A 115,343-nucleotide genomic window follows, 5' to 3' on the forward strand; every position below is an offset into this window, starting at 1 on the left:
AGACGCTCCAGATCGCGGCGGCAATGGCCAATCAGGGCACTCTGCTCGCCTGCGATATCGACCGCGCGCGTCTGCAACGGCTGCCGCCACGCGCCGAACGGGCCGGAGCGACGATCATCGAAAGCCGGTTGCTCAATCCGGGCCACGAGGTCGAGATGCTGGCCGACTGGGCGGGCAAGGCGGACGGCGTCCTGATCGATGCGCCCTGCTCGGGCACCGGGACCTGGCGACGCAATCCCGAGGCGCGCTGGCGCCTCACCCCGGAGCGGCTGACGCGGCTTCAGGCGATGCAAAATCACGTTTTGGAGATGGGGGCAGGGCTGGTGAAGCCGGGCGGTCGCCTGGTCTATATTGTGTGTTCACTGCTTGATGCCGAAGGGACCGATCAGGTCGGGGCGTTCCTGACCCGGCATTCCGGCTGGACGACGGAACCGGTACGACCCGCAATCGGCACGGCGCACGGCCTGGGCCACCGGCTGGACCCGGCGACCCATGGCACCGACGGCTTTTTTGTCGCCTGCCTTCGGGCGCCATGCTAGCGTCCGCCTCAGTGCCACGTCCGGAGTTCCTCATGCGTTTGTCGTCCCTGGCTGCTGCTGCCGCGTTGGCGGTGGTTTCGCTTTCCACGTCACTCAGCGGCCAGCGTCCGGACAACCAGATCGACGCCCGCTCGCTCCAGCTCTTGGAGCAGGGCCGCAACCTGAAGGCGGCGGGCAATCTGGAGGGCGCGACCGACATTCTGGAAACGGCGGTGACGGTCGACCCGCGCAATCGTGCGGCGTTCGTCCTGCTGGCCGAGGTGGCCGATGCGCGCGGCCTGCCGGGCAAGGCGATCCGGCTCTATCGCGAAGCCCTGCTGCTCGATCCCAATGACACACGCGCCTTGCGTGGTCAGGGTGAAGCACTGGTCCAGCGCGGTGCGGTCGCACGGGCGAAGGACAATCTCGCCAAGATCAAGACGCTGTGCAAGGCCGACTGCGCCGACGCGACGGCGCTTTCGGCGCAGATCGCCAAGGGCCCGCCCGCCAACGTGACGACCGCGCAGGTCGACAGCAAGACCCCGCCGACGCCGTAAAGGCCTGACGGAGGGGAATTCCACACGCGACGGTCTGTTGCGGTCAGTCCCCTCCACCATGCTGGGCATGATCATCCTACCCGCGAACGGGAGGGGTGATCAGCCCAAGGCGCGGGCCAGTGCGACGAATTCGTCCACCGACAACGTCTCGGCGCGACGCGCGGGATCGATGCCGATTGACTCCAGCGCCTCGACCGCGCCCGCAACCGGCTTCAGGCTTTGGCGCAGCATCTTGCGGCGCTGGCCGAAGGCAGCGGCCGTCAGGCGTTCCAGCGTGCGGAAGCTGACGCCCTCGGGCGCAGGCTTCGGTGTGATATGGACGACCGCCGACATGACCTTGGGCGGGGGCGTAAAGGCCGAGCGGTGCACCGGCATCGCGATCCGCGAGTCGCTGCGCCATTGGGTCAGGACGGCCAGCCGACCATAAGCCGACTGGTCGGCCGCCGCGACGATGCGCTCCGCGACCTCCTTCTGGAACATCAGCGTGCAGGATTGCCACCAGGGCAGCCACGCCCCCGAGAGCCAGCCCACCAGCAATGGCGTGCCCACATTATAGGGCAGATTGGAGACGATATGCGGCTTGCTCTCGAACAGCTCGGGCGCATTGATGCGCAGGGCATCGCCCTCGATGACCTTCAGGCGATCGGGAAATGCCTCGGCCAGTTCGGCAAGTGCGGGAATGCAGCGTCGATCACGCTCGATCGCGGTGACCTTCGCGCCCGCCATCAGGAGCGCGCGGGTCAGGCCGCCGGGACCCGGACCGATCTCCAGCACGTCCTGGTCGGTCAGGTCACCGGGAATGGCGGCGATCCGTGCCAGAAGCTGTCCATCGAACAGGAAATTCTGGCCGAGCGACTTGGCGGCGGACAGACCGTGGCGGGCGATAACCTCGCGCAGCGGGGGCAGGGGTGTGACGGGGTTCATGCTCAGGCAGCAGCTGCGGCACGTCGACGCGCCGCTTCTCCGGCCATCGCGATGGCCGCGATCATCGCGCCGGGATGCGCGCGATCCTGACCGGCGATACCGAAGGCGGTGCCGTGATCGGGCGACGTCCGGACGATCGGCAGGCCCAGCGTGATGTTGACCCCCTCGTCGAAATGCAGCGTCTTGATCGGCACCAGCGCCTGGTCGTGATAGCAGCAGAGCGCGGCGTCATAGGCGGCACGTGCGCGCGGATGGAACAGCGTGTCGGCCGCGAACGGGCCGGTCGCATCGATACCTTCGGCGCGAAGCTGCGCGATGGCGGGTTCGATCAGTTCGATTTCTTCCCGCCCGATCGCGCCACTTTCGCCCGCATGGGGGTTCAGCCCCGCGAAAGCGAGGCGCGGTGCCGTGATGCCGAAATTCTTGCACAGTCCACGCGCCGTTGCCCGCCCCTTGGCGACGATCAACTCGATCGACAGCAGGTCGGACACCGCCGCCAGCGGGACATGGGTGGTGATCGGCACGACACGCAGAGTCGGTCCCGCCAGCATCATGACGGCATTGGCCCCCGCCACGCCGCAGCGTTCGGCGACGAATTCGGTCTGGCCCGGATGAATGAAGCCGATGTCGTAGAGCTGCGCCTTGCTGACCGGGCCCGTGACCAATGCACCGGCCGCGTCCGAGCGAACGAGGCCGACCGCGAGTTCGAGCGCGTGGAGCGCGCAGCGTGCCCCCTCGACATCGGGCCGGCCGGGGCGGATTTCGCCACCGTCATCGACCGACAGGATCGGCAGCGCCTCGTCGAAGGCTGCGACGGCGCTGGCCATGTCCGACACCCGGATGACCGGGCCCGTCCACACGCGCTCGATCGCCCGGGCGTCCCCGACCGCCACGAAAGGGGGCAGCCCCGCTTCGTGGCGCGCGGCCCAGGCCTTGGCGATGATCTCGGGCCCGATCCCGGCCGGATCGCCCATCGAGATCGCCAGCGGCCGGATCATCGCTTCGCTCCCATCAACGATATTCGATCACCGCATCGCGGCGAAGGTCACGCATTTTCTGGTTCGCGCGCAGGTTGACGCGCTGCTGCTCGACCTGGTTCTGAATCTGGTCGTTGGTCGGCAGATTGCCCGAGCGCGGCTCCTCGCGGTCGCACAGGACCAGTGAGCGCACGCCCTGTTCGGGAGAGCCGAAAGGCGGCGTCGCCTGGCCGATCTGGAGCTTCAGCAGGATTTCTTGGAGCGGTGCCGGCAGCTGGCGGATCGTCACCTGATCATTGTCGACCACTTCGGCCTTCAATGCGGTTGCCACGCGCTGCACGTCGCCGCAGCCCCGGATCGCCTGGGTCTGCTTGGCAAATTCGGCGGCACGCGCGCTGGCCTGGGCCTGGGTGGTGCCGGCCGGGAACTTGACGGTCAGCTGCTTGAGCGACAGGCGGGAATCGCGCGGATCGGCGGTCAGGACCTGGCGCTTGTCGGTCAGATACAGGATCGAGAAGCCGCCCGGAATCTGGATCGGCCCGGCCACCTGGCCGACCTGCATCTGCTGAACCGCCGCCTGCAATTCGGGCGGCAACTGGGCCGAGCGGACCCAGCCCAGGTCGCCGTTTACCGCGCGGGTCGAGGCTTCGGAGAAGCTGCGCGCGAAATATTCGAACGGCTGCTGGCCCTTCTGGATTTCGGCGATGATCTGACGCGCATTGGCAAAGACCTGCTGCTGCGTCGCCTCGTTGGCCGACAGGAAGATTTCCTTGAGGTTGTATTCCTCGGTGCCCTTGGCCGCCTCCAGGCGGGCACGGATGGCCGACACCTCTTCGTCGCCGACATTGACGTAAGGCTCGACCCGCTTGCGCAGATAGCGGCTCCAGGCCAGTTCGCCCTCGATCTGGCGGCGCATCGACTTGTCCGACGACCCGACCTGACGCAGGAAGGTGTTCATCTCGGCAGGCGACTTGCCGAACTGCTTGGAGAAGCGGGCATAGGCCTGGTTGATCTCGTCGGGGGTGACGGCGATCTCGGCGGTCTTGGCCTCCTGGATCTGCAACGTCTCGTCGATCAGCTGGCGCAGGATCTGCATGCGCAGCCGGTCGCGATCCTCGGGCGACAGGTTCGTCGCGTTGTTCAGCGCCATGGCCAATGCCATGCGCTGGTCGATATCGGTCTGGGTCAGCACCGTCTCGTTGACGATGGCGGTCGGCTTGCGGACATTGGGGTCCAGCTTGCCGAACAGCTGCATGTTGCTCGGGATGTTGAGGCCACCCGTGTCGGGGACGCTTTGATCCGGGACGGTCTGCGCCAGCGCGCCCGTCGCCACTGCGACCAGCATCAACGTTGCGCCAGCGCGGAAGCGGCGGCCCTTGGTACGAATGTCGTGCTTCACCGTGTCTGTGATCCTTATCGCGCCTGAACGGGACGCGTAATCTTCGCAATATGGGTCGACCATGCTGAATACCGGCTTAGCGACCGAGATTGGTGAACGCCAGCGTCAACAGGAAGCTGTTGCCCGCGCGAGCGTCGCCCGTCTGCACATAGTCGCGCCGCCAGGTGAAGCCCAGTCGCAGGCAGTCGTCCTCATATTGCACGCCAAGCCGATGGCGAATCGGATCGAAACCGTTGGACAGCGACAGTGCGTCCTCCGACCGGTCGGTCAGATCGATGACCGTCGATCCGAAGGCCGACCAGAAGCGGGCGAACTGTACCCGGCCCGCCAGACGGACCTCCTCGCGATCCTGCAGATCCTCGATCGAGGTGAAGATGTTCCGCTTCAGGCGGAGGTAACCGATCTGCGCATAGGTGGTGCGCGACCCGACCGTCGCGTCGATCTCGTTCCGGCGGACCGCGAAGCTGTCCTTGTCCAAGCGGAAACGGTGGGTCAGCGACACGAAGTCGCGGAACCGCACCTCCGTCCGGCCGACGATATCGGACCAGCGATCGGACAGGCCGGTGCCGGGATAGAGGATGGTCGTGCGGTCGTTCAGGCGAAAGCTCTGCCCGACCAGGGTGTCGAAGGTGAAGCCCGGCAGGGTCAGCGCCCATTGCGCGCCGTACGTGATGCGCGTCGAATCCTCAAACCGGTCGTAACCGGGGAAGCGGTTCAGTGCGAAGAGGTTGGAGTCTTCCAGATCGACCGAGCGGGCGTCCTCGTTGGGGATGTCGATATTCTTGATTTTGGGACTGGCGACGATCTGGACGCGCGGGGTGAAGCGCTGGCTGCCGCCCCATAGCTCGCCGACGAACGGCCATTTGACGTCGACCGCCAGTGCCCCGATCCCCCGCCCCTGGAACCCGGCAAGCCCCTGATAGACGAGCGGCGTGCTGACGATACTATTGGAATTATAGGCATCGGCACGGCCATAGGCGGTGAAGGTCACCTCCTGGCCCCAGTTCGTCAGGCGGCGCAGGTCCCAGCGCATGCTGGCAAAGGCGCGTTGCGTATCCTGTCCCGCCGTGCGGCTGATCGCGAGCGTATTGAGCTGCAACTCGAACTTGCCGCCCAGCCAGGGGTCGTTGAACCGACGGCGATAGTCGAGCTCAGGCAGCGCGATCGGCTGCTGGCCCTGGGGGTCGTTCACGCGTAGCGTCTCGACATACCAGCCGGTCAGCGCAAAATAGCTGTCCGCGTCGATATGCTCCAGGCTGGCCGTGGTGCGCAGCCGGTCGTCGCGCGAAATGTCGTAGCGGCGCAGGAAGGTGCGGTCGGTGGTGATCCGCATCGAGCCCGACAGGCTCCATTCCGGCGAGAACTGATAGCGGCCCACGGCATCCAGATAGCCGCGAAAGGCCTGGCTGGTATCGGTCGGGTTCAGCGTGTTCAGGTCGTCGCTGCGGCGGCTGACCGTGCCATAGCCGGTGACGCGAAACGCCCCCTTGGTGGTCAGCGCCTCATATTGCGCTTCCATCATCGGCAGGACTGCCGTGAAGATGTGCGGCGTGACGGTCAGGCCCTTGTTCGGGGCAAGCCGCCAGTAATAGGGCGCGGCGATCTCGACCCCGTTCACCCGGTCCAGGCGGATATCGGGGGTCAGGAAACCGCTGTCGCCGCCCGGGCCCACCGGCGCGGACAGGCGCGGCAGCGGAATGGTCGGCAGGCCGAACAGGTTCAGCTTGGCGCCGTTGAAGTACACGCGCTCGCGGTCCGGGCGATAGGTGACGCGGACGGCTGTGATCTTCCAGGACGGCTCCTTGGGGCAGCCCTCCGACGTCTCGACCGCGCAAGGGGTGTAGGCGGCGCGCTCCAGATTGACCGTGCCGTCCGGCTGGCGCGTACCGCGCACGGCGGCCAGGCGGCCGCCCTGTTCCAAGACGACGAGCATGTTGTCGACCACGCCGTCCTTCAGCGAATCGGTCAGCTCGATCTGATCGCCGTAGGCGATGTCGCCCTGGGGATTGGTGACGGCGATATTGCCGGTCGCCAGCACTTTGCCAGTCTTGCGGCTCCAGGTGACCTTGTCGGCGCGCAACCGTTCGCCCTGTCGCAGCATCCGCACCTCGCCGGTCGCGGTCACGACATCGGCGTTGATATCATATTCCAGCTGATCGGCGCTGAAGCGCACCTGATCGGGATTTTCCGGCGCGGGTCCCTCGCTGGGGGGCGGCGCGACGGGGCGATCCTGGAGATCCTGTGCGGTGGCAGGCATCGCCATCAGGAGGGCGAAGGGCAGGGCGCTGCCGGTCAGAAGCGTCATTCTTCGCACGATGATATCCGGTCCGTCCTTGCCGACACGATGAAAGCCTCCCCCCGCCAGGGCGACGCCGTGAAGCGCCCGCCTATCGCATCACCGGCGGCTTGCTGCAATCGCGCGCTTGCCACGACGGTCCAAGAGCCTAGATGATAGCAACTGTTACCAGTTCAGCAGAGGGTTTCCATGCAGATCGCCTTTACCTCCACCGTCGATGCCGGTGACGTGCTCGTCCTTCCCTTCACGAAGGATGCGGTCGATACCGGCCGGATCGAAGGAGAGGGTGCGGCCGCGCTCGCCAAGGCGGCGGTCGACGCCGCACGCTTCAAAGGAGAGGCGGGCTCGGTCGTCGAGCTGTTCGCCACGGTCGGTGGCGCGGCGCAGCGCGTGCTGTTGCTCGGCGTCGGCGAAGGCAAGGAAGCCGACTGGCGCAAGGCGGGGGGCGCACTGACCGCCAAGCTGCTGACCACGGCTTCGTCGGCATCAGTCGACCTGAGCGGCCTTTCGACCCAGCCCGCCGCCGAGGCGGTCGCCAGCTTTGCCGGTGCGGCGGTCCAGCGCGGCTGGCGGTATGACGTGTACCGCACCAAGCTGCCCGAGACGTCCAAGCCGACCCTGACCCGGATCGCCATCGTCAACGCCGGTGCGGACGCGGAAGCGGCCTTTGCGCGTGTCCATGCGGTCAATGGCGGGCTCGAGCTTACTCGCACGCTCGTCTCGGAGCCGCCGAACAAGCTGTACCCGGAAACCTTCGTCGAGCGCGTCCTCAACGACGTCGAGGGCCTCGGCCTGGAAGTGACCGTGCTGGACGAAGCGCAGATGCGCGACCTGGGCATGGGTGCGCTGCTGGGCGTCAGCCAGGGCTCGGTGCGCGAGGGTCGCCTTCTCGTCCTGAAGTGGAACGGTGGCGCGGCGGATGCCGAGACGGTGGCGCTGGTCGGCAAGGGCGTGACCTTCGACACCGGCGGCATCTCGATCAAGCCCGCTGCCGGCATGGAAGACATGAAGTGGGACATGGGCGGTGCCGGTGCGGTCGCAGGCGCGATGAAGGCGATCGCGGCACGCAAGGCCAAGGCCAATGTCGTCGGCGTCATGGGTCTGGTCGAGAACATGCCCGACGGCAATGCGCAGCGTCCCGGTGACGTCGTCACGTCGATGTCGGGCCAGACGATCGAGGTCATCAACACCGACGCGGAGGGCCGCCTGGTCCTGTGCGACGCGCTGACCTGGGTCCAGAAGACGCACTCGCCCTCGACCATCGTCGATCTCGCCACCCTGACCGGCGCGATGATCATCAGCATGGGGCATGAGCATGGTGGCCTGTTCGCCAATGATGATTCGCTTGCCGATGCGTTGCTGGCGGCGAGCAAGGCGACCGACGAGAAGCTCTGGCGGTTCCCGCTGTCGGATGCCTATGACAAGCTGATCGACAGCCAGATCGCCGACATGAAGAATGTCGGCCCGCGGGGTGCCGGTTCGATCACCGCGGCGCAGTTCCTGAAGCGCTACATCAACGAGGGCGTTGCCTGGGCGCATCTCGACATTGCGGGCATGGTCTGGTCGGACAAGCCGGGCGTCAACCATGACAAGGGCGCGACCGGATATGGCGTGCGTCTGCTCGACCAGTTCGTCGCGGACCGGTTCGAGGCGTAACGATAGGGAAGGGCGGCGCGATGCAGGTCGATTTCTATCATCTGACGCTCGCGCCGCTCGACCGGCTGCTGCCCGTCATCGCCGATCGGGTGGTGACGGGGGGCGGGCGCCTGCTGATCGTCAGCGGGGATGCCGAACAGCGCGCGGCGCTCGATCGTCAGTTGTGGACGATCCCGGCGGATGGCTTCCTGCCCCATGCCCAGGCGGGGGAAGGCGACGACACGGTCCAGCCGGTGCTGATCGCGGGCGAGGTCCAGCCGACCAATGGTGCGCGTCATGTTGCGCTTGCCGACGGCCTATGGCGCGACGAAGCGCTAAGCTTCGACCGGGCGTTTCATTTCTTCGACGGCGACCGCATCGGGGAAGCCCGGACGGCTTGGCGTGCCTTGGCGGACCGTGAGGGTATCGAGCGCCGTTACTGGAAGCAGAACGATCAGGGCCGCTGGGAACAGGCAGCCTAATCGCCCCCGCGCCGGGGATGATCGTGCGATCACCATAAGACGTTGCATTGCCCTGCCGCCCCGACTAGGGCGACGCCACTTCCAGCCAACACCTTTATTCAGGAGCTGCGTGACCATCATGGCCGCGAACCGTACCTTTTCGATCATCAAGCCCGACGCGACCCGCCGCAACCTGACCGGTGCCGTCACCAAGATGCTGGAGGAAGCCGGCCTGCGCGTCGTCGCCTCGAAGCGTATCCAGATGACCCGCGAACAGGCCGAGGGCTTCTACGCGGTCCACAAGGAGCGTCCCTTCTTCAACGATCTGGTCGAGTTCATGATCTCGGGTCCGGTCGTCGTGCAGGTGCTCGAGGGCGAGAACGCCATGCAGCGCAACCGTGACATCATGGGCGCGACCAACCCGGCGAACGCCGAACCGGGCACGATCCGCAAGGAACTGGCCGAGTCGATCGAAGCCAACAGCGTCCACGGTTCGGACTCGGACGAGAACGCCGAGATCGAGATCGCGTACTTCTTCAAGCCGGAAGAAATCGTCGGCTGATGGAATGGCGGCTGCGACAGGCGGGACCGGGTGATGCGCCCGCGCTGTCGCTCGTCGCAGCCGCCACCTTCCTCGAGACGTTTGCCGGGATCATCTCGGGTCCCGACATGGTGCATCATTGCACCACGAATAGCTCGCCCGCCAAGTTCGATGGCTGGATCGCGGATATGTCCTGCGTCGCCACCCTGGCCGAGCATCCCGATGGCGCTGCACCCATCGGCTATACCCTGCTGGTCCCACCGGACCTCCCCGTACAGGCCGATGCGCACGATATCGAATTGCGCCGGATCTATGCCCTGTCGCTGACGCGTGGCACGGGCCTTGGTCGCCAGCTGATGGCACGGGCCATCGACGACGCACGCGCGATGGGCAAACGCCGGATGCTGCTCGGCGTGCTGGGCATCAACATCCACGCCCGCGCCTTTTACGAACGCCAGGGCTTCACGCTGGCGGGAACGCGACGGTTCCGGGTCGGCGGTGCAATCTACAACGACGTGATCTACGCCCGAACGCTTTAGGCGCTCCCGGCGGAGGTTGGGGGCAGGGTTGTGATGGTCCGGTGCGCCGGACTAGCCCCGCTTGCGCGTCCAGGCGGCGTCGAGCTTGGCTTTGGTTCCGACGCGGTCCGTCAGTCGCAGCCCTTCCAGCCGCAATGTCCGGCCACGCAGCAGACGGCCGTGGGTGCTCCAGATCACGTCGTACAACCCGGTTACCGTCCGCGCCGTATCGCCGTCCCAATAGCGGGTGGTGATCAACACCGGCAGGCGCCCTTCCTTGGTATCCGCCTGGCCGTCGGTCAGCGCCAGCATCGGACCGGAAATGGGCTCCGCCTCGATCACCGGATCGCCGACCGGCGTCTGGCGAGCGATCCCAGACTTGGTGGGAAAGTCGATCGTGACATCCTGCAGGTCATGGTTCGGGTCGCGCAGCGCCAGCCGACGACCGTCGCTCTCGACCGTGGCGGTCAGGTCCAGACGGGCCCGCTCGTTGCGTTGCGCACTGGCGGCGGATGCCCGGTCGGCGGCATCACTGCGCCGCTGCGACCAGTTCAGATACAGGGTCAGGGCGGCGACGAGCAGCCCGGCCACCGCCACGAATTCGGCCAGCGTTAGCAGGCGCCGCCGCGATTTGGCCCGATCGGCCGCATCGTCGCCAGCCGGTCCGCTCATCGGCCGCCCGCCTCCAGCAACTCGGTCGGCGCGGTCAATTCCCAACTGCGCGCGATACGATCCTCGACAAGGGTCCAGTCGCTCTCGGCCGTCAGCGTGAAATCACGCCAGTGCGGCTCGGTGCCCTCATCCGCGATACACAGATGCACGCTCGATGCGCCTTCGGTCACGCGGACAAAGGGTTCGCCTTCGACCAGGAAGCGGGTTTCGCCGTCATGCTGATCCTCGGCTACGCCCGGCAGCAGCATGGCGATGTCGCGTATGCGGGTCAGGAAATCGGTCATCGGCGCACGAACTCCGTGAGTATTTGCGGGTAAAGTCGGTGCTCTTCAACGAGCACGCGGGCCGCAAGTGCCGCCGCATCGTCGCCGGACAGGATCGGAACTTCGGCCTGGCCCAGGACCTCGCCGTCATCCAGTTCCTCGGTAACGACATGGACCGAACAGCCAGCCGTCGCATCGCCCGCCGCAATGGCCCGCTCATGGGTGTCGAGGCCCTTGTAGAGCGGCAGCAGCGAGGGGTGGATGTTCAGGATACGCCCCTGCCACCGCGCGACGAAATCACCCGACAAGAGACGCATATAGCCCGCCAGCGCCACGACCTCGACGCCCGCGTCACGCAGCGCCTGGTCGATCGCGGCCTCATAGGCGGGTTTGCCAATGCCCTTGGGCGACAGGGCGAAGGTTGCGATGCCCTGCTCCCGCGCCCAGGCCAGCCCGGCCGCTTCCGGCTTGTCGGAGGCGACCAGCGCGACGCGATAGGCCGCGTCCGCCTGTTTCGAGGCGGCGACCAGCGACTGCATGTTCGACCCCCGGCCGGAGATGAGGATCCCGACCTTGACCGGCTGGTCAGCCGACATGTGTCGCGGTCCAGTCCGCCTTCGCGCTCCAGGTGCCCGCCGAGCCCCTGACGGTGCAGCCGCGCTCGCCTGCCTGGACCGTGCCCACGGTCACGACCGTCTCGCCTGCCGCGCGCAATGTATCGGCCAGCGCTTCGGCCTGGTCGGCCGCGACGATCACCGCCATGCCGATACCGCAGTTGAAGGTGCGTGCCATTTCCTCGGGCTCGATGCCACCCTGCGCCTGGAGGAAGGCCATCAGGCGCGGCTGCTCCCAGCCATCCGCATCGACCACCGCATGAGCGCCCTTGGGCAGCACACGCGGGATGTTTTCCAAAAGGCCGCCGCCGGTGATATGGGCCAGGCCCTTGATCGCCCCCGCCTTGATCGAGGGGAGCAGCGAGCGGACGTAGATCCGAGTCGGGGCCATCAACGCCTCGACCAGCAACTGATCCTGATCGAACAATGCCGGACGATCCAGCTTCCAGCCCTTGTCCGCCGCCAGGCGGCGAACGAGCGAGAAGCCGTTGGAATGGACGCCCGAGGAAGCGAGGCCGAGGATCACGTCGCCCTCGCCGATCGCGGCGCCGGTCAGCACCTGATCGCGCTCGACCGCGCCGACGCAGAAGCCCGCCAGGTCGTAATCGCCCGGCGCGTACATGCCCGGCATCTCTGCGGTTTCGCCGCCGATCAAGGCACAACCCGCGATACGGCAACCTTCGGCGATCGAGGCGATCACGCGCTCGGGGACATCGCCCTCCAGCTTTGCGGTCGCATAATAATCCAGGAAGAACAGCGGCTCGGCGCCCTGCACGATCAGGTCGTTGGCGCACATGGCCACCAGGTCGATGCCGACACCGTCATGGCGGTCATGCTCGATCGCGAGCTTCAGCTTGGTGCCGACGCCGTCATTGGCGGCGACGAGCAGCGGGTCGGTGAAACCGGCGGCCTTCAGGTCGAAGAAGCCACCAAAGCCGCCCAGGTCGGCATCGGCTCCGGGTCGCCGCGTCGCCTTTGCGAGCGGGCCGATCGCGCGGACCAGCGCGTTGCCCGCGGCGATCGAAACGCCAGCATCGGCATAGGTGTAGGATGCGCCCGTTTCGGCGGACGACGGGGTGGAAGACGGCGTGCTGTTGTCGGTCATGTTTGCCGGTTAGCGACATCGCGCTTGGATTTCCACGTCTGGTTCGCCAAAAGGCCGCGATGCGTTTGCGTTCCCCCTCCATGATGTTCGGCCTGGCCACCCTAATCGGCCTGGGAGCCGGAGGCGGCACGGTGCTCGCCCAGATCGAGGGACAGCCGCGAGGGCTCGCACCGATCGACAATGGCGGCTCCTACGAAGTGACGGGCGTCGCGGTCGATGTTTCCGGCAAGACGGCGGAGGCCGCCCGGCTGGGCGGGTGGCGAATCGCGCAGCGCAAGGCGTGGGCGATGCTGGCCCAGCGGTTGGGTCGCAGCGGCACCGGCGCATCCGATGGCCTGCTCGACTCGCTCGTCAGTGGTATCGTGATCGAAAACGAACAGATCGGCCCGACCCGCTATGTCGCCAAGCTCGGCGTCCTGTTCGACCGGGTGCGCGCGGCATCGGTGCTGGGGGTGTCGGCCTATGCCGATCGATCGCCGCCGATGCTCGTCATGCCGCTCCAGATATCGGGCGGCGCATCGCAGATGTTCGAGGCACGGACCCCCTGGCAGCAGGCCTGGGCCCGGTTCCGGGCAGGCAACAGCAGCATCGACTATATCCGCCCCTCGGGCACCGGCACCGATCCGCTGCTGTTGAACGCAGGCCAGATCAACCGCCGCTCACGCGGCTGGTGGCGGACCATACTGGACCAATATGGCGCATCCGATGTCCTGATCCCCGTCGCCCGCCTCTATCGCCAGTGGCCCGGCGGCCCGGTGATCGGCGTGTTCGAGGCGCGGCATGGGCCCGACAACGATCTGCTCGGCACGATCACCTTGCGGGTCGGCAGCACCGATGGGCTGAACCAGCTGCTCGATACCGGCGTTGCCCGTCTGGACGGCCTGTACCAGCGTGCGCTGGCGAGCGGTTCGCTCCATCCCGACGCCTCGCTCAACCCGCCGCCAAAGCCTGCGGCAGTGATCGACGATACCAGTCCGGGCGAGGAACCGATCGCCGGTTTGGATGCGGCCATTGCCAATTCGGGGGCGGGGATCGCCGTCAGCCTGCAATATGACGCGCCGAGCGCCAGCGCGGTCGCCAATGCCGAGAGCCTGATCCGTTCGATCCCCGGCGTGGTCCGCGCGGGTACGACCAGCCTGGCGCTGGGTGGTGTGTCGATCATGGCGGTGACCTTCGACGGTGACCCCGACCAACTTCGCCGCGCGCTCGAGCAGCGCGGTTTCCAGGTGTCCGGTTCGGGCACGACCTTGCGCATCCGGCGCGCACCCCAGGTGCAGACGCCCGCGCTTCCAGCGGATAGTGTGATTACCGGATGAACCAGATGGCGCTGCCGCTGCAATGGCCGGCCGACCCCCGTTCCGATGCATTCCTGATGACCGAGTCGAACCGGTTGGCGGCACGGATGCTCGAACAATGGGAAGCATGGCCGACCATGGCCGCGATCCTGACCGGGCCGCGCAAATCGGGCCGCTCGCTGTTGGCGCGCATCTTCGCCGCCCGCACCGGCGGCACGATCATCGACGATGCCGAGCGGGTGGCCGAGGTACAGATCTTCCATGCGTGGAACCGCGCCCAGGCCGATCGCCTGCCATTGTTGATCGTCGCCGACGCCGCTCCGCCGCGCTGGCAGGTCAAGCTGCCCGACCTCCGCTCGCGACTCGCGAACAGCAGCCTGGCCGAGATCGGTGCGCCTGACGATGAGCTGGTCGCCGGACTGTTCGAACATCTGTTCGAGCGGCGCGGCGTCGATGCGCGACCCGACCTTATCGAATGGCTGACGCTTCGTACCGAGCGTAGTCACCTTTCTGTCATCCGCGCAGTGGATATGCTCGACCAGGGGGCGATGGAACGGCGCGCGCGCTTGTCCATTCCCCTTGCACGATCCATTCTGACCGCGGCAGGCCTGATCGCCGAACCGTAAGCCCAAGCGAGACCTGATGACCCGTCCTGCCCACATCGCGCAAATGTCCGAACCGGACGACGATCATTTCTCGACCGAGCCGAACGGGCGCTATTTCAATCGCGAGTTGTCCTGGCTGGCCTTCAACCGCCGAGTTCTGGAGGAGGCGTGCAACGCGGCCCATCCGCTCCTCGAGCGGTTGCGTTTCCTGTCCATCTCGGGCTCGAACCTGGACGAATTCTTCATGGTCCGCGTCGCAGGCCTGAAGGGGCAGCAGGCGCAGGACGTAGAGCAGCGTTCGGTCGACGGGCTGACGCCGGGCCAGCAGCTGAGCGGGATCGTCGCCGAGGCGGACCGACTGATGGCCAGCCAGCAGGAAGTCTGGGGCGACCTGCGCAACCTGCTGGACGAGGCGGGGATCTTCGTTCTTCGTCGCGATGCCATCGATCCGGACGCGAGCACCTGGCTGGAAACCCATGTCCGAGACCAGATTTTTCCGATCCTGACACCACAGGCGCTCGATCCCGCCCATCCGTTCCCGTTCATTCCGAACAAGGGTCTGTCGATGATCTTCGACCTGACCCGCGTGTCGGACAAGGCCCCGATTCGTGAACTGGTGATGCTCCCTGCCACCATGCCGCGCTTCGTCCGCCTTCCCGGCGAAGGCGCGCGCTATGTCGCGATCGAGACGATCCTGCGCCGTTTCTCAGGGTTGCTCTTTCCGGGTTACGTCGTGAATGGCGCGGCGACCTTCCGCGTCCTGCGTGACAGCGATATCGAGATCGAGGAAGAGGCCGAGGATCTGGTCCGCTATTTCGCCAACGCCATCAAGCGGCGGCGGCGTGGTCGGGTGATCCGCCTCGAACTGGAAACGGGCATGCCCGACGAACTCGCCGACGTTCTGCGCGGCGAGTTGGGCGGCTCGGACGCGATCATCACCGAGAGCGGCAACCTGCTCGGCATCGGCGATCTCGTCGCGATGGTCGACGAGGATCGGCCGGACCTGAAATTCCCGCCTTATTCCCCGCGCTTTCCCGAGCGTATCCGCGAATTTGCGGGCGATTGCTTTGCCGCGATCAAGGCGAAGGACATCGTTGTCCATCACCCCTATGAAACGTTCGAGGTTGTCATCGCCTTCCTCAAACAGGCGGCGGTGGACCCGGATGTGGTCGCGATCAAGCAGACGCTCTACCGCGCGGGCAAGCAGTCCGCCGTCATCGCCGCGCTGATCGCGGCGGCCGAGGCGGGCAAGTCGGTGACCGCGATCGTCGAGCTGAAAGCGCGCTTCGACGAGGAACAGAACCTCTACTGGGCCTCCGCGCTGGAGCGGGCGGGCGTGCAGGTCGTCTATGGCTTCATCGACTGGAAGACACATGCCAAGGTGTCGATGGTCGTCCGGCGCGAGGGAAGCGATTTCCGCACCTACTGCCATTTCGGCACGGGCAATTATCATCCCGTCACGGCGCGCATCTATACCGATCTCAGCTTTTTCACCGCGGATCCGCTGATCGGCCGGGATGCGGCGCAGATGTTCAACTACATCACCGGTTATGTCGAACCCGCAGCGATGAACCGGGTCAGCCTGTCGCCGCGCGACCTGCGCCACAATCTGATGGCGCTGATCGATGCCGAGATCGCCCATGCCCGCGCCGGGCGAAAGGGCAGCCTGTGGGCCAAGGTCAACTCTCTGGTCGACCCGCAAGTCATCGAAAAGCTGTACGAGGCCAGCGGCGCGGGCGTGGAGATCGACCTGATCGTGCGCGGCATCTGCTGCCTGCGTCCGGGCGTACCGGGCATGTCGGACAATATTCGCGTGAAGTCTGTCGTCGGCCGCTTCCTGGAGCATAGCCGCATCTGGGCTTTCGGCGATGGCAAGGCGCTGCCGCACGATTCGGCGAAGATCTTCATTTCCTCGGCTGACTGGATGCCGCGCAATTTCGACCGCCGCGTCGAATATATGCTGCCCATCCAGAACCCGACGGTACACGATCAGATTCTCGACCAGGTGATGGTCGCCAATCTGCTCGACAACGAACAAAGCTGGGAGCTCGAGCCGGATGGCAGCTATGTCCGCGACACGCCGGGCGATCGCCCCTTCAACCTGCATCGGTATTTCATGACGAACCCTTCGCTTTCGGGGCGCGGTGCCGCGCTCGACACCAGCAAGGCGGTGCCGACCCTGTCGCTCCGGCGGCAACGTTGACGGGGGCGTATTGAGCGATGACGGGATCCCGCGCGCCGCGTAACGCGATCATCGACATCGGCTCCAACTCGGTCCGCCTCGTCGTCTATCAGGGGCCTGCCAGACTGCCTGCGACCCTTTTCAACGAGAAGGTGATGGCGGGCCTGGGACGCGGGCTGGCCGCCACCGGCGCGATCGAGCCCTCCTCGCTGAGCAAGGCGCAAGTGGCGCTGGCCCGTTTCGCCAGCCTGGCGCGGGAAATGGGCGTCCACTCGTTGCGCACGGTGGCGACGGCGGCGGTCCGCGATGCGGCCAATGGCGGCGAACTGATCGCGTGTGCCGAGTCGCTCGGCCTTGAGGTCGAGGTTCTGTCCGGCGAGCAGGAGGCCAAGGCGGCGGGCGAGGGCGTGCTATCGGCCATCCCAGACGCAGACGGCATTGTCGGCGATCTCGGCGGCGGCAGTCTGGAACTGGTGCGGGTGCGCGACGGCGGCGTCGAGGATCGGGTGTCCTTCCCGCTCGGCGTGCTGCGTATTCCTGCCCTGCGCGAAAAGGGCGGCAAGAGTTTCGAACGACAGATCGCCCGCCTGATCGAGGATGCGGGCTGGCAGGGGCGGGGGCGGGGACTGCCCTTCTACTTGGTGGGTGGATCGTGGCGGGCGCTCGCGCGGCTGGATATGGCACTGGCAGACTATCCATTGCCGATCATTCACCATTACGAACTGACGTCTGCGGATATCCTGCGCCTGTCGCGAACCATTCCGCATCTCAGCCGCGCACGCCTTCGCGAGGTGAAGGAATTGTCGTCCAGCCGTGCCGCGACGCTCGGCGATGCGACCGCGCTGCTGGCCATGCTGCTGAAATATCTGGGGAGCAGCACGACGGTCGTCTCGGCCTATGGGCTGCGCGAGGGATTGCTCTATGGCGCGCTCGATGCCCGTACGCGCGCGCTCGATCCGCTGATCGTCGCTGCGCGTGAGGAGGGACGGTTGCTTGGCCGTTTCCCGGAGCACGGCGACCTGCTCGAACAGTGGATCGCGCCGCTATTTACGGGCGAGTCGACCGCCGAGGCGCGACTGCGTCATGCCGCTTGCCTCCTTGCCGATGTGGGCTGGCGAGCGAACCCCGAGTTTCGCGCGGAGCGCGGAGTGGAGATCGCGTTGCACGGCAACTGGGTCGGGATCGACGCACAGGGCCGGGCGATGCTGGCGCAGGCATTGCACACGAGCCTGGGCGGTGGGTTGGATGTGCCGTCGCCGCTTACCGAACTGGCGGCCCCGGCACAGCTCAAGCTCGCGACGAGCTGGGGTCTTGCGATCCGGCTGGGTCAGCGGCTCAGCGCCGGACTGGCGGGTCCGCTCGAACGGACTTCGGTCGTCCTGGGGGATGCCACCTTGGGGCTGGCCTTGGCCGACACCGATCGTGGCTTTTATGGCGAGGCGGTCGAGCGCCGCCATGCCACGCTCGCGACGGCGCTCGGCAAGACCCCGGAGCGGATTAGCCGCAGCGAAGGCGCGTGACGCGGCCCTGATCATCGGTTTCGATGTTCAGGCGGTCGGGGCGATAATCCATCGTCACGACCGTACCGGGGGCGATGACGCGAAGCGACGCCGCGCCCGAGGCCTTGAGTATCTGAGCACGTAGCAATTCGCTCCAGACCTTGCCGACGAGGTGGGCGACCCGGGCGTCGCCGCACGCGCCCGATCCGGCGTTCTGCTCGGGCTTGGCCATGGGGGCGCAGGCGGCGAGGCCCAGCAGGGCGGCCATCGCGGACAGGCGGATCATGCGACCTCCTCTGTATTGCGCACCATCTTCAGCTTGCCGCCCTTCACCACGAAGCCGGTCCGCCCGTCGACCAGGTCCAGCGCATCGCGACCGAATTGTTCGAAGCGCCAGCCGTCCAGGATCGACAGGCCGGACCGGACGCCCGCCGCCAGCATTTCCAGATCGTCGGCGCGCGCCAGCAGACGCGGCGCCACGTCGATATCGCGTGCCCGGATCTTCAGCAGCAGCTTGAGCAGATCGGCCACCAGCGCGCCTTCGCGACCCAAGCCGGGCTTGCGATCGTCGCGCGCGGGCAATTCGTCGGCATCGAGCGGTTCGGCCGCCTCCAGCGCATCCATCAGGCGCGCACCGATATCATTGCCGCCCCAGGTGGCGGACAACCCGCGCACCTTGGCGAGATCGGCCTGCTTGCGCGGCGGGTGCCCGGCCAGATCGGCCAGCGTCTCGTCCTTGACGATGCGACCGCGCGGCAGATCCTTGGCCTGCGCCTCCAACTCGCGCCACCGCGCCAGCGCCTTCAGGCGGCCGAGCAGGTCGGGCTTGCGCCCCGATACACGCACCCGCTTCCATGCCAGATCGGGATCATTGGCATAATGCGCCGGATCGGCCAGCCGCTCCATCTCCTGGTCCAGCCACGCGCCGCGCCCGGTCTTGCGCAGGCGCTCCAGCATCTTGGGAAAGATCGCGGCGAGGTGGGTCACGTCGCCGATGGCGTAATCGACCTGGCGCTGGTCGAGCGGACGGCGCGACCAGTCGGTGAAGCGCGCGCCCTTGTCGACCTGAATACCCAGCCAGCTATCGACCAGGTTGGAATAGCCGATCTGCTCGCCCTGGCCGAGTGCCATGGCCGCGATCTGGGTATCGAACAGCGGATGCGGGGTCTTGCCGGTCAGGTTGTAGATGATCTCGATATCCTGCCCACCGGCATGGAAGACCTTTAGCACGTCGTCATTGTTGACCAGCAGGTCGAGCAGCGGAGTCATGTCGAGCCCGGGTGCCTTGGGATCGACCGCGGCGGCTTCCTGCGTATCGGCGATCTGGATCAGGCAGAGTTCGGGCCAATAGGTGCTCTCTCGCATAAACTCGGTATCGACCATGACATAGTCGGCTTGCGAGAGGCGGGCGCAAAGATTGGCGAGCGTGGCGCTGTCGGTAATCAACGGATGAACGTGCATCGGATGCACATAGCCCGACCTGTGCGGGTTGACAAAGAGGAACGCATACAAAGGCGGCTTGGGGTCGGTTCGGGGCCCTTTCGGGCACATTGCCATTGACAAATTGGGGGTGGGCGGGGAAGCGGCGAGACTTTCCCCAGACGTACAGAGAATGTCCGCCATGCACGCCTATCGTACCCACACCTGCGCCGCGCTGACTGCTGAGGCGGTCGGCGAGACGGTCCGCCTGTCCGGCTGGGTCCACCGCAAGCGCGATCATGGCGGCGTGCTGTTCGTCGATCTGCGCGATCATTACGGCATCACCCAGATCGTCGCCGACAGCGACACGCCCGCGCTGGCCATTCTGGAAAGCGTGCGCGTCGAGTCGGTCGTGACGATCGACGGCGTGGTAAAGGCGCGCTCGGCGGGCACGATCAACCCGAACCTCGCGACCGGCGAGATCGAGGTGTTCGCACGCGGCGCGACCATATTGTCGGCTGCCGAGGAACTGCCGATGCCGGTGGCGGGCGAGCAGGAGTATCCCGAAGATATCCGCCTGCGCTACCGCTTCCTCGACCTGCGTCGCGAGACGCTGCACACGAACATCGTGCGCCGCACCCAGGTGATCTCCGACATGCGTCGCCGGATGGAAACCGCAGGCTTTACCGAATATTCGACGCCGATCCTCACCGCCTCGTCGCCGGAGGGCGCACGCGACTTCCTGGTGCCGAGCCGCATCCATCCGGGAAAGTTCTACGCGCTGCCCCAGGCGCCGCAGCAGTATAAGCAGCTGCTGATGGTCGCTGGCTTCGACCGCTATTTCCAGATCGCGCCCTGCTTCCGCGACGAAGACCCGCGTGCGGACCGTCTGCCGGGCGAATTCTACCAGCTCGACCTGGAAATGAGCTTCGTCACCCAGGAAGAGGTGTGGGAGACGATGGAGCCGGTGATCGGCGGCATCTTCGAGAAGTTCGCCGACGGTCGCACCGTCACGCCGGTCGGCCAGTTCCCGCGCATTCCCTATTCGGAGTCGATGCTGAAATATGGCAACGACAAGCCCGATCTGCGCAATCCACTGATCATCACCGACGTCTCGGAGCATTTCACGACCTCGGGCTTCGGGCTGTTCGAGAAGATCGTCGGTTCGGGCGGCGTCGTGCGCGCGATCCCGGCGCCCAAGACCGCGGAGAAGAGCCGCAAGTTCTTCGACGAGATGAACGAGTGGGCCCGCGCCGAGGGCCATGCGGGCCTGGGCTATGTCACCCGCAAGGGCGGCGAGTTCGGCGGCCCCATCGCCAAGAACCATGGCACCGAGGGTATGGAAGCCCTTTACGCCGCGCTCGGCCTTGGCCCCGATGACGGCCTGTTCTTTGCGGCAGGCAAGGTCGAGGCAGCCGCCAAACTGGCCGGTCTGGCGCGCACCCGCGTCGCCGAGCAGCTGGGACTGATCGAGGAGGGTGCGTTCCGCCTGTGCTGGATCGTCGACTTCCCCTTCTACGAGTGGGACGAGGACGAGAAGAAGGTCGAGTTCGCGCACAACCCCTTCTCGATGCCGCAGGGTGGCATGGAGGCGCTGAACTCCGCCGATCCGCTGTCGTTGAAGGCATACCAGTACGACCTGGTCTGCAACGGCTTCGAGATCGCATCGGGCTCGATCCGTAACCAGTCGCCGGACCTTATGATCGCCGCGTTCGAGAAGGTCGGCCTGTCGAAGGCGGATGTCGAGGAACGGTTCGGCGGCCTCTACCGCGCGTTCCAGTACGGCGCGCCGCCGCATGGTGGCATGGCGGCCGGTGTCGATCGTATCGTCATGCTGATTTGCGGCGCGCAGAACCTGCGCGAAATCTCGCTGTTTCCGATGAACCAGCGCGCCGAAGATCTGCTGATGGGCGCGCCCAGCCTGCCCAGCAACAAGCAGATGCGCGAATTGTCGCTGCGCTCGACCGCCGAGCCCAAGAAGGATGTGGAGCAGGTCGCCGCCGTTTCGGCTGGCTAAGCCCAACTTTACAACGCAATAAAAAAGGGCGGGCGCCGGTTTCGGCGTCCGCCCTTTTCGTGTCGGGTCCGAGCCGGGGGCCCGGACCGACTTCCTTAAGCCGTCGCCAGGGCCGGAGCGGCGGGCTTGAACTCGCCATTCTCGTCCATCAGGTGCAGCACGCCGTCGGCGATCGCGAAATAGGCGCCACGCAGGGTCAGCGTGCCCGCTTCCTCACGCTTGGTGACGAAGGGGAAGGTGCGCAGGTTCGCGATCGACGTGCGGACCGATTCCAGTTCCATCTCACGCATCGCATCGGCACCCTCGCCGTGCTTGGCGATGACCTTTTCGCGGGCACCATCGAGCAGGCTGACCCAGTCGGACACGAAGCCACCTTCGCCCTGGGCGGCATGGGCAAATCCTTGCGTCAACGCCGCCTTGCAGCCGCCGCAGGCACCGTGGCCCATGATGACCACGTCGGTCACTTCCAGCTGCGTCACCGCGAATTCCAGCGCCGCCGAAACGCCATGATGGCCACCGCCCGTTTCGAACGGGGGAACGAGGTTGGCGACGTTACGCACGACGAAGATTTCGCCGGGCAGCGTGTCGAAGATCTGCGCCGGATCGACGCGGCTGTCCGAACAGGCGATCACCATCACCTTGGGGCTCTGGCCTTCCTTCAACTCGGCCCAGCGATCGCGCTGGCGACGCCAATCCGACGTCCGAAAGCGCTGATAGCCATCCACGAGGTCGTTAAAGTCGGTCATTGCTCTCTCTTATCCCATGAAGGAACCATTCGTGTAGCAGCGAACCCGAGCAGGGCCGTTTCGGTTCCATATCAAAGTATGTCTAACACCAGCGTGTCCAACATGTGAAGGCTGCCGCGAGGCATTGTGTCCGGCCCGCTCCATCGCTATTTCGCGAGGCATGAACGAGTTGACCCCGCTGGTCGCGCCGGTGCGCGCACGCAAGCCCGACTGGATCCGCGTCAAGGCCCCGACGAGCGCCGGTTTTGCCGCGACACGCGAACTGATGCGCGCCAAGAGCCTGACGACCGTTTGTGAAGAGGCTGCCTGCCCGAACATCGGCGAATGCTGGTCGAAGAAGCATGCGACCGTCATGATCCTGGGCGACACCTGCACCCGCGCCTGCGCCTTCTGCAACGTCAAGACCGGCATGCCGCGCAAGGTCGACGCGATGGAGCCGCAGAACGTCGCCGACGCCGCGGCGCAGATGGGGCTGAACCATATCGTCGTCACCTCGGTCGATCGCGACGATCTGCCCGATGGCGGCGCCTCGCAGTTCGTGAAGGTGATCCAGGCCCTTCGCCGGACCACGCCGAACACCACGATCGAAATCCTGACCCCGGACTTCCGCAACAAGGCGCAGGCCGCGATCGAGTCGATCGTCGAGGCGCGTCCTGACGTGTACAATCACAATCTCGAAACGGTGCCCCGGCTTTATCCGACGATCCGGCCGGGTGCGCGTTATTATGCATCGCTGCGCCTGCTCGAGAGCGTGAAGCGCCACGATCCCTCAATCTTCACCAAGTCTGGCGTGATGCTCGGCTTGGGCGAGGAGCGCCTCGAAATCCATCAAGTGATGGACGACATGCGCTCGGCCGACATCGATTTCCTGACGATGGGCCAGTATCTTCAGCCGACGCCGCGCCATGCCAAGGTCGCCGAGTTCGTGACGCCCAAGGCGTTCGACGCCTATGCCGCGATCGCACGCGCCAAGGGTTTCCTGCTGGTCGCCAGTTCGCCGCTGACCCGGTCGAGCTATCACGCCGGCGATGATTTCGAGCGGCTGCGCGCGGCGCGCGAGGCGAAGCTGGCGCCCGCGCGCTGATGCCCAAGCATAGCGAGACGCGGCATCTGCCCTATACGCCGGAGCAGATGTTCGATCTGGTCGCCGACGTGGCGCGCTATCCCGAATTCCTGCCCTGGGTTTCGGCGATGCGCGTCCGCTCCGACACGTCGACCGAGACGGTCGCCGACATGATCGTCGGGTTCAAGGGCCTGCGTGAGACATTCACCAGTCGCGTCACCAAGTCGCGGCCGGAGTCGATCGACGTCGATTATCTCGACGGGCCGCTAAAGTATCTGCGCAACAACTGGCGCTTCCGCCCCGAGGAACAGGGGTGTGCGGTCGACTTCACCGTCGACTTCGCCTTCAAGAACCGGGTATTCGAGATGCTGGCGGGCCAGGTGTTCGGCACCGCGCTCCGCCGGATGATCGGCGCGTTCGAAGACCGCGCCGCCAAGCTTTACGGCAGCAACAATTCCAGCGCCAACAGCGCCGCCTGAAGCCGGATCGCCCCGCGACCGATATCGCCGAATTCATGACGCTCGGCCTTCACCTCTTCGGGGTCGCCGCCGCGTAGCGCCTGGGCGAAGACGACGGTGCCGACCGGCTTCTTCGCCGTTCCGCCGCCCGGGCCCGCGACGCCGGTGATGGCGACCGCGACATCGGCGTCGCTCGCCGCCAAGGCGCCCCGCGCCATGCCCCAGGCCGTGGCGGTCGACACCGCACCGAACGTCTCGATCACTTCCGGATTGACGTTCAGCAGCGCGATCTTCGCCTGGTTGGAATAGGTGACGAACCCCGCCTCGACCACGTCCGAGGATCCGGGAATCTCGGTCAGCGCAGCCGACACCAGCCCGCCGGTGCAGCTCTCGGCCACGGCGACCCGGCGACCCGCCGCCCGGTTGGCGACGACGACACGCTCGGCCAGCTCGACCAGCTCGCGGGGAAGAAGCACGTCCATCAGCGGTTCCCGTTCGTGCAAAGCGGCAGATCGGGCACGGCGACCTGCCGCCCGCGTGCCTTTTCCGTCTTCAGATACTGCAACGCGGTCACCACGACCGAAGCCATGTTGCGCGGGGGCAGGGGGGCAAGCTGGGTCACCAACCGGTCGATCGTCCCACAATCCTCCAGGCCGATCCGCCCCACGATGAAGGGCACGAGCAGCGAGGTGAGCAGCGGGCGGGCATAGTCCGACTGGAGCAGCGTATCGATCGCCGGATCGGACAGTTTCACGATGGCCGCCCGCGCGGCAGGCCAGGCCTGGTCCGCCGCGCCCTCATATTTGGAGATCAGGGTGCCGTTGCCGCGGATCAGGCTGTTGGCGGGCAGGCGTGCGCCGCAGACCCGGCCCGTCTCGCGAAGGATGTCGGGCATCGCGACCAGGGTCATCGCCTCCGCCTCCGGGGCGGTGATGCATGCGCGGGCCTGGGCGCTGGCAATCTCCGGCGCGGTCAGTGCGACCAATGCCGCGAACAGCGCAAACCGCTTCACGCTGCGGCCCCACCGGGCAGCCGGACCGTCGCCACCGCCTGGGTCGCGATACCCTCGCCACGCCCGGTAAAGCCCAGGCGTTCGGTGGTCGTCGCCTTCAGGCTGACGCGGCTCTGCTCGATATTCAGCAGGCCTGCGATGCGCTCCACCATGGCGGCGCGATGCGGACCGATCTTCGGGGCCTCGCAGATGATGGTCAGATCGACGAAATCGATCCGGCCGCCTTTGTCCGCGATCAGCTTGGCGGCGTGCTGGAGGAACTGCCCCGACTCGGCACCTTTCCACTGCGGATCGCTGGGGGGGAAATGCGTGCCGATATCGCCCGCGGCGATCGTGCCGAGCAATGCATCGGTCAGCGCATGGAGTGCGACATCGGCGTCGCTGTGGCCGGACAAGCCCTGATGATGCGGGATGAGCACGCCGCCCAGCCACAGTTCCTCGCCATCTTCCAGGCGATGCACGTCATAGCCCATCGCGGTCCGGGTTTCCCAGGTCAGTCGCATATCGGCTCCGGTCATGTCGTCGGGATAGGTGATTTTCTCGAGCATGGGATCGCCCTGCACCAAAGCGACGCGTCCGCCAAGCCGTCGAACCATCTGCGCGTCGTCGGTCGCTTCCGCCCCCGCGGGCCAGGCGGCATGGGCGGCGATGACCGCCTGGAGGTGAAAGCCCTGCGGCGTCTGAACCCGCACGACGTCGTCGCGCGGCACGGTGGCGCCGAGCACTCCGCTGTCTGACCGGGCCAGCGTATCGGCAACCGGCAGGACCGGCATCGCTCCATCGGCCGAGGCCAGGCCGCCTAGCACGCGGTCGATCACCTCGGCGGACAGAAAGGGGCGGGCGGCATCATGGATCAGCACCTTGCCGACCCCGGCCACCGCCAGATGACGCAGCCCCCGTGCCACCGATTCGCGGCGGCTGGCCCCGCCTGCTTCGATCCAGGCGTCGGGAAGAAGGGCACGGGCATGGTCCTGCTGGTCCTCCGCGACGACCGTCAGGACCCGTGTGATCATCGGGTGATCCGATAGGGCGGCGTGGCTCCATGCAATCATCGGGCGGCCGCCCAGATCGCGGAACTGCTTGGGGATACCGCCGCCCATCCGACTGCCGCCGCCCGCCGCGACGATCAACGCGCCGATCTTTTCGTCCTGGCTCATCGCCTCCGCCTAGCGGCTTTTGGGCAAGGTCGCCAATCTTGCCTTCGCGAGCCCGTTGCGGTAGGGCGAGTGCTTAATTTTCAGGCAGTATGATGCGTAACCTCGCCCCCATTAAAGTCGGTCCGGTGACGATCGACAGCCCCGTCGTGCTGGCACCGATGACCGGTGTCACCGACATGCCGTTCCGCACGCTCGTCCGCCGCTATGGCTCGGGCCTGAACGTCACCGAGATGATCGCCAGTCAGGCCGCGATCCGCGAGACGCGCCAGTCGATCCAGAAGGCCGCCTGGCATCCGCTCGAAGAGCCCGTGTCGATGCAGTTGGTCGGCTGCACACCCTACGAGATGGGAGAAGCGGCCAAGCTAAACGCCGATCGCGGTGCGGCGATCATCGACATCAATATGGGCTGTCCGGTGCGCAAGGTCGTCAATGGCGATGCAGGCTCGGCGCTGATGCGTGACCTGAAGCTGGCGTCGGAAATCATCCGCGCGACCGTCGAGGCTGTCGACGTGCCCGTTACGCTGAAGATGCGGATGGGCTGGTGCCATGACAGCCTGAACGCCCCCGAGCTGGCCCGCATCGCCGAGGATATCGGGGTCAGGATGATCACCGTCCACGGACGCACCCGCAACCAGATGTACAAGGGCAGCGCCGACTGGGCCTTCATCCGCAACGTCAAGGATGCGGTTTCTATTCCCGTCATCGCCAATGGCGATATCTGTTCGATCGACGACGCCGATGCGGCGCTCGACCAGTCGGGTGCGGATGGCATCATGATCGGCCGCGGCGCCTATGGCCGCCCCTGGCTGCTGGGGCAGGTCATGCACTGGTTCGCGACCGATGAACGGCGTGAGGACCCACCGCTTGACGAGCAATATCGCGCCGTCACCGGGCATTATGATGCGATGCTCGAGCATTATGGCACCGAGACCGGGGTCAATATGGCTCGCAAGCATATCGGCTGGTATACGCGCGGCCTGCATGGCTCGGCGGAGTTCCGCAACAAGGTGAACCAGGAGGCACGCGCGGACCGGGTCAAGGCGATGCTGTACGACTTCTACATGCCGCAGATCGAGCTTGCCGAGGCGGCCTGAGACGGGCGGTCATGGTCGCCCCGGTTTTGCCGCGATGTTCGCGGCTCTGCCCGTGGCGATCGTGGTGGTCGATCCCGACGACCGCATCGCCCATGCCAATGCCCTGGCCGAGCAACTGCTCAATCTGTCCGAGCGCCTGATGGTCGGCCAGCCAGTCGACGCGATCCTGCCCCCGCCCGATGCGCCGCGCAGCCGCAACGGGCATGGCTTTGCCGTCTACGACACGGTGATCGCCACACCCCATGGGCCCAAAATCCGCGTCGATTTCGTCGAGGCGCAGATACCCGATCATGCCGGCTGGCGCGCCATCACGCTGCACAGCGCGGGGTCGTCACGTCGGCTGGGCCATGCCTCCGATCGAAGCGCCGGGGCCCGCGCCGCGATCGGTGCGGCCGCGATGCTGGCGCATGAGATCAAGAACCCATTGTCGGGCATCCGGGGGGCGGCGCAACTGCTCAACGGCGGGGAGTTGACGACCCTGATCACGACCGAGGTCGATCGCATCGCCGCGTTGATCGACCGGATGCAGGATTTCAGCGATACCAGGCCCTTGCCGCTGGCATCGGAGAATATCTATCCGCTGCTCACGCATGCACGCGGCGTCGCACTGGCAGGGTTCGCGCGCGGCGTTCCGGTCGAGGAGCGGTTCGACCCCTCGCTCCCGCCTGCGCGGATCAACCGCGACGCGATGCTGCAGATCATTATCAACCTGTTGAAGAATGCACGCGAAGCCGTTCGCGAAGTTCGTAATCCCCGTATCATCCTGACGACAGCCTATCGCCATGGCATGTCGGTCAGCACCGGTGAGGGGCGTCCGCGCCTTCCCCTGCCGATCGAGATTTGCGTCATCGACAATGGCCCGGGTGCACCCGCCGATATTGCCGATCACCTGTTCGATCCGTTCGTCTCCGGCCGCAGGGAGGGGCAGGGCCTTGGCCTTGCGCTCGTCGACAAGCTGGTTCGCGACATGAACGGCATCATCCAATATGCCAGAGAGGGTTCACCCGAGATGACCGTCCTGCGATTGCTGTTGCCGAGGGCCCAAGCATGAGCCACGTTCTGGTGGTCGATGACGATGCCGCAATCCGCACGGTCGTCGGGCAGGCGCTGCGCCGTGCCGGACATGACGTGACGTCGGTCGAAACGCTCGCCAAGCTCGACCGCGTTCTGGCCGATGGCGCGCCGGACGTCCTGGTCACCGACGTCATCCTGCCCGACGGCGACGGGATCGATCATATCCGCAGCGTTGCGCAGCGTTTTCCGGCGCTCCCCATCATCATCCTGTCGGCGCAGAATACACTAACGACGGCGGTTCGCGCGGCCGAGGTCGGCGCTTACGAGTATCTGCCCAAGCCGTTCGACCTCGATGCCCTGACCCATGCGGTGGCGGGCGCGCTGGCGCGGGGCGGCGTTATTGTCGAGGACGGGCTGGGGGAGGATGATCGCGCGCTGCCGCTGATCGGGCGGTCACCCGCGATGCAGGGCGTGTACCGCGTGATCGCGCGCGTCGTGTCGACCGACCTGACCGTTCTGGTGTCCGGCGAGTCGGGCACCGGCAAGGAACTGGTCGCGCGGGCGATCCACGATCTGGGCGCACGCCGGGCTGCGCCCTTCGTCGCGATCAACATGGCTGCGATCCCGCGCGAACTTATCGAGGCCGAGCTGTTCGGCCATGAACGTGGCGCCTTTACCGGAGCCGCACAGCGTAACGCCGGGCGTTTCGAACAGGCGGCCGGTGGCACGCTGTTCCTCGACGAGATCGGCGACATGCCGATGGAGGCACAGACCCGCCTGCTGCGGGTCCTGCAATCCGGTGAATTCACGACCGTCGGGGGCGCGCGAACGATCCACACCGATGTCCGCATCGTCGCGGCGACCAACCGTGATCTCAGCCAGCAGGTTGCCTCGGGCCAGTTCCGCGAAGACCTGTTCTACCGTCTCAACGTGGTTCCGATCGCACTGCCCGCCCTGCGCGAGCGACGGCAGGACATTCCCCTGTTGGCCCGCCATTTCCTGGAGAATGCGGCGCTGCAAGGCTTGCCCAAGCGGCGGATCGACAGCCATGCGCTCGACGTCCTGGTCACGCATGACTGGCCCGGCAATGTCCGCGAGCTGGAAAACATGATGCGGCGGCTGGCGGTACTGGCTCGTGACGAGGTCATCGACGGCGAAGCGGTCCGCACCATGCTGGGCGAGAGCCGTTCGCAGGCCACGTCTGCCGAGGGTGCCGGGGACGGCAATATGGCAGCAGCCGTCCGCGCCTTTCTCACCCGACTGGCGACGAGCCATCCCGCCGCGCTGGATGACGGTACGCTATACGACCGGATCATCGGCGAGGTGGAACGCCCGTTGATCGAGGCGATGCTGGCACGCCACGGTGGAAATCAGCTCCGTACCGCGCGCGCCATGGGAATCAATCGCAACACGTTACGCAAACGTCTCGACAGCCTCGACATTCCAACCAACGGAGACGATTAACCGGTCACCATGCTGACATAATTTTTAGGAATTGTGGCTTGCGGGTCACGCTTCACGTTGTACTATTGCAACTATGTCGGCGTCCCTCAAGCCTGCTGATACTGCCGAAACATCGCGATCCCGCTTCGCGGTGACGCCCGCGATGGAGATGGTGGTGATCGTCGGGGCGGTCGCCATTGCGGTCGGCACCTATGTCTTCATTGTGAGTCGCCACGATACGCAGGGGCTCATCGCGCCGCCCGTCATGGCCGCGTTGCTGGCATTGAACCTCGTTCCGGGCGTTCTGCTGCTGATGTTGCTGGGGCGCCGGGTCGCGATGCGGCGCGCGGCGTTGTCGCCGGTTGGTGGGGGCGGACGGCTGCATGTCCGGCTTGTGGCGCTGTTCTCGCTGACCGCCAGCGTGCCGATCCTGCTGACCGTCGTCACCGCTTCGATCCTGTTTCAATCCTCTGCGGAGTTCTGGATCTCGGATCGGGCGCGAAAGGCCTTTGGCGACGCGATGGATATCGCTCGCGAATCGCAGCAGCAGATCATCAAGCGTTGGGTCGATACCGGCCGCGCGATGTCGCAGGACCTGGGCCGCAACCTTCCGCTGCTGCGTGAGAATCCGCGCGACTTCCACGATTATCTTCTGCAGCAGACGGTCGTCCGGGACACGGTGGAATCGGTCGTCTTCTCGTTCGACGCCAAGCAAGGCTTCAAATTCTACGATTTCTTCAATCAGCCCTCGGACACGACGTTCCGCGAGTTGGTGACGCCCGAGATGATCCAGCAGGCCAGCCGCCTGAGCCGCCCCGAAGTGGGGATCAACGAACAGCGGGTCTGGGTCGTCACGCCGCTACCTCAGGGCAATGGCCTGATGCTCTATATCGGCACGCCGGTGAATGCCGAGTTCCTAAGCAAACAGCATTTCGCGGCCGAGGACGTATTCGACGATTATCGCGCGCTCCAGGGCCGCGCGCGGTCGCTCCAACTGAAGTTCAACCTCGTCCTGTTCGCGATTGCGCTGCTGATCATCGGCATCGCGGTCTGGATCGCGCTTGCCGTGGCGGATCGCCTGGTTCGGCCGGTCGGCGAGCTGGTCGATGCGGCGCGTCGGATTGCGGGCGGCGACCTTACCGCGCGCGTTCCCGATCCGCGGACCCGCGACGAGGTTGGCACGCTGGCCAATGCGTTCAACCAGATGACTGGCCAGCTGGAGCAACAGAATACCGAGCTCGTCACCGCCAATGCGCAGCTCAACAACCGCCGGGCCCTGATCGAGGCGGTGATGGCCGGCGTCTCGGCTGGTGTCGTCGCGGTAGGGCGCGATCGCCAGGTCCGCATCGCCAACAATTCGGCGGATATCCTGCTGGGCGCCGATCAGGAAGGACTGGTCGGGCGCAAGCTGGCCGAGGTGGCGCCCGAGCTTGACGAACTGCTCGACCAAGGACGCCGCGAGGCGACGGTCCAGGTGGCGCTGCACGGCGACATGCGGACGCTGGCGGTGCGGATCGCGCCGACGGGCGACGGGCCGATCCTGACCTTCGACGACATCACGCAGCAGCTTCTCGACCAGCGCCGTGCCGCCTGGTCCGACGTGGCGCGCCGGATCGCGCACGAGATCAAGAACCCCCTGACCCCCATCCAGCTGGCGGCCGAACGTCTTCAGCGGCGCTATGGCAAGGTGATCGGCCCCGAGGACGAAACCTTCGGCCGCCTGACCGAGACGATCGTCCGCCAGGTCGGCGACCTGCGGCGCATGGTCGATGAATTCTCGTCCTTCGCGCGCATGCCCAAGCCGGTGTTCCGCGAGGAGGCGATCGCGGATATTTGCGCCCAGGCGATGTTCCTGCATGAGGTCGCTCACCCGGACGTGAAGTTCCAGCTGGAACAGGACGATCCCGCCCCCATGCTGGTCTGTGACCGGCGGCAGATGAGCCAGGCGCTGACCAACATCGTCAAGAATGCCGTGGAGGCCATCGAGGCACGCCCCGAAGGCATGAAGGGCGGCAAGGTGGTGATGACCGTCGGCCATCAGGCCAGCATGGTGACCATCACCGTCGTCGACAACGGCGTCGGCCTGCCGCCCGAGCGTGACCGGATCATCGAGCCCTATATGACCACACGCGCGCGGGGCACGGGGCTGGGCCTCGCGATCGTGAACAAGATCATCGAGGAACATGCCGGCACGATCGGCTTTTCCGACAATCCCTCAGGCGGCACCATCGTATCGATGATGTTCGATGCCGGTGCCCTGGCTGCACTGGATCATGGGGGCGCCGAACCCGAGCTGGCTGGGGAGGGCCAGCTCACCGCTTTGACTCGTACCCGGACGTAAAAGATCATGGCTTTGGACATCCTCGTCGTCGACGACGAACTCGATATCCGCGAACTGGTCGCGGGCGTGCTGGAGGACGAGGGCTATGACGCCCGCGTCGCCGCAGACAGCGATGCCGCACTGGAAGCGGTGGCGGTGCGTCGCCCCTCGCTGGTGCTGCTCGACGTCTGGTTGCAGGGGTCGAAGCTGGACGGGCTGGAATTGCTCGACGAGATTAAGCGGCGCGATCCGTCCATCCCCGTGCTGGTCATTTCCGGGCACGGCAATCTCGACACTGCGGTCGCTGCGATCCGCAAGGGTGCGGCGGACTTCATCGAAAAGCCGTTCGAGGCCGAGCGCCTGTTGCTGATGGTCGGCCGCGCGACCGAGACCGAGCGGCTGCGGCGCGAGAACGCCTCGTTGCGGGCCTCGGCGGGTCGCGAAACCGATCTGACGGGATCGTCGAGCGCGATCAACGGTATCCGTGCCACCCTGAAGCGCGTTGCCGCAACGGGCAGCCGTGTCCTCATCATGGGTGCCGCCGGCGTGGGCAAGGAGGTCGCGGCGCGCCTGCTCCATGGCTGGAGCAACCGCGCCGATGCCCCCTTCGTGGTGGTCAGCGCCGCACGGATGACGCCCGAGCGGGTCGAAGAGGAATTGTTCGGCGTAGAGGAGGGGGGTGACCTCGTTCGCACGGGCCTGCTCGAACAAGCGCATGGCGGCACGCTGTTCCTCGACGAGATCGCCGACATGCCGATTGCAACCCAGGCACGTATCCTGCGTGTGCTGACCGATCAGAGCTTCACTCGGATCGGCGGCACGCGTGTCGTGAAGGTGGATGTGCGCGTCGTCTCCGCCACCGCGCGCGACCTGACGCAGGAGATCGCCGAGGGACGCTTCCGCGAGGACCTCTATTACCGGCTCAACGTCGTGCCGGTGACCATCCCCTCGCTGGCCGAGCGACGCGAGGATATTCCGCCGCTGGTCGAGCATTTCATGGCGCACTATGCCACCGAACGCCGCGTTCGCACGCCGGAGATCGCACCCGATGCGATGGTCGCGATGCAATCCTATGACTGGCCTGGCAATGTTCGCCAGCTGCGCAACGTCGTGGAGCGGACAATCATCCTGGCGCCTGGCGACCGGGTTGGTCGCATCGACCTCGATCTGTTGCCGGCCGAAGTGCTGGGGGAGGGTGCCGATATGGGCGGCTCGGGCGCGACCGCGATCATGGGGGCCCCCTTGCGCGAGGCGCGGGAAAGCTGGGAGCGGGAATATCTGCGCGTCCAGATCCGGCGCTTTTCCGGCAACATTTCGCGTACAGCCAGCTTCATCGGCATGGAACGCTCGGCCCTGCACCGCAAATTGAAGTTGTTGGGGATCAGCGAGACGCGTGAGGATTGAACGCCGCCTCTGGACGAATGCCCCTCGAAACCATAGATATTGGCCGCGTCCGGTGCACGGGCGCGGTTCCGACGCCGGGAAACGGCGCAATTCGCGGGGAAGCACCCGCCAATAACAAGGGCTCTCTCATGGCCGATAAATCGGGTTCACTGCAGGACCTGTTTCTGAACGCACTGCGCCGATCCAAGGCGCCTGTGACCATGTTCCTCGTCAAAGGTGTGAAGCTCCAGGGCATCGTGACCTGGTTCGATAATTTTTCGGTGCTGCTGCGCCGAGACGGACAGTCGCAGCTGATCTACAAGCACGCCATTTCCACTATCATGCCCTCGGGCCCGCTGGATGTCGCTGCGATCGTCGACGGCGTCAACGAACAGCAGCGCAAGAACCCGCTATTGCAGGAAATCTTCCTGAACGCGGTGCGCAAGTCCGAAGACCCGGTCACCATGTTCCTGATCAACGGCGTCATGCTGCAGGGCCAGATCGCCGGGTTCGACCTGTTCTGCATGCTGCTGCAACGCGAAGGCATGGCGCAGCTCGTCTACAAGCATGCCGTTTCGACCATTCAGCCGGCCCGCCCGCTGAACCTGGCCGAAGAGCAGGCGGGATCGGCCGAGGATTGAGCACGGGTTTCGACCGCGATCGCGGTGAATTCACCCGTGGTGCCCGTACGGTCATCGTCCTGCCCGACCAGGGCGATGCCGCACGGGACACCGACTCCCGTCTGGAGGAAACCGCCGGGCTTGCCATGGCCATCGGCCTTGACGTGGTCGAGCGTATCGCGGTGCGCGTACGCGCGCCCAAGCCTGCGACCCTGATCGGCAGTGGTCAGGTCGAACAGATCGCGCAACAGGTCCGCATGGAGGAAGCGCAGCTCGTTGTGTTCGATGCCGCGCTGACGCCGGTGCAGCAGCGCAATCTGGAAACCGCGCTCGAAGCCAAGGTCATCGATCGTACCGGCCTGATCCTCGAAATCTTCGGGGAACGCGCCGCAACCGCCGAAGGGCGATTGCAGGTGGAACTGGCCCATCTCGACTATCAGGCTGGCCGTCTGGTTCGCAGCTGGACCCACCTCGAGCGTCAGCGCGGTGGCTTCGGCTTTCTGGGCGGTCCGGGTGAAACCCAGATCGAGGCGGATCGTCGCCTGATCCGTGACCGCATGGCACGCCTGCGTCGCGAGTTGGACCAGGTCAGCCGCACGCGTGGGCTACACCGCGAAAGACGGCAGCGCGCGCCGTGGCCGGTGATCGCGCTCGTCGGCTACACCAACGCCGGGAAATCGACGCTTTTCAACCGTTTGACCGGTGCCCATGTGATGGCGAAGGATCTTCTCTTCGCCACGCTAGACCCCACGCTGCGGCAAATCCAACTGCCGGGCATCGACAAGGCGATCCTGTCGGACACGGTGGGCTTCGTATCGGACCTGCCAACCCAATTGGTCGCGGCCTTCAAGGCCACGCTTGAAGAAGTGGTGTCGGCCGATCTGTTGATCCATGTCCGTGACATTGCGCATCCCGATACCGAGGCGCAGCGTGCGGACGTCGAGGCGGTGTTGACCGAGATCGGCGTCGACCCAGAAACACCGCGGTTCGAGGCCTGGAACAAGATCGACCTGATCGAGGGCGATGCGCGCGAAGACGTCTTGGTCGAGGCCGGTCGTCGACCCAACATCGTTGCCGTCTCCGCCATCAGCGGCGAGGGCATCGACGATCTGATCGAGCAGGTGGCGGCGGCCCTGACATCGGGCCATCGTCGCTACCGCGTGGCACTGGACACGAGCGACGGGGCGGGGGCCGCGTGGCTCCATGCGCATGGCGAAGTGCTTGACCAAGTCATCGAAGGGGACAAGGCGGTCTATGACGTCCGCCTGTCCGAACCGGACTTCGAGCGTTTCAACCGCCGCGACGTTTGACTACCTGCCAGAGAGCTTCCTTCGCTTCCAGATCAAGGGCGGGGAAGCTCTCTCCAGCTTCATCTTCCATGGCCCGGAAACGGCGCTCGAATTTTTGGTTTCCCTTGCGCAGGGCAACCTCCGCGTCGATGCCATGGTGGCGCGCCCAGTTGACCATGGCGAACAGCAAGTCGCCAAATTCCTCCTCGACCGTTTCCGGAGTAGCCTCGGCAATCTCCTGAAGTTCCTCGTCGATCTTGGCGCGCGGACCTGCGGCATCGGGCCAGTCGAAGCCGACCCGTGCGGCGCGGTTCTGAAGCTTTTCGGCGCGCATCAAGGCGGGCAGGCCCTGCGCCACGCCGTCGAGTGTACCGCCCGCCGCTTTTGCGCGCCGTTCCTCCGCCTTGATCTGCTCCCAGAGATGATGGCCGCCCTCGGTCGCGTCTCCGAAGATATGCGGGTGGCGTCGTTCCATCTTGTCGCTGATCGACACGACGACATCCTGGAAGGTGAAGTGGCCTAGATCTTCCGCAATCTGCGCGTGGAAGACGACCTGGAGCAGCAGATCGCCCAGTTCGTCCTTCAGATCCGCCATGTCGCCACGCGCGATCGCATCAGCCACTTCATGCGCTTCTTCAATCGTATAGGGTGCGATCGTTTCGAAGCTTTGCGCCACATCCCATTTGCAACCGGTTTGGGGATCGCGCAGGCGCTTCATGATGGTCAGCAGACGCTCCAAAACATCATACTCCATAAAATCGATAATATATATTATGTAAAACGAAGGCAATTTCAGGGATTGAGGACAAGCATATTTCCCTCGACCCGCCACCCGTTCAAACGGCTCAGCACGTTCATTCCGATGATATCCTGATCGCCGAATGCTGGCGACACATCCGCGCCGACATCCGTGAGCAGGATCGGCCCCATCACAAACCGGTGTATGGTGGCATGATCCGCCGTGACCCGCCCGTTGGCGGTTTCAATGACGCTACCAAATGGGCTTTCGTCGAGATTCAACCCGGCGGCCCGGGCGGTTGCCACGGAGAGCGCCGTCGTCGTGGCGCCGGTGTCGATCAACATTGGCCTCTCAATTCCGTTGATGCGCGCCTTCACCCAATAATGCCCATCGGCGCCCATCGGAATTCGTAGCGTACCTTGCGACCCAGTTTGGTTGGACCACAGACCCTGAACTCGGTCACGCTGAGCAATGACGACAAACGCGACCCCGAAAATCGCGATCCAGATCAGCGCCATGCGCAACGTCTGGCCGATGGGCACGCGCCGCACCAACAAGGCGCTCAACGCAAAAATCAGGATCAGGCCAAAATAAACGACATCCATGGCCCGATCGGAGGTCATGGAACCAGTTCCATGCCGTCATAGCCCGGCTCGACTCCATCGGGCAGTTCGCGAACCAGTGTGTCGTAATCCATCGACTGATCCATATGGATCAGAACCGCGCGTCTTGGCTTGAGTTCGTTGATCCAGTGCAGCACCGATGGCAAATCTGCATGTGCCGGATGCGGATGACGTCGCAAAGCATCAACGATCCAGATATCCAGATCGCGATACAGATCAGCCATATCCTGCGTCAATTCATGGAAATCCGTCGCATAGCCGATGCTTTTGCCTTCGGCTTCGAACCGCAGCCCTGCCGAAAGTATCCGGCCATGCGGCTGGTCGACCGTTCGAACCCGAATATCGGCGATCGTCTGATCATCGGTCAGCGGCCCCAACGTCGCGGTCGGTGGATAGCCCGTCTTGCCACAAAACACATATCCGAAGCGGCTTTCCAGCGACGCGGCCGTCACTGGTCGAGCATAACCCGATACCGGCTTGCCAAGGGCATGGAATATTTGGCGAACATCATCGATCCCATGACAATGATCGGCGTGGTCATGCGTCCAGATCACCGCGTCGACCGTGGCGACCTGGGCGGCGAGCAACTGTTCGCGCATGTCGGGACCAGTGTCGATCAGGATGCGTGTGGCGTCATGTTCGACCAGTGCCGAGCAGCGCATCCGCCGGTTGCGGGGTTCACTGGGGTCGCATGCACCCCAGTCATTACCGATCCGCGGTACGCCCGACGACGTTCCACAACCGAGAATACGAATTTTCACGCGCGCGTCTTGGCGAACAGACGGTGGAAATTCTCGGCCGTTGCACTCGTCAGCGTTTCCACCGTTTCGCCGCGCAACTCGGCAAGAAATTTGGCGGTGTCAGCAACGAACGCTGGTTCACCTGTCCGGCCACGGTGCGGCACGGGGGCAAGGAACGGTGCGTCCGTCTCGATCAACAGGCGGTCGAGCGGCAGGCGCGCGGCGGTTTCCTGCAAATCCTTGGCGTTCTTGAAGGTTACAATACCCGAAATGGATATATAAAATCCTAATGACAATGCCTTATCGGCAAAATCTCCACTGGCCGTGAAGCAGTGGATGACGCCGGGATAAGGCCCCTTCCCCATTTCTTCGGTTAGAATGGCCGCCGTATCCGCCTCGGCATCGCGTGTATGCACGACCAGCGGCAGGCCCGTTTCCCGGCACGCCGCGATGTGCGCTCGAAAGCTTGCCTGCTGCCGATCCCTGTCGCTGTGATCGTAATAATAGTCGAGCCCGCTCTCGCCGATCCCGACGACGCGGGGGTGTGCTGCGCGCTCGACGAGCTTTGCGGTGTCGACATGCGAATGCGCGTCCGCCTCGTGCGGGTGGATGCCGACCGTGGCCCAAACATCGGCCTCACGCTCGGCAGTGGCGATCACCGCATCCCATTCGCTCTCGCGCGTAGAGATGTTGAGCATCGCCGTCACGCCCCGGTCACGGGCACGGGCCAGGATGCCAGCCTGGTCCTCGACCAACCCCTTATAGTTCAGGTGACAATGGCTGTCGGCAAGCATCAGCCTTCGGCCTCGGCGGGCATTTCAAGCCGGGGAAAGGCCGGCGTCGGGGTGGCCAGCGGGGTTCCGGCAGCCACACGGCGGGCATACCAGCCATCGTCATCGATCGCGGCATGATCCCGCTCGTCGGCGCCCAGCGTGCCGAGCACGAGCCCTGCCCCGCGTGGCGTGACCGGCAGGATCGCGATCGCCAGCATGCGGATGGCGCGGACCAGCGTGCCGAGGACGGCGTGCATCCGCTCCGGGTCGGTCTTGCGCAGCGACCATGGTGCCTGCACGTCGATATACTGGTTGCAGACATAGACGCCGCGCATCCACGCCTCGATACCCTGGCTCAGCATCAGGTCGTCGAAAGCCGATTTCAGCCCGGCACAGGCCACGACGACCTCCTCCAGCAACCCGGCGTCGGCCGGATCGCTCCGCCCCGCCTCGGGCAGTTCGCCGCCCAGGTTTTTCGCGATGAACGACAGGGTACGCTGCGCCAGATTGCCGAAGCTGTTAGCCAGCTCGGCATTGACACGGGTAACGATCGCTTCCGCCGAATAGGAGCCGTCCTGGCCGAAGCTGACCTCGCGCAGGAAGAAATAGCGCAGGGCGTCCACCCCGAACGCATCGGCGAGCCCCATCGGATCGACGACGTTGCCCACCGACTTCGACATCTTCTCGCCCCGGTGGAGCAGGAAACCATGGCCGAAGACCGAATGCGGCAGCGGCAGGTCGGCCGACATCAGGAAGGCGGGCCAATAGACGGTGTGGAAGCGGACGATGTCCTTGCCGATCAGGTGCAGATCGGCAGGCCAGAAGCGCGCCAATTCGCTGTCCGTATTGGGATAACCCGTCCCGGTCAGATAGTTGGTCAGCGCGTCGACCCAGACATACATGACATGACCGGGACTGTCGGGAACGGGCACGCCCCAGTCGAAGCTAGTGCGCGACACCGACAGGTCGGACAGCCCGCCCTCGACGAATCGCATCACCTCGTTCCGGCGGCTTTCCGGGCGGATGAAGTCCGGGTTGTCGCGGTACAGGTCGAGCAGTGGCTGCTGGTACTTCGACAGGCGGAAGAACCAGGTTTCCTCGGCCGTCCACTCGACGGGCGTTCCTTGCGGCGACAGCTTGGTGCCGTCCTCGCCGGTGGTCAGTTCGCTCTCGTCGTAAAAGGCTTCGTCGCGGACCGAGTACCAGCCTTCATAGCGGTCCAGATACAGATCCCCCTTGGCCTGCATCGCCTTCCAGATCGCCTGGCTCGCGGCATAATGATCGGTGTCGACAGTGCGAATGAAACGGTCGTACGAGATATCAAGTCGGTCAGCCATCACATGGAAATGGCTGGACATTTCATCCGCGAACTCACGGGTCGAAATGCCCCGCGCGCGCGCCGCCTGGGCCATTTTCAGCCCATGCTCGTCGGTGCCGGTCTGGAACAGGACATCGCGGCCTGCCTGACGCTGGAACCGGGCGATGACGTCAGCCGCCACCATCTCATAGGCATGGCCGATATGCGGGCGGCCATTGGGATAGTGGATGGCGGTGGTGATATAGAATGGATCGGCCATGGCCGGTCCCTAGAACATCCCCTCGCGCAGGTGAAGCCCGGCCGACACGTCTCCGGTCTCAGCCGCGAAGCGACCAAGCCAGCCAGAGCCAGCCAATGATCAGCAGCGATCCGCCGATCGGTGTGATGGCACCGAACCAGCGTGGCGCGCCGAAGGCCATCGCATAGAGCGTGCCCGCAAAGATCGCCGCTCCGATTACGAAGGTCCAGGCCACCCCCCTCGCCTCCATGCGAAGCGCGACCAGGGCGGCAACGGCATGGATCAGCTGATACTGGCCACCGGTTCGCAGCCATTCGACCGCCACCCCCTCGGCACGGTGGGCACCAAAGGCACCTGCCGCGATCGCGATCGCGCCGGAAAGTGCCGCAAGTATCGCCACCAGTCCCATGGTTCAGCCTTTTCGCTCGTCTTGCGTGATGATCCGATCCACTGCGGCGTGCAGGCTGCCGGCCGCCGCCTGCGCGGCCAGACGTTCCTTGTCGCGGGCGCGGTACATGGACTCGATCCGATCGATCTCGGCATTCTCGACCTTCAGGCTGCCCAGCGCCAGCCGTGCCATCTTGACCGCCGACTCCAGCACTTCGCGCACCACATAGGACGCTGGTCCACCCTTCAGCCGCAGGACGGCGCGACGGTCATAGGCGCGCACAAAGAGCGATGCGTTGGGAAAGGCGGCATGGACGCCCTCCAGCAGTTCCAGCGTGATCTGGTCCTCGTCCAGGCAGAACATGATCAACTCTGCCTCCGCCGCGCCTGCCTGGCGCAACAGGTCCAGGCGGGTCCCGTCACCATAATAGACCTTGGCACCGAAGGAGGCAGCGATGTCGATCATCTCGATATCGCGGTCGATCAGGGTGACCGGCACGTCGCTGGCGATCAGCATCTGGGCCACCGTCTGGCCGAACCGACCATAGCCGACGATCAGGGCGTTGGCGCCATCGGTCACGGGGCCTTCGCGCTGGTCGCCACGGGTGATGACGGGCTCCTCCCGGATACGGCGGGTAGCGGCCATCAGGAACGGCGTGGTCGCCATCGACACGGTGATGATGGCCCCGAACAGGCTGGCTGCCTCCGGAGCGATCAGATATCCCGCTTGGGCTTGGGCGAACAGCACGAAGCCGAACTCGCCGCCCTGGCTCATCAGCAAGCCCAGCGCGAAAGCGGCGCGCCAGGTCATCCGGAACGCCAGGCCGATCAGGGTGATGACCAGGGTCTTGGTCGCGATCAACGCCAGCGCCATCACCGCCACGAACAAGGGCCGCTCGGCGATGGCGGGCAGGTTCAGCATCATGCCGACCGCCAGGAAGAACAGCCCGAGCAGGATCGAGCGGAACGGCTCGACATCGGCCTCCAGTTCATGGCGATACGGGCTGTCGGCCAGCATCACGCCCGCGATGAAAGCTCCCAGCGCCGTCGACAGGCCGAGCAGCTCCATGACGGCCGCACTGGCGATGACGGTGAACAGCCCGGCAAAGACGAACATCTCGCGCTCGCCCATATTGCCGATCAGGCGGAACAGTGGCCGCAGCAGGAAGCGACCGGCCAGGATCAGGCCGACGATCGCCGCGATCGTCTCCAGCGCCAGGATCCAGCCCGGCGGGCCGGTATGGTCGGCCGGATTGCGCGACATGGCGGCGACGATCGTGATGAGGGGGACGATCGACAGATCCTGGAACAGCAGGATTGAAAAGGCCCGCTCGCCAAACGGTGTGCGCATCCGCCCCGAGGATTGCAGCATCGGCAGAACCTGCGCTGTAGACGATAGCGCGAGCGGCAGGCCGAGCGCGAGTGCGGCCTCGGGCGAGAAGCTTGCCAGCCACACGATCCCGGTGATCGCCAGCCCGCAGGCCGCGACCTGGATCAGCCCCAGTCCGAAAATCTCATGCTTCATCCGCCACAGTCGCGCCGGGTTCAGTTCCAGTCCGACGATGAACAGCAGCAGCGTGATGCCGATCTCGGCGATGCCCAGCTTCGACTCGGCGTCGCCGACCAGCCCCAGGATATGCGGCCCCACCACCGCGCCCGCGACCAGAAAGCCCAGCGTGGCGCCTAGCCCCAGCCGCCGAAAGACGAGTACGAACGCCAGGCCGAAGCCGAGCAGGATCGCCCCGTCGCGAAGCAGCGAGACTTCGCCGTGCATCAGCGGGGCCCCTTTGCCGCAGCCTGTTCCGCCGCCTCCGCGGCCGCTTCGAACGCCAGCCGGATCGAGGGGTGGCGCGCGGTATAGGCGAGCGCGGGCGAGAAGACATGCAGGCCGGGCCAGTCGGGGGCATCCCCCTGCCCCGCCGCCAGCCAATCGGTCAGGGCTTTTCGCGCCGCCGTCAGTTCGCCGACGCTGCGCCCGACGACATGCTGGGACAGCAATGCGGCCGATGCCTGGCCCAGTGCACAGGCTCGCACCAGGATCCCCAATTCCGATACGCGTCCCGCCTCGTCCAGATTGACGTCCACCGTCACCCGACTGCCGCAGATCGGGGATCGCTTTTCGACGCTGGCCATCGGGTCGGCCAGTCGCTGGTCATGCGAAATCGCGGTAGTCAGCCGCAGGATCTCGGCATTGTAGAGGGGGGCGGTCATGACGGCGTCTCGCTGGTTCTTGGGGTGTCGCCGGTTTTCGGCGGAGGTGCGCCGAACACCGGGAGGCCGCGCCGGCGGCGATCGACGAAATCGGCGATGCCTGCGCTCGTGGCGTTGAGCAGCTTGTAGGTCCGGCTCTTGACCATCCATTCGGGGCGCCGCGCCGGGCCGCCGCTGACCGTGTCGACCATCAAGGCCACGACCAGGAAGACCAGGCTGGCCAGGATCAGCCCCTTCAGCGCGCCGAAGCCGAAACCCAAGGCGCGATCGACCGGCCCCAGGATCGAGGTCCGCGTCCGGCTACCGATCGCTCGCGCCACCAGCCGTCCGCCGATATAGGTCACGCCGACGATCAGGGCAAAGGCGAGCACCGCCGAGCCGGACACGGTGCCGACGACACCGAGCAGCGCCTGGGCAAGCGGAATATGGAACAGCTTGAGGGCAGCGACGATCGCCACCCAAGCGAACAGCGCCAGCACTTCGGTCACGAAGCCACGCAGGAATCCCTGGATCGCGGCACCGAAGACGGCAATCAGGACAAGAATATCAAGCGCTGTCAATGCGTCCGGTCCAATGTCTCACCCATGCCCACACATGGCGGCCTGTCGAGCCCGGCCCGCCATGGGGCGAGAACGGGTCGGGCGACCCAGCGCTCTTCGCTACCCGCGACCCAGCATATGGTCAACGAAGTCGGCAAGCGTCCTAAAGCCCGTCATGCGCAGGGGGCTTTCCTCGGACGTCATGGCGCGCGGCACCATCGCCTTTTCAAAGCCCAGCTTGCCCGCCTCTTTCAGCCGCAGCGCTCCGTGCGCGACGGTGCGAATTTCGCCCGACAATGCGATTTCGCCGAAGACGATCGCGTCGGCCGGCACCGGTCGTTCGGACAACGCGGAAACCAGCGCCGCCGCGACCGCCAGATCAGCGGCTGGGTCCTGCACCCGGTATCCCCCGGCGATGTTGAGATAGACCTCGGCCGACGAAAAGCTCAGCCCGCAGCGCGCCTCCAGCACCGCCAGGATCATCGCCAGTCGCCCGGTGTCCCAGCCGACGACCGCGCGCCGCGGAGTGGCGCCCGATGCCAGGCGAACCGTCAGGGCCTGGATTTCGACCAGCACTGGGCGCGTGCCCTCCAGCGCGGGGAACACCGTCGCGCCCGTCACCCCTTCATCCCGGTTCGTCAGGAACAGCGACGACGGGTTGCCGACTTCGGTCAGCCCCTCGGTCTGCATCGAGAAGACACCGATCTCGTCGGTCCCGCCGAAGCGGTTCTTGATCGCGCGCAGGATGCGGTACTGGTGACTGCGCTCGCCTTCGAACGCTAATACGGTGTCTACCATGTGCTCCAGCACGCGGGGCCCCGCGATCGAGCCATCCTTGGTGACATGGCCGACGAGCACGACGGCGGTGCCACGTTCCTTGGCAAAGCGGATCAGTTCCTGGCCCGAGGCGCGCACCTGGCTGACCGTGCCGGGAGCCCCTTCGATCAGGTCCGAATGCATGGTCTGGATCGAGTCGATGATCAGGAGCGCGGGCGGCGTGCCGATCGACAGGGTGGTCAGTATGTCGCGAACCGACGTCGCCGCCGCCAATCGGACCGGTGCTTGGCCCAGCCCCAGCCGTCGTGCGCGCAGGCGGACCTGATCCGCCGCCTCTTCGCCCGAGACATAGGCGACCGGCTTGCCCGTCATGGCGAGCTTGGCCGCCGCCTGGAGCAGCAGCGTCGACTTGCCGATCCCGGGATCACCGCCGATCAGCGTCGCCGACCCCTCGACGAAACCGCCGCCGAGTGCCCGGTCGAGTTCGGCGATACCGGTCGACATGCGATCGGGCAGCGGAATGTCCGCGTCCAGTCCGACAAGCTGGATCGCTCGCCCGCCGCCTTGGAGATTATGCTTGGCGGCGAAGGGGGTCTGCTGGACCGGTGCTTCCTCCAGCATGGTGTTCCATTCCGAACAGTCGGGGCATTGCCCCTGCCAGCGGGACTGCACCGATCCGCAGGATTGGCAGACATAACGCTTCTGGATCTTGGCCATGCCGACGCTCTACCGCGCGCGGAACGAAAATGGAACGGATTTGATGCGTGGGGCGGGAGTGGCCTTTACGGCGGCATCGGGCTATGGCGCGGCCTTCATGACGCCAGACCAGTTTCGTGTTGCCCTGTTCAGCGGCAATTACAATTACACGCGCGACGGCGCGAACCAGACACTCAACCGGCTCGTCGGCCATCTGCTCGATCGGGGTGTCGCGGTGCGTGTCTATTCGCCAACATCCGCGACCCCGGCATTTGCGCCGGTCGGCGACCTGGTCGACGTGCCTGCCATTCCGCTGCCCTTCCGTGCCGATTATAAGCTTGCCCGCGGTCTGCCTGCCAAGGTGCGCGCCGACCTGGAAGCTTTCGCACCCAATATCGTGCATGTCTCGGCACCGGAATTTCTGGGCCATTCGGCGGTGCGTTGGGCAAGGGATAAGGGCGTCGCCTCGCTGGCGTCGGTCCATACCCGGTTCGAGACCTATCCGGCCTATTACGGCCTGGGCTTTCTAGAGCCCGCGATCATCCGTCTGTTGACGCGGTTCTACAACAAGTTCGACCGGATCGTCGCACCCAGCCCCAGCATGATCACGTTGCTGCGCCAATGGGGCGTGACGCCGCCGATGAGCATCTGGTCGCGTGGCATCGACCATGGCCGGTTCCAGCCATCGCGCCGCAGCCTGGAATGGCGGCGCTCGCTCGGCATCGCCGATGGCGAGGTCGCGATCGGTTTTTTGGGCCGGCTGGTCAAGGAAAAGGGCCTGGACGTCTTTGCCGAGGTTCTGGCCGAGTTGCGGCGACGCGGCGTGCCGCACAAGGTGCTCGTCGTCGGCAAGGGGCCGGCAGAAGGCTGGTTCGCCAAGGCGACGCCGGATGCGGTGTTTGCCGGATACCAGACCGGCGACGATCTGGGCCGCGCGGTCGCGTCGATGGACATCTTCTTCAATCCCAGCGTCACCGAGACGTTCGGCAATGTCACAACCGAGGCGATGGCGGCGGGTGTTCCCGTGGTCGCGGCGAACGCGACCGGTGCCATGGACCTGGTGGCCGATGGCGAGACCGGCTATCTGGTCGGGCCGCGCGACATCAACGGTTACGCCAACGCCCTGGAGCGGATTGCGACGGACCCCGAACTCCGCCACCGGTTCAGCGTCACAGGCTGCGACCGCGTCGCCGACTATCGATGGGACAAGGTCAACGACGCGGTGCTCGACGCCTATCGCGCGATGTTCGCTTAACCGTCACGCCAATCGAAGGTCAGCGGTGCCTCGCGAAAGGCGAAGCGGTCGAGATGGCTGGCGACGACCTGCCGCATCTGGGCCATATCGCCGTCTTCGGGAACCGTCAGGACGATGTCGAGCGTGTCTCTATCGGCGCGCATGGCGAGCGTCGACCCGTTGGGAAAGCGGATCGTCCCCTCCTCGGCGGTGAAGGACACCTCCATCTTGTGGCTCCAATGCTTGGCAAGCTGCTGGAGATAGCGGCTGGCCGACAGCGTCGGCACGCGGGCGACGGACATGCTCATTTCAGGCGCTCCACTTTCTGGGTGAGTTCGTCGATCATCGCGGCCACGTCGTGCAAAGTGTCCTGCGAGATATCGCCGCGGCCGAAACGCTCGCCCAGCGCCACGCGCAGGTTGCCCATGGCGCGACGGATCGGTGCCGCATCGACCCGTTCGCTATGCTCGCCCAGCGCCCGCAGTCGCGCAAAAAGTGCTTCGACCCTTTCGGCATGTTCAGCGAGATGCTCTTGACCAGTCCCGGTCACGGCGAACCGCTTCTTCGATCCCTCGGCCTGCTGCCCCTCGATCAGCCCCATCTCGTCCAATAGCGCCAGCGTCGGATAGATGACGCCGGGACTTGGAGCATAGGCGCCGCCTGTCAGGGCCTCGATCTCGCGAATCAGGTCATAGCCGTGACGCGGTTCGTCGGCGATCAGCTTCAATAGGACGAGCCGAAGCTCGCTGCCGTCGAACATCCGCTCCCTGCGGCCGCGGCCCGGGCGCTCGCCTGCGCCGTGCCAGCCGCCGCCGAACGGCCCCCGCCGTCCGCCGTGCGGGCGGTCGAACATGTGTTCGGCGTCTGTCACGCCCCGATATCCGGGGGCTTCATGGTGGTGTCTCATAATATCCTCGTGTCTTAAGATGCTCCCAAGATATATCTCGGGATTACATCGTCAAGATGGTTCAAGATATATCTCTGAATGACCGGATGACGTGAGGGGCCGCACGCCCTACATGTCGGGCATGGCCGATTTGTTCGCGGGAATGGACCCCGCCCCCGCCACCCCGCAACTTTCCCCGGACGCGCCGCTGGCCGATCGGCTAAGACCGTTGCAACTGGTCGATGTCGTGGGCCAGGATCATCTGACCGGGCCGGGCGGCGCGATCGGTCGCATGGTCGCCGCCGGTCGTCTGTCCTCGATGATCCTGTGGGGGCCGCCGGGCACGGGCAAGACGACCATCGCGCGCCTGCTCGCGGCCGAAGTCGACCTGCGCTATGCCGCCATTTCCGCGGTCTTCTCCGGGGTGGCGGACCTGAAAAAGGTTTTTGCCGAAGCGCGTGACCATGCGCGACTGGGTCAGCGGACATTGCTGTTCGTGGACGAGATCCACCGTTTCAACCGGGCGCAGCAGGACGGCTTCCTGCCCTATGTCGAGGATGGGACGGTGACGCTGGTCGGCGCCACGACCGAGAACCCGTCGTTCGAACTCAACGCCGCCTTGCTGAGCCGTGCGCAGGTCCTGATCCTGCACCGTCTGGGTCGGGCCGCACTCGAACAATTGCTCGACCGTGCCGAGGTCGAGATGGGCCGTCCGCTGCCGCTGGAAGTCGCGGCGCGCGATGCCCTGATCGCCAGCGCGGACGGGGATGGCCGCTTCCTGCTCAACCAGGCGGAGACATTGTTCGCGGTCGACCTGCCCCAGCCACTGGACCCGGCCGGGCTATCGGCTTTTCTCCAACGCCGGGTCGCGGTCTATGACAAGGATCGCGAGGGTCATTACAACCTGATCTCGGCGCTGCACAAATCGATCCGCGGCTCGGACCCGCAGGCCGCGCTCTATTATCTCGCGCGGATGCTGACCGCTGGCGAGGAACCGCTCTACCTGCTCCGCCGCCTGACCCGCGCCGCCGTCGAGGATATCGGCCTGGCCGACCCGCAGGCGCTGGCCCAGTGCCTCGCGGCGAAGGATGCCTATGACTTTCTCGGCTCGCCCGAGGGAGAGCTGGCGATCGCGCAGGCCTGCCTCTATCTCGCGACCGCGCCCAAATCGAATGCGGTGTACAAGGCACAGAAGCAGGCGTGGCGCACTGCGAAGGAAACCGGGTCGCTGATGCCGCCCGCCAACATCCTGAACGCGCCGACCAAGCTGATGAAGCAGATCGGTTACGGCGCGAATTACGAATATGATCATGATGCCGAGGGTGGCTTTTCGGGAGCGAATTACTGGCCCGACGAATTGCCGCCGCAGGAATTCTACGCGCCGTCGGGGCGCGGGCTGGAGAAGCGCATCGCCGAACGCATGGCATGGTGGGACGAGCGGCGGCGTGCCTTGCGGGATGGCGATGGCTGACCGCTTCACCGGTTTCGTCGCGATCGACTGGTCGGGCGCGCATGGCACGGCGCATCCGGGTATCCGCATGGCATATTGCGCGAACGGTCGGTCCGCGCCGGTCCTCGTGCCGCCGCCGGGCCGGGCATGGTCGCGGCAGGGCGTGGCGGACTGGCTGCTGGCACGAGCGGACGACCCACTGCTGGTGGGGTTCGATTTCAGTTTCTCGGCCCCCTTTGTCGAGCGCGGCGCACACTTGCCCGGCGACACGCCGACACCCGACGCAAGGTCGCTATGGGCGCATGTCGACGACAGCTGCGACGACCCCGATCTGGGGGCACGCAGTTTTCTGGACGCGCGGCGCGGGCGGCATTTCTATTTCGGCGCGGCCGACGGGCGAAAGGCGGACTTCCTGCATTGGCGGCGCTGCGAAATCGCCGCCGACGGTGGCCGCAAGCCATCGACCGTCTATGATGCGATCGGCGCATCCCAAGTCGCCAAGGCCAGTTTTGCCGGCATGCGGATGCTGCGGCGGCTGGACGGCCGGATCGCGATCTGGCCGTTCGACACAGTTCTAGCGGGCGGGATGCTTGTCGTCGAAATCTATACGACGATCGCCGCACGCGATGCCGGGCGACCGCGTGGCCGCAGCAAGATGCGTAGCGCCGAGGCACTGGATGACGCCTTGGCCCATCTGGGCAGCGATCGGCATCGGCCGCTGTCGCGCTATGACGATCACAGCACCGATGCGATCCTGACCTCCGCCTGGCTGCGCACGGTCGCGGATCGGGCGGATTTGTGGCGTCCGGCGGGCTTAACCGCGCAGGTTGCTCAAACGGAGGGCTGGACCTTCGGCGTCTCTTGACGCTAGGGGGATCGGCATTGCCGGATTAGCACAGCGGTAGTGCAGCGGTTTTGTAAACCGAAGGTCGGGGGTTCGATCCCCTCATCCGGCACCATTTCCCATCTTTTGCCCGCGCCGCGCTTGGCACCAAACGCCAGTTTCGGCGTTACAGATGCGGAATGATAAAGGTCGCCAGCTACAATATCCGAAAAGGGATCGGCGCTGACCGGCGGCGCAACCCTGACCGTATCCTGGATGTGCTGCGAGAGGTCGATGCCGATGTCATCGCCCTTCAGGAAGCCGACCGCCGCTTCGGCGAGCGCGAGGGCGTGATCCCGCTTCACCTGCTGGACGACCATAGCGACTGGAAGCCGATCGTCTATGGCATGAAGGCCCGTTCGATGGGCTGGCACGGCAACACGATCCTGGTGCGCAAGGCCGTACAGGTCCTGGATTTCGAGGCGATCCACCTGCCCTCGCTCGAGCCGCGCGGCGCGGTCATGGCGGATCTGCGGACGGAAAGCGGCTGCATCCGGGTCGTCGGCATGCATCTGGACCTGTCGGGCCTTTGGCGGCGGCGACAAGCGGCGGCGATCCTTGCCCATTTGTCCAGTTGCGTCGATGCGCGGCCCACCGTCATGATGGGCGACCTGAACGAATGGACCCGCGCGGCCGGGTGTCTGCGCGACTTCACGCGCGATTTCGCGATCGCCGATACCGGACCCAGCTTCCATGCCAGGCGTCCCATCGGGCGGCTCGACCGGATCATGGTTTCCCCCGACCTTCGCATCGACGCCTGCGGGGTGCACGCCACGCCGATGTCGCGCAAGGCCTCCGACCATTTGCCCATCTGGGCGATGGTGGCGCCCCGCTAATGCGTGAAAAGGAACTGCGGTTGGCGCTGGTCTGCTATGGCGGGATCAGCCTGGCGGTTTACATGCACGGCATCACCAAGGAGATCTGGCGGGTCGTGCGGGCCAGCCGAGCCTCGCATGAGGGCGATGCGCCCGCCTCTGCGGTCGACGCCGTCTATCACGAACTGCTGGACGAGATGGCCGAACGTGGCGGCGTGCGCGTGCGGGTGCTCGCCGATATCATCGCAGGCGCCAGCGCGGGCGGGATCAACGGCATCTTCCTGGGCCAGGCGCTGTCGACCGGCCAGTCGCTCGACCCGCTGACTGACCTGTGGCTGGAAGCGGCCGACATCGAGTCGCTGATCGCCCCGGCAGCCGCCCCGACCTCGCGCTTTTCCAAGATGTGGGCCCTCCCGATCGCGTGGATGGCGGCGGGGCGGAGCGGCGACAAGATCGAGGCGCTGGACGAGGAAACGCGTGACGAGGTCCGTTTCAAGCTTGGCCATCTCGTTCGCTCCCGCTGGTTCGAGGCGCCGTTCGATGCCGATGCCTTCACCGGACGGCTCCTCGAGGCATTCGACCGGATGGCGGCCGCACCGGCGGGCAAGCGTCTGCTTCCGCCCGGCCAGCCGCTCGACCTGTTCGTCACCGTTACCGATTTCACCGGCCAGCCCCAACGCCTCAAACTGCATTCGCCCGGCGAGGTGGTGGAGACCGAACATCGCATGGTGGTCGACTTCACCGACAGCGGCGGCGGTCGGCTGGCGGCGATCCCCGAACTGGTGTTCGCGGCGCGCGCCACGTCGAGCTTTCCCGGCGCGTTCCCGCCCTTCACGGTCGCCGAACTCGACCGCGTTCTGGCGGACAGGGACAAGAGCTGGAACAGCCGCGACGAATTCCTTCGCCGCGTCCTGCCCCGACATCATGCCGCAGGCGCCGCAGACAAGGCCGTGCTGATCGACGGCTCGGTGCTGGTCAACGCCCCTTTCCGTCCGGCCATCGAAGCCCTGGGCCGCCGCCCGGCACGACGCCAGGTCGATCGCCGCTTCGTCTATATCGATCCCTATCCGGGTATGCATTTCCGCCTGCCCGGCGGCGGCGGCCATCCCGGTTTCTTTCAGACCATCATTGGCGCAGTCAGCGAACTGCCACGCCAGCAACCGATCCGCGACAATCTGGAAGCGATCGCCGCACGCTCGGGGCGGATCGACCGGATGCAGGCGATCGTCGCCGCGATCCGCGAGGATGTCGAACAGGAGATCGAACAGCTCTTTGGCGGGACCTTCTTCCTCGATCGCCCCACGGCAGCGCGCCTGGCATCGTGGCGGGTCCGTGCGCAGGCCGCCTCGGCCGCGAAGGCGGGGTTCAGCTATGCCGCCTACGGCCATCTGAAATTCGCCAACGTCATCGACGCCATGGCCGGCATCTTTGCCGAGGCGGTCGGCGATGACGGCCAGCAGCGACGCGGACGCCTGCGCGCCATGATCGAGCGGACCGTCGGTGCCCGCTACACCGGCGCGGAGGCGATCCACTTCAACGGTGGGTCGAGCGGCGGTGCACGCAATTTCCTGCGCGCCTTCGATCTCGGCTATCGCATACGTCGCCTGCGCCTGCTTGCCCGCCGACTGACCGAGCTGGAGGGCGACCATAGCGAGACCGAGCTCGCCCCGGTACGCGACGCCATCTACGATTCACTGGCCGCATTTCTCGAGCGCCAGCACGGCAGCGCCCATAGCGAGATGACCGACGACATCCGTGACCATCGCGACGATGGCGGACCATTGCTCGACCGGTTGGAAGCAAGACTCGATCTGATCCGGCTCGACGGAGAGACCGATGCCCGGCTGGCGACCGCCTTTGCCGGACTGCCGCGCAGCGCCCGGCGAACCCTGCTGCTGACCTATCTGGGTTTTCCGTATTTCGACGTGGCGACGCTGCCGCTGCTGCAGGGCGAGGGACTGGACGAGTTCGATCCGATCAAGGTCGATCGCATCTCCCCCGACGATGCCACCGCGATCCGGGCGGGGGGGGCGGAGGCGACCCTCAAGGGCATCCAGTTCCTGACCTTCGGCGCGTTCTTCAGCCGCAGCTACCGCGAGAACGACTATCTGTGGGGACGCCTCCACGGGGCCGAGCGGATGATCGACATCGTCGTGTCCACCCTGCCCTCGACGATCCGGCTCAAGCCCGGTGCTGTGGCGGCGTTCAAGCGCCGTGCATTCCTGGCGATCCTGGACGAGGAACAGGATCGCCTGACCGCCGTGGCGCCGCTGATCGCCTCGCTTCGCCGCGAGATCGGCTGAAGGCTGGTCATGCCGGACCAAGGCCGCTAGACCGCCAGCCCTGAGCGACGTCCGGCCACCTCGTCAGGGAGGTGGCGGACCGGGTTACGCGGAGAAGCGCATGCAGTTCCTGAAAATGCTGTTCTGGTGCCTGCTGGCCTTTCTGGCCGCAGCCTTCACGCTGGGGAATTGGACGACCGTGCCGATCCGGCTGGTCGGTGGCCTGGTCGCGGACGTCAACCTGCCACTGCTGCTGTTCCTGACCTTCCTGCTGGGCCTGGTCCCGACGCTGATCTGGCAGCATGCGGCCCGCTGGCGGCTTCGCCAGCGGCTGAGCGCGGCGGAGCGTTCGCTTGCCGCCGTCTCGGCCGAAACGGGTGCCTATGCCCCCGTCGTCCCGCCCGTCACCGCCACCACCCAGCCCCTGGTTTGATATCGCCATGAGCAACCGCATCTACGTCGCCATCGACACCCCCGACCTCGCCCGCGCCCACGCGCTGGCAAACAAGGTCCGCCACCATGTCGGCGGGCTGAAGCTCGGCCTGGAGTTCTTCTGCGCCCACGGCGCGGGCGGCGTGCGGGAGATGGCGCATATCGGCCTGCCGATCTTTCTCGACCTGAAGCTGCACGACATTCCCAACACGGTGGCCAAGGCGGTCCAGTCGCTTGGTCCGCTGGCGCCTGCGATCCTGACCGTCCATGCCAGCGGCGGCCGTGCGATGCTGGAGGACGCCAAGGCGGCGGCACCGGTCGGCACCAAGGTCGTGGCGGTCACCATGCTCACCAGCCTGGACAGCAACGACCTCTCCGACACCGGCGTCATCGGCTCCCCCGCCGACCATGTCCGCCGTCTGGCCGATCTGGCGGCCGAGTCCGGCGTCGACGGCATCGTCTGCTCGGGCGAAGAGGTTGCGGCAGTCAGGAAGGCATGGCCCAAGGGATTCTTCGTGGTGCCGGGCGTCCGACCCTCGAACGGCGTGATCGGCGACCAGAAGCGCGTCGTGACGCCGCGTGCGGCGGTCGATGCGGGCGCCTCGATCTTGGTCATCGGTCGCCCGATCACCCAGGCCGAAGACCCCGACGCCGCCGCAAGGGCGATCGCCGCCACGCTCTGACCCGTTTTTCGACCCCTCCCATTCGGGAAACGATCATGCCGACCACTGCCAAGATCTGCGGACTGACGACGCCCGCCACGCTGGATGCTGCGCTGGGCGGTGGGGCGAGCCATGTCGGTTTCGTCTTCTTTCCCGCCTCGCCCCGCCACCTGACCTTCGACGTCGCGGCCGGGCTGGCCGGTCGTGTCCCCGAGCGGGTCCAGCGGGTCGGCGTCTTCGTCGATCCCGATGACCAGTTGCTCGAGGCCGCCGTGCGCGCCGGAATGCTGGACGCGATCCAGCTCCACCGCACCGCCCCCGCCCGCGTTGCCGCGATCCGCGCGAAGTTCGACCGCGAGGTCTGGGTCGCCGTCGCGATCAAGGCGCGCGGCGATGTCGACAAGGCGCGCGACTATGCGGGGGCCGCGACGCTGATCCTCTATGACGCCAAGACCCCGGACGAGGCGTCGCTGCCCGGCGGCATGGGCCTGCGCTTCGACTGGAGCTTGCTGGACGGTGTTCGCCATCCGCTGCGCTGGGCCCTGTCCGGTGGACTGGATGCCGGGAATGTCAGCGAGGCGATCCGCCGCACCGGAGCACCTTTGGTCGATGTGTCGTCGGGCGTCGAGAGCGCACCGGGTGTCAAGGATATGGACAAGATCGCAGGCTTCCTTAAAGCCGTTGCGACAAATCGGTGACAGGAACGTTCGCAGGGCTCGCCCCGGCAACGCTCAAGGAATAGATGATGAACGCCCCCAACTCCTTCCGCGCGCAACCCGATGAGCGTGGCCATTTCGGCGACTATGGCGGCCGCTATGTCGCCGAGACGCTGATGCCGCTCATCCTCGACCTGGAACGCGAATATCGCGCGGCCCAGAAGGACCCGGCCTTCAAGGCCGAGTTCGACGGGCTGATGACCCATTATGTCGGTCGTCCCAGCCCTATGTATTACGCCGAGCGCCTGACCGAGACGCTGCGCAACAGCGCGCCCGAGGGCAAGGGGCCGAAAATCTATTTCAAGCGCGAAGAACTGAACCACACCGGCGCGCACAAGATCAACAACTGCATCGGCCAGATCCTGCTGGCCAAGCGGATGGGCAAGACCCGGATCATCGCGGAGACGGGCGCGGGCCAGCATGGCGTGGCGACCGCGACGGTCGCGGCGCGCTTCGGCCTGCCCTGCACCATCTTCATGGGCGCGCGCGATATCGAGCGGCAGGCGCCCAATGTCTTCCGCATGAAGCTGCTCGGTGCCGAAGTCCGGCCCGTCACCTCGGGCGCGCAGACGCTGAAGGATGCGATGAACGAGGCGCTGCGCGACTGGGTCGCCAACGTCCACGACACCTTCTACATCATCGGCACTGCGGCGGGCCCGCATCCATACCCGGAGATGGTCCGCGATTTCCAGTCGGTGATCGGCACGGAGTCGAAGGCGCAGATCATGGAGGCCGAGGGCCGCCTGCCCGACCTGCTGATCGCCTCGGTCGGCGGCGGGTCCAACGCCATCGGCCTGTTCCACCCGTTCCTCGACGATGCCGAGGTCGCGATGCTGGGCATCGAGGCGGCAGGCCATGGTCTCAGCACCACGCAGCATGCCGCCAGCCTGACCGGCGGCAAGCCCGGTATCCTGCACGGCAACAAGACCTATCTGCTCCAGGACGAGGATGGTCAGATCGCCGAGGCGCATTCCATCTCGGCCGGGCTCGACTATCCGGGCATCGGCCCTGAGCATAGCTGGCTGAACGATACCGGCCGTGTCGTCTATGAAGGCATCACCGACACCGAGGCGCTCGACGCGTTCCAGCTATGCTGCCGGGTGGAGGGGATCATCCCCGCGCTGGAATGCGCCCATGCGCTTGCCGGCTTGATGAAGCGTGCGCCGACGATGGACCGTGACCAGATCATCCTGATCAACATTTCGGGTCGTGGCGACAAGGACATCTTCACCGTCGCCGACGCCATGGGAGTGAAGATGTGAGCCGGATCGCCGACACCTTTGCCGCCTGTGCCGATGCCGGTCGCGCCGCGCTCGTCACCTTCGTAACGGCAGGGGACCCGACCCCGAACGCCACCGCCGCGATCCTCGACGCGCTGGTCGAGGGCGGCGCGGACGTGATCGAACTGGGTATGCCCTTCACCGATCCGATGGCCGATGGCCCCGCGATCCAGAAGGCCAATATCCGTAGCCTAGGCGCCGGAACCCGCACCGCCGACGTGCTCGCCATCGCCACGGCGTTTCGCGCGCGTCATGCCGATGTGCCGCTGGTCCTGATGGGCTATGCCAATCCGATGACGGTGCGCGGGCCGGAATGGTTCGCATCGGCAGCGGCCGAAGCCGGTGTCGACGGCGTGATCTGCGTCGACGTTCCCGCCGAGGAAGACGATGCCCTGGGTGTGGCGCTTCGTGAAAAGGGCGTGGCGTCGATCCGCCTCGCCACGCCGACCAGCGACGCGGCGCGCCTTCCGACGATTTTGACGGGTGCCGACGGTTTCCTGTATTACGTGTCGGTCGCTGGCATCACAGGGCAGCAGCAGGCGGTGCAATCCTCGATCGAGGAGGCCGTCGCCCGGCTGAAGGCCTCGACTGAACTGCCGGTTGCCGTGGGCTTCGGCGTGCGCACGCCCGAGCAGGCGGCGGCCATCGGTCGCGTGGCGGACGGCGTCGTCGTCGGTTCGGCCATTGTCGACCTGGTCGGTGAACATGGCACGCAGGCGGCGGAGCCGGTTCGCGCCTATATTGAAACTCTGTCGTCGGCGCTGGTCGACGCGCGCAAGGAACTCGCATGAGCTGGCTCAACAGCGTTCGCAACGTCATCCCCTTCGTCGTCAAGAAGGAGACGCCCGACAATCTCTGGCACAAATGCAAGGGTTGCGGGCAGATGGTGTTCACCAAGGAGCTGGAAGACAATCTGAACGTCTGTCCGAAATGCGATCATCATGATCGCATCGGGCCGAAGGTTCGGTTCCGCCACCTGCTGGATGAGGGCAGCTGCAACGAACTGCCCGCGCCCAAGGTGCCTGAGGATCCGCTCAAGTTCCGCGATTCGAAGCGCTATGCCGACCGGCTGAAGGCGGCTCGCACCAATGCGGCGGAAACCGACGCGCTGGTCAATGCGCGCGGCACGATCCTGGGCCACAAGGTCGTGGTCGGCGTGCAGGACTTCGCCTTCATGGGCGGCTCGATGGGGCTGGCCGTGGGTGAAGCGTTCGTGCGCGGCGTCGAGGCGGCGATCGCCGACCACTGCCCCTATGTCATCTTCACCGCGTCGGGCGGCGCGCGTATGCAGGAGGGTATTCTCAGCCTGATGCAGATGCCGCGCACGACCGTCGCGATCCAGCTGCTCCATGATGCGGGCCTGCCCTATATCGTCGTGTTGACCGATCCGACCTCGGGCGGCGTCATGGCGGCCTATGCCATGCTGGGTGATGTCCAAATCGCCGAGCCCAAGGCGACCCTGGCCTTTACCGGCCGCCGCGTGATCGAGAGCACGATCCGCGAAAAGCTGCCTGACGATTTCCAGACGTCGGAATATTATCTCGACCACGGCATGCTCGACATGGTCGTCCATCGCCGCGACCTGCGCGAGCGCCTGGCGACCGTCATCGGCTATCTGACGGGATCGCGCCGGGCAGCTTGAACCGTCGCCTTTCCCGGACGATCGCAGTAAGGGGGCGGGCCGAGAGGTCCGCCTCTTTTCACATCCGCTTCCACGAGACCGGCCGATGCCAGACCATGCCCGTTCCGATCATCCGGCCGTCCAAGACCAACTCGACCGGCTCTGGGCCCTTTCGCCCGGTGCGGACGTCCTTGGCCTGGGGCGGATCACGGCGCTTCTCGCCCGGCTCGGTAACCCGCAAAACCACTTGCCGCCCGTTTTCCATGTCGCAGGCACCAACGGCAAGGGGTCGACCTGCGCCTTCCTGCGTGCGGCGTTCGAGGCGTCGGGGCAACATGTCCATGTCTATTCCAGCCCACATCTCGTTCGCTTCAACGAGCGGATCCGGATCGCCGGACGGCTGATCGACGACGATGCGCTGGCCGCAATCCTGGACGAAGTGCTGGCGCAGGCCGACGGGATCGGGGCGAGTTTCTTCGAGGTCACGACGGCCGCCGCGTTTCTATGCTTTGCTCGTACGCCTGCCGCCGCGACGATCATCGAGGTCGGGCTGGGCGGACGGCTCGACGCGACCAATGTCCTGCCGCCCCCCGCCATTTGCGGTATCGCAGCGCTGGGCATTGATCATGAGGCATTTCTTGGGCGCAGCCTGACCGGGATCGCCCGCGAAAAGGCAGGCATCGCCAAACCCGGCACGCCACTCGTCACGATGGATTATGCCAGGCCGCTCCGCGACGCCATCGCGTCGGTCGCGGCCGAGGCTGGCGCCCCCGTTCTGGCACGTGGCAGGGAATGGTCGAGCCAGGCGACGCGGACGGGACTTTCCTACCAAGACCGTCACGGTACGCTTGCCCTGCCCCGCCCGACGCTGCCCGGCGCGCATCAGTCCCGCAATCTGGCCCTGGCCGTGGCCATGATCCGTCATCTATCGGCGGTGGCCGTGCCCGACCACGCGCTTCTGGCGGCAGCGACCCAGGCCCGGTGGCCCGCGCGCATGCAGCAACTCAAGCATGGCCCCCTTACCGCGCATCTGCCGGCGGGTAGCCGATGCTGGCTGGACGGAGCGCACAATCCATCGGCCGCTACGCCGGTTGCGCGCGCAATGGCCTCGTGGCGCTCCCGGGGACCTACTGCTCTCGTCTTGGGCATGTTGGCCAATAAGGAGGTCGCCCCGGTGCTCGAGCGGCTCGGTGCCATGGTCGATATGGTCGTCACGGTGCCGGTGCCGAACCATGCATGTCACGCGCCCGAGCATCTGGCCGAGCAGGCGCAGGCCCTGGGTATCGAAGCACGCCACGCGGCCGATCCTGCCGAGGCGCTGACGCTGATCGGCGCTCGCTTTGGTCAGCCCGTGCAGGTGCTGATCGCGGGATCGCTCTATCTGGCCGGGCAGGTACTGGAGGCAAACGACGAGGCGCCGGACTGACGCAACGAACGGCCTGTCGTCACCGCATTATTTGCGATTGACTATCAATAGCGAACAATTAGCATGGGGCTCGTAATCATGGAGTCCCCGTCGATGGCCGAAACCCAGACCCTTGCCGCTGCGCTTCCGCACCTGCTTCCGGCCTGTTCTCATGCCCGTATCGCTTTGTTCGCTGTTCGTCGCATGGGCGCGCACGGGCTGGCCGATGCGCGCGCCGCACATACGCTGTTCACCGTCTTCGGGCAGGATTTCCGGCGGCCGCTGGTTCTACTGCGCACCCTGATGGCCGATCTTGCCGTACACGCCTCGGGTCAGATCGCGATTGCGCCGTGCTGCTGCGGCCGCATGACCGCTGCCGAAGCCGCGCTCATGACCATCCTGGCACAAATGGAGACAGCGCCGGACAAGGCGCGGTTCCTGATGGCCGATCTGCTCGGCGTACGGCGGATCGACGGCGTGCTGGCCAGTGCAGCCGCCGTCAGCGCAGCCTTTGCCGACGAAGGCCGCCCGATCCGTTACTGACTAGTATCGGCCGTGCGGGCGTCGCCTTCCCCCTCGACGCCCGCACTGCCGATCGACCGATCGACCAGGCCAGAGCGCGCCATCCACCAGAAAAGCGCCACGCCGGGCAACGCGACAACGGTGGTCAGAAGGTAGAAGTCGACATAGCCGAACCGCTCGACCAGGGCCCCGGCGGTCGTGCCGCTCAGAATCCGGCCGACGATGCTGGCCGCCGCCGAAATCAGCGCATATTGCGCGGCGGTGAAGCGCAGGTCGGTCAGCGCCGAGAAATAGGCGACCACGGTGACGCCGCCGATGCCGCTCGAGAAATTCTCGAACCCGATCGCGCCCGCCATGCCCCAGTTGGAATGGCCCAGCGCCGCCAGTCCGGCAAAGGACAGGTTGGACACCGCCATCAGCACTAGGCTGATGATGACCGACCGCTTCATGCCGAGCCGTGCGTAGATCACGCCGCCGACGAACACGCCGATCAGCAAGGCCCAGAAACCAACGCCGACATCGTAGAGCGCGATCTCGTCCTTGCTGAACCCCAGATCGTTGAACAGCAGGCGGAACGTCAGATTGGCCAGGGTGTCGCCGATCTTGTGAACCAGGATGAAAAGCAGGATGATACCCGCCCCCTGCCGCCGGAAGAATTCGGCGAACGGCCCGACGACCGCACGGACCAGTCCCTCGGTCGAGCGTTTTGCGGTGATTTCGCTATGCCGCGCGGGTTCGCCCATGATGATGGCGGTCAGGACCGCGGGAAGCGCGAAGGCGCAGCTGACCATATAGGCGACGCTCCACCCCGCACGGGTCGCCACGACCAGCGAGAGCGACGCCACCAGCGCCGATCCGATGCGCCATCCATATTGGCTCATCCCGGCGCCCACACCCAGCTGGCGCGGCTCGAGCAGCTCGATGCGATAGGCGTCGATCACGATGTCGAAGGTCGCGCCCGCCACACCTAGTGCAATCGCCGCCATCGCGGTCTGTGCCAGCGATACAGTAGGATCGGACAGGCCCAGCCCGACTGCCGCGACGCAGACCAGCGCCGCAACGACGAAGAGCCATGACACGCGCTGGCCCAGTCGGTGGAGGATCGGGATCTTCACCCCCTCCACGATCCACGCCCAGAGCCATTTGAAATTATAGGCCAGGATGACGAGCGCGAAGGCGGTGACGCTCTTCTTCTCGATCCCCGCCTCCGCGAGGCGGCTAGCCAACGTGGCGTTGATCATGGTCAAGGGGAACGCCGACGAGACACCCAGCGCGAGGGCGGCCAGCGGGGCCCGTTCGACATAGGGCCGCACGCCATCCACCCAACGCCCACTCGCCATATGCAATCCGCCCACCCGTCACCAAAGCGCGGACCCTATCGGGCTTGCGCGCCAGGGGCAACGGCCGCGACCGTCAGGTTTCGGCGCCTGGTCGAGGTGGAGAGGCCAGACGCGCGAACAGGCGGAACCCGGGAGGCAATCTGGTCGGCGTCTTGCCGCCGCGCCGTTCCTCGATCACCTCGATCGCGCCCAGCAGTTCGCGCGACCCGTAAGGCTTCATCAACAGGCCTTCGGCCAAGTCCTCGGCACCGTCGGGCGGCGTGCCCGTGATGAACAGCACAGGGATATCGCGGCCATTTGCCGCGCGAGCGACATCGACCCCGCTGCCATCCGCCAGTCGCACATCCGCCAGCACGAGGTCGATCAGCGCACCGCTTTCGATCAGGGCCACCGCCTTGCTCGCCCGGTCGACGGTCGCCACGATTTCGTAGTCGGCATCGCTCAACGCATGCTCGTTATCGAACGCAACCAGCGGCTCGTCCTCCACCACGAGCAGCTTGACGAGTTGCCGCTTTTTTCGTCCGAAGAGCCTCATCCCTGTTACGACCCGTCTTTCTGTTCCCCGCACTGCTGCCGTAACGCGCCGGTCTGCGAAACGACGCAATTAATTTCCTTTGGCGCACACCCTCTGTATCAGCGTCGATCATGACATCAGATCAACGTATCGCAAAGCTGCTGGCCCGAGCCGGAGTCGCATCGCGCCGCGAGATCGAGCGGATGATCGCCGAGGGGCGGATTGCCCTGAACGGCGTGACGATCGACACGCCGGCGACCCTCCTTTCGACCCTGGACGGCATCACCGTCGATGGCGATCCCGTCGCCGCGCCGGAGCCGACCCGGCTGTTCCTCTATCACAAGCCGACCGGCCTGCTCGTGACCGAGCACGATCCGGCGGGGCGGCCGACCATCTATGATCGCCTGCCCGAGGGGCTTCCCCGGCTGGTGCCCGTGGGACGGCTCGATCTGAACACCGAGGGTCTGCTGCTGCTGACCACCGATGGCGGGTTCAAGCGTCAGCTGGAGCTGCCTGCGACCGGGGTCGAGCGGACCTATCGCGCGCGCGCCTATGGCGACATCACCCAGGCCCAGCTGGAGGAGCTGATCCACGGGATCGAGATCGACGGCATCCGCTATGGCCAGATCGACGCCAATCTGGAGCGTCGCACCGGCGCGAATGTCTGGATCGAGATGACCTTGCGCGAAGGCAAGAACCGCGAGGTTCGCCGCGTGCTGGAATATCTGGGTCTGCAAGTCAGCCGCCTGATCCGGCTCCGCTATGGCCCGTTCCTGCTCGACGACCTGCCGGTGGGAGAGATTGGCGAGGTCAAGGGTTACGACATCGTCGAATTTCGCAAGACGCTGGAAGGTGGCATCCCCGCCGATGCGATCCGCCCGGCCAAGGTCAAGCCCGGTTTCCGGACGCCGCCGACGCGGACCGACTCGCCCAGCGCGACGACCCGGTTGGGTCCGCGGACCGGCGCTGACACGCGCGACGCCCCGAAGCGGCAGGATCGCACTGGATCGGGCGAGCGGTTCGGTCGTGGCGACGCCCCGCGCACCGGACGTCCACAGGCCGACGGCAGGCCCTATGCCAAGGGTCCGGTATCGGATCGCGCGGGTCCGTCGCGCGACCGTTCGGGGCGACGCGACGAACGAACCGACCGTCCCTTTGGCAAGGGCGCGCCGAGCGATCGTTCGGCCCCGTCCCGCGATCGGCCATTCCGTAGCAACGAGCATGGCGACCGTCCCCGGTCGGACAACAAGCCTTATGGCAAAAGCCCGGTCGGCGACCGCTTCGGTGGCTACGGAGAACGCCCGGCGCGCGGCGACAGCCGGTCCTTCGCCAAGGGTGGAGCAAGCGAGCGTTCGGGTCCGCCACGTGAGCGGTCGTTCCGCAGCGACCGTAACCGGACCGAGAACAAACCCTTCGCAAAAAGCCCGTCGGGCGACCGCTTCGGCGGTTCCAGCGATCGCCCGTCACGCAGCGACAACCGACCCTATGCCAAGGGCGCAGCCGGTGACCGCTCGAATGCGCCGCGTGAGCGGTCGTTCCGCGCCGACGAACGCGGTGATCGTGGTCGGACAGACACTAAGCCCTATGCCAAGGGCTCAGCCGGCGACCGCTCCGGCCCATCGCGCGACCGCCCGTTCCGCAGCGACGAGCGCGGCGGCCGTCCTTCTCGCCCGCCAAACGGCCGACAGGGTGCGCCCGGCCGTTCCGGCGGTCCGGCCCGGCCGGGGCCGCGCGGGCCGAGACCCGGTGGCGGTGGTTCGCGTCCTGGCCGCTCGGGGGGTAATCGCTGATGCGCGTGATTGCCGGACAATGGCGCGGCCGCCCGCTGGTCGCGCCCAAGGGGGACGTGACCCGTCCCACCGCCGATCGGACGCGTGAGGCGCTGTTCTCGATGCTGACCGCAAGGCTGGGTGATTTCGAAGGGCTGGCGGTCGGCGACTTCTTCGCCGGTTCGGGAGCGCTCGGCATCGAGGCGCTGTCGCGGGGAGCGGCGTCCTGCCTGTTCGTCGAGCAGGATCGCGCCGCGCTGGACGCGCTGCGCGCCAATCTGGCCAAGCTGGAGGCGCAGGGCGACGTGCGGGCATCGTCGGTCATGGCGCTGGGCCCTGCGCGCGCGCCGCTCGACCTGATCCTGATGGACCCGCCTTATGGGACGGGTGCGGGCAGCGTCGCCCTCGACAAGCTGACGCGGCTTGGCTGGGTGGGTGCAGGCACCTGGATCAGCATCGAGACCGCCAAGCAGGAGGAACTGGAGATTGCGGGCTTCACCGTCGACGTTTCCCGCGTCCACGGCAAGGCGCGGCTGACCCTGTTGCGTCAGGCCTGATCGACCGCACGGCCCCGCATCAGGGCCGAACCGGCGAGGCTGAGCAGACCCGCGGCGACCAGATAGCCGCCGACGAAGTTCAGCCCGCCGCGTTCGGTCAGGGCCTGCGCCGCGATCGGGGCCAGCGCGCCGCCGATGATGCCGCCCAGGTTAAAGGTCATCGACACGCCGGTATAGCGCACGCCTGCCGGAAACAGCGCGGGCAACCACCCGCCAAGCGGGCCATAGGCAAAGCCCATCACGAACAGTGCCAGCGCCAGCCAGACGAACACGATGGCGAGCGAGCCCGATCCCAGCATCGGCCCCATGACGATCCCGACCAGGACGCAGCCCGCAAAGCCAAGGCGCAGCATCGCCGGTGCGCCTCGCCGGTCGGCCATCACGCTGGAGACGATCACGCCCAGCGCCAGGAACAGGATCGCGGCCAGCTGCACGCCCAGAAACGCCTCGCGCGGATAGCCGAGTACCGTCGTGCCGTAACCGAGCGCAAAGGCTGTCGCGAGATAGAAGATCGCGAAACAGGCAATGACCCCGCTCGTCCCCGCCAACAGCGCACGGCCATGCCCGCCGAGCAGGGTGGCGATAGGCACCCTTGGCAGCGTGTCGCTTTTCTTGGCCTCGGCGAAATCGGGCGTCTCGGTCAGCCGCAGCCGTACCCAGAGGCCGAGTATCACCAGCACGGCGCTGGCCAGGAATGGCAGGCGCCAGCCCCACGCCCGAAACTGGGCGTCGGTCAGGACCAACCCCAGGATCAGGAAGAATCCGTTCGCGAGGATGAAGCCGACCGGTGCCCCGAGCGGCGGAAACATGCCCCAGGTGTTACGTTTGCCGGGTGGGGCATTCTCGACCGCCAGCAGGGCGGCCCCGCCCCATTCTCCACCCAGGCCCAGCCCCTGCCCCAGGCGGGCGATGCACAACAGCAGCGGTGCGATCCATCCGGCCTGCGCATAGGTCGGCAGGAAGGCGATGGCGACGGTCGAGCCGCCCATCAGCATCAGGCTGACAACCAGGGTCGACTTGCGCCCTACCCGATCGCCGAAATGGCCGAAGGCGATGGCCCCAACCGGTCGCGCGACGAACGCCAGGCCGAAACTGGCGTAGGACAGCAGCAGTTGCGCCGTTGCGGATGATGCGGGGAAGAAAAGCGGCCCGAACACCAGCGCCGCTGCCGTCGCATAGATATAGAAATCGTAGAACTCGACCGCCGTGCCCGTCAGGCTCGCCAGCAGGATATGGCGGTGCGAAACCGGAGATGCCTGGGGTGATGCTGCGGACGATCCTGTGGTCATGGACCGTCCGTGCAGAAGCGAAGCGGCGGCGTAAAGACCCCGCCGCCCGATTATCGCCGATCAGCCTGCGATCGCGCCCGCCAGTTGCAGCAGCAGCCAATAGAGCGTGCCCGACAATATCATGGCGGCCGGAAGGGTCAGGACCCAGGCGAGCAGCATGTTACGGATCGTGCGGAACTGTAGCCCCGCGCCGTTCGCCACCGACGCGCCGGCCACGCCGGAGGTCAGGATGTGCGTCGTCGATACCGGACGGCCGAGATATTCGGCACCGAAGATCGTCGCCGCAGTCATCAGCTCGGCGGCGGCCCCCATACCATAGGTCAGGTGCGTTTTGCCGATCCGCTCCCCGACCGTCATCACGATCCGCCGCCAGCCGACCATCGTTCCAAGCCCCAGCGCCAGGGCAACCGTAACCTTCACCCAAAGCGGGATATAGCGGGTGCCGCGTTCGAGCGACCCGGCATAGCCGTCGAGCGATTCGATCTCGGCGGCGGTGAAGCGCTGCTTGGCCCCCTCGTTCTTGGTCACCATGCGGGTGGTATCGAGGACCAGATACATGTCGTTGCGCATGTTCGGCACCACGGCGGCGGGCACGCGGCTGAACGTTCCGTAATCCTCGATCCGCTCGCCTATGTCGCGCGACAGGACCGACAGCCCGGCATAGACCTCCGGCCGGTCGATCGCCTTGGTGCGGACGCCCTCGACGACCACGGCGCGTGCCTGTTCGACTGACGGCGTGCCTGACGTACCGTGCGCGGCATAGGCGGTGGCCGCGACCTGCGCGCTACGGACGAAGGCGGGCATCGCGCTTTCGGGCAGCGTCCGGTTCAGCGCATAGGCGGTCGGAGCACAGCCGATCAGGATCAGCATGATCAGGCCCATGCCCTTTTGCCCGTCATTGCCGCCATGCGCGAAGCTGACCGCGGTGCAGGTGAAGATCAGGAGCGCGCGGATGCCACGCGGCGGCGGCGTGTCGCCCTCCGGCTCGCGGTACAACTGCTTGTCGCGCAGGAAACGCTTCATGACGAGCAGCAGCATCAACGCGCCGACGAACCCGATCAGCGGACTGAACAGCAGGGCCGTCAGGACCTTCTGCACCTGCGCTATGTCGACGCCCGACGTGCCGGGCACGTTCGACAGCAGCTGGTTGGCCAGCCCGACACCCAGAATGGAGCCGATCAGCGCATGGCTCGACGAATTGGGCAGGCCGACCGCCCAGGTCGCCAGGTTCCACAGGACAGCGGCCAGCAGCAGCGCGAAGATCATCGCAAATCCACCCGCCGAGCCGACGTGCAGCATCAGGTCGATCGGCAGCAGCGTGATGATCGAATAGGCGACCGCCCCGGTGGAGGTGACCACGCCGAGGAAATTGAAGAAGCCCGACCACACGACCGCCAGCGGTGCAGGCATCGAATGCGTGTAGATGACCGTCGCGACCGCGTTGGCCGTATCGTGGAACCCGTTGACGAATTCGAACCCCAGCGCGATCAGCAGCGCGAGGCCGAGAAAGGCGAAGACGCCGACCACCATCGGCTCGCCGACGCGTGCGGTATCGATCGCGACGCTATAGCCCGCATAGAGCAGGCCGCCGACGAGCAGCGCGGCGAACAGCCACCGGCCCATGGGATGGAGCCCGGAATCGAGGCGTGGACCTCGCACGCGGGTTTCGGATTGGCCACCGGTTAGCGCATGAGCTGTCATAATGAAGTCGCGTTGCGCCTTTCCGATGACATTTTGATGACGACGGCCGGGTGGCTATCGCCGCGAGGAAATGCAGCCGAGGCCCTGTCGGAGCGTCCGGCTGCATTCCCTCGACAGATCTTAGTTGTTGCTGGCGAGCGCGATCGGTGCCCGCGACAGCGCCGCCAGCTTGGGCGCAGCGTCAGCCAGCATTTCCTTGCGGCAGCGCGCGGAGTCGGCATTGCGGCGCAGGTCCATCGTTGCCGGACCACAAGCGATCAGCGCGGCCCGGCGGATACGGGCGTCGAGCTGCACACGGTGATCGGCGCGGCGCAGGTCGAGGTCGGCGTGGCGGACGCGAACGACCACGGGCTCGCGAACTTCAGCCTGCGCCGCGACGGACACGAAAAGAGAGGCCGCTGTGGCGGCTGCCGTGAAGATCTTCATTGGATAGTGCTCCTGCATCGGGTCGTGCCCGTCACGGCGGCGTCGGCACCCATGAAGGGCACCCCGCTGCTCGTCGGCACGCCGCGCCTCTAGGCAGCGGAAATGTCGCTTTCATGTCGGACAAAAGACTGTCTGACGACTCGTCCCGCGATGAAACAGCGGCTGCCGGTCATCACGGGTGGTTGCCCCGCCAGCAAACGTTCCCTAACTGTTCGCGATGACCGTCGCTCCCCTCGATCCCGCTGCTTCGCCGACCGACTATCCCTATCTGCGATCGCTGAACCCGGCGCAGCGCGAGGCGGTGCTGACGACCGATGGTCCGGTTCTGGTCCTGGCGGGTGCGGGAACGGGCAAGACTGCGGCACTGACCGCCCGGCTGGCGCATCTGCTCTACACGCGCAAAGCCTGGCCGTCGGAAATCCTGTCGGTCACCTTCACCAACAAGGCCGCCAAGGAAATGCGCGAGCGCGTCGGGCGGCTGGTTGGCGATGCGGTGGAGGGGATGCCGTGGCTGGGCACCTTCCACGCGATCGGCGCGAAGATGCTGCGCCGCCATGCCGAGCTGGTCGGGCTGCAATCCAACTTCACCATCCTCGATACCGACGACCAGCTCCGGCTGCTCAAGCAGTTGATCGTCGCGGCGGATATCGACGAAAAGCGCTTTCCGGCCCGTGCGCTCGGCGGACTGATCGACGAGTGGAAGAACAAGGGGCTGGTTCCCGGCGATATCGACGCGGGCGAGGCGGAGCGTTACGCGAACGGCCAGGGCGCGGACCTGTACCGCCAGTATCAGGAGCGGCTGCGCAGCGTGAACGCCTGCGACTTTGGCGACTTGCTGCTCCACATGCTGACCATTCTGAAGACGGATCGCGACGTGCTGGAGCATTATCAGCAGCGCTTCCGCTATATCATGGTGGACGAGTATCAGGACACCAACAGCGTCCAGTATCTCTGGCTGCGGCTGCTCGCCCAGGCGCGCAAGAACATCGCGTGCGTCGGCGATGACGACCAGTCCATCTATTCCTGGCGCGGCGCCCAGGTGGAGAACATCCTGCGCTTCGAGCGGGATTTTCCCGGTGCGAAAGTGATCCGCCTGGAGCAGAATTATCGTTCGACCCCGCATATCCTGGGGGCGGCGTCGGGCGTGATCGCGCATAACGGCGGGCGTCTGGGCAAGACGCTGTGGACCGAACTGGATGTGGGCGAGAAGGTCCGGGTGCTGGGCGTCTGGGACGGGCCGGAGGAAGCGCGCCGGGTCGGCGAGGAGATTGAGGCGGCCCGGCGTTCGGGCACCTCGTACGGCGATATCGCCATTCTGGTGCGCGCGTCGCATCAGACGCGTGAGTTCGAAGACCGCTTCATCGCGATCGGCTTGCCTTACCGGATCGTCGGCGGCTTTCGCTTTTATGAGCGCGCCGAAATCCGTGACGCGCTGGCCTATCTCCGGATCGTCAACCAGCCGTCCGACGATCTGGCGTTCGAGCGGATCGTCAACGTGCCCAAGCGGGGCCTGGGCGACAAGGCGCTGGCCAAGATCCACCAGCTCGCCCGCGCCGAAGGCCTGCCGTTGACCATTGCGTCGGCGCGAATCCTCGACACCGACGAACTGACGCCGCAGGCGCGCCGCAGCCTGGGCAATCTGATCGGCGATATCGCTCGATGGCGCGACATGGCGCGGGACCTGCCCCATCCCGAACTGGCGCGTCAGCTACTGGACGAAAGCGGCTATACCGCGATGTACCAGAACGAAAAATCGGCCGAAGCCGCCGGTCGCCTGGAAAACCTGTCCGAACTCGTCCGGGCGATGGAGGATTACGAGTCGCTCGGCGCGTTCCTGGAGCATGTTTCGCTCGTCATGGACCGCGACGGCGACCAGCGCGAGCCCGAGGTGACGATCATGACGATCCACGCCGCCAAGGGGCTGGAGTTCGATACCGTTTTCCTGGCGGGCTGGGAGGAAGGGCTGTTCCCGTCGCAGCGGGCGATCGACGAGGGCGGCACGCGCAGCCTGGAGGAGGAGCGCCGCCTAGCCTATGTCGCGATCACGCGCGCACGGCGCAAGGCGGTCATCCTGCACGCCGCCAATCGCCGCATCTATGGCCAGTGGACTTCCAGCCTGCCAAGCCGCTTCGTCGCCGAACTGCCGCCTGAACATATCGAGAGCGAAAGCAGCATGAACGGCGGCGAAAGCCTGTGGCGGGCCAACTGGTCCGAACATGCCGATCCGTTCGCCAACGTCGCGCGGGGGACCGGGCGAGGACCGGGTTGGCAACGGGCGGCGACCGTGCAGAACGCTGCGCCCACCCGTCCGGCGCGCATCGTCGAGTCCCGATCGCCTTCGGTCGGTTTGGGACAGAAAGGCCGCGACGATTTGAGCGTCGGGGACCGCGTGTTCCACCAGAAATTTGGCTATGGTGCGATCGCGGTGATCGAAGGCAACAAGCTGGAAATCGATTTCGAGCAGGCCGGACGCAAGCGGGTGATGGACAGCTTCGTCACCAAGGCGTGAAACCTTTGGCTCGTTTTGGCTCTGTTGGGCAAGGCGAGCCGTTCAGGAACCATATCAATTCGCATCCGTATCGGTTGCCTCGCCCGATTGTCCGGGCATTGGAGGGACAGGACCGATGGGCTTTCGTCATCTGACCATCGCAGCGATCACCGCCGTTGTTAGCGTGACGGCTATTCCGGCCAGCGCCCAGAGCGCAGGCGACGATGCGCGGTTTCGCGCCGCGCAGGCCCGGTTCGACCGCGAGTATCAACTCTATCGGCAGGAAGTTGATCTGTACCTGTCGCGACGCGAGCGCGGCGGTTATGGCGATAACGGCTATGCACCGCCGCCACCCCCCGCGTCCGGCCCGGGCGGCTACCGGGTCGCACCCCCGATCCCGGCCGATGGCTATGACCGCAATGCCGAGCCCTATTATGACCCGGTCGGCGACTATCGCGACGGCTCGCAATATCGCGAGCGGGTGCTGCAGCCGCAGGACCGCGTCTATGCCGGAACCGATGGCCGCTATTACTGCCGCCGTTCGGACGGCACGACCGGCCTGATCATCGGGGGCGCCGCGGGCGGCATACTCGGCAATCTGGTCGGCGGGCGGAGCAGCACGATCGCGACGCTGCTCGGTGCAGCGGGTGGCGCGCTGGCCGGTCGTTCGATCGACCAGAACCAGGTGCGCTGCCGCTGACGAAAAGGGCGCCGCCCGCCTCCAAGGGTGAGCGGCGCCGTTCGGCTCAGGCCGGTTCGATCATCATGAGCGCGGCATTCTGATACTTTTCGGCATCGCGTTCGAACAAGGCGCTCGCCGTAAAGCGCCGGGGCGTAAGGCGAAGCGCGCCGAGCCCCGCCAGCTTGAACGTGCCCATCTTCTCCTCGCGCGGGGGCTTGCCATCGCGCTCGATCGTCGTGGCATCGACATAGAGCTCGTCATGCCGCGTGAAGATCACGTGCGGCGCCAGCACCACTTCGCCGCGATTGTACAGGGCGGACACCGCCTGCATCTTGACGATCGCTTCGAAGATGATGGCGGGAGCGCCTGCCGCCGGCTCAGCCGGACGGCGCTCGGTCGTCGTCATATCGGTCATGCCCTGCATTTGCCCATCCTGCCGCACCGCAGCAAGATAATAATTGCCGCTGCGGTCACGCAGAATGCGGCCGGACGGCGAAACCGCCCGGCCCGATCCGCCTACCGCGTCGGCCCGTCCATCAACTTCTGCGAGAAATAGACCATCTGCTGTGCGCTCAGGCGTGCGCCTTGGGCAATGTCGGCATCACCCGAATGGCCGCCCGCCGTATCCTCGTAGAATAGATAAGGGATGCCATATTCGGCCAGTCGCGCGGCGAACTTGCGCGCATGCTGCGGCCCAACCCGGTCGTCCTTGGTCGTCGTCCAGATATAGGGTTCCGGATAGGCCACGCCCTTGCGGATATTGGCATAGGGCGAGATCTTGCGCAGGAACGCGGCCTCCTCGGGCACGTCGATCGAGCCATATTCGTCCTTCCACGAATCGCCCGCCGCGATCTTCTGATACCGGACCATGTCGAGCAGCGGCACCTGGATCGTCACCGCCTTCCACAGCTCGGGATGCTGGGTCAGCTCGACGCCCATCAACAGCCCGCCGTTCGAGCCGCCATAGATGCCCAGTTTCTGCGGATTGGTGATGTGCCGCGCAAACAGGTCCTTCGCGACCGAGGCGAAGTCGTCATAGATGACCTGCCGCTTGGTCTTGCGGCCCGCATCATGCCATTTCGGCCCAAACTCACCGCCGCCCCGGATGTTGGCGAGGACGAAGGCACCGCCCCGCTCGGTCCAGATCTTGCCGGTCGAACCGAGATAGGTGGGCAGGCGCGCCAGTTCGAACCCGCCATAGGCGGTCATGAGCGTGGGTGTCGTGCCGTCCAGCTTCGCGCCCTTGGGCAACACCACGAAGTACGGAACCTTAGTGCCGTCGGTCGACGTCGCCTCATATTGATGCACGGTCGTCCCGTTCGCGTCAAAGCGGGCGGGCAGCGTCTTCAACACCTGCGGGCTGGCCGGACGGCTGGCGTCGAAGCGCGACAGCACGGTCGGCGTCGTAAAGCCCGCGGTCGAGAGATAGACGGTGTCCGAACGATCGCTCGTGCTGACGACGTCCACCGCCATATTGTCGGGCACCTGCACCGTCGATGCCGTCCAGCCGCTGCCGGTCGGCGCGAATACGCTGGCCCGGCCGCGGACATTGTCGATGAAGGTCACGACGACGCGGTTCTTGGTCGTCGACACGCCCTCGACCGCCTGACGATCACTGGGTGTGAAGAGCGAACGCGGCGTGATCGCGCCGGCCTCCAGTTCGGCAAGCGGCGCCCAGACGACGGCACCCGCCGGATGCTGGCCCCAATTGTCGCTGGTCTGGAAGATGACCCGGCCATCGATCATCCCCGATGGAAAGGCACGGGCCGGCATCGCGATCGGCTTGGCACCGCCGCTCGGCGTCCAGAACAGCTTGTCGCCACCGAAAAACGTCTTGCGACGCTCGATCACCACCGCGCGATTGCCCTTCGCGTCGGTCAGAACACTGGCATAGGTGCCCAGTTCGTCGGTCGGCGCGCCGCGATAGATTTCCTGCGCCTGCTCGACCGGCTGGCCGCGCTTCACCATCTTCACCACGAAAGGATAGCTCGACTTGGTCAGGGTCCCCTGCCCCCAGTCACGGCTGACGAGCAGCGTGTCCTTGTCCAGCCACGTCGCGCCCTGCTTCGAGGTCGACAGGCGGAAGCCGCCCGGCACGAACTGTCCGGCTTCCAGATCGAATTCGCGATACTCGATCGCATCCTCGCCGCCCTCGGACAGTGCCACCAGGCACAGTCGATCCTCCGGACTGAGGCAGGTCAGGCCCTTCCAGACCCACTTCTTACCCTCCGCCTTGCTCAGCGCGTCGAGGTCGAGCAGCGTCGTCCATTTGGGATTGGCCGAGGCATAGTCCGCCTCGGTCGTCCACCGCCACAAGCCTTGGGGATGGTCGGCGTCGCGCCAGAAGTTGACGATGCGACCATAAAGCTGGCCCGGCATCGGGATACGGTCCTTGGCCGATGCGATGGCCAGCGCCTCGCCATAGAAGGTCTGGTAGCGGGGATCGTTCTGGAGCCGCGGCAGGGTCTTGGCATTTTCCGCCTCTACCCAGGCCAGCGCCTTGGCGCCGTCCTTGTCCTCCAACCAGATATAGGGATCATTCTCGGTCATCGGGCTCACCTGGGCCATGGCAGGCCCCGCCGCAAGCTGTCCGGCCAGCATCGTCCCCGCCAGCAATAGCCGCCATCCCCGCATTCCGTCATACTCCGTACCGATCCCGAATGCTGGCGAATGTGACTTCATCACGCGCCCCTGGCAACCGGGGCAGCGTCATTATTGACGCCGCCATCGGCCCTATCGCCCGTCATGGCGGCGCAAGGTGCAGGGCCGACGACCAAAGCTATGCCACGACGGAACGGGCTATCCATCGGCCCGTTCAGGCTGCTCCATCATTGCAGAAATGGGCAGGAGCAGACGATGCCATATCTGAAGACGCGCGACGGCACGGACATCTACGTCAAGGATTGGGGCGAAGGCCGCCCGGTAGTCCTACTGCATGGCTGGCCGCTTTCGGCCGATATGTGGGACGCCCAGATGATGGCGCTGGCCGAAGCGGGCTTTCGCGCGATCGCCTATGACCGGCGCGGCTTCGGCCGTTCGGGCCAGCCCTGGTCGGGCTATGACTATGACACGCTGGCGGACGACCTGGCCGATGTGCTGGAGGCGACGGGCGCGCAGGATGCGGCCGTCATTGGCTTCTCGATGGGTGGCGGCGAGGTCGCGCGCTACATGAGCCGTCATGACGGCAAGGGCGTGATCGCAGCAGGGCTGATCGCTTCGGTCGTTCCCTATATGCTCAAGACCGAGGATAATCCCGACGGCACCGAGCAGTCCGTATTCGACCAGATCGGCCAGGGTCTGCGCGACGACCGCGCGCACTTCCTGCGCCATACCTTCTTCAAACAGTTCTTCGGCGTCGGCTTCATCAGCAGCCCGGTCAGCGACGACCTCCTCGACTGGGCGACCAGCGTTGCGATGCAGGCGGGACTAAAGCCGACCCTGGCCTGTGCGGAGTCGTTCAGCCAGACCGATTTCCGGCCCGACCTTTCCGCTTTTCGCGTGCCGACGCTCGTCATCCACGGAACCGGTGACCAGACCGTGCCGATCGACGCGGCGGGGCGTGCCGCAGCGGCGGGCATCGCCCAGTCGCAGTTGGTCGAATATGACGGCGCGCCACACGGCCTGAACGTCACGCATAGCGACCGGCTGACCAGCGACCTGCTGACCTTCCTGGGTCGTTGATACGGAAAGGGCGGCCTTGCGGGGCCGCCCTTCTCATTTCAGGGGAACGATGACTTCGTCTGGATGGGCGACGTTCAGTTCCTTGCGCACCATCTCGTCCACCATGTCCGGATTGGCATGGTCGGGGTCGAGCAGCGCGACGCGGTTCTTCAGGACCGTGCGATGCTTGTCCAGCATGGCATAGTCCTGCTCACGCTTCACCAGCTGCCGCTGATATTCGCCGTAAGCCAACAGGCCATTGCGCCCCAGCACCGCATAGGCGCCGAAGAACGCAACGATCGTCAGACCAAGGGCGGGCAGCGCGGCCCGCCGCATGGTCCGGATGAAGGGCGACGGTTTTCTGGTCACACTGGCCATAATGTTACCGGCGCCCTTCGATTTCAAGCGCGGATGAGAATATCGCGACCGGCATAGCGTGCCGAGTCACCCAGCTCTTCCTCGATACGGATCAGCTGGTTGTACTTGGCAAGCCGGTCCGAGCGCGCGAGGCTGCCCGTCTTGATCTGGCCGCAGTTAGTCGCGACCGCCAGATCGGCGATGGTCGCGTCCTCGGTTTCGCCCGAACGGTGCGACATGACGGCGGTGTAGCGCGAGCGCTGCGCCAGCGACACCGCTTCCAGCGTTTCGGTCAGCGTGCCGATCTGGTTGACCTTCACCAGCAGCGAGTTGGCATAACCGCCCTCGATGCCCTTCTTCAGGCGCTTGGGGTTGGTGACGAACAGATCGTCGCCGACCAGCTGTACCTTGTCGCCGATCAGGTCGGTCAGCGCCTTCCAGCCTTCCCAATCGTCCTCGGCCATGCCGTCCTCGATTGACAGGATCGGGTACTGGCGGGTCAGGTCCGCCAGATACTCGGCCATCTCGTGGCTCGACAGGATCTTGCCCTCGCCCGAGATATTGTACTTGCCGTCCTTGAAGAACTCGGTCGCGGCGCAATCGAGCGCGATCATGACATCGTCGCCCGGCTTGTACCCGGCCTTCTCGACCGAGGCCATGATGAAGTCCAGCGCCTCGGTGGTCGAGGCGATGTTGGGGGCAAAACCGCCCTCGTCGCCGACGCCGGTCGCCAGACCCTTTTCGTGCAGCGCCTTCTTCAGCGTATGGAAGATTTCCGAACCGCAGCGCACCGCTTCCATGATGTTCGCCGCACCGACCGGCATGATCATGAATTCTTGGAAATCGATAGGATTGTCAGCATGTTCGCCGCCATTGATGATGTTCATCATCGGCACCGGCAGCAGATGCGCCGAGACGCCACCGACATATTTGTACAGCGGCAGGCCACGCGCCTCGGACGCGGCCTTGGCCGCCGCCAGGCTGACGCCCAAGATCGCATTCGCGCCAAGGCGGCCCTTGTTCTCGGTGCCGTCCAACTCGATCATGGCACGGTCGAGATCGGCCTGATCCTCGGCATCCATGCCCAGAATGGCGTCGGTGATCTCGTCATTGACCGCCTCGACCGCCGCTTCGACGCCCTTGCCCATCCAGCGGCTCTTGTCGCCGTCGCGCTTTTCGACTGCCTCATGCGCGCCGGTCGATGCGCCCGAGGGAACGGCGGCGCGGCCGAAGCTGCCGTCTTCGAGGAGCACGTCCACCTCGACGGTAGGATTGCCCCGGCTGTCCAGGATTTGACGCGCGTGGATGTCGATGATTGCGGTCACGTAACGATGCTCCTACATCAGCCTTGAAGGTCTCGGCGCGGCTCTACCCTGTGACTGTGCGAAGGGCAATTGCGGGAAAGCATGGAACCCGGGTTCCATCGCCGGGGTTAAAAGGCAAAACCGCCCGTTTACCCGGGCCGATCCAGGAAAGGGTTTTCCGATGTCCGACACCGACAGCAATTTCCCCGCTGCCAACACCGGCGCACCCGCTTTTGCCGGGAACGCACCCGTTGCACCTGCCGTGGCGACGCCCGATGGCTCGTTCGTCAGCGAGGGCGATACGTCCAAGGCAAAGGCCAGCATCGCCGACGCCAAGCAGCAGGTGATGGACGGGGCGACCAAGGTGCAGCAGCAGGCGGTCGACAAGATCCAGGCGCTGGCCGGAGACGGCAAGGCCAAGGCTGGCTCGGCGCTTGATCAGGTCGCGCAGCTGCTGAACGACGCGGCCGGTCAGGTCGATGAAAAGCTGGGCCAGCAATATGGCCAATATGCGCGTTCGGCGGCCGATACGGTCACGTCCCTGTCGGGCGCGATCAAGGACAAGGATGTCGAAGAGCTGCTCGACGATGCCCGTGCGTTTGTGACCAAGAGCCCGGCGGTCGCCATCGGCGTTGCGGCGGCGCTGGGCTTCGTTCTGGCTCGCGTGCTTCAGTCGGGTATCGAAACCCGCTCGTCGGTTGACGGCGTCGCGTGAGCCGCGTCGGTGAAGCCCTGTCGGCGGTAACGCCCGAACCGGAGACGCTGACGGCATTGATGTCGCAGCTGGTTGATGACGGTCGCTCGTTCATCACGGCGGAAATCGATCTGGCCAAGGCACGTGCCACCGACAAGGTCGGCCGCTATCGCAGCGCGGCAACGTTCTTCGGGATCGCCGCGATATTGGGTTTCGCGGCCCTTATCGCGTTACTCGTCGGCCTGATCATGGCGTTGACCCCGATGACCGGGCCCTTCGCGGCAACGCTGATCGTGGTCGGTGCGGTGCTGGTCGTTGCCGGAATCCTGGCGATGGTCGGCAAATCGCGTTTGTCGGGAGACCGCGCATGACCGTTACCGAAGCCGAAGCCCGCGCGGCCGAAGCGCGAGAGCGGATGAACCACACCGTCTCTCGTATCCAGGCCAGGCTCGAGCCAAAGGCGCTGGCTGCCCAGGCTAAGGAAGCCAGCATGTCGGCCGCCTGTTCAGGTCTAGAATCGGCCAAGAACAACCCAGCCGCCGTTGCGGGCGGCGTCGCCGTACTCGGGCTGATCCTCAACCGTCGCCGGATTGCCGGCCTGTTCAAACGCAAACGCTGATTAGGCGCGCCGGGGCGGCAACCCCGGCGGCATAGCCCCAGAAGGATGTTCGCCATGACGATCGAAACCCATCACAATCAGCAGACCGACCACCTCCGCGAAAAGCTGGACCATAGTCGCGAAACCGCTTCGCAGGCCTATCACGACGCCAAGGACAAGGCAGGCGAGCTGGCGCAGAAGACCGCGCGCACGATCGAAGCCAATCCGCTCGGCATCCTGGTCGGTGGCCTCGCCGTCGGCGTGATCGTCGGCGCACTGATTCCGCGTTCGGCGCGGGAAAAGGAACTGCTCACGCCGCTTGGCAAGAAACTGGGCGAAACCGTACGCCAAGCGACCCAGGCCGCGCGGGAAACCGGACTGCGTGAACTGGAAGAGGCAGGCCTAACCAAGGACAATGCCAAGGATCGCGCCCGTTCGCTGTTCGACAATGTCGTGAAAGCGGCCGGCAATGCCGGTTCGGCGGCGGCCAAGGCCGCGACCAACAAGACCACCGCCTGACATCAGGTATCGAAATGACCAGGTAACGCCCTGTGATCCGTCACGGATCGCAGGGCGTTTCTCGTTGAGACCATGGCTTGCAGGTCAAGGTTTGGCTTTCTACCAAGGCAGCATCGCTTCTCTCGTCGGGACATCCGCTTGCGCCTTCTTTCCCTTGCCATCGTTCTGGCCGCCACGGCCTCCCCTTCCGTTGCTCTTGCTCAGGCCACCCCGATCGCCGCGCCTCAACCGGGTGAAGGAAAGGCGGATGCCCGGCTTAAGCAACTGTTCCACGCGAGCGACGAAGCGAGCTTGGCGCGCAATCCGATCAGCGGGCTGTTTCGGGGTGACATGCGCCGTGCCGACCGGATCGGCGACATCTTCTCCGACGCCTATATCGCGGCCGAGCGTGCGGCGGCCGAAAAGGACCTGAAAGACCTCGCGCAGATCGACCGGGCAAAGCTGACCCCGACTAATCAGGTTGCCTATGATGTCTTCAAGCAGCAGACCGAGACGACACTCAAGGGCTATGATCCCGCCATCGTTGCGCTGACCATCGTCAGGCCGATGGACCATTTCTACGGCATCCAGACCTTCTACCCGGAATTCGCCTCGGGTCAGGGCGCGGCACCGTTCAACACGGTGGCGGACTATGACAATAATCTGAAGCGCAATGTCGAATATGCGCATCTGCTCGACGAGGCGATCGTCCGCTTCCGCCAAGGCATGGCGAGCGGCGTCGTCCAGCCGAAGCTGGTCGTGCGCAACATGATCGCGCAATTCGATAATCTGCTCGCGGTGCCGGTCGAGGAATCGACTTTTTATGGCCCAATCAGACGTTTGCCCGCGACCATTCCCGCGGCAGAACAGGCCCGACTGAAGACCGCCTATGCCGCGCAAATCCGCGACGTGATCCTGCCCGCCGAGCAACGCATGCGAACCTTCCTCGCCGATACATATCTTCCCGCCGCACGCGATAGCGTCGGACTGTCCGGGATGAAGGGCGGCGACCGGCTCTATGCCTATCTGATCGAGCAGAACACGACCCTGCCGCTCAAGGCCGAGGACGTGCATCAACTCGGCCTGTCCGAGGTCGCGCGCATTCTGAAGGCGATGGAAGTCCAGAAGCAGGCGGTGGGCTTCAAGGGCAGTCTGGCGGATTTCTTCACCTTTCTGCGTACCGATCCGCGCTTTGCACCCAAGAGCGCGGCGCAGTTGCGCGAAGGTTACGAGGCGATCGGCCGCCGCGTCGATGCGCGCATCCGCGAGCAATTCTCGCTGATCCCGAAGACCGCTCTCGAAATCCGCCCCGTACCCGCCTTCAAGGAAAAGACGGATGCCGGCGGTTCCTATCAGGGCGGGACGCCGGACGGGACGCGGCCGGGTGTGTTCTATTACAACACCTATGACCTGCCCTCGCGCTATATGTGGGAAATGGAGACGCTCTATCTCCATGAAGCCGTGCCAGGGCATCATTTCCAGATCAGCCTGGCTCAGGAGAACACCACCCTCCCCGCCTTCATGCGTTTCGGCGGCAATACCGCCTATGCCGAAGGCTGGGCGCTTTACGCCGAGACGCTATGGCCCGAACTTGGCATGGAAACCGACCCCTATCAGCGCATGGGCGGCCTGAATGACGAGATGTTGCGCGCGATGCGACTGGTCGTCGATACCGGCATCCACGCCAAGGGTTGGACCCGCGACCAGGCGATCGAGTATATGCTCGCCAATTCGCCGATGGCCCGCACCGACGCGACCGCCGAAGTCGAGCGCTATATCGCCATTCCCGGCCAGGCGCTGGCCTACAAGATCGGCCAGCTGACGATCAGCCGCCTCAAGGCGAAGGCGAAGGCAGAGCTGGGTGCGAAATTCGATCCGCGCCGTTTCCATGCCGAGGTGCTCGACACCGGGGCGCTGCCGATGCCGGTACTGGAAAAGAAGATTGCGGACTGGATCGTGGCCGAGAAGCGCCGCTGATATTCGGTTCGTCGCTTGGCGAAGTCGGCATCGGGTCCGCCAAGTCATAATGCAGGCCAGGTCCGATCGATATTAATTTCATTCCTCTCCTGTAGGGAGAGGTGGCAAGCCGAAGGTTTGACGGAGGGGTGTCCCGGCCTAAGAAACTGGTCAAATTTCGCGACCGGCGACACCCCTCCACCATGCTGCGCATGGTCCCCCTCCTATTGCAGGGGAGGAGTAAGTGAATGTCGATTGGCTACAGAAGAGTGACGGTCCCACCAGTCCTGTCGCCGGGAAAGAGCGGAAGATAACGCCGCGTCAGGGAACGTGGCGCTTCTCCAGCTTTCTCGCCAGTGTCCGGCGGTGCATCCCCAGCCGCCGTGCGGTCTCCGAGATGTTGAAGTTCGTCTCGGCCAGCGTCTCGTTGATCCGCTCCCACTCCAGCGTCTTGATCGAGCTGGGACGGTCGGTGATCGCCGTCGTCGTGTCGCCGCCAGCCTTGTGGAACGCGGCCTCGATATCGTCGGTATTGGACGGCTTGGCGAGATAGTGGCATGCGCCCAGCTTGATCGCCTCGACCGCCGTCGCGATACTGGCGAAACCGGTCAGCACCACGATCAGCATCGCCGGATCATGCGCGTGCAAGGTCTGTACACAGGCAAGGCCCGATGCCTGACCCAGCTTCAGGTCGACCACCGCATAACGCGGCGTGGTTTCGCGAAGGACCGCGACCAGCGCATCGGGGTTCGCCGCCACCCAGACGCGGTAGCCGCGCCGCTCGAAAGAACGCTGGAGCGTGCGGGCAAAGGTTTCGTCGTCCTCGACGATCACCAGGGAACGTTGGTCATCCATTTCTAATCCCGATCCGATACGCCGATCATGCTCAAAGGTAGGGTCAGCGTGACCTGTGCGCCACCCTCGGGCCGGTTCGCAGCCTCGACTCGCCCGCCGAGCTTGCGCACGACGCTGGACACCAGGAACAGGCCGACACCGTGCCCCTCGCCCTTGGTCGATTGCTGCGGTCGTCCGACCTGCGACAGCGTGGCGGGGGTAAAGCCCGATCCGACGTCAGTGACGCGCACCGCCACGGCGTCGCCCTCTCGCGCGACGCTGAGGCGAACCCAGTGGGGCGACGCTTCGGCGGCATTGTCGAGCACGTTGAACACGGCCTGCTTGATGGCAGGGTCGGATACGATGGCCGCATCGTCATCGGTCCGCTGATAGTCGAGCGCCACTTGCGGATGGGTCAGCCGCCATTCCTCGACGATCGCATCGATGAAGCGCCCGACCTCCGACAATTCCGCGGCCTCGCCGCGCGGTTCGCCGGCCGATTGCAGGATACGGGTGACGATCGCCTTGCAGCGCTGCACCTCGGCCTGCATCTCGGCAATCTCTCCCATCAGTTCGACATCGTCGCGCAGCTTGGGGACGCGGCGCCAGTCGCTCAGGATCACCGACAGGCTGGCGAGCGGCGTGCCCAACTCATGCGCTGCGCCCGAGGCAAGCAGCCCCATGCGAACGATATGTTCCTCCTCCGACGCCTGCTGGCGCAGATCGGCCAGTCGCGCGGCGCTGCGTCGAAGATTGTGGCTGATCCGCGTAACGAACAGGATCAGCAGCCCGGCCACGAGCGCGAAGCCCAACCAGTTGCCCAAGGTATGGAGCCCGGCAATGTCGCCGAACAACCAGGACGGAAAGGTGAGCGGCCGATGGTGCAGCGACAAGAGGCCGAAGCAGAGCCCGGTGATACCCGCCAGCGCCCAGGCCGACCAGGTCTCGAGTAGCACCGCCCCGAGCACCACCTGGATCAGATAGAGCGAGATGAACGGATTGGTCGCACCACCCGCCAGGAAAAGCTGTAGCGTCAATGTGCCGACGTCGAACATCAGCGCAAAGAGAAGTTCGGTGTTCGTGATGCGATGAAAGCGCAGCCGGAAATGGCTGAGCAGATTGATGGCAATAGCCATCACCAGCACGCCCATCATCGCGGGGATCGGCAGCTGAACCCCCATTACGCGGTTGACGAACAGGATTGTGAACAATTGGCCCGCAACCGCCATCCAGCGCAGATGGATGAGCTGGCGCATATTGGCCGTGCCCGCCGTCGCGTCGGGCTCACGCGGGCGCATGGTGAAGGGCAGGAAGGGCGGCTCGCCCGCGTTCATGCCCGGCCCCGCCGCCACAGGATGACGACGCCGACCACCGTCAGGATCGCGAGGGCAAACCATGTCAAGGCGTAGGACAGATGGCTGTTGCGGAACACGACCACGGTCAACCCGCCGACCGGGTAACCACCGGCATTGGGCGTCGCGTCGGCGTCGATGAAATAGGGTGCGACCGGCCCCAGTCGCTTGGCCTTCGCGATCGCCGCCACGTCGCGCGAATACCAACGGTCCGCGACCGGATCGTTCGACCGAAGGAATGCGCCACCCGGCTCGCTGACGCGGATCAATCCGGTCACACGCACCGGTGCATCCGGACGGCTATGGTCCTGGCGTTTCTCGGCGGGAACGAAGCCACGATTGACGAGGATGGTGAAGTTGGGGCCGAGCAGCGGTGTCAGGACCCAGAAACCGGGCCCACGTTCGGTCACCGCCTGAACGAACGTCTCGCGATCGTTGAGAAAACGACCTTCGATGGTGACCCGGCGATAAGCGTCCGCCTGGCCTGCGGTCGGGGGGGCGGCAACGGATGGAGCGTGCAACCGCGCCTCGACCGTCGCGATCAGGTCCAGCTTCCAGACCCGGCGCTGCAACTGCCAGACGCCCAGGCTGACAAAGGCCGCGATCAGCGCCACGCCGATCGCGGTAAGGATCGCCAGCGTCAGCGGCGAGCGACCGTGCCGCCCGCCCCTTCCGCCAGCGTCCGTCATTACATGCCACCGCCCATTTGGGCGGCCATGTCGGGCATCATGTTGGTGTTCATGTGATACATGACCCAGATCGAGCCGCTCAGCGTAATCACCACCAGCACGGCGGTAAAGACCAGCGCCATCATCGTCCAGCCACCTTCCGACTTGGTGTTCATGTGCAGGAAGTAGATCATGTGGACGACGATCTGGACAAAGGCCAGAGCCATGATGACCAGCGCGGTCGTCTGGGTATCACCCAGCGCGCCGGTCATGACCGCCCAGAACGGGATGGCGGTCAGGATGACCGACAGCACGAACCCGATCATGTAGCCCTTCATCGAACCATGGCCGCCATGGGAGTCATCATGGCCGTGGTCGTCGTGACCGTGGGGGGTATGAGCGCTCAACGGAGAACTCCCAGCAGATAGACAAAGGTGAAGACGCCGATCCAGACGACGTCCAGGAAGTGCCAGAACATCGACAGGCACATCAGGCGACGCTTGTTGGCCTCGATTAGGCCGAAGCGACCGACCTGCACCATCAGCGTGACCAGCCAGATCGAACCGAAGGTGACGTGCAGACCGTGCGTGCCGACCAGCGTGAAGAAGGACGACAGGAAGGCCGAACGCTGCGGACCCGCGCCCTCATGGATGAGGTTGGCGAATTCGTACAGTTCGATCGACAGGAAGGCGAGACCGAACAGACCGGTGATGCCCAGCCAGATCAGCGTGTTCGACTTCTGGTTCTTCTCCATCGCGATCATGGCGAAGCCATAGGTGATCGACGACAGCAGCAGCATCGAGGTGTTGAGCGCGACCAGCGGGAGTTCGAAGATCTCCCGCGGGGTCGGCCCGCCCGCATAGCTGGTGCCCAGCACGCCGTAGGTGGCGAACAGGATCGCGAAGATGAGGCAGTCGCTCATCAGGTACATCCAGAACCCGATGGCGGTCGAGCCACCGGATTCGTGATGATGATCCTCGTCCTCGACCAGATAATAGGTCGGGTTCTTGGCCGGATCGGCGCTCAGAACATCGGTCGACATGGATCAGGCTCCCTGCCCGAGCAGGCGACGCCGCTCGCTTTCCGTTGCCACGACTTCCTCGACGGGAATGTAATAATCGCGGTCATAGTTGAACGTGTGCCAGATGGCGACGACGATGACACCGATCAGGCCAAAGGCGGCGAGCCACCACATGTACCAGATCATGCCGAACCCGGCGGCCGTCGACAGGGCGGCGATGATGACGCCGGTGCCCGTATTCTTCGGCATGTGGATTGCCCGGTAGCCGTCGATCGGAGCCTGCGCCTTCTTGTCCTTCATGTCGTACCAGGCATCCAGTTCGTGAATGACGGGCGTGAACGCGAAATTGTAGTCCGGCGGCGGCGACGAGGTCGCCCATTCCAGCGTACGGCCGTCCCAGGGATCGCCCGTGGTGTCGCGCAGCTCTTCCTTCTTCCAGATCGACACGCCGATCTGAACCAGGAAGGCCCCGATGCCGCCCGCGATCATCAGCGCGCCCAGGAGCGCAACGACGAAGTAGATCTGCAGCGACGGATCATCGAAGTGATGGAGGCGACGCGTCACGCCCATCAGGCCCATGATGTAGAGCGGCGTGAAGGCGACCCAGAAGCCGATGACCCACAGCCAGAACGACACCTTGCCCCAGAACTCGTTGAGCTTGAACCCGAAGGCCTTGGGCCACCAGTAGTTGATCGCGGCAAAGGCACCGAACAGCACGCCACCGATGATCACGTTGTGGAAGTGAGCGATCAGGAACAGCGAGTTGTGCAGCACGAAGTCGGCGGGCGGGACGGCCAGCAGAACGCCGGTCATGCCGCCGATGGTGAAGGTCAGCATGAACGCGATGGTCCACATCATCGGCAGCTCGAACCGGATGCGCCCCTTGTACATGGTGAACAGCCAGTTGAAGATCTTCGCACCCGTCGGGATCGAAATCACCATGGTGGTGATGCCGAAGAACGAGTTGACACTGGCGCCCGAGCCCATGGTGAAGAAGTGGTGCAGCCAGACCAGGTACGACAGGATCGTGATGACGATCGTGGCGTAGACCATCGAGGTATAGCCGAACAGACGCTTGCCCGAGAACGTGGAGGTCACTTCCGAAAACACGCCGAACAGCGGCAGGATCAGGATGTACACCTCCGGGTGGCCCCAGATCCAGATCAGGTTCACGTACATCATCGGGTTGCCGCCGAGATTGTTCGTGAAGAAGTTGGTGCCGACATAACGGTCAAGCGACAGCAGGACGAGAGTCGCGGTCAGCACGGGGAAGCTGGCGACGATCAGGACGTTCGCGCACAGCGAGGTCCAGCAGAACACCGGCAGCTTCATCATGGTCATGCCCGGCGCGCGCATCTTGATGATGGTCGCGATCAGGTTGATGCCCGACAGGGTGGTGCCGACACCGGCCACCTGAAGTGCCCAGATATAATAGTCGACACCGACATCGGGACTGAAGTCTAGTTCCGACAGCGGCGGGAAGGCCAGCCAGCCGGTCCGCGCGAACTCGCCGATGAACAGCGAGGCCATGACCAGCACGACGCCGCCAGCGGTCATCCAGAAGCTCAGATTGTTGAGATACGGGAAGGACACGTCGCGTGCGCCGATCTGGAGCGGCACCACATAGTTCATCAAGCCGGTGATGATCGGCATGGCCACGAAGAAGATCATGATGACGCCGTGGGCGGTGAACACCTGATCATAGTGGTGCGAGTTCAGGAAGCCCTGATTGTCGCCGAACGCGATCGCCTGCTGCCCGCGCATCATCAGCGCGTCGGCAAAGCCGCGCAGCAGCATCACGATGCCCAGGATCATGTACATGATCCCGATGCGCTTGTGATCGACCGTGGTGAACCACTCTTTCCAGAGATAGCCCCACAGCTTGAACTTGGTGATGAGCGCCAGCACCGCGAGGCCGCCGACCGCGACACCCAGGAAGGTGCCGACGACGATGGGTTCGTGGATCGGTAGCGACTCGATCGATAGCCGTCCGAAGATGGTCTTTATGATGTTGTCCATGATGGCGTGCCTCAGCCGCGACCCGCACCGGCATGACCAAAGGTCTGCGGGCCGGGGGTCTGCGGAATGGAAAGGAGGGTCATGCGACGGTTCTTCATCTCGCCCGGTTCCTGGTTGCCGTTGGAGGGCAGCGGTTCCTTGCTGTTGTGCGGCGAGACTTCGATTTCCTCGGGCGACTTTTCGAGCGCGCCCTTGGTCCGCTGGCCGTGCATCGGGCCGGTGTTGTTGACGGGCGGATTGCCCTCGCCGACCTTCATCTTGTGCGGGTCGCCGCCACCGGTCATGCGGTCATGCATCATGACCTCGGACATGCACGGCGTGTTGTCGGCGACGCAGCGATTGACGACGCGGTCGAACAGGCCGCCCTGAACCCCGTTGAAGTACATGGCGGGCACGTACTCGCTGGGCTTCTCGATGGTCAGGAAGGTCGCACGGTCGAGCTGCCCCTTGCCCTTGGCCTGGCCCGCCTGCGACTTGCGCACCGTGTCGACCCACTGGTCGAAGCCGTTCGCCTGCAGCGCGTAGACGGGGAAGTGCATGCCCGAGAAGCCGGCGCCGCTATAGTGCGACGACAGTCCCTTGAACGTGCCCTCGCGGTTCAGGACCGCGTGCAGCTTCGTCTCCATGCCAGGCATGGTGTAGATCATGCCCGCCATCGCCGGGATGTAGAAGGCGTTCATCACCGAGGTGCCGGTCAGGCGAAACTCGACCGGACGATCGACCGGCAGTGCCAGCTCGTTGACCGTGGCAATGCCCTGTTCGGGATAGATGAACAGCCATTTCCAGTCGAGTGCTACGACCTGCACCTCGAGCGGCTTGATCCCGGCCGCAACCGGTTGACCCGGCGCGGTGCGTTCGATCGGGCGATACGGATCGAGCAGATGGGTGCTCGTCCACGTGACCGCACCGAGGCAGATGATGATGAGCAGCGGAGCCGACCAGATCACCAGCTCGAGCATGGTCGAGTGGTCAAACTCGGGATCGTACTCGGCCTCGGTATTGCTCTTGCGATAGCGCCACGCGAACAGCACCGTCAGCGCCATCACCGGAATGATGATGAGCAGCATCAGGGCCGTCGCGATCAGCACCAGATCGCGTTGCTGCACGGCGACATCGCCGGCAGGGTTGAGCACGACCGCGTCGCATCCCCCCAGTAAGGCCAGGAGGGGCAAGGCGGCCCAGCGAAGAGGGCGCAGGCGCGCAAGGCTCGACGTATGAGACATATGTGAGGGCCGCTACGCCTTTGCTGCACCTGCGCACATTGGACAGTTTGTCCAATCCCCCTGCCCGATCGAAAGGCGCATAGGCGCAGCAGTATGGCGGTCCTGTGCGGTCTTTTCGCATCGCAGCCGGAACGCCGCATGGGAATAGCAAGAAGTCAGGACTGGCAGCCGATGAGCGCAGAGTTAACCGCATCGACCTCGACGCCCCTTGAACGGGACGCGCGGTTGATCAATGCCCGCGATCCGCACCATGTCGCGCCGGGCGATATCGCCATCGGCGTCATCATTGGGCGCACGTCGGAGTTCTTCGACTTCTTCGTCTACGCCATCGCATCGGTGCTGGTGTTCCCGTCGCTGATCTTCCCGTATGTCGACGCGCTGACCGGCACGATCTATTCGTTCGCGCTGTTCTCGCTGGCGTTTATCGCGCGCCCGATCGGCACCTTCATCTTCATGGCGGTCGATCGCAATCTGGGCCGCGGCGTCAAGTTGACCATCGCGCTGTTCCTGCTCGGCGGGTCGACCATGGCGATCGCCTTCCTGCCCGGCTATCAGCAGATCGGCACCTCGGCCGCCGTGCTGCTCGGCATCTTCCGCATCATGCAGGGCCTGGCCCTGGGCGGCGCGTGGGACGGCCTGCCCTCGCTGCTGTCGCTGAACGCGCCTGAGCGCCGTCGCGGCTGGTATGCGATGATCCCGCAGCTGGGCGCACCGCTCGGCCTGCTGGTCGCCAATGGCCTGTTCGCCTTCTTCCTGACGACGCTGAGCACCGCCGACTTCCTCGACTGGGGCTGGCGCTATCCGTTCTTCGTCGCTTTCGCGATCAACGTCGTGGCGCTGTTCGCCCGTCTGCGTATCGTGGCGACGCCGGAATTCCAGCGCCTGTTCGAAACCCGCGAACTTCAGCCCGCACCGGTCGGCGAGACGATGCGCACCGAAGGCCGCACCGTGCTGCTCGGCGCGTTCGCGCCGCTCGCCAGCTTCGCGATGTTCCATATCGTCACCGTGTTCCCGCTGTCGTGGGTCGTGCTGTTCAACCGCGAACGCCCGCAGGACTTCATGATGATCGAGATCATCGGCAGCATCGTCGGGGTTTTCGCGATCCTGGCCTCGGGCAAGATCGCTGACCGTGTCGGTCGTCGCACGCTGCTGGGCGCTTCGGCCGCCGCGATCGCCGCCTATGCCGGGTTCGCCCCGCAGCTGCTGAGCCAGGGCGGCACCGGTGAGACGATCTATATCGTCCTCGGCTTCTTGCTGCTGGGCTTGGGCTTCGGCCAGTCGTCGGGCATCATCAATGCGGGCTTCTCGCCGATGCGCCGCTACACCGGCGCGGCGATCACCTCGGATCTGGCCTGGCTGCTCGGAGCGGGCTTCGCACCACTGGCGGCGCTGTTGCTGTCAAGCAATTTCGGGCTGCTGTCGGTCGGCGTCTACCTGCTGTCGGGTGCAGTCGCGACGCTCGCCGCGCTGGGCATCAATAAGGAACTCGCCAAGCGCGCTGCCTGACGCGGCGACCGTAATGAGCAAATCGAACGGCCGGCGGGGCGACCCGTCGGCCGTTTGGCTTTGGGCCATGCCATCCTACATTCATCTCGACCCGGTATAGACTGCGGCAGGAGGCGATATGATGAAAGGCAATAGGCGCGGTGCTGCGCTGATGATCGCGATCCTCGGCGGTGGACTGTTTGCCACCAGCGCGGATGCGCGGGTTCCGGCAGGAATATGGGCCAATCCGTCGAACTCGGTGCAGGTTCGCTTCGCGCCCTGTGGCCGGGGGCGCGATGCGCAACTGATGTGCGGGACGGTCACCTGGGCCAGCGAGCAGGCAAAGGCCGATGCCGAGCGTGGGGGCTCGCCGCGCCTGGTCGGTACGCAGTTGTTTACCGATTTCGAGGAGGAGGAACCCGGCCGCTGGGCGGGCACCGTCTTCATTCCCGATATTGGTCGCGAGGTGGAAGGCACCATCACCCAGATCGACGCGCGGACCTTGGTAGGCGAAGGATGCCTTTTGGGGCGGTTGGGATGCCGCGAACAGCGCTGGCGGCGCGTCAAATAAGACGACGCCATGGAACCCTGGCGCGTTTCCGGCGTCCCCGACGCGGTATCAGAAAGGAACGCCATGGCGGACGAAGCGCTGACAGTCATCAAGGGCACGGTTGAGGACAACGAATCCGACCGGCAGGTCGAGTTCGTCGGGGAGCTGGACGGCGAGGAATATCAGTTCGCGGTCCAGTATGATCTTCTCGAGGCACTCAGCGGCGATGTGCCGGAAGGCGACGCCGTCGAGCTGTTCGAGCGATATTCCGACGACATATTGGAAGCTGCCCAAACCGCGCTGGGCCGTGACATGGCCCAGGCACTGGTCGTGGTCAGCGAGAACGATCTCGACTGACCCCGACGGCGGTGATCAGCCGTCGAACAACCGGTTCATCTGCTGCGCAAGCTCGGCCAGGGTGTAGGGCTTGCGCAGCAGCGCGAAACCATGACTGCCTTCGTCTGCGATGACCTGGCTATAGCCACTGGTCAGCAGGATACGTAGCTCGGGGTAAAGCACCGTGATGTCATGGGCGAACTCGATACCGGATTGGCCGGGCATCATGACGTCCGAAAACACTAGATCGAACCGTTCCGCCCCGACCTTCAATTCCTCGAGAGCCGCTGCGGCGTTGGTGGCGATTACCGTCCGACAGCCGAGCGTGCGGAGCGCCTCGACCGCGAACTGACCCACTTCGATATTGTCCTCGACGACCAGCACGCAGCGATCGGTCAGCGGCCGACCGGCCATGCTGCCCGGCCGTGCATCGCTCAGCGGTTCGCCGTCGACGCGCGGCAGGACGAGCGTGAAGGTCGCCCCTTCCCCCGGCGCACTGACGACATGGACGTCGCCGCCCGACTGCCGGGCAAAACCGAAGACCTGGCTGAGACCAAGGCCCGTACCTGCGCCCAATCGCTTGGTCGTGAAGAACGGCTCGAAAATCTGCTCCAGCCGCTCGGGTGGTATGCCCTCACCGGTATCGGTGATCGCGATCCGCACCTCATGCTTGTCGACCGGGCCATCCACGGCCCGGATTTTGATAGTCAGCTGCCCCTGTCCGGCCATGGCGTCACGCGCATTGACCGCCATGTTGACGATCGCGGTGTCGAGCTGGCTACGGTCGACATGCGCACGGCACGGCGTCTCCGGCCGATCTATGTCGAGCCGAATGCCGGGTCCGCACAAGGTGATGATCATGTCCGACAGCGTCACGATGCTGTCCCCGACATCGACGATCTCGGGCGTGAGCGGTTGGCGGCGGGCAAAGGCGAGCAACTGCGCGGTCAGCTTCGCCGCGCGGTCGGCGGCATCGGCGATCGCGTCCATTTGACGCTGGCGACGCTCGGGCGGGAAATCGGCACGGCGAAGGAGGTCGATCGATCCGCGAATGACGGTCAACAGATTGTTGAAATCATGCGCCACGCTCCCGGTCAGCTGGCCGATCGCCTCCAGCTTCTGTGCCTGGCGAAGCTGTTCCTCGGTCGCGCGCAACGCCTCTTCGGCGACCTTTTGTTGTGTGATGTGGCGGCCGACCGCAAACACCTCGCGCGCACTCGACGCGCCGACCCAGGCGATCCACTCGTCATGCCCCTCGGCATGGCGCATCCGTAGCTCGATCCGCGACGATTCCCCCTCCAACGAGGTCCGCAGCGCTTCTCGAGCAGCGTCGCGGTGGTCCGCCTGGATGAAATCCATGATCGAGCGCCCGACCAGCGCAGAGGCCTCATAACCCAGCAGCGTCCGCCAAGCAGGATTGGACCGATGGATCACCCCATCGGCGTCAATGACGGCCAGCAGATCGGGGGAGACGTCCCACATCCGGTCCCGCTCGGCGGTCCGCTCGATGATCCGCTGCTCGAGCGTGACGTTCAGCGCGCGCAATTCTTCCAGCGCGTGGGACAACTGCGCCTGACTTTCGCGCAGTGCCGCGTCGGCATGGACCCGCGCGGTCGTCTCGTTGGTGAAGATAAAAAGGCCGGCGACGTCGCCTTGCCCATCCAGGACACGCGAATAGGAAAAGGACCAGAAAGTGTGCGCCTCCCCCCGGTCGGTATCGAGTTTCCAGGGCAGGTCGACGAAACGCTGGGTCCGTCCGGCCAGCGCATCGTCGATGATCGGGCGCGCTTGTTCCAGCGCATCGGCCCACACCTCGTCGAATCGCGCGCCCATCGCCCAGGACAGTCGGGGGCCGAGCAGGGGAAAATAGGTCTCGTTGAAGAAGAAGTGGAGATCCGGGCCCCAGGCGAGGATCATTGACTCCGGAGAATTGAGAACCAGGCTGAGGGCCACGCGAAACGACTCCGGCCAGTCCTGCGGTGCCCCGAGCGGGTGCCCCGTCCAGTCACGCGCCAGGATCAGGCGTGTCGCTTCGCCTCCCCCTTCCAGAAAGGCCAGTCGCGGATCGGAAAGCAGGACGGTCATCGCCGCCCTGCTAGCAAGTCGAACGCGCGACCGCCACCGTCACAATTCCTCGCCGGCCAGGGTTGCCGCCGCCTGGATCACCGCAAGATGGGTCAGCCCCTGCGGCATGTTGCCCAGGTAATGACCGGTGCGGGGATCGATCATCTCGGCGTAAAGCCCGGCACCCCGGCTATCCAGTGCAACCGTCGCCTTGTCGAACGCCGCTTGTGCCGCCTCGGTCTGTCCCAGGATCGCGCGCGCCTCGATCATCCAGAAGGTGCAGGCGAGGAAACACCCCTCCTCCTTGTGGACGCCGGAATAGCGGTAATGGAAAGCGCCGCTGCCCAACTCCTTGTCCAGCGCGTCGAGCGTCCGTGCCAATCGGTCCTGACCATCGAAACGGAACCGCACCGCGAGCGCCAGGCTTGCGTCCAACGCATCGCTGTTGGGGTGCATCAGGTAAGCGCCGCGCTTCTCCGACCAGCAATGCTCGCCGATCCACGCCTCGATCCGGTCGCGTTCGCGCGCCCAACGGTCGCGGCACGTCGTCGGGATCTGTCCGTCATCGGCCAGTTCGACCGCGCGCGCCAGCGCCTGCCAGCAGCTGATCTTCGACATGGTGTAATGCTGTTCCTCGGGCAATTCCCAGATGCCGGCATCAGGCAATCGCCAGCGATCGGCACAGGCATCGGCCAGATGCGACAACGTCTCGGCGCTCGACGTGTCCAGGAAGTTGCCGCACGCCACGAAGCGGCTCGCCGTTTCGAAGATGTCCCCATAGATGCCATGCTGGTGCTGGCCACCCGCCAGATTACCGACGCGCACCGGCTTGGAATGGCGATAGCCGCTGACCGCAATCTCCCGTTCTTCGGGCACGGGCGCGCCGTTTAGCGTATAGCAGACCTGCGGATCGCCTTCTCCCAGTCGCTTGAGCAGCCAGGTAAAGGCGGCCTTGGCCTCGGCATGGGCGCCGATGCGCAGGAATGCCTTGATCGTATATCCGGCGTCCCGGACCCAGGCATAGCGATAGTCATAATTCTTCTCGCCCCCGATTCCTTCGGGCAACGATGTAGTGGCGGCCGCCGTGATCGCACCGGTCGGTGAATAGAGCAGCAGCTTGAGCGCCAAGGCACTGCGAAGGATGCGATCCTTGTGTAGATCCGGCGCCTTCAGCCCGGCCGCCCATTCGCGCCACTCAAAGTCGGACAGGTCGATGCGGGCGTCGATCTGTTCGATATCCTGGCAGACCAGAGGTTCGTCCTCGCCCGCGATGATGGCGATCCGGGCCCGGTCGCCGGGGCCGACCGATGCGGTGCCGGTCACCAGCCCGTCTTCGACATGCTCGATCGTGACGTGCGCGCAGTGGCGAAAGATGCCCAGCACCCGGTCGACATGGAACACGTTGTGACCGCCAGCGGGCGCGAAATACGGGCTGACCGTATCGGCCCGGCGGCTAAAGCGGAGCGTGATGGCAAAGCGGACGGTGCCATCCAGCCCTTCGACCCGGCGCGCCAACTCGGCCCATGGCAATCGGCCCGCTGGCCCGCTGTTGAGGGACTCGACCAGTTTGGCCCTGCCGCTTGCCGTCGTGAAGATCGTCTCCAATACGTTGCTGTGCGTGCGATAGCGCCGCTCGACCGTGAAGGGTTCGACCGGGGTGATGGCAAAGGTGCCGCCTCGCTCGCCGTCCAGCAGCCGGTCGAACAACGGCGCGGAATCCATATTGGGCACGCACCACCAGTCGATCGCGCCGTCCGCACCGCTCAGGGCGATGCTGCGTCCGTCGCCCAGCGCGGCATAGTTTTCCAAGTCCAGGAACCCTTCTGCATCGCGCAGGGGATCGGCATGCTGATCGGCAAGGGTCACGGTGGCGCGGGCTCCGATGGACGGGGAATAATGCAGGTTAAGCGCTGAAAACTCGCCAGAACCATTAAGTCTCCGTGGGACCTTCCGCAGATTGGCGCGTTGCAGCATCCGTTACGTCATTTGGGAGCATCGCCATGAGCCTGACATCGGCATTTGGTTTCGGCACGAAAAAGGTTCGCTACGCCGTCGTAGGCGCGGGCGACATCACCCAGTCGGCAATGCTGCCCGGCATCAAGCATACCGGCAATTCCGAGTTGACTGCGATCGTGACCGGCGACGCGGAAAAGGGCCAGGCGCTGGCGAAGAAATACGGTGTCGAGCATGTCTATTCATATGACGAGTTCGACAAGCTGCTGACAGCCGGGGTTTGCGATGCGATCTATCTCGGCACGCCCAACTGGCGTCATGCTGAATTTGCGATCCCCGCATTGGAGGCGGGCATCCACGTACTGTGCGAAAAGCCGCTGGAGATTTCGAGCGAGAAAGCTCGCGCGATCCAGGATGCCGAGCGTCGCTCTTCAGCCAAACTGATGACGGCTTATCGCCTGCATTTCGAGCCCGGCACGCTCGATGCGATCGAGAAGATCCGCAACGGCGAACTGGGTGAACTGGTCGGCTTCACGTCTTGCTTCGGGCAGAAGCTCGACCCCGACAACCACCGCGCCAAGCATGGGCTGGAAGCCGGTCCGCTGTTCGACATGGCACCCTATCCAATCAACGCCATCCGCTATTTGTTTGGTGCTGAACCCGTCGCGATCGAGAGCGCGGTTGCCACCCGCCAGCCGAGCGCGGGTCTGGGTGACCTGGACGATACGTTCGCGGTCGTGTTGCGGATGCCGGGCGACAAGCTGGCGAGTTTCACGGTCAGCTATGCGATGAACAACATCGATAGCCTGATCGTCGCAGGCATGAAGGGTTCGATCCATATGAGCCCGGCCTACGGCTTTCAGTCCGGGATCGAGCATAACGTCACGATCGGCGACAAGCAGAGCCATGAGACGTTCAAGCATACAGACCAGTTCGGTGGCGAGATGCGCTACTTCTCGGACTGTATCCTGAACGATCGCGATCCCGAGCCGGACGCCGAGGAAGGCCTGTCCGATCTGCGTGTGATCGAGGGCATCGTCAAGGCGCTGGAAACCGGCGGGCGGGTCGAGCTGCCGCCGTTCACCCGCACGCGCCGGATCGATCCGGAGAGCCAGCGCCAGACGCTGTCGGCGGTCACCCCGCCCGAACAGGTCAAGGCAAAGTCGCCGACCGGAAATTGACAGCATCAATCGATTTTTGGGGAGCGGAATCCTCCCCATAATCGTTACGCTGGCGGTAACAGATTGAGTTACGTCAGGGAGTCGACGGTGGATAACAAGCTGGAACAGCTTCGCGCGCGCGCTTACGACATTTGGCAGGCCGAGGGCAAACCGCATGGCCGTGATCGCGAGCATTGGGAAATGGCCGAACGCGAACTGGCTATTCCCGAAGGGGCCGAACCCAAGGGCGATCAACCTGAAGCCAGCGCTCCCGTGACACCCGCCACGAAGAAGGCCGCTCCCGCGCCGAAAACCGAAACGGCGGGCGCGGCGAAGCCCAAGCCGCGCAAGCCCCGCGCTGCCAAGCCCGCCTGACCTCGCCCGGGGTCGGCGGGCCCCATTATCATTGCTGCACGGACCCATCGCATAGTCGCCCGACTTTTGCCGGAGAGATTTCTTGACCGAATTGCCCGACCAGATCCTGCCCGGTTCCGCCTATCCGCTGGGTGCCAGCTTCGACGGCGAAGGCGTGAACTTCGCGGTTTTCTCCGCCAATGCCGACCGGATCGAACTGTGCGTCTTCGATTCTCAGGGCAAGCGCGAGTTGAAGCGTTACACCTTGCCCGAATGCACCGACGAGGTTTGGCACGGCTATCTGCCCGATGTCGGGCCGGGGCTCCTCTACGGCTACCGCGCGCATGGGCCCTATGAGCCGGAGGCCGGGCATCGCTTCAACCCCAACAAGTTGCTGCTCGATCCCTATGCGCGAAAGTTGCACGGCGAGATCAAGTGGACCGACGCCCTACACGGTTATCAGATCCGCTCGAAGAAAGAGGATCTCAGCTTCGACAAGCGCGACAGCGCCGCCGCCATGCCCAAGGCGGTGGTGGTGGACGACCATTTCGACTGGTCGCGCGACGTGAAGCCCAGCACCCCCTGGTCCGACACGGTCATCTACGAAGCGCACGTCAAGGGGCTGACCAAGCTGATGGAGCTGGTGCCTCCGCGCGAGCGCGGCACCTATGCTGGCCTGGGCCACCCGGCGGTCATCAAGCATCTGAAGCGGATCGGCGTCACCGCGATCGAACTGCTGCCGATCCACAGCTTCACGCAGGACCGTTTCCTGCAGGAAAAGGGCCTGCGCAATTACTGGGGCTATAATACCCTCGGCTTCTTCGCACCCGAACAGGCCTATTTCGCCACCGATACCCAGGACGAACTTCGCCGCGCGGTCCACAAGCTGCACAAGGCGGGGATCGAGGTCATTCTGGACGTCGTGTACAACCACACCTGCGAGGGGTCGGAAAAGGGGCCGACGCTGTCCTGGCGCGGGCTGGACAATGCCAGCTATTACCGCTTGGTCCAGGATCAACCGCGCTATACCATCAACGACACTGGCACGGGCAACACGCTGAACCTGTCCAAGGCGCGGGTGATCCAGATGGTGGCGGATTCGCTCCGCTACTGGGCGACCAGCTTCGGTATCGACGGGTTCCGTTTCGATCTCGGCCTGACGCTGGGACGCGAGGCGGACGGCTTCGATCCCGGCTCGGCGTTCTTCGACGTACTACGCCAGGACCCGATCCTCGGCCGCCTGAAGCTGCTGACCGAGCCGTGGGACGTCGGACCGGGCGGCTATCAGCTCGGCAATTTCCCGCCCGGCTTTTCCGAATGGAACGACAAGTACCGCGATACCGTCCGCAAATACTGGCGCGGCGACCCGGGCCAGCGCGGCGACCTTGCGGCTCGGCTGTCCGGCTCGGGCGACCTGTTCGACCGGCGCGCGCGGCGGCCCTGGGCCAGCCTCAACATGCTGGCCGCGCATGACGGCTACACCCTGGCCGACACCGTCATGTACGAAGAGCGCCACAACGACGCGAACAAGGAAGACAATCGCGACGGCCATTCCGAAAACTACTCGCGCAACTGGGGTGCCGAGGGGCCGACCGACGATGCCAGCATCAAGGAGGCGCGCGGCCGGGTGATGCGGTCGATGATGACCACGCTGCTCGCCTCCCTGGGCACACCGATGATCGTCGCGGGCGATGAGTTCGGCCGGACGCAGAAGGGCAACAACAACGCCTATTGCCAGGATAACGAGATCAGCTGGCTCGACTGGAAAGCCGCCGCGTCGGAGGAAGGCGAGGCGATGATCGCCTATACCGCGCGGCTGGCCGACCTGCGTCGCCGTTTCCAGGTCCTGCGTTCCCCCCACTTCCTCTACGGTCAGGATACGCCGGGCCATGGCATCAACGATATCGAATGGTGGGATGAACGCGGCGAGCAGTTGAGTTCGGAAGACTGGAACAACCCAGAGGGCCGCGCCCTGATGATGCGCCGGGTAAGCGCGACTACGGATGGCCAGATGGAGGCGGTGTCGCTGCTGCTCAACGCGTCGGCCGATCCGATCACCTTCACCCTGCCCCCGCCCCATGCCGCGCGCACCGTCCTGATCGACAGTGCCAAGCCTGAGCAGGGTGAGATCGAGATCGACGACACCTATGAGGTCGGACCGCAGAGCGCGGTCCTGCTGACCTGGCGCGACGCGGTCGAGGCATGACGCACTGGGGCCCCGAGTGGCGCGACGGCGCCGACACCCGCTTCCGCCTCTGGGCGCCGGACCGCGAGGCGGTGGTGCTGGAGATCGACGGTGCGCCCTCTGTCCCCATGATCCGCGCCGACGACGGCTGGTTCACCGTCTTGGCCCCTGCCCCCGCCGGCACCCGCTATCGGTTCCGGCTGGACGAGGACCTGGCGGTGCCCGACCCGGCGTCAAGGCTTCAGTCGGGCGGGGTCCATGGCTGGAGCGTGGTGATCGACCCGACATTCGCCTGGAGTGCGACGGAATGGCGCGGTCGCCCGTGGGAGGACATGGTCATCCTCGAGATGCATGCCGGGACGCTGGGCGGGTTCGAGGGCATCCGACAGCGATTGCCCGCCATTGCCGCCTCGGGCATCACGGCGATCGAACTGATGCCCGTCAACGCCTTCGGCGGCGCGCGCAACTGGGGCTATGACGGCGTCCTGCCCTATGCCGTGGCCGAACCCTATGGTTCGCCAGCCGAGCTCAAGACGCTGGTCGACACCGCGCATGGCCTGGGCCTCTCGGTGTTCCTCGATGTAGTGTACAACCATTTCGGGCCGGACGGGAATTACCTTAACGCCTATGCCGGTGCCTTCTTCCATCCGGAGGTCGATACGCCGTGGGGCGGTGCCGTGGCGGTCGATGCCGATCCGGTCCATCGTTTCTTCGTCGACAATGCGCTGATGTGGCTGCGCGACTATCGCATCGATGGATTACGGTTCGATGCGGTCCATGCCATCGCCAATGACGATTTCCTCGACCGCATGGCGAGCGAGATACGAAGTGCCCTGCCCGAGCGGCACGTGCATCTCGTCCTCGAGAACGAGAAGAACGATGCCGAGCGGCTGCGCGCCGGTTGTCATGATGCGCAGTGGAATGACGATTTCCACAACGTGCTGCACGTCCTGCTGACCGGCGAGACGAGCGCCTATTATGGCGACTTCGCCGACCGCCCGGCGGAACGGCTCGCGCGCTGCCTGAAGGAAGGCTTCATCTATCAGGGCGAGGGATCGCCCAATCACGACGGCAAGCCCCGTGGCAAGCCCTCCGGCGACTTGCCCAGCACCGCGTTCGTGGCGTTTCTGCAGAACCACGACCAGGTCGGCAATCGGGCGATGGGCGAGCGGCTGATCAAGCTGACCGATCGAGGGCGGTTGCGTGCTGCGACCGCCTTGCTGCTGCTCGGCCCGCAGATCCCGTTGCTGTTCATGGGCGAGGACGAGGGCAGCGAGAGCCAGTTCCTGTTCTTCACCGATTTCCACGACGAACTGGCCGACGCGGTTCGCGAAGGTCGCCGTCGCGAATTCGCCAAGTTCGACGCTTTTGCCGACGAGGAAGCGCGGCAGCGTATCCCGGATCCCAATGCCCGCAGCACCTTCGATGCCTCGATCCCCGAGCCGGGACCGGCGGCGGGGGAATGGCGGGCGCTTTACCGCGAATTGCTGACGCTGCGGCAAGTGCATATCTCCCCTCGGCTGAAGGGTACGGTGGGCGTGTCGGCCGAGGCGACCGGTCCTGCGCGGGTCAAGGCTCGCTGGCGCATGGCGGACGGCGCGATGCTAACCATTCTCATCGACCTCGGCGAGCAAGCCGAACCACTCGACGAAGAGGAGGGCACGATGCTCTATCGCGAGGGTGACCGCTTCGCCGCGTGGATCACATCGTGAGCGACCTTCACGCCCGCGCCGAGGCGGCGGGGCTGGCCCGCGAATGGCAAGATGCCAAGGGGCAGGCCCAATGCGTCTCCGACGTCGCGCTGAGCGCGATCCTGGAACGGCTCGACACCGATAGTGGCGAGGTCACCTTCGTGTCGGGTGATAGGGGGGAAGGAATCTCCCTGCCCGATCGATGGCATGACGGCCCTGCCCGGCTCACCTTGGAAAGCGGTGACGTCCATTCGGTTACGGTCCACGCCGGAAAGCTTCCGGGTATGTCCACCTACGGGTATCATCGGCTGGAGCAGGGCGACCGCGCGCTGACCGTCGCGGTTGCGCCGCCCCGATGCCCCGCCCCGCCCGCTGGGCTCCACTGGGGCAGTGCCGTCCAGATTCCGTCGTTACGCGAAGGCGGCGGCGGTTATGGCGATTTCGCCAGCCTCGCCACGGCCGCACATACGCTTGGGAAAGCGGGCGCGACGGCCCTCGCGATCAGTCCGGTCCACGCGCTGTTTCCCGTCGATGGTGCACGGTTCAGCCCCTATGCACCGTCGAGCCGCCTGTTCCGCAACATCTGGCTGGCCCCCGCCGGTGAGCCGGTCGCCGACCATTCTCCACTAATCGACTGGCCAGGTGCCGCGGGCGAGCGCCTGCGCGACCTTCGTCTGGTCTATGATCGCCTGACGGATGCGGAGCGGGCCACCTTCGCGAAATGGCGGCGCGATCAGGGCCTTCTCCTTGAGGCACAGGCACGCTTCGATGCACTCCACGCCTACTTCCATGGGCGGAATCGGGCGAAAGGCTGGCGGGACTGGCCGTCCGACTTCCATGATCCGACCGGAGCAGCGGTCGAACGCTTTGCCGCGGAACATCAGGATGCAATCGCTTTCTACGCCTTTGCCCAGTGGTGGGCGGACCGTGCGCTGGGTGAAGCATCGGTGGCTGCGCGTCAGTCGGGCATGACGGTCGGCCTCATTACCGACCTCGCCATCGGCGTCGCCGCCGACGGCGCCGACAGCTGGAGCCGCCGCGATGAGCTGTTGACCGGTTTGTCAATCGGTGCACCGCCCGATCCCCTGGGTCCGGATGGGCAGAATTGGGGTATCACCGCCCTGTCCCCCTTTGCCATGCGGCGAAAGGCGTTCGCACCATTTATCCGAACGCTTCGCGCCGTGTTCGCCCATGCGGGCGGCGTCCGGATCGACCACGCGCTCGGCCTGTGCCGCCTGTGGGTCATTCCCGAGGGAGCAGCGGCCGATCAAGGCGCGTATCTGTCCATGCCCTTTGCCGATATGCTGAGCATTCTGCGCATCGAGGCACAGCGTGCCAATGACGGGCGCGGCGCGATCGTCATCGGCGAGGATCTGGGCACGGTACCGCCCGGCTTTCGCGATACCATGGCGCGGGTCGGAATGCTCGGGATGCGCGTCCTCCCCTTCGAGCGCGACGAGCAAGGTGCCTTCACTGCGCCGGAGCAGTGGGACCAGCAGGCCATCGCGATGACCGCGACCCATGACATTCCGACGGTTGCGGGCTGGTGGAAAGGCCGCGATGTCGAATGGCGGGCACGCATTGCGGATCGGTCGGTCGAACCGGACGAAGTCGCGCATCGTGACGAAGAGAAGGCGGCGCTCTGGGACACGATCGGTGGAGAGAAACCTCTGCCCGACGCTCCCGCCGCCGTGGTCGACGCCGCTGTGGCGGCGGTCGCCCACACCCCCTGCCCGCTCGCCATCGTCCCGCTCGAGGATCTGCTGAGCCTGGAGGAACAGCCGAACTTGCCCGGCACCATCGACGAGCATCCGAACTGGCGCCGCCGCTTGCCCGACACGCTGGCCGAAGCCGTGAAGACCGACGCGGTCGCCTCCCGCATCGCCCAGCTCAACGCCCGTTGATCCCATTCGAAGGACGCCGTTCATGACGCCGCGCGCCACCTATCGCCTGCAATTCCACAAGGACTTCCCTTTCGCGAAAGGAGAAGCACTGATCCCCTATCTCGACCGGCTGGGGATCAGCCATGTCTATACCTCGCCGATCACCACGGCCGCCGCCGGATCGATGCACGGTTACGACGTGATCGATCCGACCCGCATCAATCCGGAACTGGGCGGTGAGGAAGCGTTTCGCTCGTTGGCGAAGGCGGCGCGGGCAAGCGGCCTGGGCGTCATCATCGACATCGTGCCGAACCATATGGGTGTCGCGGGCGGCGGCAACGCCTGGTGGAACGACGTGCTTCGGCACGGCGAGGCCAGTGAATATGCCCGCTTCTTCGACATCGACTGGTCGCGCAAGCTGGTCCTGCCGATCCTGGGCGATCCCCTGAACAAGGTTTTGGCCGATGGCCAGATCGCGGTCGAGCGGCGCGATGGTCGCGCGGAGATCGTGGCCTATGGCGAGCATCGCCTGCCGCTGCGTGACGAGGATCAGGACGGGGCCGAGGATGCCGCGCTTGGCGACCTGCTCGACCGTCAGCATTATCGACTGGCCTCGTGGCGGGTGTCGAACGACGAACTCAACTGGCGTCGTTTCTTCACCATCAACGACCTGGCGGGACTGCGGGTCGAGGACGAGCATGTCTTCGAGGAAACCCACGCACTCTACTTCCGCCTCTACGCCGAAGGGCTGATCGACGGGGTGCGGATCGACCATGTCGATGGCCTCACCGATCCGATCGGCTATTGCCGCACACTGCGTGAGCGGTTCGATGCGATCCCGCGTGCGGACGCCCATCGCGCTTATATCGTGGTAGAGAAGATCCTGGGCGCCGACGAGCCGATGGGGGACGGCTGGGGCGTCGACGGCACCAGTGGCTACGACTTCATGGAGGAGGTATCCGCCTTGCTCCACGCGCCCGAGGGCACCCGGCCATTGGCCGAACTCTGGGCGCAACTGAGCGGTCGCTCGGCCCATTTCGCGCCCGAGGAATTGCAGGCTCGGCAGGATCTCCTCGCCTGGCAGTTCGCAGGGCAGATGGACCAGTGTGTCGAGGCCTTTGCCCAACTTACTGCCTCGGCCGACACCCTCCGGGGATCGCTGACGAAGCCGATGCTTCGCCGCGCGATCGAGCGTTTGCTTTGGGTCTTTCCGGTCTATCGCACCTATGGCCCCGATGCACCGTCCAGCGACGCCGCCATCCGGGTACAGGCACGTGAACGGGTGGAGTCGCTGCTTCCCCCCAGTGAGGGTTTCGTCGTCGACCAAGTCCTTTCGTGGCTCGCCGGGGAAGGCCCCGGCGATCGCGTCTTGATGGCCGAGGCGGTGCGGCGCTTTCAGCAACTGTCCGCGCCGATCGCGGCCAAGGCGGTCGAGGACACCGCCTTCTACCGCCACGCCGTCTTGCTCTCCCGCAATGATGTCGGTTTCGATGCGGGACGTATGAGCCTGTCCATCGCCGCCTTCCATGAGCGGATGAAGGACCGGGCGGCACGCTTCCCGCACGCGATGCTGACCACCGCAACCCACGACCACAAGCGGGGCGAAGATGTGCGCGCCCGTCTGGCGGTGGCCAGCGCGATGCCAGACGCCTGGCGCCAGCAGGTCGAGGCGTGGTGGAGCCAGACGGTCCACTTAGCCGAAGGCGTCGATCCCGCCGACTGGTACATGCTGATCCAGACCCTGTTCGGCGCCTGGCCAGAAGACGACGAACGCGACGGGTTTGCCGAGCGTATTGCCGGCTGGCAGGAAAAGTCGCTGCGCGAGGCAAAGCTGCGTTCGTCCTGGGAAGACCCCGACACCGATTACGAGGCGCGCTGCAACGCGCTCGCCAAGACCCTGATCGACGAAGCCGCAGGATCGCCCTTCCGCGATGGTCTTTCGGCGCTTCTCAAGCAAATCGCCCCCGCCGCCCAAGCCAATTCGCTGGCACAGGTCGCATTGCGGTGCACGGTGCCCGGTATTCCCGATTGCTATCAGGGCACCGAGTTCCCTGATCTGAGCCTCGTCGATCCCGACAATCGCCGCCCCGTCGACTATGCCGCACGAGAAGACGCACTCGCCGATGCCGACTGTCCGAAGCAGAAGCTGATCGCGGACCTGCTCGCGCTGCGGCGGGACAATCCCGCACTGTTTCTGGAGGGCACCTACACGCCCCTCTCCGTCACGGGACATGGCCGCGACCGCGTGATCGCTTTCGAGCGACGTCACGCCGACCAGGTGCTGACGTGTATCTTCGGGCTCAGGCTGATGCCGCTGGTCGAGGCGAATGGAACGATCGACTGGCGTGATACGGTCGTCGAGACGCATAAGGGCCCCGTCCGTCTGGCCGAAATGGACGGCGCCGCGCCCATCTGGTTCGAGATGATGAGTAACGGCGCATAAGGCCCAGTGATGCCACCGCTTCCGCCCGCCTTTTATACGCCGGACGTGGAGGATGCGGCACGCGCACTGATCGGGGTCGACCTGACTGTCGATGGTGTGGGCGGGACGATCGTCGAAACCGAGGCCTATGACCTCGCCGACCCCGCCTCGCATAGTTTTGCCGGGGCCACGGCGCGCAATGCCGCCATGTTCGGCACAGTCGGCCATGCCTATGTCTATCGCATCTACGGGCTGCACCATTGCCTCAACATCGTATGCGGATCGCCGGGCAGCGCCGTCCTGATCCGGGCGATCGAGCCCCGACATGGACTGGCGCGAATGCGGGAACGGCGCGGCGTCGACCGACCGTTGCGACAGCTTTGTGCCGGGCCGGGACGCCTTTGCGCAGCACTGGCCATCGATCTGGCGTTGGACGGTGCGCCGCTGGACGCCCCGCCATTTCGCTTGACCATGGCCGAACGCCAGGTGCCGGTCGTCACCGGCCCCAGGATCGGCCTCACCAAAGCTGCCGATCGGCCTCGTCGTTTCGGATTGCGCGATTCGCCATGGTTGAGCCGCCCTTTTCCCAACACTCCTGCCGCATCGCAGCGCAATTAATCGAACATTCCTCTTGCGCCGCAGCAACTATTTTTCTTGCCCTTCATGAAATTTATCGCGAGCCTTCGACAAATAATAACAAAAGGGCGAGTCGATGGAGTGGATCAAGGTCTTGGCGGTGGTTGCCATGGTCTATGGCGTCTGGGCCGCATACCGGTCCCTGGGATCTCCGGTGCTTTACGACGGCGCCCGCTATTTCCGCCAACCTGACGGCAGCTTTCGACGCTGGTATGGCGGTCGGCGGTTCAGCGCGGACGAAGTCGGCGTCCCCGAACAGGCCTGATCTATCCGGGTGCGGTCAGCGATCATACAGCTGTCCGCCCCTATGATCGCCCCTTCGCGCAACCCATATCGGGTCGCGGAAGGAAAGCCGTTTCATGATACCCGATCTGGGCGTTTCGATGCCCGTCGCCGTTGCCGCCGTCGCGATCGTTCTGGCGCTCATGCTGGCACGGCGAGTGCCCATCCTGCGCGTCGCCCTCAACCTGGCGAGTTGGCTTATCCTGGGCGGCCTGCTGCTGGTCGTTTTGCAGCAACGCCAGCAATTTGATCCCTATATCCAGCGAGCCCTTCAAGTCCTGAACCTCCAGGATCAGAATGTCGTTGGCGACACCGTCCGCATTCGCATGGCGCCCGACGGGCATTTCTGGGCCCGCGTGACGATCGGCGACGTGACGCGCCGGATGCTGGTCGATAGCGGTGCGACGCTGACCGCGCTGTCGACCGGCACCGCGCGAGCCGTTGGACTGCGTCCGACGACACCGGCTTTTCCCGTCATTCTGAACACCGCCAACGGCATGATCCGGGCCGAGACGGCAAAGATCGATTCGCTGCGCATCGGCACGATCCGCGCCGATGCCGTGCCGGTGGTCGTCTCCTCGGCCTTTGGAGAAACCGACGTGCTGGGCATGAATTTCCTGTCGCGCCTGAAAAGCTGGCGGGTCGAGGGCTCGACATTGATCCTGGAGCCGCATCATCCGCAGCCCTTGACCGGTCGCTCAGGAACAACGGTTTAGGGCAACCCCGTGGAACGACACGCATTTGTCGCTATTCACCGATTGACTTGATGGTGTAGCTTTCTCATGCGTCAACGTATGACTTCTCCCCAGTCGCGCACCATTTCGCTCCCGCCGCAGCTTGAGCATTACATCGCCCAAGCCATCGACGCAGGTGACTTTTCCGACGAACAGACGCTGCTGGTCGCCGCGATCGAACGGATGCGCGCCGACGGGCCATTCGCGGACCCCGACGTCTGGCTGGTTGGTGGTGGCGAATGTGGGCAGTTGGTGCGTGAACGCACCTGGTCTGACACCCCCTTGGGGCCGATCAACGACTGGTCCAGCGTCCTGCGCACGACCGTGGCCAATATCGTCCACTCGCCGATCGCCAAGGTCCTGATGTGGGGACCGGATCATGTCATGATCTATAACGACGCCTATCGCAGCATTGCGGGCCCGCGCCACCCGATGGCTTTTGGCGGGCTTGTGTCGCAGGTCTGGCCCGAAATCTGGGGCTGGAACCGCGATATTCTGGAGCGCGGCTTCAAGGGTGAAGACATTGCCTATCGCGACCAGGCCTTGGTGGTGACGCGTGCAGGCGTGAGGGAAGAGGTCGTTTTCGACCTTTATTACACGCCCGTCTATTGCGAGCGTGGCCATGTCGGCGGCGTGATGTGCACCGTCGTCGAAAATACCGGTCGCGTGGCGGCCGAGCGGCGGCTGGCCGAAAGCGAGGCGGAATTGCGGGTCATCACCGACTCGCTGCCCGTGCTGGTCGCGCTGGTCGATCGCGACGAGCGCTATCGTTTTGCCAACAGCTATTACCGTGACTTTCTGGGCATCGATCCGGACGCGATGCTGGGCCAGCGGATCAGCGATGTCCTGACCGAAGAGGATTATGCCGAGCGCAGGCCGCTGATCGAACGCGCGCTGGCGGGTGAGACGATTGTCGCCGACGTGCACATGCACCATCGCGACGGCTCGCGCCGCCGTGCTGAGACCCGCTATATTCCCCGGCGTGGCCAGGACGGGACGATACTGGGCTTCCATATTCTGGTATTCGACGTCGACGACCGGATGCGTCATTCGGACGCGCTCGAACGGAGCAACCGGCGGTTTCGCGCCGCCATGGATGCGGTGCACGGCGTGTTGTGGACCAACAGCGCCGATGGCCGCATGGTCGGCGAACAGCCCGGCTGGGCTGCGATTACCGGCCAGACGCCCGAGCAGTATCAGGGCTTTGGCTGGGCCAGCGCGGTCCACCCGGAGGACGCCGCGGCCACCATCATCGCCTGGAACGAGGCCGTCGCCGTCAAGGGTATGTTCGTGCACGAACACCGCGTTCGCCGCCATGACGGCGAGTGGCGGACCTTCGCGATCCGGGGCCTGCCCATCATCGGCGAGGACGGCGAGCTGGTCGAATGGGTCGGCGTCCATACCGACATCACCGAACAGCGCGCAGCCGAACAGGCGCTGCGCGACCAGGCCAGCGTCCTGGCACGTCAGGTCCACCACCGCGAGCGCGCGGAAGCGCAACTGCGCCAGCTGAACGAGACGCTGGAAAGCCGCGTGATCGAAGAGATCGCGGAGCGGCGGCAGGCCGAGATGAAGCTGGCCCAATCGCAGAAGATGGAGACGATCGGCAAGCTGACCGGTGGCGTCGCGCACGACTTCAACAACCTGCTGCAGGTGGTGTCGGGCAATCTTCAGCTGCTGGCGAAGGATATTGCGGGCAATGGCCGAGCGGAGCAGCGCGTCGCCAATGCGATGGCGGGCGTCGCGCGCGGGTCCAAGCTTGCCGCGCAACTGCTGGCGTTCGGCCGGCGGCAGGCGCTGGAGCCCAAGGTCGTCAACGTCACGCGCTTCGTCCAGGGCATGGACGACATGCTGCGCCGGGCGATCGGCGAGGGTGTCGAGATCGAGACGATCGTCGGCGGCGGGCTTTGGAACACGTTCATCGACCCCGCCCAGATCGAGAATGCGCTGCTGAACCTGGCGATCAATGCGCGCGACGCGATGGAGGGCCAGGGCAAGCTGACCATCGAGCTGGGCAATGCGCATCTCGACGACGATTATGCGCGCATCCATGACGAGGTGTCGCCCGGCCAATATGTCATGCTCGCGGTGTCCGACACCGGCAGCGGCATGTCCGACGATATCATCCAGAAGGTCTTCGAACCCTTTTTCTCGACCAAGGGCGAGGGCAAGGGGTCGGGCCTGGGCCTGTCGATGGTGTACGGCTTCGTCAAACAGTCGGGCGGCCATGTGAAGATCTATTCCGAGGTCGGCCACGGCACCACGATCAAGCTCTATCTGCCCCGCGCCATGGAGGCCGAGGATGTCGAGGTGTCGGTCGACACCGGACCGGTCACCGGCGGCACCGAGACGGTTCTGGTGGTCGAGGACGATGCCGAAGTCCGCGCGACCGTGGTCGAGCTGCTGTCCGATCTGGGCTACCGAGTGCTCAAGGCGGTCGATGCGCAGAGTGCGCTCAACGTCATCGAGAGCGGCATTCCGATCGACATGCTGTTCACCGACGTCGTCATGCCCGGCACGCTGAAAAGCCCCGAGCTGGCCCGCAAGGCGCGCGAGCGGCTGCCCGATATCGCGGTGCTGTTCACCTCGGGCTATACCGAGAATTCGATCGTCCATGGCGGACGCCTGGACAAGGGCGTGGAGCTTTTGTCCAAGCCCTATACCCGCGAGGCGCTGGCCCGGAAATTCCGCCATGTGCTCGCCAACCAGCGCCAGCGGCGAATGGCGACGGGCAGTGCGCCGGCCGCGCGCGAGGAAGCACCCGTCGAGGAACCGCGCAGCCAGCCGCTGCACGACGGCCGCACGATCCTGCTGGTCGAGGATGACGACCTGATCCGCGCCAACACTGCAGAAACGTTGCAGGATGCCGGTTTCGTGGTCGTCCATGCGGTGACCGCCGAGGAGGCGATGACCGCGCTCCAGACCGCGCAGATCGATGTGCTGGTGACCGACCTGAACCTGCCGGGCGAATCGGGCGTGGAACTCGCGGGACGCGCGCGCCAGATGCGACCGACGCTGTCGATCGTGTTTGCGACGGGCGATGGCGGTATGGCGCCGGAGGCCGCAAGACTGGACGCGGCGCTGCTGACCAAGCCCTATTCAGCGGCACAGTTGATCGCCGCGATCCGGGGCCGGTTGGAAGTTATGGAGCAGACGGCCCAGCGGTAAGGCTGGCCGTCTGCCCCTTTCCGGTCGGACTCATGCCGGAGGGGGGCGGCAGGGGAGTCCTTGCGAAACTCGTGAAAACTTAAAATGCCGTGGGGAGGCTTAGCGGGCCTTCCAACCTTCGATGGCGGCGAAAGTGATAATCACGGCCAGCACCAGCAGGGCACCCTGCAGTTCCAGTGCGGTCAAATCGAACTCCATCGTCATCGGATACCTCCCGAGTTGGTGGCTCACATGCGCTGCCCGTCCTGCGCCCCTTGGGGTGACCGGACGAACGACAAATTGGCGAGACCGGCTTTGTCACGAAGGGGTGGAGTGACACCGCCAATCTCTACCAACTGTAATACGCATCTAGTTTTGCTGTCGTGCAGCGTGAGCGTGACAAATCATGTCCGACAGTGCGGAAGACGTATTTCAGCGCAAAGCCCGCCCTCCGGACGATTGGCAAGCGTCAGTTCGCCGCCCTCGGCCGCCACCACCCGCGCCACGATCGAAAGGCCGAGGCCGAAGCCGACCGTATCGCGCCGCCGTGCGGTATCCAGCCGGACAAAGGGCTCGAGCACCAGTTCGAGCGACTCCTCGGGAATGCCCGGACCGTCATCCTCGACACGGATACGCACATCGTCGCCGGGGGCGGCGCGCAGGGTAATGATGGCATGCTCGCCATAATGCAGGGCGTTCTCGACCAGATTGGTAAGCGCCCGCTTGAACCCGAAACGGCGCAGGCGGCAGTCGAAATGGTCCGGCCCGACATAACGCACGTCGCGGCCGTGATCGACGGCATCGTCGGCTAGGTTGGCGCACAGGATCGCCAGGTCGGTCAATTCCGGCTGCTCGGCATCCCCGTCCCCGCCCAGGAAGGCGAGGAGCGAGGCAACCATGGCTTCCATCTCCTCGATATCGGTCCCGATCGCCTCGCGCACCTCGTCGTCATGGATGGCATCGGCGCGCAGACGCAAGCGGGCGAGCGGGGTCCGCAGGTCGTGGCCGACCGCCGCCAGCGCGCGGGTGCGCTCGTCGATCAGGCGGCCGATACGCGCCTGCATCCGTTTGAAGGCGCGGGTGACGTGGCGGACCTCGCCCGGCCCCCGCTCCGGTACGATCAACGGAGCCCCCTGCCCGCCCTGCCCTCGACCCAGCTTGTCGGCGGCGCGCGCCAGCATCCGCAGCGGTTGCAGGATACGCCCGATCAGCGCTCCACTGAGCAGCATTAGCGCGATCGCCGGGATCAGCGCCAGCAGCACGCGGCCCAGCGCCAGGTCGAGGGTCCGCACCCCTTCGCGCATCCGGAAGCTGAGCAACGTCCCGTCGTCCAGCCGCAAATCACCCGAGACGACCGAGGTCCGCCCCGGCGAGGTCAGTCGCAGATGGATGTCGGTGGCGGCAAGCGTCGGCTCCCAATCGACGATCTGGCGGCGCATGCTGTCCATCGCCGGGGCGATGGTCGGACGCGGCAGGGCGGACGGCGACCAGCTGACGATATAACGGTCGGTGGTCAGTTCCTCGGCCACCTCGGGCCGTTCGACGGCGGGACGCTCGTTCAGGACGCGGCGCGCCACGATCAGATGCTCGGCCAGCCGCCGTGCCTCGTCATCGCGGACCGAGACGTGGCTGGCACGCTCGTAGAGATAGGTGGAGACGGCGAATTCGATCGTCACCGCCAGCAGCAGGATCGCGACGATCCGGCCGAGCAGACCGATCGAGGGGCGGATCACCGCCGCTCCACCGGCACGTTCAGCATATAGCCGACGCCGCGGACGGTGACGATCGGGGCCGCCCCACCCGCGCCCGACAATTTGCGGCGCAGACGGCTGACCAACACGTCGATGCTGCGGTCCGAGCTGTCACCAATCCGGGCGCGGGACAGCTCGATCAGGCGCTCGCGCGCCACGACGCGCTGGGCGTTGTCGAGAAACGCGACCAGCAGGTCGAACTCCGCCCCCGTCAACTCGACCTGTGCGCCCGACGGCGACATCAACTCGCGACGCGGCAGATTGGCGGTCCAGCCGTCGAAGCCCAATATGCCTGCCTCGCGCTCGCCGGGTGAGTTCTCCAGGCCGCCGCGACGCAGGACGGCGCGGATGCGCGCCACGAGTTCGCGGGTCCCGAACGGCTTGGCCAGATAATCGTCCGCCCCCAGTTCCAGCCCGACGACCCGGTCGACCTCGCTCCCCTTGGCGCTGATGAAGATGATCGGGACGCTGCTCTTCTGACGGACCTGCCGACACAGGTCGATGCCGCTGGTGCCGGGCAGCATGATGTCGAGCAAGATCAAGTCGATCTGCCCGACGTCCAAGGCCTGCCACATTTCAGGGGCGGCGTTGGCCAGCTTGACGGCAAAGCCGTTCTCCTGAAGCGCACGAGCGGTCAGGGTGCGAAGGGCGGGATCGTCCTCGACGATCAGGATGGTGGGCGGGGTCACCCCACTTGGCTAGGCAGGTGTGACGCCGTCGTCAACGATCGGGCCGGAACGATCCTTGTCCAATGGACGCAAATGTGCGGCATAATGTGCGGCGCGCGCGGTATAGCCGTCGGCAGATCCACGTAGCCGTTCGACCTCCCCGGGCTCCAGCATCCGCACCGCTCGCGCAGGCACCCCGACGATCAGGCTGCCGGATGCGAAGACCTTTCCTTCCGTTACCAGTGCCCCCGCCCCGACCAGCGAGCCTGCCCCGATGACCGCATCGTTCAGCACGGTCGCTCCCATACCGATCAGGCATCCCTCGCCGATCGTGCAGCCGTGCAAGACCGCCCGGTGCCCGACCGTGCAATCCGCACCGATGGTCAGCGGGCTGCCCGGATCGGAATGCAGCACGGCGCCGTCCTGAATGTTCGTTCGCGCGCCCACATGGATGACGCCGTTATCCGCGCGCAGGACCGCGCCGAACCACAGGCTAACCTGTTCGTCCAGCACCGCCCGGCCGATCACGTCGGCGGATGGCGCGATCCAGGCGGTGTCGTGCACCTTGGGACGGTCATCCCCAATGCCGTATAGCGGCATTACGCCTTCTCCGCCTGATCGGCCCGCTGCTTGGCGGCCTGTCGATATCGATGAAGCAATGGTTCGGTATATCCGTTGGGCTGGTCCATTCCCTGAAAGATCAGCGCCCGTGCCGCCGTCAGGGCAAAGCCGGCCGGATCGTCCGACATCCGTCGATAGGCCGGATCGCCGCCATTCTGCGCATCGACCTTTGCCGCCATCCGCATCAGTGCGGCCTCCACCTGTTCGGCGCTGACGATACCGTGATGCAGCCAGTTCGCGATATGCTGCGACGAGATGCGCAAGGTTGCCCGGTCCTCCATCAACCCGACATCGTCCAGGTCGGGAACCTTGGAACAGCCCACCCCCTGGTCGATCCAGCGGACGACATAGCCGAGCAGCCCTTGCGCATTGTTGTCGAGCTCGGCGGCGATTTCCTCGGCATTCCAGTCCGGCGCGGCGGCGACAGGGGGTGCCAGCAGCCGATCGAGCGAGGCGATCGGTTCGGCGGCACGCTCCTGCTGGCGGGCGGCTACGTCGATCCGGTGATAATGGGTCGCATGGAGGGTCGCAGCGGTCGGCGACGGAACCCAGGCTGTGTTGGCGCCCGCTCCGGGATGCCCACCTTTCTGGGCGAGCATATCGGCCATGCGATCGGGTGCCGCCCACATGCCCTTCCCGATCTGCGCACGGCCCGCAAAGCCGCAGGCCAGCCCGATCTGGACGTTGCGATCCTCATAGGCGGCGATCCAGTCACATGCCTTCATCGCGGCTTTGCGCACCATCGGCCCGGCCAGCATGGCGGTGTGGATCTCGTCGCCGGTACGATCCAGGAAGCCGGTGTTGATGAAGACGATGCGGTCCTTCACCGCATGAATGCAGGCCGCGAGGTTGGCCGAGGTGCGCCGTTCCTCGTCCATGACGCCGATCTTGATACGATGCCGCTCCAGCCCCAGCAGATCCTCGACCGCATCGAACAGACGGTCGGCATAGCCGACCTCTTCCGGCCCATGCATCTTGGGCTTCACGATATAGATCGAGCCGGGACGCCGCATCGCGATCAGGCTGGTCACGATCGCGTCCAATATACCCTCGGGCGCTTCGGACCCGTCGGCCAGCCGGAGCGCGGGTGTCGTCATCAGGTGGCCGACATTGCGCACGAACAACAGGCTGCGCCCGGCCAGCGTGAACGGCGTACCGTCGGGCGCCTGATAGCTTCGGTCGGACGCCAGTTTGCGCGTGATCGTCTGGCCGCCCTTTTCGACCGGCGCGGTCAACGTACCGTCGATCAGGCCCAGCCAGTGCGCATAGCCTGCGACCTTGTCCTCGGCATCGACCGCCGCGACCGAGTCCTCCAGGTCGCAGATCGTGGTCAGCGCCGACTCCAGGACGATGTCCGCGATCCCGGCGGCATCGCTCCGTCCGACGGGATGGCTCGGGTCCACGACGATCTCGATATGCAAGCCATGATTGCGGAACAGCCACCCCGTCGCGCTGCGCCCCCGAAACTGCCCCGGATCGCGCAAGGCCGCCACCGCCTGCGCCATGTCAGTCACCCCGCTCCATCCGCCCTCGATCGGCAAGGCATCGTCGAGAAAGGCGCGGGCCCAGGCGATGACCGCCGCCCCGCGCTCGAGATCATAGCCCTTGGCCGAAGACGGCGGCGCGATGGCATCGGTGCCGTACAGGGCGTCATACAGGCTGCCCCAGCGCGCATTGGCCGCATTCAGCAGGAAGCGGGCGTTGAGCATCGGCACGACCAGTTGCGGACCGGCCAGCAGGGCGACCTCGGCATCGACGTCGTGCGGGGTGATGGTGAAGGGCGCGGGTTGCGGGACCAGATACCCGATCTCGGTCAGAAAGGCGCGTTGGCTGGCCCCGTCGCATCCACCGCCCTGCCGATACCAGTCATCGATCCGCGCCTGCAACGCGTCGCGCCTGGCCAGCAAGGCGGCATTTTGGGGTGCGAAACGCCCGAAAATATCTGCAACCCCCGCCCAGAATGAGTCGACGGACAGGCCGCTCGCCGGAAGTGCCCGATCCTCCAGGAACCGCACCAGCGCAGGTGCGACCGACAGGCCGTGGCGTTGCATCATGGCGTCTCCCCCTCATGGCGTGTGCGGGACGATAGGGCATCGCCATTGCGGGTCATAGAGCGCATGATCGCAGGACTGTCGATCGCTGGAGGAACGAATGGATCCCGATATCGCGCTGTTCGTCGACGTGATCCGCGAAGGGAGCCTGGCGGGCGGCGCTCGCGTCTGGCTCTTGTCGCCTGCGATGGTCTCGAAGCGCATCGCGCGGCTCGAGGCGCGGATGGGGGTCCGGCTGCTTCACCGGACGACCCGTCGTTTGTCACCGACACCAGCGGGGGCCGCCTTCCATGCCGAGGTCGCCCCGCTGATCGCGGGCCTTCGGGCGGCGCAGGCCCGGATGGTACAGACGGCCGGCAGCCCGGCGGGCCCCTTGTCGGTCAGCGCGCCGACCTCGTTCGGCCGCCTGTGGATCGCACCCTTCATCCCGGCCTTTCTCGACCGCTTTCCCGATGTCAGGCTGAAGATCGAGCTCAGCGACGATTTCGTCGACTTGCTGGATGGCGGCATCGACCTGGCGATCCGCATCACGGCCACACCGCCGCCGGGCCTGGGGGCGTTTCGGCTGGCCGACAATCGCCGCATATTGTGCGCCAGCCCGGCCTATCTGACAGCCGCGGGCACACCCGAGACGATCGCGGCGCTTCGCCAGCATCGGTTGCTGGCTGCCAAGGGCCAACTGCCATGGCGTTTGACCGGCGCGACGATCAACGGCGAGAGCGCAGTCGAAACGCATAGCAGCGAGATGGTGCGCGAACTCGCCCTGGCGGGCGGCGGCATCGCGCTGCGTTCGCTCTGGGACGTGGCCGATGCGTTGACCGACGGGCGGCTTGTCCGCGTGCTGCCCGCTTATGAAGGGTCGGTGGCGGTCGGTATCTGGGCCTTGCACGCGCCTGTCGGGGCACCTGCGGCCGTACCGGCGCTGCTCGACCATCTGACCAGGCAGTGGCGCGATGCGACGTGGCTGACATGACGACTTCGTCATTTTTCCGTGCATCGACGCAACCCAGGCTCTAGGCACGGGCCAAATGGATCATAGGGAGTAGCGGTTCGATGGCAGGGGGTCTTGTCGCATTGCTCGACGATGTGGCGGCAATCGCGAAGCTGGCGGCGGCATCGCTGGACGACGTTGCGGGCGCTTCGGCCCGTGCCGGTGCCAAGGCGGCGGGTGTGGTCATCGACGATACGGCGGTAACGCCGCGCTATGTCGTCGGCCTGGCGCCGCAGCGGGAATTGCCGATCATCGGCAAGATCGCGCTGGGGTCGCTGCGCAACAAGCTGATCTTCCTGCTGCCCGCCGCCCTGTTGCTCAGCGCTTTTGCGCCCTGGGCGATCACGCCCATCCTGATGGCGGGCGGTGCCTTTCTGTGCTTCGAGGCAAGCGAGAAGATCCTCGAGACGCTCACGGGCGGGCATGAGGAAGCGGCTGACGCCGCGCCGGTCGATGCCAAGGTGCTGGAAGATCGTCAGGTATCCGGGGCAATCCGTACCGACCTGATCCTGTCGGGGGAGATCATGGCGATCGCTCTGTCCGAACTGCCCGACATGGCGATCGGGACCCAGGCGATCGCGCTGGCCCTGGTCGGTATCGCCATCACGGTCGGCGTGTACGGCGTGGTCGCCGCGATCGTGAAGATGGACGATATCGGCCTGCACCTCGCCGCCCGCGAGGGACGTGTGTCGCAATCGGTCGGCCGTGGCCTTGTCAAGGCTATGCCCGTCGTACTGAAGGTCCTGGCCATCGTCGGCACCGCCGCGATGGTGTGGGTCGGCGGCGGCATCATCGTCCACGGCATGGAGGAATTCGGCTTCACCACCCTGCCCCATCTGATCCACGACACCGCCCATCATGCCGGAGAAGCCATGCCGGTGGCGGGCGTTGCCGTTGCATGGTTCGTCGGTGCGGTCGGCTCCGCGATCATCGGGTTGATCGTCGGAGCGGTCATCGTCGGTGTCCTGCACCTCATACCCCGGCGCGGCGCCAGCCATTGAGGGTTCGGGGCGGTCAGCCGCCCCGGACGCCCTCCACCTCGATCAGTCCTGTCCCGAGCATCCGCCCCGTCACGGTGACGGACTTTCCGACATGGTCGACCGGCACCCGCATCAACCGCAATTCGGCCAATGATCCGTCATCACCTTGCAGGATGAAGGCGCCGCCTTGCCGGATCAGGCGGCCGCTGCGGGTGACGAGGGTGTCGGGTGGTACGTCAGGCGTCATGAGGCATGGCAACACGGCCCTTCGCCGCCGGTTCCGTGCGGTCGATCACGCCGCCCGCGCAACCCGATCGCGACCGCCACGCTTGGCATCGTAAAGCGCCGCGTCGGCCCGTTGGATCATCGCACCGACCGGTTCGTCCGGCTGCCACTCCGCGATGCCCGCACTGATGGTGACGGCGACGGCCTGATCGCCGACGGTGACCGGTCGCTCGGCTATGGCCTGCCGCACCCGCTCGATGATAGCCGTCGCCATGTCCAGCGTGGTGCCGGGGAGCAGGATCGCGATCTCCTCCCCGCCATAGCGCGACAGGGTATCGTCGACCCGAACCCCCTGTTGCAGGCGCGCCGACAGCTGGACGAGAACCTCGTCGCCTACGCTATGGCCGTGGCGATCGTTGATCCGCTTGAAGTGATCGACGTCCAGCAAGGCAAAGGTGAAGGCGTCGCCATGATCGACGGCCTGCCCGCGCGCCGCCTCCAGCCGGGTCATCAGCGTTCGGCGGTTCGCCAGGCCGGTCAGCGGATCGGTGCTGGCCAGACGGTCGAGCTGTTCGTTGGCACGGCGGAGTTCGCCGGTCCGCTCCTCGACCATCGCCTCCAATACCCTGGCGCGGCGGCGGACGACGGTGGTGACCGCCCAGAAGCTGCATGCCAGCACCATCAGGCCCAAAGCCACAAAGCCAAGCCGTGCGGGCCACGTCTCATACCATTGCGGGTCGACGGTGATCAGGATGCGCTGGGTCACGGTCTGCGCGGCGAGGCCCGGCACGCTTGCCCTGAGCAGCAGCCAGTAATTGCCCGCGGGAAGGTTGGTATAGGTCGCGTCCGCCGGCGTCCCCGGCGCCACGTTCATCCATCTCCGGTCGAAGCCCTCCAGCCGATAGCCGTAGCGGACCTCCTCGGGCGCGGCGAAATCGGTCAGTGCAAAACTGACGCGCAGGGTCCGTCCGTCACGCCCCAAACGCAGCCCCCAGGACGACGCGGCGGAATCGATGGTGACGGGGCGACCGTCGATCTCGGCCGCGCTGACGATCAGCGATGCGGTGCCGACCCGGTTGTCGCGGCTCAGCAGCACATCCGGCTGCAGGATCATCAGCCCGTCGGGCGATCCGAACAGCAGCGAGCCATCATCGGTCCGCGCCGCCGCGCGCTGGTTGAAGGCGTTGGTGCCGCCGCCGTCGCGCTGGCTCATGACGCGCACCCGGCGCCCGGCGGGATCGATCACCGAAATACCGCCAGCGCTCGCCACCCAGATCCGACGACGGGCATCGAGCGTCAGCGAGGCGACGTTGTCGCCCGCCAAACCATCCGCTTCGGTGATCGCATGAAAGCGCCAGCCGTCCGCGACCGCGCGCCCGATACCGACGCCGCCATAGGTCCCGACCCAGATGTCGCGGCCCATGGAGACGATCGAACCCGCATAATCCTGCGGCAGGTTGGCGGCTTGCCCGACCTTGCTGGAGAAATGGACGAAACGCCCTGTGCGCAGGTCGAGCAACCCCAACCCGGCGGGCGTCGCGACCAGCGCCGATGTCGGCGATCGGACGACGATGTTGATGACTTCGTTGTTGGGCAGGCTGGTCGGATCGGAGGCATCGTGATGGAACACGCGCACCTGCCCGGTGACCCGATCGCGGACGAACAGCCCCTTATAGGTTCCGATCAGTAACGCTACCGGCGTCTCGGCCAGCGAGATGACCGGCAGGTCGCCCAGTCCGGGGACGTCGATGGCGTGTGTCGCCAGCGTCCGAGGATCGACCGCCATGACCCCACGCGCGCCGACCAGGATGGAGCCGTCGCTGGATTCCAGCAGCGCCTTGATATCCTGCCCGCCATGCTGCCCCGGCAGGGTCAGGTGACGGACAAGGCCCCGTTCAC

108 protein-coding genes and 1 tRNA gene (2 of these 109 running past the window's edge) are annotated in these 115,343 nt (G+C 65.4%); 59 read left to right on the forward strand and 50 right to left on the reverse strand.

Annotation, left to right across the window (positions count from 1 at the left end):
• Positions 1-539: the 3' end of an RsmB/NOP family class I SAM-dependent RNA methyltransferase gene (locus tag U1703_RS00985; RefSeq protein ID WP_332784217.1), read on the forward strand. It extends 649 nt beyond the left edge of the window; the window shows 539 of its 1,188 coding nt (coding positions 650-1,188); its start codon lies beyond the left edge, outside the window; it ends in the stop codon at positions 537-539.
• 32 nt (positions 540-571) lie between these two features.
• Positions 572-1,075, forward strand: a complete 504-nt coding sequence (locus U1703_RS00990; protein WP_320451042.1) for a tetratricopeptide repeat protein — start codon at positions 572-574, stop codon at positions 1,073-1,075.
• A 99-nt stretch (positions 1,076-1,174) separates the two neighbouring features.
• On the opposite strand, the gene rsmA is transcribed toward U1703_RS00990, so the two are convergent.
• The 4 genes from rsmA to U1703_RS01010 form a co-directional block, all read right to left on the reverse strand.
• Positions 1,175-1,999, reverse strand: coding sequence for a 16S rRNA (adenine(1518)-N(6)/adenine(1519)-N(6))-dimethyltransferase RsmA (gene rsmA, locus U1703_RS00995; protein WP_332784218.1), 825 nt, complete (start codon positions 1,997-1,999; stop codon positions 1,175-1,177).
• 2 nt (positions 2,000-2,001) lie between these two features.
• Positions 2,002-2,997: a 4-hydroxythreonine-4-phosphate dehydrogenase PdxA gene (pdxA, locus tag U1703_RS01000; RefSeq protein WP_320451040.1), complete on the reverse strand. Its 996-nt coding sequence runs from the start codon at positions 2,995-2,997 to the stop codon at positions 2,002-2,004.
• 13 nt (positions 2,998-3,010) lie between these two features.
• Entirely contained in the window at positions 3,011-4,321 is a 1,311-nt protein-coding gene (locus U1703_RS01005; RefSeq protein WP_320451273.1) for a peptidylprolyl isomerase, read from the reverse strand.
• A 130-nt stretch (positions 4,322-4,451) separates the two neighbouring features.
• Positions 4,452-6,680: an LPS-assembly protein LptD gene (locus U1703_RS01010; RefSeq protein ID WP_332784219.1), complete on the reverse strand. Its 2,229-nt coding sequence runs from the start codon at positions 6,678-6,680 to the stop codon at positions 4,452-4,454.
• Between the two features lie 180 nt (positions 6,681-6,860).
• Between U1703_RS01010 and U1703_RS01015 the strand changes: the two genes are divergently transcribed.
• From U1703_RS01015 to U1703_RS01030, 4 genes are all read left to right on the forward strand, one after another.
• The gene (locus U1703_RS01015) at positions 6,861-8,327 is read left to right on the forward strand and encodes a leucyl aminopeptidase (protein ID WP_332784220.1); all 1,467 of its coding nucleotides are present in this window, start codon (positions 6,861-6,863) and stop codon (positions 8,325-8,327) included.
• A 20-nt stretch (positions 8,328-8,347) separates the two neighbouring features.
• Positions 8,348-8,788 carry a DNA polymerase III subunit chi gene (locus U1703_RS01020; protein ID WP_332784221.1) on the forward strand — a complete coding sequence of 147 codons (441 nt, stop codon included), beginning with the start codon at positions 8,348-8,350 and terminating at the stop codon, positions 8,786-8,788.
• 118 nt (positions 8,789-8,906) lie between these two features.
• Positions 8,907-9,329 carry a nucleoside-diphosphate kinase gene (ndk, locus tag U1703_RS01025; RefSeq protein ID WP_320451272.1) on the forward strand — a complete coding sequence of 141 codons (423 nt, stop codon included), beginning with the start codon at positions 8,907-8,909 and terminating at the stop codon, positions 9,327-9,329.
• The gene (locus tag U1703_RS01030; protein ID WP_332784222.1) at positions 9,329-9,847 is read left to right on the forward strand and encodes a GNAT family N-acetyltransferase; all 519 of its coding nucleotides are present in this window, start codon (positions 9,329-9,331) and stop codon (positions 9,845-9,847) included. Before ndk ends, U1703_RS01030 begins: the two co-directional genes overlap by 1 nt.
• Before the next feature lie 51 nt (positions 9,848-9,898).
• Here the strand turns inward: U1703_RS01030 and U1703_RS01035 are convergent, their stop codons facing one another.
• Genes U1703_RS01035 through purM form a run of 4 tightly spaced genes read right to left on the reverse strand, consistent with a single transcriptional unit; the run spans position 9,899 to position 12,480 of the window.
• Entirely contained in the window at positions 9,899-10,498 is a 600-nt protein-coding gene (locus U1703_RS01035) for a hypothetical protein (RefSeq protein WP_332784223.1), read from the reverse strand.
• Entirely contained in the window at positions 10,495-10,782 is a 288-nt protein-coding gene (locus U1703_RS01040; RefSeq protein ID WP_332784224.1) for an MmcQ/YjbR family DNA-binding protein, read from the reverse strand. Before U1703_RS01040 ends, U1703_RS01035 begins: the two co-directional genes overlap by 4 nt.
• On the reverse strand, positions 10,779-11,357 hold the full coding sequence (purN, locus tag U1703_RS01045) for a phosphoribosylglycinamide formyltransferase (protein ID WP_332784225.1): 579 nt from the start codon (positions 11,355-11,357) through the stop codon (positions 10,779-10,781). The genes U1703_RS01040 and purN overlap by 4 nt, the downstream gene beginning before the upstream one ends.
• Positions 11,347-12,480 carry a phosphoribosylformylglycinamidine cyclo-ligase gene (purM, locus tag U1703_RS01050; protein WP_332784226.1) on the reverse strand — a complete coding sequence of 378 codons (1,134 nt, stop codon included), beginning with the start codon at positions 12,478-12,480 and terminating at the stop codon, positions 11,347-11,349. Before purM ends, purN begins: the two co-directional genes overlap by 11 nt.
• A gap of 59 nt (positions 12,481-12,539) precedes the next feature.
• Here purM and U1703_RS01055 point away from each other — a divergent pair, with 59 nt between their 5' ends.
• From U1703_RS01055 to U1703_RS01070, 4 genes are read left to right on the forward strand one after another with little or no spacing between them, the layout of a single operon-like run.
• Positions 12,540-13,796 (forward strand): heavy-metal-associated domain-containing protein, encoded by a 1,257-nt coding sequence (locus U1703_RS01055; RefSeq protein WP_332784227.1) that lies wholly within the window; start codon positions 12,540-12,542, stop codon positions 13,794-13,796.
• On the forward strand, positions 13,793-14,401 hold the full coding sequence (locus U1703_RS01060; protein ID WP_320451030.1) for a P-loop NTPase family protein: 609 nt from the start codon (positions 13,793-13,795) through the stop codon (positions 14,399-14,401). Before U1703_RS01055 ends, U1703_RS01060 begins: the two co-directional genes overlap by 4 nt.
• Before the next feature lie 16 nt (positions 14,402-14,417).
• Positions 14,418-16,583 (forward strand): RNA degradosome polyphosphate kinase, encoded by a 2,166-nt coding sequence (locus U1703_RS01065; RefSeq protein ID WP_320451029.1) that lies wholly within the window; start codon positions 14,418-14,420, stop codon positions 16,581-16,583.
• Positions 16,584-16,600: 17 nt separating this feature from the next.
• The gene (locus U1703_RS01070; protein WP_332784228.1) at positions 16,601-18,082 is read left to right on the forward strand and encodes a Ppx/GppA phosphatase family protein; all 1,482 of its coding nucleotides are present in this window, start codon (positions 16,601-16,603) and stop codon (positions 18,080-18,082) included.
• On the opposite strand, the gene U1703_RS01075 is transcribed toward U1703_RS01070, so the two are convergent.
• Together U1703_RS01075 and rnd are read right to left on the reverse strand one after the other, a co-directional pair.
• On the reverse strand, positions 18,060-18,347 hold the full coding sequence (locus U1703_RS01075) for an I78 family peptidase inhibitor (RefSeq protein ID WP_332784229.1): 288 nt from the start codon (positions 18,345-18,347) through the stop codon (positions 18,060-18,062). The genes U1703_RS01070 and U1703_RS01075 overlap by 23 nt on opposite strands.
• A complete protein-coding gene (gene rnd / locus U1703_RS01080; protein ID WP_332784230.1) occupies positions 18,344-19,522 on the reverse strand; it encodes a ribonuclease D in 1,179 nt (392 codons plus the stop codon). The genes U1703_RS01075 and rnd overlap by 4 nt, the downstream gene beginning before the upstream one ends.
• 160 nt (positions 19,523-19,682) lie before the next feature.
• On the opposite strand from rnd, the gene aspS reads away from it, so the two are divergent.
• Complete coding sequence (gene aspS, locus U1703_RS01085) at positions 19,683-21,497, forward strand: aspartate--tRNA ligase (protein ID WP_332784401.1); 1,815 nt, start codon at positions 19,683-19,685, stop codon at positions 21,495-21,497.
• A gap of 95 nt (positions 21,498-21,592) precedes the next feature.
• On the opposite strand, the gene U1703_RS01090 is transcribed toward aspS, so the two are convergent.
• Entirely contained in the window at positions 21,593-22,243 is a 651-nt protein-coding gene (locus U1703_RS01090; RefSeq protein ID WP_332784231.1) for a carbonic anhydrase, read from the reverse strand.
• A gap of 160 nt (positions 22,244-22,403) precedes the next feature.
• Between U1703_RS01090 and lipA the strand changes: the two genes are divergently transcribed.
• A complete protein-coding gene (lipA, locus tag U1703_RS01095) occupies positions 22,404-23,327 on the forward strand; it encodes a lipoyl synthase (RefSeq protein WP_320451024.1) in 924 nt (307 codons plus the stop codon).
• Complete coding sequence (locus U1703_RS01100; RefSeq protein WP_332784232.1) at positions 23,327-23,785, forward strand: type II toxin-antitoxin system RatA family toxin; 459 nt, start codon at positions 23,327-23,329, stop codon at positions 23,783-23,785. Before lipA ends, U1703_RS01100 begins: the two co-directional genes overlap by 1 nt.
• Here the strand turns inward: U1703_RS01100 and U1703_RS01105 are convergent.
• The 3 genes from U1703_RS01105 to U1703_RS01115 are packed head-to-tail and all read right to left on the reverse strand — an operon-like array spanning position 23,746 to position 25,933.
• Complete coding sequence (locus U1703_RS01105; RefSeq protein WP_320451022.1) at positions 23,746-24,246, reverse strand: CinA family protein; 501 nt, start codon at positions 24,244-24,246, stop codon at positions 23,746-23,748. The genes U1703_RS01100 and U1703_RS01105 overlap by 40 nt on opposite strands.
• On the reverse strand, positions 24,246-24,776 hold the full coding sequence (locus U1703_RS01110) for a hypothetical protein (protein WP_332784233.1): 531 nt from the start codon (positions 24,774-24,776) through the stop codon (positions 24,246-24,248). Before U1703_RS01110 ends, U1703_RS01105 begins: the two co-directional genes overlap by 1 nt.
• Entirely contained in the window at positions 24,773-25,933 is a 1,161-nt protein-coding gene (locus U1703_RS01115) for a bifunctional 2-C-methyl-D-erythritol 4-phosphate cytidylyltransferase/2-C-methyl-D-erythritol 2,4-cyclodiphosphate synthase (RefSeq protein ID WP_332784234.1), read from the reverse strand. The genes U1703_RS01110 and U1703_RS01115 overlap by 4 nt, the downstream gene beginning before the upstream one ends.
• A 92-nt stretch (positions 25,934-26,025) precedes the next feature.
• Between U1703_RS01115 and dusB the strand changes: the two genes are divergently transcribed.
• The 7 genes from dusB (at position 26,026) to hflX (ending at position 35,117) form a co-directional block, all read left to right on the forward strand.
• Entirely contained in the window at positions 26,026-27,027 is a 1,002-nt protein-coding gene (gene dusB, locus U1703_RS01120) for a tRNA dihydrouridine synthase DusB (RefSeq protein ID WP_332784235.1), read from the forward strand.
• Between the two features lie 34 nt (positions 27,028-27,061).
• Positions 27,062-28,078, forward strand: a complete 1,017-nt coding sequence (locus U1703_RS01125) for a two-component system sensor histidine kinase NtrB (RefSeq protein ID WP_332784236.1) — start codon at positions 27,062-27,064, stop codon at positions 28,076-28,078.
• Complete coding sequence (gene ntrC / locus U1703_RS01130; RefSeq protein ID WP_332784237.1) at positions 28,075-29,505, forward strand: nitrogen regulation protein NR(I); 1,431 nt, start codon at positions 28,075-28,077, stop codon at positions 29,503-29,505. The genes U1703_RS01125 and ntrC overlap by 4 nt, the downstream gene beginning before the upstream one ends.
• A gap of 73 nt (positions 29,506-29,578) precedes the next feature.
• On the forward strand, positions 29,579-31,825 hold the full coding sequence (locus tag U1703_RS01135; protein WP_332784238.1) for a sensor histidine kinase NtrY-like: 2,247 nt from the start codon (positions 29,579-29,581) through the stop codon (positions 31,823-31,825).
• Between the two features lie 6 nt (positions 31,826-31,831).
• On the forward strand, positions 31,832-33,208 hold the full coding sequence (gene ntrX / locus U1703_RS01140) for a nitrogen assimilation response regulator NtrX (RefSeq protein ID WP_320451016.1): 1,377 nt from the start codon (positions 31,832-31,834) through the stop codon (positions 33,206-33,208).
• Between the two features lie 17 nt (positions 33,209-33,225).
• Complete coding sequence (hfq, locus tag U1703_RS01145) at positions 33,226-33,828, forward strand: RNA chaperone Hfq (protein ID WP_332784239.1); 603 nt, start codon at positions 33,226-33,228, stop codon at positions 33,826-33,828.
• Positions 33,825-35,117: a GTPase HflX gene (gene hflX / locus U1703_RS01150; protein WP_332784240.1), complete on the forward strand. Its 1,293-nt coding sequence runs from the start codon at positions 33,825-33,827 to the stop codon at positions 35,115-35,117. The genes hfq and hflX overlap by 4 nt, the downstream gene beginning before the upstream one ends.
• Here the strand turns inward: hflX and mazG are convergent.
• From mazG to radA, 10 genes are all read right to left on the reverse strand, one after another.
• Entirely contained in the window at positions 35,098-35,850 is a 753-nt protein-coding gene (gene mazG / locus U1703_RS01155; protein ID WP_332784402.1) for a nucleoside triphosphate pyrophosphohydrolase, read from the reverse strand. The genes hflX and mazG overlap by 20 nt on opposite strands.
• Before the next feature lie 38 nt (positions 35,851-35,888).
• Positions 35,889-36,458: a retropepsin-like aspartic protease family protein gene (locus U1703_RS01160; RefSeq protein ID WP_332784241.1), complete on the reverse strand. Its 570-nt coding sequence runs from the start codon at positions 36,456-36,458 to the stop codon at positions 35,889-35,891.
• Positions 36,455-37,219 carry an MBL fold metallo-hydrolase gene (locus U1703_RS01165; protein WP_332784242.1) on the reverse strand — a complete coding sequence of 255 codons (765 nt, stop codon included), beginning with the start codon at positions 37,217-37,219 and terminating at the stop codon, positions 36,455-36,457. The genes U1703_RS01160 and U1703_RS01165 overlap by 4 nt, the downstream gene beginning before the upstream one ends.
• Positions 37,216-37,992, reverse strand: coding sequence for a TatD family hydrolase (locus U1703_RS01170; protein ID WP_332784243.1), 777 nt, complete (start codon positions 37,990-37,992; stop codon positions 37,216-37,218). The genes U1703_RS01165 and U1703_RS01170 overlap by 4 nt, the downstream gene beginning before the upstream one ends.
• Complete coding sequence (metG, locus tag U1703_RS01175) at positions 37,992-39,548, reverse strand: methionine--tRNA ligase (protein WP_332784244.1); 1,557 nt, start codon at positions 39,546-39,548, stop codon at positions 37,992-37,994. Before metG ends, U1703_RS01170 begins: the two co-directional genes overlap by 1 nt.
• A gap of 58 nt (positions 39,549-39,606) precedes the next feature.
• Positions 39,607-39,936, reverse strand: a complete 330-nt coding sequence (locus U1703_RS01180) for a DUF423 domain-containing protein (protein ID WP_332784245.1) — start codon at positions 39,934-39,936, stop codon at positions 39,607-39,609.
• A 3-nt stretch (positions 39,937-39,939) separates the two neighbouring features.
• A complete protein-coding gene (locus U1703_RS01185) occupies positions 39,940-41,688 on the reverse strand; it encodes a cation:proton antiporter domain-containing protein (RefSeq protein ID WP_320451008.1) in 1,749 nt (582 codons plus the stop codon).
• Positions 41,688-42,125, reverse strand: coding sequence for an iron-sulfur cluster assembly scaffold protein (locus tag U1703_RS01190; protein ID WP_332784246.1), 438 nt, complete (start codon positions 42,123-42,125; stop codon positions 41,688-41,690). Before U1703_RS01190 ends, U1703_RS01185 begins: the two co-directional genes overlap by 1 nt.
• Positions 42,122-42,685, reverse strand: coding sequence for a CvpA family protein (locus tag U1703_RS01195; RefSeq protein WP_332784247.1), 564 nt, complete (start codon positions 42,683-42,685; stop codon positions 42,122-42,124). The genes U1703_RS01190 and U1703_RS01195 overlap by 4 nt, the downstream gene beginning before the upstream one ends.
• Before the next feature lie 99 nt (positions 42,686-42,784).
• Positions 42,785-44,158, reverse strand: a complete 1,374-nt coding sequence (gene radA, locus U1703_RS01200) for a DNA repair protein RadA (RefSeq protein WP_332784248.1) — start codon at positions 44,156-44,158, stop codon at positions 42,785-42,787.
• 97 nt (positions 44,159-44,255) lie between these two features.
• Here radA and U1703_RS01205 point away from each other — a divergent pair, with 97 nt between their 5' ends.
• Complete coding sequence (locus U1703_RS01205) at positions 44,256-45,392, forward strand: glycosyltransferase family 4 protein (RefSeq protein ID WP_332784403.1); 1,137 nt, start codon at positions 44,256-44,258, stop codon at positions 45,390-45,392.
• On the opposite strand, the gene U1703_RS01210 is transcribed toward U1703_RS01205, so the two are convergent.
• Both U1703_RS01210 and U1703_RS01215 read right to left on the reverse strand, forming a co-directional pair.
• Positions 45,389-45,679: a DUF2218 domain-containing protein gene (locus U1703_RS01210; protein WP_332784249.1), complete on the reverse strand. Its 291-nt coding sequence runs from the start codon at positions 45,677-45,679 to the stop codon at positions 45,389-45,391. The genes U1703_RS01205 and U1703_RS01210 overlap by 4 nt on opposite strands.
• On the reverse strand, positions 45,676-46,224 hold the full coding sequence (locus U1703_RS01215) for a PadR family transcriptional regulator (protein WP_332784404.1): 549 nt from the start codon (positions 46,222-46,224) through the stop codon (positions 45,676-45,678). Before U1703_RS01215 ends, U1703_RS01210 begins: the two co-directional genes overlap by 4 nt.
• A gap of 175 nt (positions 46,225-46,399) precedes the next feature.
• Here U1703_RS01215 and U1703_RS01220 point away from each other — a divergent pair, with 175 nt between their 5' ends.
• The 13 genes from U1703_RS01220 (at position 46,400) to U1703_RS01280 (ending at position 58,346) form a co-directional block, all read left to right on the forward strand.
• On the forward strand, positions 46,400-47,728 hold the full coding sequence (locus U1703_RS01220; protein ID WP_332784250.1) for a replication-associated recombination protein A: 1,329 nt from the start codon (positions 46,400-46,402) through the stop codon (positions 47,726-47,728).
• Entirely contained in the window at positions 47,721-48,572 is an 852-nt protein-coding gene (locus U1703_RS01225) for a hypothetical protein (protein ID WP_332784405.1), read from the forward strand. The genes U1703_RS01220 and U1703_RS01225 overlap by 8 nt, the downstream gene beginning before the upstream one ends.
• Positions 48,573-48,591: 19 nt before the next feature.
• A tRNA-Thr gene (locus U1703_RS01230) sits at positions 48,592-48,666 on the forward strand.
• 64 nt (positions 48,667-48,730) lie between these two features.
• A complete protein-coding gene (locus U1703_RS01235; protein ID WP_332784251.1) occupies positions 48,731-49,426 on the forward strand; it encodes an endonuclease/exonuclease/phosphatase family protein in 696 nt (231 codons plus the stop codon).
• Positions 49,426-51,708 (forward strand): patatin-like protein, encoded by a 2,283-nt coding sequence (locus U1703_RS01240; RefSeq protein ID WP_332784252.1) that lies wholly within the window; start codon positions 49,426-49,428, stop codon positions 51,706-51,708. The genes U1703_RS01235 and U1703_RS01240 overlap by 1 nt, the downstream gene beginning before the upstream one ends.
• 100 nt (positions 51,709-51,808) lie before the next feature.
• Complete coding sequence (locus U1703_RS01245; protein WP_320450999.1) at positions 51,809-52,120, forward strand: hypothetical protein; 312 nt, start codon at positions 51,809-51,811, stop codon at positions 52,118-52,120.
• Between the two features lie 7 nt (positions 52,121-52,127).
• On the forward strand, positions 52,128-52,802 hold the full coding sequence (gene pyrF / locus U1703_RS01250) for an orotidine-5'-phosphate decarboxylase (RefSeq protein ID WP_332784253.1): 675 nt from the start codon (positions 52,128-52,130) through the stop codon (positions 52,800-52,802).
• A gap of 35 nt (positions 52,803-52,837) precedes the next feature.
• A complete protein-coding gene (locus tag U1703_RS01255) occupies positions 52,838-53,479 on the forward strand; it encodes a phosphoribosylanthranilate isomerase (RefSeq protein WP_332784254.1) in 642 nt (213 codons plus the stop codon).
• 47 nt (positions 53,480-53,526) lie between these two features.
• Entirely contained in the window at positions 53,527-54,759 is a 1,233-nt protein-coding gene (trpB, locus tag U1703_RS01260; protein WP_320451267.1) for a tryptophan synthase subunit beta, read from the forward strand.
• Positions 54,756-55,568 (forward strand): tryptophan synthase subunit alpha, encoded by an 813-nt coding sequence (gene trpA / locus U1703_RS01265; RefSeq protein WP_332784255.1) that lies wholly within the window; start codon positions 54,756-54,758, stop codon positions 55,566-55,568. Before trpB ends, trpA begins: the two co-directional genes overlap by 4 nt.
• Positions 55,565-56,419, forward strand: coding sequence for an acetyl-CoA carboxylase, carboxyltransferase subunit beta (gene accD / locus U1703_RS01270; protein ID WP_332784256.1), 855 nt, complete (start codon positions 55,565-55,567; stop codon positions 56,417-56,419). Before trpA ends, accD begins: the two co-directional genes overlap by 4 nt.
• A gap of 85 nt (positions 56,420-56,504) precedes the next feature.
• Positions 56,505-57,824, forward strand: coding sequence for a bifunctional folylpolyglutamate synthase/dihydrofolate synthase (locus U1703_RS01275; protein WP_332784257.1), 1,320 nt, complete (start codon positions 56,505-56,507; stop codon positions 57,822-57,824).
• Between the two features lie 93 nt (positions 57,825-57,917).
• A complete protein-coding gene (locus U1703_RS01280; RefSeq protein ID WP_320450993.1) occupies positions 57,918-58,346 on the forward strand; it encodes a DUF6628 family protein in 429 nt (142 codons plus the stop codon).
• Here U1703_RS01280 and U1703_RS01285 read toward each other — a convergent pair.
• The gene (locus tag U1703_RS01285) at positions 58,340-59,665 is read right to left on the reverse strand and encodes an AmpG family muropeptide MFS transporter (protein ID WP_332784258.1); all 1,326 of its coding nucleotides are present in this window, start codon (positions 59,663-59,665) and stop codon (positions 58,340-58,342) included. The two genes, U1703_RS01280 and U1703_RS01285, sit on opposite strands and share 7 nt — an antisense overlap.
• Positions 59,666-59,738: 73 nt before the next feature.
• On the reverse strand, positions 59,739-60,200 hold the full coding sequence (locus tag U1703_RS01290) for a response regulator (RefSeq protein WP_332784259.1): 462 nt from the start codon (positions 60,198-60,200) through the stop codon (positions 59,739-59,741).
• 110 nt (positions 60,201-60,310) lie between these two features.
• Here U1703_RS01290 and U1703_RS01295 point away from each other — a divergent pair, with 110 nt between their 5' ends.
• Both U1703_RS01295 and rsmD read left to right on the forward strand, forming a co-directional pair.
• Entirely contained in the window at positions 60,311-61,969 is a 1,659-nt protein-coding gene (locus U1703_RS01295; RefSeq protein ID WP_332784260.1) for a pseudouridine synthase, read from the forward strand.
• Complete coding sequence (rsmD, locus tag U1703_RS01300) at positions 61,969-62,505, forward strand: 16S rRNA (guanine(966)-N(2))-methyltransferase RsmD (protein WP_332784261.1); 537 nt, start codon at positions 61,969-61,971, stop codon at positions 62,503-62,505. The genes U1703_RS01295 and rsmD overlap by 1 nt, the downstream gene beginning before the upstream one ends.
• Here rsmD and U1703_RS01305 read toward each other — a convergent pair.
• The 3 genes from U1703_RS01305 to U1703_RS01315 form a co-directional block, all read right to left on the reverse strand.
• Positions 62,496-63,794 carry an MFS transporter gene (locus tag U1703_RS01305; RefSeq protein ID WP_332784262.1) on the reverse strand — a complete coding sequence of 433 codons (1,299 nt, stop codon included), beginning with the start codon at positions 63,792-63,794 and terminating at the stop codon, positions 62,496-62,498. The two genes, rsmD and U1703_RS01305, sit on opposite strands and share 10 nt — an antisense overlap.
• Before the next feature lie 60 nt (positions 63,795-63,854).
• A complete protein-coding gene (locus U1703_RS01310) occupies positions 63,855-65,417 on the reverse strand; it encodes an inorganic phosphate transporter (protein ID WP_332784263.1) in 1,563 nt (520 codons plus the stop codon).
• Between the two features lie 198 nt (positions 65,418-65,615).
• On the reverse strand, positions 65,616-65,921 hold the full coding sequence (locus tag U1703_RS01315; protein WP_320450986.1) for a UrcA family protein: 306 nt from the start codon (positions 65,919-65,921) through the stop codon (positions 65,616-65,618).
• Positions 65,922-66,138: 217 nt separating this feature from the next.
• Between U1703_RS01315 and U1703_RS01320 the strand changes: the two genes are divergently transcribed.
• A complete protein-coding gene (locus U1703_RS01320; protein WP_332784264.1) occupies positions 66,139-68,430 on the forward strand; it encodes an ATP-dependent helicase in 2,292 nt (763 codons plus the stop codon).
• Positions 68,431-68,545: 115 nt separating this feature from the next.
• Positions 68,546-69,109, forward strand: a complete 564-nt coding sequence (locus tag U1703_RS01325; protein WP_332784265.1) for a glycine zipper 2TM domain-containing protein — start codon at positions 68,546-68,548, stop codon at positions 69,107-69,109.
• Between the two features lie 46 nt (positions 69,110-69,155).
• On the opposite strand, the gene U1703_RS01330 is transcribed toward U1703_RS01325, so the two are convergent.
• Together U1703_RS01330 and U1703_RS01335 are read right to left on the reverse strand one after the other, a co-directional pair.
• Positions 69,156-69,506: a hypothetical protein gene (locus tag U1703_RS01330; protein WP_414711998.1), complete on the reverse strand. Its 351-nt coding sequence runs from the start codon at positions 69,504-69,506 to the stop codon at positions 69,156-69,158.
• A gap of 101 nt (positions 69,507-69,607) precedes the next feature.
• The gene (locus tag U1703_RS01335) at positions 69,608-71,725 is read right to left on the reverse strand and encodes a prolyl oligopeptidase family serine peptidase (RefSeq protein WP_332784406.1); all 2,118 of its coding nucleotides are present in this window, start codon (positions 71,723-71,725) and stop codon (positions 69,608-69,610) included.
• Between the two features lie 222 nt (positions 71,726-71,947).
• Between U1703_RS01335 and U1703_RS01340 the strand changes: the two genes are divergently transcribed.
• Positions 71,948-72,772 (forward strand): alpha/beta fold hydrolase, encoded by an 825-nt coding sequence (locus U1703_RS01340; protein WP_332784266.1) that lies wholly within the window; start codon positions 71,948-71,950, stop codon positions 72,770-72,772.
• 33 nt (positions 72,773-72,805) lie between these two features.
• On the opposite strand, the gene U1703_RS01345 is transcribed toward U1703_RS01340, so the two are convergent.
• Together U1703_RS01345 and eno are read right to left on the reverse strand one after the other, a co-directional pair.
• A complete protein-coding gene (locus tag U1703_RS01345; RefSeq protein WP_332784407.1) occupies positions 72,806-73,087 on the reverse strand; it encodes an FtsB family cell division protein in 282 nt (93 codons plus the stop codon).
• Between the two features lie 65 nt (positions 73,088-73,152).
• Entirely contained in the window at positions 73,153-74,433 is a 1,281-nt protein-coding gene (gene eno, locus U1703_RS01350; protein WP_320450981.1) for a phosphopyruvate hydratase, read from the reverse strand.
• Between the two features lie 160 nt (positions 74,434-74,593).
• Here eno and U1703_RS01355 point away from each other — a divergent pair, with 160 nt between their 5' ends.
• The 5 genes from U1703_RS01355 to U1703_RS01375 all read left to right on the forward strand — a co-directional run bounded on the left by U1703_RS01355 (position 74,594) and on the right by U1703_RS01375 (position 78,179).
• Positions 74,594-75,127 carry a hypothetical protein gene (locus U1703_RS01355; RefSeq protein ID WP_320450980.1) on the forward strand — a complete coding sequence of 178 codons (534 nt, stop codon included), beginning with the start codon at positions 74,594-74,596 and terminating at the stop codon, positions 75,125-75,127.
• Positions 75,124-75,477, forward strand: a complete 354-nt coding sequence (locus U1703_RS01360) for a phage holin family protein (protein WP_332784267.1) — start codon at positions 75,124-75,126, stop codon at positions 75,475-75,477. The genes U1703_RS01355 and U1703_RS01360 overlap by 4 nt, the downstream gene beginning before the upstream one ends.
• A complete protein-coding gene (locus U1703_RS01365; protein WP_332784268.1) occupies positions 75,474-75,725 on the forward strand; it encodes a DUF3618 domain-containing protein in 252 nt (83 codons plus the stop codon). The genes U1703_RS01360 and U1703_RS01365 overlap by 4 nt, the downstream gene beginning before the upstream one ends.
• A 54-nt stretch (positions 75,726-75,779) precedes the next feature.
• On the forward strand, positions 75,780-76,223 hold the full coding sequence (locus tag U1703_RS01370; RefSeq protein WP_332784269.1) for a hypothetical protein: 444 nt from the start codon (positions 75,780-75,782) through the stop codon (positions 76,221-76,223).
• Positions 76,224-76,361: 138 nt separating this feature from the next.
• Entirely contained in the window at positions 76,362-78,179 is a 1,818-nt protein-coding gene (locus tag U1703_RS01375) for a DUF885 domain-containing protein (RefSeq protein WP_332784270.1), read from the forward strand.
• A gap of 300 nt (positions 78,180-78,479) precedes the next feature.
• Here U1703_RS01375 and U1703_RS01380 read toward each other — a convergent pair whose 3' ends face one another.
• From U1703_RS01380 to cyoA, 7 genes are read right to left on the reverse strand one after another with little or no spacing between them, the layout of a single operon-like run.
• Positions 78,480-79,013, reverse strand: a complete 534-nt coding sequence (locus U1703_RS01380) for a response regulator transcription factor (RefSeq protein WP_320450975.1) — start codon at positions 79,011-79,013, stop codon at positions 78,480-78,482.
• A gap of 2 nt (positions 79,014-79,015) precedes the next feature.
• Positions 79,016-80,326, reverse strand: coding sequence for an ATP-binding protein (locus U1703_RS01385; protein WP_332784271.1), 1,311 nt, complete (start codon positions 80,324-80,326; stop codon positions 79,016-79,018).
• The gene (locus tag U1703_RS01390) at positions 80,323-81,033 is read right to left on the reverse strand and encodes an SURF1 family protein (protein ID WP_332784272.1); all 711 of its coding nucleotides are present in this window, start codon (positions 81,031-81,033) and stop codon (positions 80,323-80,325) included. Before U1703_RS01390 ends, U1703_RS01385 begins: the two co-directional genes overlap by 4 nt.
• Complete coding sequence (cyoD, locus tag U1703_RS01395) at positions 81,033-81,419, reverse strand: cytochrome o ubiquinol oxidase subunit IV (protein ID WP_320450972.1); 387 nt, start codon at positions 81,417-81,419, stop codon at positions 81,033-81,035. The genes U1703_RS01390 and cyoD overlap by 1 nt, the downstream gene beginning before the upstream one ends.
• Entirely contained in the window at positions 81,416-82,054 is a 639-nt protein-coding gene (cyoC, locus tag U1703_RS01400) for a cytochrome o ubiquinol oxidase subunit III (protein WP_007403230.1), read from the reverse strand. The genes cyoD and cyoC overlap by 4 nt, the downstream gene beginning before the upstream one ends.
• Positions 82,055-82,057: 3 nt before the next feature.
• Entirely contained in the window at positions 82,058-84,052 is a 1,995-nt protein-coding gene (gene cyoB, locus U1703_RS01405) for a cytochrome o ubiquinol oxidase subunit I (RefSeq protein WP_332784273.1), read from the reverse strand.
• A gap of 11 nt (positions 84,053-84,063) precedes the next feature.
• Positions 84,064-85,275 carry a ubiquinol oxidase subunit II gene (cyoA, locus tag U1703_RS01410; protein WP_332784274.1) on the reverse strand — a complete coding sequence of 404 codons (1,212 nt, stop codon included), beginning with the start codon at positions 85,273-85,275 and terminating at the stop codon, positions 84,064-84,066.
• Positions 85,276-85,446: 171 nt separating this feature from the next.
• Between cyoA and U1703_RS01415 the strand changes: the two genes are divergently transcribed.
• The 3 genes from U1703_RS01415 (at position 85,447) to U1703_RS01425 (ending at position 87,667) form a co-directional block, all read left to right on the forward strand.
• Positions 85,447-86,781: an MFS transporter gene (locus tag U1703_RS01415; RefSeq protein ID WP_332784275.1), complete on the forward strand. Its 1,335-nt coding sequence runs from the start codon at positions 85,447-85,449 to the stop codon at positions 86,779-86,781.
• A gap of 121 nt (positions 86,782-86,902) precedes the next feature.
• Entirely contained in the window at positions 86,903-87,331 is a 429-nt protein-coding gene (locus U1703_RS01420; RefSeq protein WP_332784276.1) for a DUF2147 domain-containing protein, read from the forward strand.
• A 63-nt stretch (positions 87,332-87,394) separates the two neighbouring features.
• Positions 87,395-87,667, forward strand: coding sequence for a DUF1488 family protein (locus tag U1703_RS01425; RefSeq protein ID WP_332784277.1), 273 nt, complete (start codon positions 87,395-87,397; stop codon positions 87,665-87,667).
• 15 nt (positions 87,668-87,682) lie between these two features.
• On the opposite strand, the gene U1703_RS01430 is transcribed toward U1703_RS01425, so the two are convergent.
• Together U1703_RS01430 and U1703_RS01435 are read right to left on the reverse strand one after the other, a co-directional pair.
• Positions 87,683-89,731 (reverse strand): ATP-binding protein, encoded by a 2,049-nt coding sequence (locus U1703_RS01430; RefSeq protein WP_332784278.1) that lies wholly within the window; start codon positions 89,729-89,731, stop codon positions 87,683-87,685.
• 39 nt (positions 89,732-89,770) lie between these two features.
• On the reverse strand, positions 89,771-91,576 hold the full coding sequence (locus U1703_RS01435; RefSeq protein WP_332784279.1) for a glycoside hydrolase family 15 protein: 1,806 nt from the start codon (positions 91,574-91,576) through the stop codon (positions 89,771-89,773).
• A 134-nt stretch (positions 91,577-91,710) separates the two neighbouring features.
• On the opposite strand from U1703_RS01435, the gene U1703_RS01440 reads away from it, so the two are divergent.
• The 10 genes from U1703_RS01440 (at position 91,711) to U1703_RS01485 (ending at position 106,178) form a co-directional block, all read left to right on the forward strand.
• A complete protein-coding gene (locus U1703_RS01440) occupies positions 91,711-92,844 on the forward strand; it encodes a Gfo/Idh/MocA family protein (RefSeq protein WP_332784280.1) in 1,134 nt (377 codons plus the stop codon).
• Between the two features lie 87 nt (positions 92,845-92,931).
• Positions 92,932-93,198, forward strand: a complete 267-nt coding sequence (locus U1703_RS01445; protein ID WP_332784281.1) for a DUF2934 domain-containing protein — start codon at positions 92,932-92,934, stop codon at positions 93,196-93,198.
• Positions 93,199-93,280: 82 nt separating this feature from the next.
• Positions 93,281-95,383: a glycogen debranching protein GlgX gene (glgX, locus tag U1703_RS01450; RefSeq protein ID WP_332784282.1), complete on the forward strand. Its 2,103-nt coding sequence runs from the start codon at positions 93,281-93,283 to the stop codon at positions 95,381-95,383.
• A complete protein-coding gene (gene treZ / locus U1703_RS01455; RefSeq protein WP_332784283.1) occupies positions 95,380-97,074 on the forward strand; it encodes a malto-oligosyltrehalose trehalohydrolase in 1,695 nt (564 codons plus the stop codon). Before glgX ends, treZ begins: the two co-directional genes overlap by 4 nt.
• Positions 97,071-98,957: a 4-alpha-glucanotransferase gene (gene malQ, locus U1703_RS01460; protein WP_332784284.1), complete on the forward strand. Its 1,887-nt coding sequence runs from the start codon at positions 97,071-97,073 to the stop codon at positions 98,955-98,957. The genes treZ and malQ overlap by 4 nt, the downstream gene beginning before the upstream one ends.
• Before the next feature lie 22 nt (positions 98,958-98,979).
• The gene (gene treY, locus U1703_RS01465; protein ID WP_332784285.1) at positions 98,980-101,379 is read left to right on the forward strand and encodes a malto-oligosyltrehalose synthase; all 2,400 of its coding nucleotides are present in this window, start codon (positions 98,980-98,982) and stop codon (positions 101,377-101,379) included.
• A 9-nt stretch (positions 101,380-101,388) separates the two neighbouring features.
• Positions 101,389-101,976, forward strand: coding sequence for a DNA-3-methyladenine glycosylase (locus U1703_RS01470; protein WP_332784286.1), 588 nt, complete (start codon positions 101,389-101,391; stop codon positions 101,974-101,976).
• A gap of 94 nt (positions 101,977-102,070) precedes the next feature.
• The gene (locus U1703_RS01475) at positions 102,071-102,259 is read left to right on the forward strand and encodes a hypothetical protein (RefSeq protein WP_320450956.1); all 189 of its coding nucleotides are present in this window, start codon (positions 102,071-102,073) and stop codon (positions 102,257-102,259) included.
• Between the two features lie 94 nt (positions 102,260-102,353).
• On the forward strand, positions 102,354-102,992 hold the full coding sequence (locus tag U1703_RS01480; RefSeq protein ID WP_332784287.1) for a retropepsin-like aspartic protease family protein: 639 nt from the start codon (positions 102,354-102,356) through the stop codon (positions 102,990-102,992).
• Between the two features lie 78 nt (positions 102,993-103,070).
• Positions 103,071-106,178 carry a response regulator gene (locus U1703_RS01485; protein ID WP_332784288.1) on the forward strand — a complete coding sequence of 1,036 codons (3,108 nt, stop codon included), beginning with the start codon at positions 103,071-103,073 and terminating at the stop codon, positions 106,176-106,178.
• A 383-nt stretch (positions 106,179-106,561) separates the two neighbouring features.
• Here U1703_RS01485 and U1703_RS01490 read toward each other — a convergent pair whose 3' ends face one another.
• Genes U1703_RS01490 through U1703_RS01505 form a run of 4 tightly spaced genes read right to left on the reverse strand, consistent with a single transcriptional unit; the run spans position 106,562 to position 111,251 of the window.
• A complete protein-coding gene (locus U1703_RS01490; RefSeq protein WP_332784289.1) occupies positions 106,562-107,890 on the reverse strand; it encodes an ATP-binding protein in 1,329 nt (442 codons plus the stop codon).
• A complete protein-coding gene (locus U1703_RS01495; protein WP_320450952.1) occupies positions 107,887-108,597 on the reverse strand; it encodes a response regulator in 711 nt (236 codons plus the stop codon). Before U1703_RS01495 ends, U1703_RS01490 begins: the two co-directional genes overlap by 4 nt.
• A gap of 9 nt (positions 108,598-108,606) precedes the next feature.
• Positions 108,607-109,176 carry a gamma carbonic anhydrase family protein gene (locus U1703_RS01500; RefSeq protein WP_332784290.1) on the reverse strand — a complete coding sequence of 190 codons (570 nt, stop codon included), beginning with the start codon at positions 109,174-109,176 and terminating at the stop codon, positions 108,607-108,609.
• Positions 109,176-111,251 (reverse strand): malate synthase G, encoded by a 2,076-nt coding sequence (locus tag U1703_RS01505; protein WP_332784291.1) that lies wholly within the window; start codon positions 111,249-111,251, stop codon positions 109,176-109,178. Before U1703_RS01505 ends, U1703_RS01500 begins: the two co-directional genes overlap by 1 nt.
• 97 nt (positions 111,252-111,348) lie before the next feature.
• Between U1703_RS01505 and U1703_RS01510 the strand changes: the two genes are divergently transcribed.
• A complete protein-coding gene (locus U1703_RS01510; RefSeq protein WP_332784292.1) occupies positions 111,349-112,221 on the forward strand; it encodes a LysR family transcriptional regulator in 873 nt (290 codons plus the stop codon).
• 80 nt (positions 112,222-112,301) lie between these two features.
• Positions 112,302-113,240 carry a DUF808 domain-containing protein gene (locus tag U1703_RS01515; protein ID WP_332784293.1) on the forward strand — a complete coding sequence of 313 codons (939 nt, stop codon included), beginning with the start codon at positions 112,302-112,304 and terminating at the stop codon, positions 113,238-113,240.
• A 13-nt stretch (positions 113,241-113,253) separates the two neighbouring features.
• On the opposite strand, the gene U1703_RS01520 is transcribed toward U1703_RS01515, so the two are convergent.
• Entirely contained in the window at positions 113,254-113,466 is a 213-nt protein-coding gene (locus tag U1703_RS01520; RefSeq protein ID WP_332784294.1) for a DUF5818 domain-containing protein, read from the reverse strand.
• 45 nt (positions 113,467-113,511) lie between these two features.
• Positions 113,512-115,343: the 3' portion of a diguanylate cyclase gene (locus U1703_RS01525; RefSeq protein WP_332784408.1), read on the reverse strand. 1,165 nt of this gene lie beyond the right edge of the window; only the last 1,832 of its 2,997 coding nucleotides appear in the window; its start codon lies off the right edge, out of view; its stop codon occupies positions 113,512-113,514.

The sequence above is a fragment of the Sphingomonas flavida genome (assembly GCF_036663655.1).
GTDB lineage: Bacteria > Pseudomonadota > Alphaproteobacteria > Sphingomonadales > Sphingomonadaceae > Sphingomonas.

Coding starts and splice junctions, on each gene's coding strand:
- U1703_RS01480 (WP_332784287.1), top strand. CDS start 102,354: ATGATACCCGATCTGGGCGTTTCGATGCCCGTCGCCGTTGCCGCCGTC.
- U1703_RS01055 (WP_332784227.1), top strand. CDS start 12,540: ATGCGTTTGCGTTCCCCCTCCATGATGTTCGGCCTGGCCACCCTAATC.
- lipA (WP_320451024.1), top strand. CDS start 22,404: ATGAACGAGTTGACCCCGCTGGTCGCGCCGGTGCGCGCACGCAAGCCC.
- U1703_RS01515 (WP_332784293.1), top strand. CDS start 112,302: ATGGCAGGGGGTCTTGTCGCATTGCTCGACGATGTGGCGGCAATCGCG.
- rsmD (WP_332784261.1), top strand. CDS start 61,969: ATGCGCGTGATTGCCGGACAATGGCGCGGCCGCCCGCTGGTCGCGCCC.
- purN (WP_332784225.1), bottom strand. CDS start 11,357: ATGTCGGCTGACCAGCCGGTCAAGGTCGGGATCCTCATCTCCGGCCGG.
- pyrF (WP_332784253.1), top strand. CDS start 52,128: ATGAGCAACCGCATCTACGTCGCCATCGACACCCCCGACCTCGCCCGC.
- U1703_RS01040 (WP_332784224.1), bottom strand. CDS start 10,782: ATGACCGATTTCCTGACCCGCATACGCGACATCGCCATGCTGCTGCCG.
- U1703_RS01245 (WP_320450999.1), top strand. CDS start 51,809: ATGCAGTTCCTGAAAATGCTGTTCTGGTGCCTGCTGGCCTTTCTGGCC.
- U1703_RS01345 (WP_332784407.1), bottom strand. CDS start 73,087: ATGCGGCGGGCCGCGCTGCCCGCCCTTGGTCTGACGATCGTTGCGTTC.
- U1703_RS01105 (WP_320451022.1), bottom strand. CDS start 24,246: ATGGACGTGCTTCTTCCCCGCGAGCTGGTCGAGCTGGCCGAGCGTGTC.
- U1703_RS01290 (WP_332784259.1), bottom strand. CDS start 60,200: ATGAGGCTCTTCGGACGAAAAAAGCGGCAACTCGTCAAGCTGCTCGTG.
- U1703_RS01310 (WP_332784263.1), bottom strand. CDS start 65,417: ATGGGCCGGTGGCTGTTCGCCGCGCTGCTCGTCGGCGGCCTGCTCTAT.
- U1703_RS01370 (WP_332784269.1), top strand. CDS start 75,780: ATGACGATCGAAACCCATCACAATCAGCAGACCGACCACCTCCGCGAA.
- U1703_RS01305 (WP_332784262.1), bottom strand. CDS start 63,794: ATGACCACAGGATCGTCCGCAGCATCACCCCAGGCATCTCCGGTTTCG.
- U1703_RS01280 (WP_320450993.1), top strand. CDS start 57,918: ATGGCCGAAACCCAGACCCTTGCCGCTGCGCTTCCGCACCTGCTTCCG.
- U1703_RS01420 (WP_332784276.1), top strand. CDS start 86,903: ATGAAAGGCAATAGGCGCGGTGCTGCGCTGATGATCGCGATCCTCGGC.
- U1703_RS01500 (WP_332784290.1), bottom strand. CDS start 109,176: ATGCCGCTATACGGCATTGGGGATGACCGTCCCAAGGTGCACGACACC.
- U1703_RS01385 (WP_332784271.1), bottom strand. CDS start 80,326: ATGAACGCGGGCGAGCCGCCCTTCCTGCCCTTCACCATGCGCCCGCGT.
- U1703_RS01065 (WP_320451029.1), top strand. CDS start 14,418: ATGACCCGTCCTGCCCACATCGCGCAAATGTCCGAACCGGACGACGAT.
- U1703_RS01325 (WP_332784265.1), top strand. CDS start 68,546: ATGGGCTTTCGTCATCTGACCATCGCAGCGATCACCGCCGTTGTTAGC.
- U1703_RS01190 (WP_332784246.1), bottom strand. CDS start 42,125: ATGACCGCCCCCCTCTACAATGCCGAGATCCTGCGGCTGACTACCGCG.
- U1703_RS01035 (WP_332784223.1), bottom strand. CDS start 10,498: ATGAGCGGACCGGCTGGCGACGATGCGGCCGATCGGGCCAAATCGCGG.
- U1703_RS01295 (WP_332784260.1), top strand. CDS start 60,311: ATGACATCAGATCAACGTATCGCAAAGCTGCTGGCCCGAGCCGGAGTC.
- U1703_RS01030 (WP_332784222.1), top strand. CDS start 9,329: ATGGAATGGCGGCTGCGACAGGCGGGACCGGGTGATGCGCCCGCGCTG.
- U1703_RS01320 (WP_332784264.1), top strand. CDS start 66,139: ATGACCGTCGCTCCCCTCGATCCCGCTGCTTCGCCGACCGACTATCCC.
- ntrX (WP_320451016.1), top strand. CDS start 31,832: ATGGCTTTGGACATCCTCGTCGTCGACGACGAACTCGATATCCGCGAA.
- U1703_RS01335 (WP_332784406.1), bottom strand. CDS start 71,725: ATGCGGGGATGGCGGCTATTGCTGGCGGGGACGATGCTGGCCGGACAG.
- mazG (WP_332784402.1), bottom strand. CDS start 35,850: ATGGAGTATGATGTTTTGGAGCGTCTGCTGACCATCATGAAGCGCCTG.
- cyoB (WP_332784273.1), bottom strand. CDS start 84,052: ATGGACAACATCATAAAGACCATCTTCGGACGGCTATCGATCGAGTCG.
- U1703_RS01355 (WP_320450980.1), top strand. CDS start 74,594: ATGTCCGACACCGACAGCAATTTCCCCGCTGCCAACACCGGCGCACCC.
- U1703_RS01315 (WP_320450986.1), bottom strand. CDS start 65,921: ATGAAGATCTTCACGGCAGCCGCCACAGCGGCCTCTCTTTTCGTGTCC.
- cyoA (WP_332784274.1), bottom strand. CDS start 85,275: ATGTCTCATACGTCGAGCCTTGCGCGCCTGCGCCCTCTTCGCTGGGCC.
- metG (WP_332784244.1), bottom strand. CDS start 39,548: ATGGCCGATCCATTCTATATCACCACCGCCATCCACTATCCCAATGGC.
- hfq (WP_332784239.1), top strand. CDS start 33,226: ATGCCCCTCGAAACCATAGATATTGGCCGCGTCCGGTGCACGGGCGCG.
- U1703_RS01510 (WP_332784292.1), top strand. CDS start 111,349: ATGGATCCCGATATCGCGCTGTTCGTCGACGTGATCCGCGAAGGGAGC.
- U1703_RS01505 (WP_332784291.1), bottom strand. CDS start 111,251: ATGATGCAACGCCACGGCCTGTCGGTCGCACCTGCGCTGGTGCGGTTC.
- ntrC (WP_332784237.1), top strand. CDS start 28,075: ATGAGCCACGTTCTGGTGGTCGATGACGATGCCGCAATCCGCACGGTC.
- U1703_RS01180 (WP_332784245.1), bottom strand. CDS start 39,936: ATGGGACTGGTGGCGATACTTGCGGCACTTTCCGGCGCGATCGCGATC.
- U1703_RS01090 (WP_332784231.1), bottom strand. CDS start 22,243: ATGACCGACTTTAACGACCTCGTGGATGGCTATCAGCGCTTTCGGACG.
- U1703_RS01285 (WP_332784258.1), bottom strand. CDS start 59,665: ATGGCGAGTGGGCGTTGGGTGGATGGCGTGCGGCCCTATGTCGAACGG.
- dusB (WP_332784235.1), top strand. CDS start 26,026: ATGCGTAACCTCGCCCCCATTAAAGTCGGTCCGGTGACGATCGACAGC.
- ndk (WP_320451272.1), top strand. CDS start 8,907: ATGGCCGCGAACCGTACCTTTTCGATCATCAAGCCCGACGCGACCCGC.
- U1703_RS01475 (WP_320450956.1), top strand. CDS start 102,071: ATGGAGTGGATCAAGGTCTTGGCGGTGGTTGCCATGGTCTATGGCGTC.
- U1703_RS01470 (WP_332784286.1), top strand. CDS start 101,389: ATGCCACCGCTTCCGCCCGCCTTTTATACGCCGGACGTGGAGGATGCG.
- U1703_RS01205 (WP_332784403.1), top strand. CDS start 44,256: ATGACGCCAGACCAGTTTCGTGTTGCCCTGTTCAGCGGCAATTACAAT.
- U1703_RS01060 (WP_320451030.1), top strand. CDS start 13,793: ATGAACCAGATGGCGCTGCCGCTGCAATGGCCGGCCGACCCCCGTTCC.
- U1703_RS01340 (WP_332784266.1), top strand. CDS start 71,948: ATGCCATATCTGAAGACGCGCGACGGCACGGACATCTACGTCAAGGAT.
- U1703_RS01225 (WP_332784405.1), top strand. CDS start 47,721: ATGGCTGACCGCTTCACCGGTTTCGTCGCGATCGACTGGTCGGGCGCG.
- radA (WP_332784248.1), bottom strand. CDS start 44,158: ATGGCCAAGATCCAGAAGCGTTATGTCTGCCAATCCTGCGGATCGGTG.
- U1703_RS01330 (WP_414711998.1), bottom strand. CDS start 69,506: ATGACCGATATGACGACGACCGAGCGCCGTCCGGCTGAGCCGGCGGCA.
- treY (WP_332784285.1), top strand. CDS start 98,980: ATGACGCCGCGCGCCACCTATCGCCTGCAATTCCACAAGGACTTCCCT.
- U1703_RS01070 (WP_332784228.1), top strand. CDS start 16,601: ATGACGGGATCCCGCGCGCCGCGTAACGCGATCATCGACATCGGCTCC.
- pdxA (WP_320451040.1), bottom strand. CDS start 2,997: ATGATCCGGCCGCTGGCGATCTCGATGGGCGATCCGGCCGGGATCGGG.
- U1703_RS01220 (WP_332784250.1), top strand. CDS start 46,400: ATGGCCGATTTGTTCGCGGGAATGGACCCCGCCCCCGCCACCCCGCAA.
- aspS (WP_332784401.1), top strand. CDS start 19,683: ATGCACGCCTATCGTACCCACACCTGCGCCGCGCTGACTGCTGAGGCG.
- U1703_RS01520 (WP_332784294.1), bottom strand. CDS start 113,466: ATGACGCCTGACGTACCACCCGACACCCTCGTCACCCGCAGCGGCCGC.
- U1703_RS01240 (WP_332784252.1), top strand. CDS start 49,426: ATGCGTGAAAAGGAACTGCGGTTGGCGCTGGTCTGCTATGGCGGGATC.
- U1703_RS01115 (WP_332784234.1), bottom strand. CDS start 25,933: ATGAGCCAGGACGAAAAGATCGGCGCGTTGATCGTCGCGGCGGGCGGC.
- U1703_RS01380 (WP_320450975.1), bottom strand. CDS start 79,013: ATGGATGACCAACGTTCCCTGGTGATCGTCGAGGACGACGAAACCTTT.
- U1703_RS01125 (WP_332784236.1), top strand. CDS start 27,062: ATGTTCGCGGCTCTGCCCGTGGCGATCGTGGTGGTCGATCCCGACGAC.
- U1703_RS01425 (WP_332784277.1), top strand. CDS start 87,395: ATGGCGGACGAAGCGCTGACAGTCATCAAGGGCACGGTTGAGGACAAC.
- U1703_RS01170 (WP_332784243.1), bottom strand. CDS start 37,992: ATGCTTGCCGACAGCCATTGTCACCTGAACTATAAGGGGTTGGTCGAG.
- U1703_RS01255 (WP_332784254.1), top strand. CDS start 52,838: ATGCCGACCACTGCCAAGATCTGCGGACTGACGACGCCCGCCACGCTG.
- U1703_RS01020 (WP_332784221.1), top strand. CDS start 8,348: ATGCAGGTCGATTTCTATCATCTGACGCTCGCGCCGCTCGACCGGCTG.
- U1703_RS01365 (WP_332784268.1), top strand. CDS start 75,474: ATGACCGTTACCGAAGCCGAAGCCCGCGCGGCCGAAGCGCGAGAGCGG.
- U1703_RS01235 (WP_332784251.1), top strand. CDS start 48,731: ATGATAAAGGTCGCCAGCTACAATATCCGAAAAGGGATCGGCGCTGAC.
- rnd (WP_332784230.1), bottom strand. CDS start 19,522: ATGCACGTTCATCCGTTGATTACCGACAGCGCCACGCTCGCCAATCTT.
- purM (WP_332784226.1), bottom strand. CDS start 12,480: ATGACCGACAACAGCACGCCGTCTTCCACCCCGTCGTCCGCCGAAACG.
- U1703_RS01390 (WP_332784272.1), bottom strand. CDS start 81,033: ATGACGGACGCTGGCGGAAGGGGCGGGCGGCACGGTCGCTCGCCGCTG.
- U1703_RS01100 (WP_332784232.1), top strand. CDS start 23,327: ATGCCCAAGCATAGCGAGACGCGGCATCTGCCCTATACGCCGGAGCAG.
- U1703_RS01430 (WP_332784278.1), bottom strand. CDS start 89,731: ATGACCGTCCTGCTTTCCGATCCGCGACTGGCCTTTCTGGAAGGGGGA.
- U1703_RS01135 (WP_332784238.1), top strand. CDS start 29,579: ATGTCGGCGTCCCTCAAGCCTGCTGATACTGCCGAAACATCGCGATCC.
- rsmA (WP_332784218.1), bottom strand. CDS start 1,999: ATGAACCCCGTCACACCCCTGCCCCCGCTGCGCGAGGTTATCGCCCGC.
- treZ (WP_332784283.1), top strand. CDS start 95,380: ATGACGCACTGGGGCCCCGAGTGGCGCGACGGCGCCGACACCCGCTTC.
- U1703_RS01005 (WP_320451273.1), bottom strand. CDS start 4,321: ATGCTGGTCGCAGTGGCGACGGGCGCGCTGGCGCAGACCGTCCCGGAT.
- U1703_RS01275 (WP_332784257.1), top strand. CDS start 56,505: ATGCCAGACCATGCCCGTTCCGATCATCCGGCCGTCCAAGACCAACTC.
- U1703_RS01075 (WP_332784229.1), bottom strand. CDS start 18,347: ATGATCCGCCTGTCCGCGATGGCCGCCCTGCTGGGCCTCGCCGCCTGC.
- trpB (WP_320451267.1), top strand. CDS start 53,527: ATGAACGCCCCCAACTCCTTCCGCGCGCAACCCGATGAGCGTGGCCAT.
- U1703_RS00990 (WP_320451042.1), top strand. CDS start 572: ATGCGTTTGTCGTCCCTGGCTGCTGCTGCCGCGTTGGCGGTGGTTTCG.
- U1703_RS01160 (WP_332784241.1), bottom strand. CDS start 36,458: ATGACCTCCGATCGGGCCATGGATGTCGTTTATTTTGGCCTGATCCTG.
- U1703_RS01485 (WP_332784288.1), top strand. CDS start 103,071: ATGACTTCTCCCCAGTCGCGCACCATTTCGCTCCCGCCGCAGCTTGAG.
- U1703_RS01440 (WP_332784280.1), top strand. CDS start 91,711: ATGAGCCTGACATCGGCATTTGGTTTCGGCACGAAAAAGGTTCGCTAC.
- cyoC (WP_007403230.1), bottom strand. CDS start 82,054: ATGTCGACCGATGTTCTGAGCGCCGATCCGGCCAAGAACCCGACCTAT.
- U1703_RS01215 (WP_332784404.1), bottom strand. CDS start 46,224: ATGTTCGACCGCCCGCACGGCGGACGGCGGGGGCCGTTCGGCGGCGGC.
- U1703_RS01415 (WP_332784275.1), top strand. CDS start 85,447: ATGAGCGCAGAGTTAACCGCATCGACCTCGACGCCCCTTGAACGGGAC.
- U1703_RS01210 (WP_332784249.1), bottom strand. CDS start 45,679: ATGAGCATGTCCGTCGCCCGCGTGCCGACGCTGTCGGCCAGCCGCTAT.
- U1703_RS01015 (WP_332784220.1), top strand. CDS start 6,861: ATGCAGATCGCCTTTACCTCCACCGTCGATGCCGGTGACGTGCTCGTC.
- U1703_RS01010 (WP_332784219.1), bottom strand. CDS start 6,680: ATGACGCTTCTGACCGGCAGCGCCCTGCCCTTCGCCCTCCTGATGGCG.
- U1703_RS01185 (WP_320451008.1), bottom strand. CDS start 41,688: ATGCACGGCGAAGTCTCGCTGCTTCGCGACGGGGCGATCCTGCTCGGC.
- accD (WP_332784256.1), top strand. CDS start 55,565: ATGAGCTGGCTCAACAGCGTTCGCAACGTCATCCCCTTCGTCGTCAAG.